We start from the raw sequence: 112,361 nt of genomic DNA, 5'->3' as shown, positions 1-112,361 counted from the left end.
CGACGGCCGCATCCAGTCCCTCGTACAGGCTGTGGTCCTGATCGGCGCTGCCGTGGTGCGCGACCTTGACGACCGCGTAGGTGCGGTCGATCGCACGAGAAGCCACCAGCGAGCGCTGCGACTGCGCCGACAGGTCGCCGAGGAAGATCGCGTCGGGGACGCGGCATCCGGTGATGTCGATCACGACGCTCGCGTCGTTCCCGTACGGATAGACCGGGTCGCGCGCCTTCGGCCACAGCGAGCGCCAGCGGCACTCCCCCAGCGTGCCGCTCTGACCGGCGGAGACCTCCTGCGCTTGCGCACCAGACTGCGTGAAGCCGGCGATCATCGCGGCCGCCTCGGCGTCGGGAACGGGACCGTGCAGCACGACGTCGGCACGACCGACCAGAGCCTCGGCGCCGCCGCGGTGGTCCATGTCGAAGTGGGTGAACACAAGGACGTCGACGCGGTCGACCGCGAACCGGTCAAGGCACGCGGCGAGGGGCGCTGGCTCCGGCCCTGTGTCGATCAGCATGATGGCCTCACCGGAGCGCACGAGGACGGCGTCGCCCTGTCCCACCTCGCACGCAGCGATGGCCCAATCGTCCGGCGCCCGCGTCCGGTCGATGAGGGTCCGGAACGGGCCGGCGCTCACCACGACGACGATGATGACGACGAGCGCCCACCCCGCCCACCGCTGCAACCGGTGCCGGCGTGCGGCGATCACGATGCCGATCGCGGCCCCTGTCGCTGCGAGGGCGATGAGCCCCGGCATCCCTTCCACCCATCCGATGGATGCCCCGGGCAGCCGCGCGGACAGGTCCGCCGTTCCCGCGATCCAGGCCGCCGGCAGCCACGCGATCGCCGCCAGCCCCTGCGCGAGTACCGGGAACGGCAGCGCGAGGCAGGCGAGAAGGCCGAGGACGGTTGCGGCGGGCGCGGCGGGACCCGCGAGCAGGTTCGCGAGCACGCCGACGAGGGGCACGGTCGGCTCGATCAGCACGAGCAGCGGTCCGCAGGCGAGCTGCGCCGCGAGCGGGACGGACAGGGCGAGCGCCAGCGGTGCGGGCATCCACCGCGACATCCCGTCGGCGAGCGGTCTGGCGAACAGCAGCAGCGACCCGGTCGCCACGGCGGACAGTGCGAAGCCGAGGGATGCCGCGAGCCACGGATCGAGCACGAGCAGCACGCACACCGACGCGGACAGGATCGACATCCCTGCGCCGATCCGCCCCAGCAGGACGCCCAGCATGGCGATCGCCGCCATCACGCCCGCTCGGACGACGCTGGGTTCGGGCGAGACGAGCACGATGAAGGCGACGAGCGTCGCCAGTCCCGCCGTGACGCGGATGCCGCGCCGCGCCCCGCACAGGGCGGCGATGCCGAACGCGATCCCGACGACGAGTGCGCAGTTCGCCCCGGAGACGGCGGTCAGGTGCGACAGCGACGATGCCTTCATCTGCTGGTCGAGGTCCTCAGTGACCGCGGACGTGTCGCCGACGGCGAGGCCTGGAACGAGCCCTGCACCGGGGTCGGGGAGACCGTCGACCGCGTTCACCAGGCCCGTCCTCAGCTGGGCCGCCGCGGCGAGCGGGCCCGTCGGCGGACGGGCGAGCTCGAGCGACGACGCCTCGACGACGAGGACTTCCCGGTCCTCGGCATCCGCCCGGAACGCGGTCCCCGTCACGACCGCACGCGCACCCAGGTCGAGCCCGGCGGGTCGCTCCTGTACCCGGACGAGGACGGGAGCCGAGACGGGAGCCGTGTCGGGGCCGATCGTGACGGACCGGGTGATCGCATCGAAGCGGAACCCGGTCGCGGACCGTTCGACCTTGCCGACGACATCGACCTCGAACGCGGCGCTCCGACCCCCGGTGATGTGCAGACCTGCGACGGCCTCTCGGGCGGGCTGGGCGAGTGCGACATGGGATGCCGCGCCCCCCGCGACGGCGAAGGCCACCGCGATCAGCGCCGCCGTCGTCGGCCGAGACGCTCGCGCGGCGACCGCTAACGCGAGGACGGCAGCCACCCAGAGGGCGACGGCGAAAGCCGTCGCATGCTCGGGGAACACGATCGCGGCGCCCGCGCCCGCCCAGGCCGTGAGCGCGACCGGCAGCAACCGCAGGTCGCGGCGGCGCGCGGTCCGAACGCTCACACCGTCACCAGGTCGCGGAGCGACGCGAGCATCTTCTCCCCGATCCCCGGCACCGCCATCAGGTCGTCGACGCTGGTGAACCGGCCGTTCTCCTCGCGCCAATCGAGGATCCGCTGAGCGATCGACGGTCCGACGCGGGGCAGCGTGTCGAGGGCAGCGAGATCGGCGGTGTTCAGGTTCACGCGCCCGTCACCTTCCGGCGCCGCAGGGGCACCGGCATCCGTCCCCCCTTCGCCCTCGGCAGGGATCAGGAGCTGCTCACCGTCGCTCACCGGACGCGCCAGGTTCACGCCGTCACGGGATGCCTTCTCCGAGAAGCCACCGGCGGCGGCTACCGCATCCACCACGCGCGCACCTTGGTCGAGACGATACAGACCGGGCTCGCGCACCTGACCCGAGACGTGGACGTACACCGACGCCGGCGCCGCCGTCTCGGAGACGACGCCCGGCACCGTCTCGACAGCGGACTCCGCGCCTGTCCGGATGATCCCGATCGCGATCGTCACCGCGGCGACGACGACCACGAGGACGATGGCGGCACCGATCCCCAGCCGACGTCGAGACACCGGCACCGCCTGCGCACCCATGGCACGATCCTCCCGGCGCCGCACCGCCCCCTCATCGGACGACGAGGGGGCGGTGGACGAACCGGGATCAGATGGCGGCGGTGGAGAAGACGCTCACGCGACGGTGAAGCTGACGACCTTCGGCGCGCGCACGACGGCGCGCGTGATCTCCTTGTCGCCGATCGCCCGACGCACCTTCTCGTCCGCGAGCGCGAGCTTCTCGAGCTCGTCGCCCGAGATCTTCGCCGGGACGGTGAGCGTGCCGCGCACCTTGCCGTTGACCTGCACGACCGCGGTCACCGACTCCTCCACGAGGAGCGTCGGGTCGGCCTGACGCCACGGCACCACGCCGACGAACGGCTCGTAGCCGAGGATCTCCCACATCTCCTCCGCGGTGTGCGGTGCGAAGAGGTCCAGGATCATCGCGACGGCCTCAGCGGCCTCGCGGACGGCGGGGTCGGCCGCGCCGGCTCCCGAGTCGATCGCCTTGCGCGTCGCGTTGACGAGCTCCATGAGGCGCGCGACGACGACGTTGAACTTCGACTGCTCGACGAGGCCGACGACGTCCGCCCAGAGACGGTGGGTGACGCGCCGGAGCGACGTGTCGCCGTCCGCCCACACCACGTCCTTCGAGCTTGCGACATCCGTCGCCACGCGCATCGCGCGGGCGAGGAACTTCTGGGCGCCGGTGGTCGACACGTCCTCCCAGTTGATGTCGTCCTCGACGGGTCCGGCGAACGCGATGGCGACACGGACGGCATCCGCGCCCGGGTCGTCCATGCTCGACGCGAACTCGACGAGGTTGCCCTTCGACTTCGACATCTTCGAACCGTCGAGCAGCACCATGCCCTGGTTGATCAGGCTCGTGAACGGCTCGGTGAAGTCGACGAGGCCCATGTCGAAGAGGACCTTCGTGATGAACCGGGCGTACAGCAGGTGGAGGATCGCGTGCTCGACGCCGCCGATGTACGAGTCGACCGGTGCCCACTTGGATGCCTCGGCGCTCGGGAACGGCTCCGTCGCCCCGTTCGGGGCCAGGAAGCGCAGGAAGTACCACGAGCTGTCGACGAACGTGTCCATCGTGTCAGCGTCGCGGAGCGCCGGCTCGCCGGTCTCGGGGTCGACCGTCGACATCCACTCGGTCGCGCCGCCCAGCGGCGACGTGCCCTTCGGCTTCAGGTCGAGACCCTTGGCGTCGGGGAGGATGACGGGCAGCTGCTCGTCGGGGACCGGGACGATGCGGCCGTCCTCGGTGTGGATCATCGGGATCGGGGTGCCCCAGAACCGCTGACGCGAGATCAGCCAGTCGCGCAGGCGATAGGTCTTCGCGGCACGGCCGGTTCCCGCCGAGGTGAGCTCTTCGATCGCGCGGGCGATCGCGTTGCGCTTGGACAGCCCGTTCAGCGACCCGGAGTTGATGAGGCGTCCATCGCCCGTCAGCGCGGTGCCGGTGCGGGCGGGGTCGATCGACTCGAGGTCGTCGCCGATCGGCACACCGTCCTCGTCGACCTCGATGACAGGGATCGCGCCGGTGACCGGAGCCGTCGTGTCGACGACGACCTTCACGGGCAGGTCGAACGCGCGGGCGAAATCGAGGTCGCGCTGGTCGTGCGCGGGGACGGCCATGACGGCACCGTGCCCGTAGTCGGCGAGGACGTAGTCCGCCGCCCAGATCGGCAGACGCTCGCCGTTGATCGGGTTGACCGCGAAGCGGTCGAGGAAGACACCCGTCTTGGGGCGGTCGGCGGTCTGACGCTCGATCTCGCTCGTCTTCTGCACCGTGTCGAGGTAACCGCGGAAGCGCTGCTGGACCTCGGGCGAGGCGCCCTCGGCCAGTTCGGCGGCGAGGTCGGAGTCCGGCGCGACGACCATGAAGGTCGCGCCGTGCAGAGTGTCGGGGCGGGTGGAGAAGACGGTGATCTTCTCGGCGCGCCCCTCGATCTCGAAGTCGATGTCGGCGCCGATCGAGCGGCCGATCCAGTTGCGCTGCATCTGCAGCACCTTGTGCGGCCAGAACCCCTCGAGCTGGTTCAGGTCATCGAGCAGGCGGTCGGCGTACTCGGTGATCTTGAAGTACCACTGCGTCAGCTTCTTCTTGACGACCTCGAAGCCGCAGCGCTCGCAGTGTCCGTCGACGACCTGCTCGTTCGCGAGCACGGTCTGGTCGTTGGGGCACCAGTTGACGGCGCTCTGCTTGCGGTAGGCGAGCCCGCGCTCGAACAGGCGTTGGAACAGCCACTGGTTCCAGCGGTAGTACTCGGGGTCGCTCGTGTGGAGCACGCGGCTCCAGTCGTACGACGACCCGAACGCGCGGAAGCTGACCTTGTGCTGGTCGATGTTGTTGTAGGTCCACTCGCGCGGGTCCGACCCTGCGCCGCCCTTGATCGCCGCGTTCTCGGCGGGCAGGCCGAAGGAGTCCCAGCCGATCGGATTCAAGACGTTGTACCCGCGGTGACGCCAGAAGCGTGCGACGGCGTCGACGTAGGCGTAGTTCTCGGCGTGACCCATGTGCAGGTCGCCCGAGGGGTACGGGAACATGCCGAGCACGTACTTGCGCGGTCGCGTGTCCTCGTCGCCGCCGGCCTTGAACGGGTCGGACTCCGCCCACCGGGCCTGCCACTTCGCCTGGATGGCGCGGGCGTCGAAGCCGGTCTGCTCGGGAGCCGATGCGTCGGAGGAGGTGCTGGAGGACACGGTGAACCAATCGTGCAAAGTCGGGAGGGCGCGCGAAAGCGCCTTTTCAGCCTAGCGGACCGGGACTTTCACCATCCCGGCGGCAGCTCGGCTCCGAGCGCACGGAGCGGCGCCCGGGCCTTGATCCCGACCTCCGCGACCTCGTCGGCCGCCGCCGAGCCCCACGTGATACCTCCGCCGGCGCCGACGTACGCTCCGCCCGGGTGCGTCACGATCGACCGGATCACCATCGCGAGGTCGAGGCCCCCATCGGAACCGATCCATCCGAAGCATCCCGCGAAGACGCCGCGCGGCGCGCCCTCCAGCCGGTGGAGGATCTGCATCGCCGACAGCTTCGGTGCGCCCGTCATGCTGCCGGCCGGGAAGGCGGCATCCCACAGGTCGCCGACCGTCGTCCCCGGCCGCAACCGCCCCGCTACCGTGCTCACCAGCTGGTGCACCGCGGGGTAGGACTCGACCTCGAGCAACCGCTCCGCCGCGACCGTCCCGGGCTCGCACACCCGCTGCAGGTCGTTGCGCATGAGGTCGACGATCATGACATTCTCGGCCTGCTCCTTCTCGCTCCTCCGCAGTTCGGAGGCGAGAGCGGCATCCTCCGCGGGGTCGGCGGAGCGCGGCCGTGTCCCCTTAATGGGGCGCGTACGTACGATTGCCTCCGAGACCGACAGGAATTGCTCGGGCGACGCGCTCAGAAGCGCCCACCCGCCGCTGCGGATGAGACCGCCGTGGTGCGCCGGCGTCGCGGTTCGCAGACGCAGGTAGGTGTCGACCGGGTCGACGGATGCCGCTGTCTCGAACCGCGTCGTCAGACACAGCTGGTACGCACGCCCCTCTCGGATCTCGTTGCGGCACTGCTCGATGAGGGCCGCATACCCATCGGGATCGTGGCGGGCGCGGACTCCGACCGGGGCCGGGTCCGCAGGCCGCGGAGCCCCTCCGGTCGACATCGCCCGCGCCACGGAGACGGACAGGCCGTCGAGGGCGTCCTCCGCCCCGAAAGCGATCAGGCGGCCCGCGGCGTGATCGAACCCCAGCATCCGATCGACACGGAGCCAGACCTCCGCGGGTCCCGCGTCGTCCGCTGCAGGCGCCCCGGCGCGACGCGCGGCCGCGTCGTACCCCGACCAGCCGACCCAGCCGCCGCGGAACGGTCCCGCAGCGGCATCCGTCGCACCATCGAGGCCCACATCGCGCGGAGGGGGCGACGGGATGCCGGTACCCACCCAGCTCCATCCGCAGGAAGCGCCGGGGCCGGCATCGAGCCAGAACGCGTCGGCAGCGTCACCGATGACCGCGGTGAAGGCGACCGCCGGATCGAGCCACCCGTGAAGGTCGCGTGAGGCGAGGTCGCTGGACACTCCATCAGGGTAGACGGCGGATAATCTGAGGTCGTGAACGAGATCCTCGACTGGCTGCTCGGCACCGTCCAGGCGGTGGATCCCGTTGTGCGCGTCATCGTCGCCGGCATCGCGATGATGCTCGAGACGAGCGTCCTCGTCGGACTCGTCGTCCCCGGTGACTCGATCGTCATCGTCGCCGGCACCGCCGTCGACAATCTGGCCGAGGGAACCTGGCTCGTCCTCGCCGTCCTCGTCGGCGCCCTCGTCGGCGAGAGCATCGGATTCGCTCTGGGCAGATGGCTGGGTCCCCGCATCCGGTTCTCCCGCGCGGGCCGGCTGATCGGCGAACGCAATTGGGTGCGCGCGGAGCTCTACCTGCGCCGGCGAGGTGGGCCGGCCATCTTCCTGTCGCGTTTCCTCCCCGTGCTCCATTCCCTCGTGCCCCTGACCGTCGGAATGAGCGGGTTCGCCTACCGCCGGTTCCTCGCGTGGACCGTGCCCGCCTGCACGGTCTGGTCGGTTGCGTACGTCTCCGTCGCCGCCGCGGCGGCGGAGGGCTACCGTGAACTCTCCGACAGCCTTCACTACGCCGGTTACCTGTTCGTCGGGATCATTGCCGCCTTCCTCGTGCTCGTTTACATCGCCAAGCGCGTCATCAGCGCGCGGGAGGCTCGCCACCTCGAACTCGACGATGCGATGGAGGGTCGCGCCGACGACGTGAAAGACTGAACCGATGGCTTCCTCCTCTGCGCCCGACACGAAAGTGCTGTGGCTGGCGCGCCTCGAGTACCGGTTCCACTCCTGGCGTGAGAACCGTGCTCGCGCGAGGGGAAGGCGTCCCACCGTCGCCGCGTTCCCCGGATACGGCAGCACCGAGTGGGTGCGCGTGCTCGGTCGAGTGCTGATCCCGCCGAAGGCGAAGCGCCGCGAGCGGGGCGACTACGCCGGCGTGCGGGGTTGGCGCAGCTTCGCCGCCGTGCCGATCGCCCACGCCACGGTCTCCGTGGTCATCGACGGGGTGAGTCATGAGGTCACGGCCGACCGCGGCGGCGTCATCGACGCGGTCCTGCCCGCCTCCCTCTCCGCGGGCTGGCAGACGATCACGATGAGCGTCGAAGAGGCAGACCCCGTCGACGCCCGCGTCTTCATCGTGGGAGACGACATCCGGTTCGGCGTCATCTCGGACGTCGACGACACCGTGATGGTCACCGCGCTCCCCCGGCCCTTCGTCGCAGCGTGGAACTCCTTCGTCCTCAACGAGCACGCCCGCCAGCCGGTCCCCGGAATGGCCGTTCTGCTCGAGCGGCTCGCGCGCGAGAACCCCGGATCGCCCATCCTGTATCTCTCGACCGGAGCATGGAACGTCGCGCCGACCCTCGTGCGATTCCAGCGCCGGCACCTGTTCCCTCTCGGCGCGATGCTCCTGACGGACTGGGGCCCGACGCACGACCGGTGGTTCCGCAGCGGCAAGGAGCACAAGAAGGAGAACCTGCGCCGCCTGGCCGACGAGTTCCCCCACATCGACTGGCTGCTCATCGGCGACGACGGACAGCACGACGACGAGATCTACACGCAGTTCACGATCGAGCATCCCGAGCAGGTCGCTGCCGTAGCCATCCGGCGACTGACACCGGCCGAGGCGGTCCTCGCCGGTGGCCGGACCGCGGTGGACGATCACAGCGCGGCCGGCGTGCCGTGGGTGACCGGAGACGACGGCGCGGAGCTGCTCGAGCGTCTGACCGACGTCGACATCGTCCGCGATGTCCCCACCTCCTCCTAGGCTGACACCCATGTGCGGTCGCTTCGTCGTTGCCAACGTCGCCTCGGAACTCGTCGGTGTGCTGCGCGTCGACGTCGAGAGCGATGACCTTCCCACTCCGTCGTACAACATCGCCCCGACGTCGCAGGTCGGGATCGTTCTCGACTCGGCCAAGACCGACCCGCCCACACGGCGGCTGGAGCCCGCGCGCTGGGGCCTCGTCCCCTCGTGGGCGAAGGACGTGAAGGTCGGCGCTCGGGCGTTCAACGCGCGTTCGGAGGAGATCGAGGACAAGCCGATGTTCCGGCAGGCGCTCATCAAGCGCCGCGCCATCGTCCCTGCCACCGGCTACTACGAGTGGCAGACGACCGACGAGGGCAAGACGCCGTACTTCATCCATCCCTCCGACGGGTCGCCTCTTTTGTTCGCAGGCCTCTACGAGTGGTGGAAGGACCCGGCCAAAGCCGAGGACGATCCCACCAAATGGGTGCTGTCGTTCACGATCATCACGCGCGACGCCGTCGCGCCGCTCGGGTCGATCCACGATCGGATGCCGCTGTTCCTCGACGCCGACTTCGCGGACGCCTGGCTCGACACCGAGGTCGACAACGTCGGGGATCTCCTGGACGCCGCCGTCGACGCGGCCCCCCAGGTCGTCACCGGGCTCACCGACCACGTCGTCTCGAGCGCCGTGGGCAACGTCCGCAACGACTCCCCCGAGCTGATCCAGCCCGTCTGATCCGCACCCGCATGCCCACCCTGACGAGCGCCGTCCTCGCACGGTCCGAGTGGACCGAACGGATGCAGGCGCACGCCGAGCGGGCCGAGGCCCTCACCGCCGGCCGTCGCCACCGCGCGGCCCGGGGCGAGACGCACCCGGTCGACGACTTCCTCTACACGTACTACTCCTACAAGCCGGCCGTCCTCCGCCGCTGGCACCCGGGGCGTGATGTGGGATTGGCGGATGCCGCCGACTCACCGCATGCCGCCTGGCGCTGGTACCGGGTGGTCGGCGACGACGTCACCGCCGACACCGAGGCGTTCCTCACCGAGAAGGCTCCGCTCGTCCGCGCGATCCGCGGCATCCTGTCGAGCACTCTCGGGAGGACCGGATCCTACGGCTGCTTCGGTCTGCACGAGTGGGCGATGGTCTACCGGGACGGCGAGACGCGGCATCCCGTGCCGTTACGGCTCGGTGCGGACGGAACGGATGCCGTCGTCGAGGCGAACGATCTGCGGTGCACGCACATCGACGCGTTCCGCTTCTTCACGCCTGAAGCCACGCCGCTCAACCGCTTCGCGCCGACGCGCGAGACGCAGGCGCTGACGGAGCAGCCGGGCTGCCTTCATGCCGGGATGGACCTGTACAAGTGGGCAGTGAAGCTCGGCCCGCTCGTCCCCGGGGAACTGCTTCTGGATGCGTTCGTGCTGGCCCGCGACATCCGGGAACTCGACATGCGGGCCTCGCCGTACGATCTCAGCGATTGGGGCTACTCCGCCGTGCCCATCGAGACGCCGACGGGCAAGGCCCAGTACGTGGCCGCGCAGCGCGCCTTCACCGAGCGTGCCCAACCGATCCGCGTACGGCTGCTTCATCTGCTGGAACCGGCGGAAACCAGCTGACTCCGTCAAGACCCTCGACGCGACGTTCGAGGTCCGAGAAGCTCGAAGAGTCGAGAGGACACCCATGAGCAACGATTCCACGTCCGACCTCGAGCGACTCGTCGGCGGAGAGCAGGACGGCCTGCCTCCTGCGCCCGCCGGTGCCGCAGATCGCCCGGATGAGCCGTCTCCCGAGGAGCGATTCGTCGCGCCTGACGCCGGAGATCTCGACGTCGAGGCCGCCGAGGCGGACGCGGAGGCTTCCGATTCCACCGAGTGAGCCGGGATCGAGAGCCCTTGATTCCCGCGACGTCGCTCGTCACACATTCACCACGTGGGTCTGTTTCGTCGCGGTAGTCGCCGTGTACATGTTCGTCCTAGCGATGCAGACGAGCGAGAGCGTGAAGGGTCTTCCCGTCTTCGTCGTGCTGGGCGCGGCCGCACTCTCGTTCGCGTTGGTGTGGCTCGGCGCGCCGATCGCGTGGCTCGTGGCCCGGTGGATGCGGAATGTGCGCGGCGTCGTCGCGCACGTGATGGTGTTCTGGCTGCTGGGGGCCGTGACGTCCGGGATCGTGCTGCTCTTCCTCTCCTCGGCGACCGGCGCGGCGCAGGGTTCTGATCAGGCCGGCGCGGTCCTCGCTGCAGCCGCCGTGTGCGGTGTCTGCACCGCCATTGGGCGGAGCTCCGTGTTCGTGTCGGAGTGGCATCACGCGCGCAGGCGTCGGCGCCGCGAAGCCAATACAGCTGAGCGATCGACTGATGGACAACCACAACCTCATAGCCAGCGACCGCCCCGAGAACCAGGAGATATTGGATTATCTCCGATTCTCCATGACTGCCAAGTGAGCCCATCAGGATGAAACGTTCCGCAGGTGTGGCCGCAGCCGTCTTCATAATCGCGGCTGTGGCCGGATGCTCTTCGACGACGAACGTAAACCCAGGAGGAGACGCCGTGAACGGTAAGCAACCGGGGCTGACCGTTGGGGCAGCCAAGAAGATCGCACAGGACGTCGAGGATGAGATCGTCTCGAAGCTGCCGGCGGAAAGTATCCGAGCTGCGGACCAGGAGGCCACAGGTGTTCTCATGCCGTGCAGCGCGCAAGGCGCGTATGCCTGGACCGGAGGCACCACGATCGAGCTGTCCCCGACTGCAGATCCATCCAAACTGATATCGATGGTGTTGGATGCCTACCGTGACAATTCTGAGCTGAAGCCCAAGGACATCACCAAAGACGGTCGTGCCCGCGCGCAACTTGTTGGCCCCTACGGGTCGGGTTACATCATCGCGGACTACCAGAACGGTCACTTAGAAATCAGCTCGTTCTCGCCGTGCTTCGTCCTCCCCCCCGACAAGGCCCCCGAGGACGAGTACTAGGCCTGTCGGCGTGCCGTTCAAGGTCGTCAGTGCCAAAATTGCATGAAGCGCCGCGCCGGGATCGTCTCGACGGATTGTTTGGCGGCCCGAAGCCGCTGGTAGCGACCGAGGGGGTTGGACGCGTCATCGAACGCGATGAAGCCGCCGTCGACGCTCACGACGAAACCCACGTGTCGCGCGCCGTCTTCGCAGACGTGCAATCCGGGTTCGGTCACTTTCCACCGGAGACGGTCCTTCTGCGGGCCGGTGTATGTCGGCATGACGATCCTCTGCTCTCGCTCGGTTGATATTGGCGAGCCGGGGTCCGGGGCAGCGTGGTGTCACTGTATTGGCATCCCGGAGACCAACACAAGGAGGACGACGCCCGCGCGGGGACTCCCTACAATGGGATCAGCGTCCCTGGACCTAGGCCGCCTCGGGATACCCAGGTCTGGAGGAAACGTGCTCGGTTCCCACTCAGTGGACGATGACCCGATTTGTGCCGTCTTTCTGACGATGCTTCCGGTTCATCATGTGGGCGTCTCGACGCTGGGCGACCCGTTCGACGTCGAGACCGTGTGTGCGAGCGACGGCGCGGCTGCGGCTCTCGAAGACATTCAGCTGAGTTCCGGGGTCGGGCCAGGCTGGGACGCCCGAGTCGCGCGCACCCCCGTCCTTCTGCACGATCTCCGCGACGCGGCGACGACGGACTGGCCGATGCTCCAGTCCGTCGCCGCGCATCACGGTGTTAGCTCCCTGTACGCGTTCCCGATGACCGTCGGTGCGCTCGAGGTGGGAGTCGTCGATCTGTACGCCGACGGCCGAGGAGCACTGAAGCAGCGGGACGTTGCCCTTGCCTCCCTGATGGCGGATGCGGCCGCCCTCCGTATCTTCGAGCGGGTTCTGGCCGGCAACGCTGCCGACGCCGGTTTCGGTTCATCGTCTCGACGGATCGTCCATCAGGCAACCGGCATGGTCTGCGCGCAGTTGCGAGTGAACTCCGATGACGCGCTCGTGGTCATCCGCGCCCACGCGTTCGCATCTGGACGGTCAGTGACGGAGATCGCGGAGTCCATCATCAGTCGCGAGATCGATTTCACCGCCTGAGACCAGCGTGATTCGGAGGAGGTTGGAGACATGAGCAGGGAACCGCGGGAAAAGCAGCTCATCGAGACGTTCGTGGAGATCGCGGACACCATGGTGGGTGGATATGACGTCGTCGATCTGCTGTATCGCCTGGTGTCACGGTGCTCGGAGATCTTCTCAGCGGCGGATGCCGGCATCCTTCTGCGCACCGGAGGGCAACCGCTCGAAGTCGTCGCCTCGACGACGGAGCGAAGCCAGCTCATCAGCCTCCTTCAGCTCACCGCGGATGAAGGTCCCTGCGTCGATGCCTACCGATCCGGCGAACCGGTGAGCGTCGACGACATCTCATCCATCCGGGAACGCTGGCCGCTCTTCGCTGAAAGCGCAGGGGCGCTGGGTTACAACTGGATGCACGCCGTGCCGTTGCGTCTGCGCAACGAGGTCATCGGCTCTCTCAACCTCTTCGGCGACGGTTCGGAGAGCCTCAGCCCCGAAGACTCTCTCGCAGCGCGCGGACTGGCGGATATCGCGACCATCGGCATCCTCCACGAGCAGGCATTCCGCGAGGCGGATGTCGCGCGCACGCAGCTGCAGCAGGCGCTCGACAGTCGAGTCGTGATCGAACAGGCGAAGGGCGTCCTGGCCCACACGCACAACATCGACATGGACGAGGCATTCCAGCGTCTGCGGGCGCACGCACGGACGAGTCAGCAGCGCCTCGCCGACGTCGCCCGCGACATCGTGGCGCATGCCAGCGACCCTACGCGCGACCTCAACGATCTGTGACCGGCAGGCTCAGGTCGACATGAGCCCGCGGAGAGCGCCCCAGACGTCGACGAACGAGTGACACCTTCGGTTTTCGGAAACACAAAAACCCCGGCGAACCGGGGTATTTGGTGGACCTGAGGGGACTCGAACCCCTGACCCCCTGCATGCCATGCAGGTGCGCTACCAGCTGCGCCACAGGCCCTTGGTCGCCGCTCGCGGCAACTCATCCAGCTTACTACACGCGGAGGAGTGCTCTGAACACGAGGCGACGATGTCACTCGCTCGGGGTGGGCTCCGCGATCGTCACGGGGATGATCGGGCAGTCCTTCCACAGGCGCTCGAGCCCGTAGAACACGCGCTCCTCCTCGTGGAAGACGTGGACGACGAGGTCGCCGAAGTCGAGGAGGACCCAGCGCGACTCGTCGCGTCCCTCACGGCGCAGACGCTTCTGGCCTGCGTCGAGCATCTTGTCCTCGACCTCGTCGGCGATGGCGGCGACGTTGCGCTCACTGTTACCGGTGACGAGGAGGAAGGCATCGATCAGCGGAAGGGGGCCCGACACATCGAAGGCGACGAAGTCCGTGCCGCCCTTGCTGTCTGCGGCGGCCGCAGCCACCTGGACGAGTTCGTGCGTGTGCTCTGCAGCAACCATCAGAAGTTTCCGTTCACAAGGGTGAGGATGAGCACCGTCGCGAGGGCCAGTCCGAGGGCACCGGCGCAGATCGCGAGGGTCATGATGAGACGGCTGCCCTTTTCGGGCGCCGGAGGGCGGATGATCTCATCCGCACTCTTAATGGTACTGATCGCCGACGACGCGGCGATCGGCGTGGGCGAGGATGCCGGGGGCAGCTCGCCGTCGATGAGGGCGGCGTCCGCATCCTTGCCATCAGAGTTCCCCGGCCCGACTCCCGTGGAGCCGAAGCTCTCGGGAAGTGCGTAGCTGCCGGTGATGATCAGCTCACCGGTTCCGAGGATGGGTACCGACAACGAGCCGGTCTCGGGCGTCTGAGACAGGATGAGGGCATTCGGCGCCGAGGCGGAACCGCTCCCCCCTCGGGTCAGGAGCTGGTCGAACGATGGCGGAAGCTCGACCGGGGCCGCCCCTTCCTCGAGCAGCTGCGCTCCGAGCTCCGGGGCGATGACGGGCGTCCGCTCCGCATCATCCGCGACGTCTTCCGCCTCCGCCGGCTCATCCTCGACGACAGGCTCATCCTCGACGACAGGCTCATCCTCGACGACAGGCTCATCCTCGACGACAGGCTCATCCTCGACGACAGGCTCATCCTCGACGACAGGCTCATCCTCGACGACAGGCTCATCCTCGACGACAGGCTCGGAGGACTCGACTTCGCCCACATCGGTGTGAGAGTCGTCGGACTCCGACGGCTCGGCATCCGTCGTCGCGACGTCGCCCGTCTCGGGCTCCGAGGGGAGGACGTCCACGGCGCCGGTTCGCATCTTCGCGAGGTACCGCGCCTGGCGGCGGCTGACAGGGTGCGCATCCGGGTCGAGCTCGGCATCGTCCGCGAGAGCGACGGGGGTCCGCTCAGGCGCGACCTCGACCTCCTGCTCCACTGCAGCGGCAGCAGCTTCTTCCGCGGCGGCGTCCGAAGCATCGACATCCGCCTGGGCCTCTTCGGGGGTGATGATGGGCGTGGATGCCGTGTTGCGCAGTTCGCGCAGCTGGCGCCGTGTGAGCGGCGGAGTGCCCGGCTGGTCTGGTGTACTCATGCCTTGCTCCGATACAGGTGATGCTTCGCAATGTATTGGACGACGCCGTCGGGGACGAGGTACCAGACGGGGTGTCCGCGACGCACGCGAGCGCGGCAGTCGGTGGAGGAGATCGACAGAGCCGGGATCTCGAGCTTGCTCACGTCGTCGGACGGGAGCCCTTCGACGTTCAGGGTGTGCCCCGGACGGGACACCGCGACGAAGTGAGCCAGGTCCCACAGCTCCGCAACGTCGCGCCAACCGAGGATCTGCGCGATGGCGTCCGCTCCGGTGATGAAGAAGAGGTCGGCATCCGGCCGCTGCTCCTTCAGATCCCGCAGGGTGTCGATCGTGTACGTCTTGCCGGTCCGGTCGACGTCCACGCGACTGACGGTGAACATCGGGTTGGATGCCGTCGCGATGACGGTCATCAGATACCGGTGCTCGGCGGACGAGACGCCCGACTTCTGCCACGGCTCACCGGTGGGGACGAAGATGACCTCGTCCAGCCCGAACGACTGCGCGACCTCGCTGGCCGCCACGAGGTGTCCGTGATGGATCGGGTCGAACGTGCCGCCCATCACACCGATACGCGGTGCGCGCGTGGTTGCCATCGACACGGCCTCAGTGGTGGCCGTGGCCCGCCTGCTGCACGGGGTTCTTCGCGGCGTACGCCTCGGCCTTGTGTGCGTGGCGGTTGGCCACGTTGCGGTACGACAGGGTCACGAGTCCGAGGAGCAGGAACAGCACGAACGCGACGATGCCGTACCCGAAGGTCGTGGCCATGACGTTGCCACCGTGGTGCTCGGTCTCGGCTGCGGCGCGGACGATGGTCGTCGCGAAGTTCATTCGGGCTCCGTTCGAGGGGTCGGGTGCAGAAACAGTTTAGGTGGTCAGGACCGGATCTGCCCGGCGCCCCGCGCGAGCCACTTCGTCGTGGTGAGCTCGGGCAGCCCCATGGGTCCCCGCGCATGGAGTTTCTGCGTCGAGATGCCGACCTCCGCGCCGAACCCGAATTCGCCACCGTCGGTGAACCTGGTGGACGCGTTGACCATGACGACGGCGGCATCCACTTCGGCGAGGAACCGTTCGGCGATCCCGTCGTCCGTCGTGATGATCGACTCGGTGTGCTGCGTGGAGTAGCGCCGGATGTGCGCCAGGGCGTCGTCGAGACCGTCGACGACGCGGATCGAGATGTCGAGGCTCATGTGCTCGGTCGCCCAGTCGTCCTCGGTCGCGGGGACGACATCGGATGCCAGCGCGGCGACCTCGGCGTCGCCGTGAACCGTTACCCCTCGTTCCTGGAGCGCGGCGACGACCGGCGGGACCAAGCGCGTCGCGGCGTCGCGATGCACGAGCAGGGTCTCGACGGCGTTGCAGACACTCGGCCGCTGGACCTTCGCGTTGACAGCGATGTCCGTCGCCCACTCGAGCGGGGCGGACGCGTCCAGCACGATGTGCACGACACCCGCACCCGTCTCGATGACGGGCACCGACGACTCCGTCACGACGGTCTCGATGAGCTGCGCGCTGCCACGGGGCACGAGGACGTCGACGAGGCCGCGCGCCCGCATGAGGGCCCGCGCACCATCGCGACCGAAGTCGTCCACTGTCTGGATCGCCTCGGGGTCGACGCCGGCGTTCGCGAGGGCGCCGCGCATGACCGAGATGAGCGCCGCATTCGAGGACTGCGCCGCACTGCCACCGCGGAGGACCACGGCGTTGCCCGGAGCGCAGCGCGAGCGCGGCGATGTCGACGGTCACATTCGGACGAGCTTCGTAGATCGAGCCGATCACCCCGAACGGCACCGACACCTTCTGGAGGTGCAGACCGTTGTCGAGGACGCGGTCATCGAGCACGCGGCCGACCGGGTCGGGGAGGTCGGCGACGTCGCGGACGGCGGTGGCCAGGGCGCGCACACGGGCCGGGTCGAGGGTGAGCCGGTCGATGAGACCCGTCGTGAGGCCATCGGCTCGACCTCGGGCCACATCCTCGGCGTTGGCCGAGACGATGAGGTCGACGTTCGCGTCGATCGCATCGGCGAGCCCCCACAGGACGCCGGCCTTGGCGGCATCCGTCAACAGCCCGACGGAGCGGGAGGCGGTCCGAGCCGACTGCATGCGCTCCTGCGGCGTTGCGGCGGTGGTGGTCATCCGCCAAGTCTAGGGCGGGCGGCTGGCCGCCTCAGCCGTCAGGCGCCGTCGACCCGGACAGGCGCCGTCGTGGTCGGAGCCGCGGGGTGCGGGTTGGGGGCGAACCACGTGCCGACCTGCTCGCCGCGGAGCGCGGAGTGCACGAGGTCGGCGCTCGTGACGAGGACGGCGATGCCCGCCGCGGACGCGAGGCGCGCAGCGGAGGCTTTCGTGGCCGCTCCCCCGGTGCCGACGCTGTTCACGACGACGGAGCCGAACTGGAAGCCGGAGAGGTCGTCACCGAAGGCGACGTCGATGATCGGCTCAGCACCCGGTTCGTCCGGTGGACGCGTGTACAGCGTCTCGATGTCGCTCAGGAGCACGAGGGCGTCGGCGCCGACGAGCTGCGCGACGAGGGCCGCCAGCCGGTCGTTGTCGCCGAAACGGATCTCGTGGGTGGCGACCGTATCGTTCTCGTTGACGATCGGGAGGATGCGCAGGCCCAGCAGCCGCTCCATCGCCCGCCGCGCGTTCGAGCGGTGCGTCGGGTTCTCGAGGTCTCCCGCCGTGAGCAGGACCTGGCCGGCCACGATGTCGAAGGGGCGGAGGGCTTCCTGGTAGCGGTAGATCAGGACGTTCTGACCGACGGCCGCGGCGGCCTGCTGCGTCGCGAGGTCGCTCGGGCGGGCGTCGAGCAGCAGGAACGGCATGCCGGTCGCGATCGCACCGGACGACACCAGGACGACCTCGGTCCCGCGTGCATGCGCCTCGGCGAGGGCATCGACGATCGGCCCGATCTTCTCCGCGTTCTCACCACTGATCGACGATGAGCCGACCTTGACGACGACGCGACGTGCGCCGGCGAGGCCGGCACGGTCCTGCAGCGTCACGACTCGTCCTCGTCCTCCCCCCGAGTCGCGGCGATCCGCTCGGACTCGAGTTCGGCGCGCGCTTCGGCCTTGGCATCCATGCGCTCGTGATAGCGATCACGGCGCTGCGAGGTCGTGCGACGGGGGTTCAGGTCGAGACGCGGGTCGGTGCCACGCGGCGCGGTCATGAGCTCGGCGGCGGAGCCGAGCGACGGGTGCCAGTCGAAGACGATGCCATCACCGGGGCCGATGACGACCGTCGATCCGGCCTGAGCGCCGGCCTTGAAGAGGCCGTCCTCGACGCCGAGCTTCTCGAGGCGGTCGGCCAGGAAGCCGACGGCCTCTTCGTTCTGGAAGTCCGTCTGCTGCACCCACCGCACCGGCTTGTCGCCCAGGATGCGGTAGATGTTGCCGTAGGTGCCGCCCTCGACGCGGATCTCGAAGTCCTTCTTCGATCCCTGCGGCCGGATGACGACGCGCTCGGGAGCGGGCGCCGCGGCCAGCGCAGCACGGTGCTCCTCGACGATCTCACCCAGTGCGAAGGTCAACTGACGGAGGCCGTCGCGGCTGACGGTGGAGATGTCGAAGACGCGGAATCCGCGGGCCTCGAGCTCGGGGCGCACGAGATCGGCGAGATCCTTCGCCTCGGGCACGTCGAGCTTGTTCAGCGCGACGAGCTGCGGGCGCTCCAGGAGCGGGATCTGCCCCTCGGGGACGGGGTAGGCGGCGAGCTCCGCGAGGATCACGTCGAGGTCGCTGATCGGGTCGCGGCCGGGCTCCAGCGTCGCGCAGTCGAGCACGTGCACGAGGGCCGTGCAGCGCTCGACGTGGCGGAGGAACTCGAGGCCGAGGCCCTTGCCCTCGCTCGCTCCTTCGATCAGGCCCGGGACGTCGGCCACCGTGTAGCGCGCGTCACCGGCCTGGACGACACCGAGGTTCGGGTGGAGCGTCGTGAAGGGGTAATCGGCGATCTTCGGGCGGGCTGCCGAGATCGCGGCGATGAGGCTCGACTTGCCGGCGGAAGGGAAGCCCACCAGGGCCACATCGGCGACGGTCTTCAGCTCGAGCTGGACGTCGCCGATCCACCCCGGGGTACCGAGCAGCGCGAATCCCGGCGCCTTGCGCTTGGGGTTCGCGAGGGCAGCGTTGCCGAGACCGCCCTGGCCGCCGGGGGCGACAACGAAGCGGATGCCGGGCGTCGCCATGTCGACGAGGACCTCACCCGTCTCGTCCTTGACGACCGTACCGACCGGGACCGGGAGTTCGAGGGCCTCGCCCTGGGCGCCGGAGCGGTGATCGCCCATGCCGAAACCGCCGTTGCCTGCGGAACGGTGCGGAGAGTGATGGTACGACAGGAGCGTCGTCACCTGAGGGTCGGAGACCAGGATGACGTCGCCGCCGTGACCGCCGTTCCCGCCGTCAGGACCGGCGAGGGGCTTGAACTTCTCGCGCTTCACCGACACGCATCCGTTGCCGCCCTTGCCGGCGCTCAAATGCAGCGTCACGCGATCAACGAACGTCACCATGCGGTGTCTCCTGACAGGGGGGCCGACGAACGTCGGCGGGGAAAGAGCGAGGGGCGGGCCGTAGCCCGCCCCTCGTCAAGGAATGTGTGTGGTCACTCAGCGACCGACACGATGTTGACGACCTTACGGCCGCCCTTCGTGCCGAACTCGACCGCACCGGCGGCCAGAGCGAACAGCGTGTCGTCGCCACCGCGGCCGACACCGGCGCCGGGGTGGAAGTGCGTACCGCGCTGGCGGACGATGATCTCGCCGGCGAGGACCTGCTGACCACCGAAGCGCTTCACGCCGAGGCGCTGTGCGTTGGAGTCACGACCGTTACGGGTGGAGCTTGCGCCCTTTTTGTGTGCCATCTCTCGTGTCCTCTCGGCTGCTTACTTGATGCCGGTGATCTTGACGCGCGTGAGGTCCTGACGGTGGCCCTGGCGCTTCTTGTAGCCGGTCTTGTTCTTGAACTTCTGGATGATGATCTTCGGGCCGCGCTCTTCACCGAGGACCTCGGCGGTGACCTTGACCTTGGCGAGCTTGTCGGCGTCGGTCGTCACGGCGTCGCCGTCGACGAACAGGACGGCGGGGAGCTCGATCTTGTCGCCGACCTTGGCCGACTGACGGTCGAGGACGACGATGGTGCCGACCTGAACCTTCTCCTGACGGCCACCGGCGCGCACAACTGCGTAAACCACTTCACACCTTGTTTCTTCTGTGGAGCGCACGGCTCCGATTGTCTGATGAGACTGGAAGTCATGGTGCGGAAGCCAGGCTCTGCATCGCAACTGCCTGCGACACGTGACGCACCAAGGGACCAGAATACCCGATCCCCGCAGTGAGGGCAAAAGCGCGGCCCGGCGCGCCGTGCCCGTCCGTGCGTTCCCGTGCCCGCTTATGATCGGCGGATGGCCATCCTCGTCGACTCCGCGATGTGGCCCGCCCACGGCAAGCTCTGGGCCCACCTGGTCTCGGACAGCGACCTCGCCGAGCTCCACGCATTCGCGGCGGGGCACGGCATCCCGCCCCGCGCATTCGACCGCGATCACTACGACGTGCCCGAAGACGTGATCGACAGGCTGGTCGCAGGCGGCGCGGAGCGCGTCGGAGCGCACGAGCTGGTGCGGCGCCTGATCGCTTCGGGCCTGCGCGTCACCGCCCGCGAACGTCGCGGGCGGTGACGGGCGAGGTCAGTCCTCGTTCGACGCGGTCTGGACCGGCGTACCCGTGAGGGCAGCGGTCGTGACGCGCCGGCGCGCACGGCCCTGACCGGGCGCCTTCGGCTCCGGAAGAGCCTCGAGCACCGAGTCGAGGAGTCGGTCGGCGTCACTCTTGGGCGCCGAGTCGGCTTTCTTGCGACGGGGACGCTTCGCCCGCTCGGGACGCTCCGCGGCGACGGGTTCTTCCACGGCCGCGGCAGCAGCCTCTTCGTGAGGCTGGATAGTGGATGCCGCGATCTGCGCGAGCGCCGACTTCACACCCTCTGTGATGACGTGCGTGTGCCCCGGGGCTGCGGGAGCGTTTCCGCCGCCCTGGCTCTGCGACGCTCCGCCGTTCTGACGCGGCCGACGGTTGTTCCCGTTGCCACCGTTGCCGTTGCCGCGGTCGCCGCCCGAGGAGCGGTGCTTGACGACGGGGTCGTGGTGGACGATGACGCCGCGGCCGGCGCACACCTCGCACGCCTCGCTGAAGGTCTCGAGCAGGCCCAGGCCGATCTTCTTGCGGGTCATCTGCACAAGGCCGAGCGACGTGACCTCGGCGACCTGGTGCTTCGTCCGGTCGCGGCTCAGGCACTCGACGAGGCGACGGAGGACGAGGTCTCGGTTGGACTCGAGCACCATGTCGATGAAGTCGACGACGATGATGCCGCCGATGTCGCGAAGGCGCAGCTGGCGGACGATCTCCTCCGCGGCCTCGAGGTTGTTCTTCGTGACCGTCTCTTCGAGGTTTCCGCCGGTGCCGACGAACTTGCCGGTGTTGACGTCGACGACCGTCATCGCCTCGGTGCGGTCGATCACGAGGGAACCGCCGGAGGGCAGCCACACCTTGCGGTCCAGCGCCTTCTCGATCTGCTCCGTGACGCGGAAGACGTCGAACGGGTCCTGCTCGCCCTCGTACTTCTCGATGCGCTCGAGCAGGTCGGGAGCGACGCCCGTCAGATACGACGTGATGGTGTCGTACGCCTCGTCGCCCTGGATGAGCATCTTGCGGAAGTCCTCGTTGAAGACGTCGCGGACGATCTTGACCAGGAGGTCGGGCTCGGAGTGCAGGAGGGCCGGAGCCTGGCCCGTCTGGGCCTGCGCGCTGATGTGCTCCCACTGCGAGGTGAGACGCTGGACGTCGCGCGTCAGCTGCTCCTCGGTGGCGCCTTCCGCCGCCGTTCGGACGATGACGCCCGAGGACTCCGGCAGGACCTCCTTGAGGATCTTCTTCAGACGCGCCCGCTCGGTATCGGGGAGCTTGCGCGAGATGCCGTTCATGGCACCGCCCGGCACGTACACGAGGTACCGCCCCGGAAGCGAGATCTGGCTCGTCAGGCGGGCGCCCTTGTGACCCACGGGGTCCTTCGTGACCTGCACGAGGACGCGGTCGCCGGACTTGAGGGCGAGCTCGATGCGGCGGGGCTGGTTGCCCGTCTCGACGGCATCCCAATCGACCTCGCCGGAGTACAGCACGGCGTTGCGGCCCCGACCGATATCAACGAAGGCGGCCTCCATGCTGGGGAGGACGTTCTGCACACGACCGAGGTACACGTTGCCGATGAGCGACGCGTCCTGGTTGCGGGCGACGTAGTGCTCGACGAGGACGTTGTCCTCGAGCACGCCGATCTGAATGCGGCCGCCGCGCGAACGGACGATCATGTCGCGGTCGACGGACTCGCGCCGGGCGAGGAACTCGGCCTCGGTGACGACGGCGCGGCGACGGCCGGCCTCGCGTCCATCGCGACGACGCTGCTTCTTGGCCTCGAGCCGCGTGGAACCCTTGATCCGCTGCGGTTCGGTGATGACCTCGACGGCACGGCGACGGGGCGCGGCTGGCTCGTCGCTCTGCTCAGGGGCGCTGCCGCCGCCACGGCGACGATTGCGACGGCGGGATCCACCGGATGCCTCGGCTCCGGCCTCCTCGCGGTCCTCGCGCTCGCTCTCATCCCTGGGCAGCGCCGGCAACGGGGCGACCTCGGGCGCGTAGAAGTGCAGAGCGGTCGACACGGCCGAGACGAACTGCTCCGGAAGCAGGCCCAAGCTGACCGCTGTCGGGATCTCGGGCTCAGTGGGCGCCTCGGGCTCGACGTCCTGCTGGGGCTCCGCGGGCGCCTCGGGCTCCGCGGGCGCCTCGGGCTCCGCGGGCGCCTCGGGCTCAGCGACCGCCTCAGCCTCGGCGACACCATCCGGCTGAGCGGCCGGCGCCTCAGCCGCAGTCTCGTCCTCGGATCCCGCCGCGGGAGCCGCGTCCTCGGCCGGCGCCTCAGCGACGGGTGCCGGGGTGATCTCCGCGGCCTGCTCCGTCTGCTCGGTCGTCTCGGGCGTCAGATCGCCGTCGACCGCATCGAATGCTGCTGTGTCGTTCTTCTCATCTGCCATCTCTGGCCTACTCCTAGCCGACGGCCCCGCGTGCCGTCCGGCGAAATCGGGCGGCGCCGCTCCGTTGTCGGGGGTGCCGCGAACTCATTCGGTCTGCAGCCGATCCCCGCACACTCGGCGGGGTGATGCTGCGCGGGCGTCGATAGCCCGAAGTCTTCTGGTGACATCTTGGCGGCGCGGCCGCGAGGACGTCGACCCCCATTATCCCACTACCCGGGGTGAAACCGTGACCGCAGGCCTCCGATATGCACGGCCGGGCGGTCAGAGGACCGATCAGTCCCGGTGCGATAATCGCCCGCATGACCACGCGGACCCGCTCTCCCCGCCCGACCGTCTTCGCCATCTGGCTGATCTTCGCCGGTGTCGTGGGATGGATCGCCGCGTTCGCGCTGACCACCGAGAAGTTCTCGCTCCTCCAAAACCCCGGCTCCTCGGCATCCTGCGACATCAGCATCCTGGTCCAGTGCGGGAAGAACCTCGATTCGGCGCAGGGATCGGTGTTCGGATTCCCGAACCCGATCCTTGGTCTCACCGGCTGGGTTGCCCCGATCGTGGTGGGTGCGGCGCTCCTGGCGGGGGCGCGGTTCGCGCGGTGGTTCTGGCTGCTGTTCGGGCTCGGGGTGACCGCCGCATTCGCCTTCGTGCTGTGGCTCATCACGCAGAGCATCTTCGTGCTCGCGACCCTCTGCCCGTGGTGCATGGTGACGTGGTCGGTCACGATCCCGACGTTCTTCGCCGTGGCCGTCCACCTCGTCAGGGAGGGCGCGATACCGGCATCTGCAGCCATTCGGCGCCGGGCCGACGCGCTGATGGCGTGGACGCCGCTGATGGCGATCGTCGCATTCGCCGTCGTCGGAGTCATCGCTCAGGTGCGCCTGGACTGGATCGCGGAGTTCACCCGCTGAGACGACGATGCGCCCGCCCCGGAGCCGGGACGGGCGCATGCGGATCGATCGTCAGTCGAACCAGATCGCGAGTTCGCGGTTCGCGGATTCGACACTGTCGCTGCCGTGGACGAGGTTCTGCTGCACCGCCAGGCCCCAATCGCGACCGAAGTCGCCACGGATCGTGCCGGGCGCGGCCGTGGTCGGGTCGGTGGTCCCCGCGAGCGAGCGGAAGCCCTCGATGACGCGGTTGCCGGCGAGGCGGATCGCCACGGACGGCCCGGACATCATGAACTCCAGCAGCGGCTCGTAGAACGGCTTGCCCTCGTGCTCGGCGTAGTGCTGCTCGAGGCGTTCGCGGTCCGGCTCCGCGAGGCGGATGTCGACGAGCGAGTACCCCTTCGCCTCGATGCGGGCGAGGATCGCGCCGGTCAGCCCGCGCGCGACGCCGTCGGGCTTCACGAGGACGAGTGTCTGTTCGGTGGCCATGTCAGTCTCCGTTCTTCTCCGCCTCGGCGGCGAGTGTGGCGTTGCGCTCGTCGAGCGCGCCGCCCTTGATGGTGCCATACACGTACAGCGCGCCGAAAACGGCGGCGGCGATCAGGAGCGCCGGCACGAGGAACGCACCGAGAGCGATGAGGACCTGCAGGGCGAAGCCCGCGATGACACCCCAGCGGTAGCGCGTGAACCCGCTGAGGATGATCATGACGACACCGAGGACCGCGCCGCCGACGATCCCCCACCACGGCTCGATGCCTGCGGGAAGGGCACGCAGGCCGTAGACGGCGAGACCTGCCAGGAACGCGACGATCGACTCGAAGCCGAGGATCACCGAGAGGAGCGACTCGCGCGCGCCGCGCTGTCGTCGCGGACGGGGCTGTCGTCGCGGACGGGGCTGACGGCTCACGAACGGTACCCCGACTTCCAGTCCTCGGCTTCGGCGAGCACGACGGCCTCCCCGGCGAGCACGACGCTGCCGGCGATCACCACGGCACGGCGGTCGGATTCCGACGCCCACGCGCGGGCCGCCTCGGCCGCCTCGGCGAGGTCGCGGTAGACCGTGACGGGTGTCTCGGTCTGCTCGACGAGGTCGGCGACGGCATCCGGCTCCTCCGCCCGGTCGGACTCCGGAGCGGTCGCGAACACGTGCGCGACCGCGGGGGCGAGCGTCTGCACGATCCCCGCGACGTCCTTGTCGGCGAACGCGCCGAGCACGAGACCCCAGTCGTCGAAATCGAACGAGTCGCCGAGGGCCGCGACCAGCGAACGGGCTCCGTGCGGGTTGTGCGCACTGTCGACGAGGACGGTGGGCGCGATGCCGACGAGCTGCAGACGACCGGGCGAGGTGACGTTGCCGAGGCCGTCCGCGAGCACGTCAGCGGCGATGGGCTGCGACCCGCCCCCGATGAGCGACTCGACGGCGGCGACCGCCAACGCGGCGTTGTGACCCTGGTGCGCGCCGTACAGGGGCAGGTAGAGCTCGTCGTACGTGGCCGCGAGTCCGCGGACGGTCAGCAGCTGACCGCCGACGGCGAGCTTCTGGTCGAGCAGACCGAACTGCTCCCCCTCGACCGCCAGCGACGCACCCTGAGCGCGCGCAACCGTCGTCAGGACGCTGAGCGCCGCGGTCTGCTGGGCCGCCGAGACGACGGCGGCGTTCGGCTTGATGATGCCGGACTTCACGGTGGCGATCTCGGCGATCGTGTCGCCGAGCTTGTCGGCGTGGTCGATGTCGATCGGTGCGAACACCGCGACGTCGCCGTCGGCGGTGTTCGTCGAGTCCCACGCACCACCCATGCCGACCTCGACCACCGCGACGTCGACGGGAGCATCGGCGAAGGCGACGAAGGCGAGCACCGTCAGCAGCTCGAAGAAGGTCAGCGGAGGCTCGTCCTTGCCGTCCAGTTCCTCGTCGACGAGCGCGACGATCGGTGCGATCTCGTCCCACGCGTCGGCGATCGCAGCATCGGCGATGGGCTCGCCGTCGACCATGATCCGTTCCGTGAAACGCTGCAGGTGCGGGCTCGTGAAGAGCCCGGTCCGAAGCCCGTGAGCACGGACGATCGACTCGGCGATGCGACTCGTCGAGGTCTTGCCGTTCGTTCCCGTCACATGGACGACGCGGTAGGTCCGCTGCGGGTCGCCGAGGAGTTCCAGGGCACGGCGGGTGCGCTCGACACGGGGTTCGACCCAGCGCTCGCCCTGCCGCTCCAGGAGCGCCGCGTAGACGGCATCCGCTCGTGTCCGGTCGCTCATGAGGTCGCTCCGATCCGGCGCACGCCGATCGTGAAGGAGCCGGCGTTCGCGTACGTGCCGACGGGGACGGATGCCGTGTGCTCCGGCGTCGAGCGCAGAGCCTCGCCGCGCAGGGTGTCGCCGTCGGCGGTGGCGACGAGGTCGGCGACCGCGAGGGTCTCCCCCGCGACGTCGGCCACGTCGAACGCGGCGGCGACCGCCTCGGCGTCGCCGGTGTCGTCGAACGTGAGCTGCAGCGCGATGCGGTCGCTCACCTCGAAGCCGGCCGCCTTACGGGCGTCCTGCACGGCGCGGATGACGTCGCGCGCGAGGCCCTCGGCCTCGAGCTCGGGCGTCGTCGTGGTGTCGAGCAGCACGAATCCGCCGCGCGGGAGGAGCGCGATCGCGGTGCCCTCGGCGACGCCGCCCGCCTCGAGCGTGAGGTCGTACTCCCCCGGCTCGAGCGCGATGCCGTCGACGACGACCACGCCGTCCTGCTCGCTCCACAGACCCGCCTTGGCGCCCTTGATAACGTGCTGCACCTGCTTGCCGAGGCGGGGACCTGCCGCGCGCGCGTTGACCGCGAGGCGCTGGCTGATGCCGTACTGCTCGGCCAGGCCGTCCGTGAGCTCGACGACCTGAACGGCCTTGACGTTGAGCTCCTCGCGCACGATGTCCTCGAACTGCGCGAGCGCGTCGGCACCGCCCACCGCGACCGTGAGGTTCGCGAGCGGCAGACGCACACGCTTGCCCTCCTTCTTGCGCAGGGCGTTCGCGACGGACGAGACCTCGCGGACGGTGTCCATCGCCTCGCGGATGTCGGATGCCGGGGCGAACTCGTCGGCGTCGGGCCAGTCCTCGAGGTGGACGCTGCGCCCCCCGGTGAGACCCTGCCAGATGCGCTCGGACACGAGCGGGATGAGCGGAGCCGCGACGCGGGTGAGCGTCTCGAGCACCGTGTAGAGCGTGTCGAAGGCCTCGGTCGTGGTCGGGTCGGCGGCATCCACCCCCACCCAGAACCGGTCGCGCGAGCGCCGGATGTACCAGTTGGTCAGCGCCTCGGCGAACTCGCGGAGCTTCGCGGCCGCCATCGTCGAGTCGAGCGCCTCGAGGTCGGCGGCGACGCCCCGGACGAGATCGCCCGTGAGCGCGAGGATGTGGCGGTCGAGGACGTTCGTCGAGTCCGTCCGACGACGCGCCTCGTAGCCGGCACCGTCGGGGCCGCCCGCCGCGTTCGCGTACGTCGAGAAGAAGTACCACGCGTTCCACAGCGGCAGCAGGAACTCGCGGACACCGGAGCGGATGCCCTCCTCGGTGACGACGAGGTTGCCGCCGCGGAGGACGGACGAGCTCATGAGGAACCAGCGCATCGCGTCGGAGCCGTCGCGGTCGAAGACCTCGCTGACGTCCGGGTAGTTGCGCAGCGACTTCGACATCTTCTGCCCGTCGCTGCCAAGCACGATGCCGTGGCAGGCGACGCCCGAGAACGCCGGGCGGTCGAAGAGCGCGCCCGAGAGTACGTGCATGACGTAGAACCAGCCGCGGGTCTGCCCGATGTACTCGACGATGAAGTCGGCGGGAGCGTGCTCGTCGAACCACTCGCGGTTCTCGAACGGGTAGTGCACCTGCGCGTACGGCATCGACCCGGAGTCGAACCACACGTCGAAGACGTCCTCGATGCGGCGCATCGTCGACTGACCCGTCGGGTCGTCGGGGTTCGGACGGGTCAGGTCGTCGATGAAGGGGCGGTGCAGGTCGACCTCGCCCGCCTCGTTGACCGGCAGTCGGCCGAAGTCGCGCTCGAGGTCCTCGAGCGAGCCGTAGACGTCGACGCGGGGGTACTCGGGGTCGTCGCTCTTCCACACCGGGATCGGCGACCCCCAGAACCGGTTGCGGCTGATCGACCAGTCGCGCGCACCCTCGAGCCACTTGCCGAACTGACCGTGCTTGACGTTCTCGGGCGCCCAGGTGATCTGCTCGTTGAACTCGACGAGGCGGTCCTTGATCGAGGTGACCCGGACGAACCAGCTCGAGACGGCCTTGTAGATGAGAGGGTTCCGGCAGCGCCAGCAGTGCGGGTACGAGTGCTCGTACGACGCCTCGCGCAGGAGGCGCCCCTCGGCCTTCAGCAGGCGGATGAGGGGGCGGTTGGCGTCCATCCACAGTTCGCCGGCGACGTCGGTCACCTGCGGCAGGAAGCGTCCGCCGTCGTCGAGGCTCATGATGAGCGGGATGCCGGCGGCCCCCGTCACGCGCTGGTCGTCCTCACCGTAGGCCGGGGCCTGGTGGACGATGCCCGTGCCGTCGGTCGTCGTGACGTAGTCGTCGACGAGGATGCGCCAGGCGTGCTGGGTGCCCCAGGTCTCCTCGTCGGCGTAGTAGTCGAAGAGCCGGTCGTAGGCGACGTCGGCGAGCTCCGCTCCGCGGACGGTCTGGTCGACGGCGTCGCGGGCCTCGTCGGCGGAGGCGTAGCCGAGGTCCTTCGCGTAGTTCGCGAGCAGGTCCGCGGCCAGCAGGTAGCGGTGCGACTGGCCCTCGAGGGCGTCCTCGTGGACATCGGCTGCTCCCGTGGGTCCGCCCGGGAGGACGACGTACTCGATGTCGGGGCCGACGGCGAGCGCGAGGTTGGTCGGGAGGGTCCACGGAGTCGTCGTCCAGGCGAGGGCGCGGACCGCGGTGAGTCCCAGAGCCTCGGCCTTCGCGCCGACGAGCGGGAAGGTCACCGTCACCGACGGGTCCTGGCGCATCTTGTAGACGTCGTCGTCCATGCGCAGCTCGTGATTCGACAGCGGCGTCTCGTCGCGCCAGCAGTACGGCAGCACGCGGTGCCCCTCGTAGGCGAGGTCCTTGTCGTAGAGCTCCTTGAAGGCCCACAGCACCGACTCCATGTACCCGGTGTCGAGCGTCTTGTAGCCGCGCTCGAAGTCGACCCACCGCGCTTGGCGGGTGACGTAGTTCTCCCACTCCTGCGTGTACTCGAGGACGGACGAGCGCGCCTTCGCGTTGAAGGCGGCGATCCCCATCTCCTCGATCTCGCTCTTCTCGGTGATGCCGAGCTGCTTCATGGCCTCGAGTTCGGCAGGAAGGCCGTGCGTGTCCCAGCCGAAGACGCGGTCGACCTTCTTGCCGCGCATCGTCTGGAAGCGCGGGAAGAGGTCCTTCGCATACCCGGTGAGGAGGTGGCCGTAGTGCGGCAGGCCGTTGGCGAACGGCGGGCCGTCGTAGAACACCCACTCGTCGGCGCCGTCGCGCTGCGCGATCGACGCGCGGAACGTGTCGTCCTGCTCCCAGAAGGCGAGGATGTCGCGCTCGAGGTCGGGAAAGCGCGGGCTCGGGACGACGGCCGCGGGCGCATCGGCTGCGGGGCCGAAGGCGGAAGATCGGGGGTAGGTCATGTCACTCCTGCAGGTCTGGTCCTGCGAGGACGATCCGGAGACCGCGGTACCACCCCGCTTGGCGCGACCCGGTTCCGGGTGCACCCACTCACCTGCGGCGATGACGGGCCTGCCCCGCTCGGTTCTACTGGGCGGCGGACCGCTGTTCTTCCGAGAGCTCCCCGGTGATGGCCGGATCGGTGCTGATGGGCACAATCATACCGTCGGCATAGCCTGGCGTCATGGCCCGTTCCCGCATCCGTCCCGAGCCTCCCCGCATCCCCGATCCGGATCTGCCCCGCGAATTCGCGCCCGCGACGCTTCGCCGGTCGGGCGAGACGTCCGAAGCGCGCATCGACCTCGACCCCGGGACGACGGATGCCGCGCACACCCGCATCAGCGAGAGCGTCGTAGCCCCGGCATCCGTTCAAACCCTCGATCTGAGTGGCGCGATCCTCACCGACGTCATCCTCGACGCCGTGTCGACAGCAGAGCTGATCGCCCGCGAGGGGACGTGGCGGACGGTCGTCGTCCGCGGCGGGCGGATCGGCACGCTCGATCTGTCCCGCGCGCGCTGCGACGGGCTCATCCTCGACGGCGTGCGCATCGACTACCTGACGGCGGGCGGCGCGACGCTGCGGGACGTCGACGTGACCGGATGCCGCATCGGCACCCTCGACCTCCCCGGCGCCCGCGTGGAGCGGATGAGGATCGCGGAGTCGACGGTGGACGAGATGGACGTCCGGGAGTGGCAGGCGGGCGACGTCGACCTGCGCGGCGCAGACGTGCTCTCCTTCACAGACGTCCGGATGCTGCGGGGCGTCACCCTGACCGCCGATCAGGCGACCTCGCACGCACTCGCGTTCGCGGCATCCCTCGGCATCGATGTGAGGACGGACGAGTGACGCTGCGGACGGCCCGGCTCGTCCTCCGCGACATGCGCGCGGACGACCTGCCGGCGCTCCGGGCGATCCTCACCGACCCGGTCGCGATGACCGCGTACGAGGGGGCGTTCACCGAGGCGGAGTCCCAGGCCTGGCTGGACCGGAACCTGCAGCGTTACGCGGAGGACGGCTTCGGCCTGTGGGCCGTCGAGCTCGTCGACGCCCCGGGCGAGATGGTCGGCCAGTGCGGCATCACCCGGCAACGGATCGACGACGACGAGGTCCTGGAGGTCGGGTACCTCTTCCGACGGGCGTACTGGCACCGGGGGTACGCGACGGAGGCTGCCGCGGCGTCGCGTGACTGGGCATTCCGGGACTTGGATACCCCGACCGTGTGGGCGAAGGTCCGCGACACGAACATCGCGTCGATGAACGTCGCCATCCGCCTCGGGATGACGGTCCGTCGCCGCTTCGTCACGCGCTACCGAGGCGTCGACATGCCGCACCTCGGGTTCGCGGTAGACCGTTAGTCGGCCCACTCCTCCGCGCGGATGCCGACGGTAGCCGCATCCCGAAGGAGACGGGAGATCGGGCATCGATCGTGCGCGGCCGCGACGAGGTCGTCCGTCTCGGTGAGCGTGCGCCCCTCGGCGGAGACGAACGCCGTGACGTGGAACTCGTAGCCGCCGCGCGCCGGGGAGTCGTGGAGCTCGACCTCGACGCGGACCCGCGTGCGGTGCGCGCCCGCCACGATCGCCTGCAGGGTGGCGTCGAGGCAGGTGGCCCAGGCGAGGGCGAGGAGCTGCTCCGGATTGCTGCGTGACAGGTCCGCGTCGGGGCTCAGCGGGTTGGAGACCGCGACCTCCAGACCGCCCGTGACCCGGCTGACACCGGTCCCGCCGTCGTCGTTGATCGCCTCGGTCCGGTACCTGGTGCTCATGGCAGAACTATAGTTGGACGGCATCCAACAACGTTCTGAGGTCCTCTCGTGCTGTCCCTGTCGCCCGTCGAGCTCGCTCGCGCGGGCGTGGCGTACCCCGGAGGCGTGCAGGGACTCGCCGAGGTGGACCTGACCGTCGCCGACCACGAGATCCTCGGCGTCATCGGCGAGAGCGGTGCCGGCAAGAGCACCCTGCTGAACCTCCTCACCGGCGAAGTCGCTGCTACCTCGGGTTCCGTGACCGTGCTGGGCGCCGACATCGGCCGCCTCGACCGCGCCGGTCTCCGCCGCCTGCGACGCGAGATCGGCGTCGTGTTCCAAGGGGTCCACCTGCTGGCGAACCGGACGGTCCGTCAGAACGTCGAGGTCGCCCTCCTGCTGCGCCCCCGGCGGGAGCGGGCGGCGAGCGCCGTCGACGACGCGCTGCGCTTCGTGGGGCTGGATCACCGCGCCGATGCGTACCCGGCGCAGCTCAGCGGCGGGCAGCGGCAACGCGTCGGGATCGCCCGGGCGCTGGTGAGCCGCCCCCGGCTGCTGCTGTGCGACGAGCCCACCTCCGCCCTCGATGCGGCGACGGCGGGCGAAGTACTCGATCTGCTCCGTGATGCACGCGACCGCTTCGGGACGACGGTCGTCATCGTCACCCACGATCTCGACGTCGTGCGCAGCGTCTGCGACCGGGTCGCCCTGTTCGAGGACGGCCGGCTGGTCGACGTCCTCGAGGTCGCGCCCTCGGCACGCGGCGAGCGCGAGACGTACCTCGACCGCGCACGGCGGGAGCTCGGCGCATGACCGGCGCCGAGGACGTCTTCGCCTCGCTGGGGGCGTCGCTCGCCGAGCGCGGCGACGACCTCCTCGAGTCCCTCGGCGAAACCGGCTACATGCTCGGCGCCTCGCTCGCGGCCGCGGTGGTGTTCGGACTGCCGCTCGGGGCCGCCGTCTACCTCACCCGCCCCGGCGGCATCCTCCCCCAGCGCCTCGTCTGGTCGGTCGCGAACTTCCTGATCAACGTCATCCGTTCGTTCCCGTTCCTCCTCCTCGTCGTCTTCCTGGTCCCCGTGACGCGCGCGGTCTACGGCACGACCTTCGGCACGCCCGCGGCGACCTTCTCGCTCTGCGTCGTCGCCGTGGCCGTCTACGGCCGGCTGGTGGAGCAGATCCTCCGCGAGGTGAGCCCCGGCATCCCCCGTGTCGCGCAGACCCTCGGCGCGACCGTCCCGCAGACGGTCTGGCGCTTCCTCCTGCCCGAAGCCCTGCCGGGTCTCGTCTATGCGCTGACGTCCGCGAGTATCAGCCTGCTCTCGTACTCGACGGTGCTCGGTGTCGTCGGCGGCGGCGGCATCGGCGACTTCGCGCTCCGCTACGGCTACCAGGAGTACGACGACGTGCTCATGTACTTCACGATCCTCGTCATCCTCATCATCGTCCTCGTCATCCAGGCGGTCGGCCAGCGGATCTCGGTCCGCCTCGACCACCGCTGAGTCCGGCCCACCACCGGCATCCGTCCCCATCCCACAAGGAGCACCATGTCCCCGCGCCGCTTCACCCTCGCCGCCGCCTTCACCGCCGCCGCCGTCGCCCTCCTGGCCGGCTGCGCCTCGCCCGCCGCGCAGGGCGGCGCCGACGTCCAGACCATCCGGGTCGGCGCCGTCACCTCGCCGATGACCGACATCGTCGAAGCGGCCGCCGACGAGATCGAGGACGGCTACGAGATCCAGCTCGTCGAGGTGGCCGACTACGTCACGATCAACAAGATGCTCGCCGCGGGCGACATCGACGCGAACTTCTCACAGCACAAGCCGTACATGGAGGAGTTCAACACCGCGAACGGTGCGGACCTCACGGCTGTGCAGCCGATCTACAACTTCACGATCGCGTTCTATTCGAAGACCCTCGACGACATCGCCGACCTCCCGCAGGGCGCGACCGTCGCGATCCCCAACGATGCGTCCAACACCGGTCGCGCACTGAAGATGCTCGCCGACGCGAAGATCATCACTCTCGCCGAGGGCATCGACCCGTACGCGGCAACGGTGGACGACATCGCCGAGAACCCGAAGGATCTGCAGTTCCTCGAGCTGCAGATCAACCAGCTCAACACCGCCTACGACGAGGCGGACCTCGTCTTCCAGTGGCCGTCCCACATCGCCGCGCTCGGGCTCACCCCGCAGGACGACGGCCTGCTGACCGAGCTCGACGACCGGTTCGCCCTGCAGCTGGTCGTCCCGGGCGAGGACAAGGATGCCGCGTCCACCAAGGCCCTCGTCGACGCGTTCACGAGCGACCCCGTGCGCGAGATCATCGACGGCAACGAGACCATCGAGACCGCGTTCTGAGCCTTGCGCGTCGCTTCGCGAGGAGATGGCGCGTCCCGAGGGCCGGATCCCGGCATCCGCTCCTCGGGAACCTCCATCTCCTCGCGAAGCGTCACCCCTCGGCGAGGTGCAATCCCTGTGCCACGGCGCGGGTGATCGTGTCCTGCACGACGTGCCAGCGGTGGACCACCTGGGCGTATCCGACACGGACCACCTGATAGCCGAGGAGCATCAGTTCGGCATCGTGAGCGTTATCGCCGTCGCGCTGGGCTCCCACGTGAGTGCCGCCGTCGATCTGCAGAACGAGGCGATCGCCGATCAGGAAGTCCACGCGGTGTCCTGCGATCCACGCCTGCGGGACGATGGGCACGCGCAGCCACGCGAGCCGCGGCGGGATGAAGGACTCGAGACCCGATCCGGCGAACGGCGTCGCCTGCGCCAAGACCTCCCGAGCCCGCCCGGGGAACGGGAGCCGGCGCAGAACCGGTAGCTGCACCATCCCGCGCTCGAGGGCCGACTCCCAGATCGCGAGGGCCTCCTCGAACGGTAGGCACGCGGCGGTCAGCGCGAGCACGTTCTCGATCGGATCGACGAGCGCGTCGGGCGCGCGGGGCACGATCGGTTCCGCCCAGTGGACGACCGTGTTCGGGTTCTCGATCCGGACCGAGCCCGAATGAGCGGATGCCGCAACGTGCACGGCATCCGATCGAAACACCCACAACCCGAGCCGCTGCGCCTGCGTCGCGCACGAGAGGACGACTCCCGCGGCGGCTGCCGCTCGGAGCGCGGGATCGCTCCTCGGCGTCGCGACCCAGCCCCGCCTCGGCCTCACCAGCTCGCCCGCGTCCACCGCCACTCGCACCGCTCGGTCGCTGAAGCCGTGTCGGCGCAACGCCGCCGATCGAACGATCCCGCCGCCCTGCGCCACCGCATCCGTCACCCTCATCCGCACAGCCTGGGCGCCCCGACCTTCCTGCGGCGCGCACGGCGGGACGGTGTGCACAGACAGACCCGACCCGTCCGCCCGGGAGGAGGCAGCGCGTCGCTTCGCGAGGAGATGACGCGTCCCGAGGGCCGGATCCCGGCATCCGCTCCTCGGGAACCTCCATCTCCTCGCGAAGCCGCGTCGCGCCTCGGTCCCACCAGCACCCCGGCGGTAGACTGTCTGCCACCCACACTCAGGCACGCTCACACAGTGCCGCACATATCGCTCGAGGAGCATCACCATGACGAACGCGCACATTCCCGACAAGCCCGCCCTGGAAGGCCTCGAGCAGAAGTGGGATGCCGCGTGGTCCGACGCCGGCACGTACCTGTTCGACCGCGATGCGGCCAAGGCCAAGGGGCGCGCGGGCGTCTTCTCGATCGACACCCCTCCCCCGACGGCATCCGGTTCGCTCCACATCGGGCACGTGTTCAGCTACACGCACACCGACGTGAAGGTGCGCTACGAGCGCATGCGCGGCAAGACGGTGTTCTACCCGATGGGCTGGGACGACAACGGTCTGCCCACCGAGCGCCGCGTGCAGAACTATTACGGCGTGCGCTGCGACACCTCGCTGCCCTACGACGCGGACTTCACGCCGCCGTTCCGCGGTGACGCGAAGAGCCTCAAGCCGGCCGATCAGGTGCCGATCAGCCGTCGCAACTTCATCGAGCTCTGCGAGGAGCTGACGATCGAGGACGAGAAGCAGTTCGAGGATCTGTTCCGCAAGCTCGGCCTGTCGGTGGACTGGACGCAGACGTACCGCACGATCTCGGACGACACCATCCGCACGAGCCAGCTCGCGTTCCTGCGGAACCTCGACCGCGGCGAGGCGTACCAGGCCATGGCGCCCACGCTCTGGGACATCGACTTCCGCTCGGCCATCGCGCAGGCCGAGCTCGAGGACCGCGACCAGCAGGCCTCGTACCACCGCGTCGCCTTCCACAAGTCCGACGGCTCCGGCGACATCCACATCGAGACGACCCGTCCCGAGCTGCTCCCCGCCTGCGTCGCACTCGTGGCGAATCCCGACGACGAGCGCTACCAGCCGTACTTCGGCTCGACGGTGCGCACGCCGCTGTTCGACGTCGAGGTGCCGATCCTCCCCCACCCGCTCGCGGTGAAGGACAAGGGCACCGGCATAGCGATGATCTGCACGTTCGGCGACGTGACCGACATCATCTGGTGGCGCGAGCTCGACCTGCCGAACCGCACGATCCTCGGTCGCGACGGCCGCATCATCGACGAGGCCCCCGACGTGCTCGGAACGGATGCCGCGAAGGCGGCGTACGCGGAGCTCGCCGGCAAGACGGTGTTCAGCGCCAAGAAGCGCATCGTCGAGCTGCTGCAGGAGTCCGGTGAGCTGCTCGAGGTCTCGAAGCCGTTCACGCACCCGGTGAAGTTCTACGAGAAGGGCGACCGCCCTCTCGAGATCGTCTCCACCCGCCAGTGGTACCTCCGCAACGGTGCCCGCGACGCGGATCTGCGCGACAAGCTCATCGAGATGGGCCGCGGCATGGGCTGGCACCCGGACTTCATGCGCGTGCGGTACGAGAACTGGACGAACGGCCTCACCGGCGACTGGCTCGTCTCGCGCCAGCGCTTCTTCGGTGTGCCGATCCCGGTCTGGTACGGCCTCGATGAGAACGGCGAGCGGGACTACGACCGCGTGCTGACCCCGGACCTCTCGCGCCTGCCGGTCGACCCGACCACGGACGTGCCGGACGGCTACACCGAGGACCAGCGCGGCGTGCCCGGCGGCTTCGACGCCGAGCGCGACATCTTCGACACCTGGGCGACGTCCTCCCTCACCCCGCAGCTCGCGGGCGGGTGGGAGCGCGACCCCGAGCTCTGGGACCTCGTGGCACCGTTCGACGTCCGCCCGCAGGGTCAGGACATCATCCGCACGTGGCTGTTCTCGACGATGGTGCGTTCGGTGCTCGAGGACGGCCGCGCGCCGTGGACGGATGCCGCCATCTCGGGCTTCATCGTCGACCCCGACCGCAAGAAGATGTCGAAGTCGAAGGGCAACGTCGTGACGCCCGCCGACATCCTCGACGCGCACGGCACCGACGCGGTCCGGTACTGGGCGGCCTCCAGCCGCCTCGGCGCCGACGCGGCGTTCGACCCGCAGAACCCGACGCAGGTGAAGATCGGCCGTCGCCTCGCCATCAAGGTGCTCAACGCGGCGAAGTTCGTGCTGTCGTTCCCGGTGCCCGAGGACGCCCGCATCACGCACGCGCTCGACGCGTCGATGCTCGCGACCCTCGACCAGGTCGTCCGGGATGCCACGAAGGCGTTCGACGCTTTCGACCACGCCCGGGCGCTGGAGATCACCGAGGCGTTCTTCTGGACGTTCTGCGACGACTACCTCGAGCTCGTGAAGGAGCGCGCGTACAACCAGGCCGACACCGGCCAGGCCTCGGCCGCCCTCGCGCTGCGCACGGCACTGTCGACGCTCCTGCGCCTGCTCGCCCCCGTGCTGTCGTTCGCGGCCGAGGAGGCGTGGTCCTGGTTCGAGGAGGGGTCGGTGCACACCGCGTCCTGGCCCGAGGCGCTCGGCATCGAGGGAGACCCCGCCGTGCTCAAGACCGTCGGCGAGGCCCTGATCAGCGTGCGTCGCGCGAAGACCGAGGCCAAGGCCTCGCAGAAGACGCCGGTGGAGTCCCTGACGATCACGGGACCGGATGCCGCGCTCGACGCCATCCGCTCCGCTGAGGGCGACCTCGCCGCGGTCGGACGCATCGCGCAGGTGTCGTACGCGTCCGGCGACACGGTGTCGGTCGGCGACATCGTCCTCACCCCGCAGGAGGTCTGACCATGCAGCTCGGAACCCGTTGGACGAGCGGCGACCAGCCGCCGTCCGCCGTGCCGGAGATCCTCCGCGAGCAGATCGCGGCCGTCGACGCATCCGTGGATCAGGACCCGCTCGGGCAGCCGCGACCGCGATGGACGCTGACCTGGCTCGAGGGTCGCCCCGTGGCGGAACTCGAGACGGGCGTCGTCGTCCGCGTGGACCGCGAGGGCGAGGTCGTCGTCGGTCACCTCGACGACGACGGCATGTCCTGAATCCGGCTCAGCTTCGCGGGTGACGCGCGATGTGGGCGAGGACGTGCGCACGCGTGTCGTTCCTGCGCTCCTCGGCCGCTGAGCGAGCGACCGCCTGATCGGCGCGACGCAGCATCCGCGCGGCGACCGCAGCCTGGACCGACGTCGTCGCCGCCCACAGCGCGGCCTCGAGCCGTGTGGGCCGGACGGTGACGTCCAGGGTGGGGATCGTGATCGTGGTCATCGTCCGTCTCCGTCTTCGGGCAGTGCGAATGCGTCCACCCGGACGGTGAACGGCAAGCGGTCGGGGTCTTCCTCATGGCCGCGCGCTGAGGCGACGACCTCGTCGACGATCTCGGACAGGCGCCGGATCATGTCCTTCGCCTGATCAGGGGTCAGATGGATGTTGGCGGTGGAGATGATGGCGGCGACATCGTCCTCTTTGTCCGGATCGGCGATGGCCTCGTTCACGTGCCGCATGAGCTGCTGCTGACGGCGTCCGAGGAACTCGTTCATGATCAGCTGGGTCGCGGAGCGCCCTGCGGGCGAGGCCATCGCCTCAGGACTGTCGAATGACACCGACTTGTCGGCACGCTCCCACCAGCGTTCACGCGCCGACCCCCGATCGGGGATCTCGCGGATGAGGTCCTGCTTCGCCAGCGCCCGCAAGTGGTAGCTGGTGGCGCCCGACGACTCCCCGGTGCGCTCGGCCAGCGAACTCGCGGTCTGGGGCCCGTACTGCGACAGGATGTCGAAGAGCTGCACGCGGAGCGGGTGAGCGAGGGCGCGGAGGGCCCCGGCATCCAGACTGCGGTCTTCACGCCGCTTCGGTGTCTCTGTCATGTTCCAAAGATATCTTTGCAAGTCTATCTTTGCAAGCTTTTCTTTGCATATGGGTGGCGCATTGCCGACGTACGCTGGGACGATGACGGATGCCGCGACCAACCCGCTCCTCTCCCCCTCTCCTCTCCCCTTCGACCTGCCGGACTACCCGAGCATCCGCCCGGAGCACTACCTCCCCGCTTTCGAGCAGGCTTTCGCGTCGCACCGTGCAGAGATCGACGCGATCGCGACGTCCTCCGAAGAGCCGACGTTCGAGAACACGCTGGTCGCGCTCGAGCAGTCCGGCGAGCCCCTCGGACGGATCGCGCGAACCTTCTATACAGTCAGCTCCGCGAACGCGACGGCGGAGATCCAGGAGATCGACGAGCAGCTCGCGCCGTTGATGGCCGCTCACCACGACGCCGTCACGCTCGATGCGCATCTGTACGCGCGGGTCGCCGAGGTTCACGCGCGTCTCGAGGAGCTCGGCCTCGAGGGTGAGGATCGATACCTCGTCGAGCGCACCTATCGCGAGATGACGGGCGCCGGCGCCGGCCTCGATGAGGCGGACAAGACCGTCCTCACCGAGCTCAACCAGCAGCTGTCCATGCTCACGACGACGTTCGAGAAGAATCTCCTCGCCGACACGAACGACCTCGCCGTCGTCTTCGACGACGCGGCGGAGCTCGACGGGTTGACCGACGGCGAGCTCTCGGCCGCCGCGCGCAACGCCGCCGAGCGCGGCCTCGAGGGCAAGTACGTCGTCACCCTCACCCTGTTCACGGGTCACCCGTACCTCTCGTCGCTCACCTCTCGGACGAGCCGAGAGCGCCTCATGGCGGCATCCCGCTCCCGCGGTCGTCGAGGCAACGCGAACGACAACCGCGAGGTGCTCACCGAGATCGTGCGATTGCGCTCGGAGCGGGCCCGCGTCCTCGGCTACGACTCGCATGCGGCCTACGTCACCGCCGACGAGACCGCCGGCTCCCCCGAAGCCGTGCACGACCTCCTGCGCCGACTCGCGGTCCCCGCCGCAGCGAACGCGCGACAGGAGCAGGCGGCCCTGCAGGAGATCATCGACGGCGAGGGCGGGGGGTTCCCCCTGGCTGCTCACGACTGGGCCTTCTACACCGAGCGGGTGCGCTCCAAGCCCGGTACGACCTCGATCGGACCGCTCTGCGCCCCTGGTTCGAGGCCGAACGAGTCCTGGTCGACGGCGTGTTCCGCGCGGCGACGGATCTCTACGGCATCACGTTCACCGAGCGTGCTGACCTTCCCGCGTATCACCCCGGGGCGCGTGTCTTCGAGGTCCGGAACGAGGACGGCTCCCACCTCGGGCTCTACGTCCTGGACCTGTACACACGGGACTCCAAGCGTGGCGGGGCGTGGATGAACTCGATCGTGTCGCAGTCCGCCCTGCGCGGCACGGCGCCGATCGTCGTCAACAACCTCAACGTGCCCCAGCCCGCTCCGGGGAGCCCCACGCTTCTGACCCTCGACGAGGTGACGACGCTCTTCCACGAGTTCGGTCATGCCCTGCACGGGTTGTTCGCCACGGTCACCTACCCGCACTTCGCGGGAACGTCGGTGTTCCGCGACTTCGTCGAGTTCCCGAGCCAGGTGAACGAGATGTGGATCTTCTGGCCCGAGGTGCTCGCGTCCTACGCGCGCCACATCGACACCGACGAGCCGCTTTCCGCCGAGGTCGTCCAGAAGCTCCGCGAATCCGAGGCCTTCAACCAGGGCTTCGCGACGAGCGAGTACCTCGCCGCGTCGTGGATCGACCAGGCCTGGCACAGTTTGGATGCCGATGACGCGGCCGTCGGCATCGACGTCGACGCGTTCGAAGCCACGGCGCTGGCCGACATCGGGCTGGACAACCCCGCGGTCCCGACCCGGTACTCCTCGACCTATTTCGCGCACATCTTCTCGGGTGGGTACAGCGCGGGCTACTACTCCTACATCTGGAGCGAGGTCCTCGACGCCGACACCGTGGAGTGGTTCCACGAGAACGGTGGGCTGACGCGCGAGAACGGCCACCGCTTCCGCACCCGGCTCCTGGGCGTCGGCGGCTCGAAGGATCCGCTCGAGGCCTACCGCGACTTCCGCGGACGCGACGCGCGCATCGAGCCCCTCCTGGAGCGGCGCGGCCTCACCGGCTGACCTCACTCCGTGGCAGCGCGGACCTCGTAGACGAGACGGGCGAACTGGCCGACGGCCTCCGCCGACCGCAGACGCAGCCGCTCCGACCCGATCCGGCGCGGGAAGAGCGGCGCACCCCCGGTCAGGAAGACCGGGGCCACGGAGATCGCGATCTCGTCGAGTGCGCCCGCGTCGAGGAACTGACCGGCGAGGTCTCCCCCGCCGACGACCCAGACGTCACCGGCTCCCGCAGCTGCACGGATCGTCGGGAGGACGGATGCCACCGGCCCCTGAACGAATCTGATGTCGGCGCCCTCCGGCTTCGGGAGGTCGCGGGTGGTGAAGACGAATGTGGGGCGGTCGCCGTGGAACTGCGCCCACCGTTCAGGGTGCGCGAGGATGTCGGACTCGGCGAGAACCCATTCGTAGGTCGTCGATCCTTCCACCAGCGCCGTCGCCCCCGCCGGCAACAGAGCGTCGTCCGGGGTGTCACCGTTCTCTACGGCGAAGAGCCATGCGAGCGAGTTCTCGTCGTCCGCGATGTAGCCGTCGATCGAGGTGGCCGTGTCGAAGAGGATGCGTCCCATGCCGGGAACGCTACCCGCGGCAACCGACACCGCGGGCCCGACGTCAGGCGCTCTTGCGCTTCTGCCGCAGGACGAGCGTCGGGGGTGCGCCCTCTTCGACGGATGCCCGGGTGACGACGACCTTGTCGACGTCCTCGGCGGACGGGATCTCGAACATGATCGGACCGAGGACGTCCTCGAGGATGGCGCGGAGACCGCGCGCGCCCGTCTTGCGTGCGACGGCCAGATCGGCGATGGCACGAAGGGCGTCATCCTCGAACTCGAGCTCGACACCGTCGAGCTCGAACATCCGCTGGTACTGCTTGACGAAGGCGTTCTTGGGTCCGGTGAGGATCTCGATGAGCGCGGTCTGGTCGAGGGGCGACACCGTCGTGACCACGGGGAGCCGACCGATGAACTCGGGGATCAGCCCGAACTTGTGGAGGTCTTCAGGAAGGACGTCGCGGAAGACGTCGAGCTCCTGCTCCTTGTCCTGCAGCGGAGCGCCGAAACCGACACCGTGCTTGCCGACGCGCGAGGAGATGATGTCCTCGAGGCCCGCGAAGGCGCCGGCGACGATGAACAGGACGTTCGTCGTGTCGATCTGGATGAACTCCTGGTGCGGGTGCTTGCGGCCACCCTGCGGCGGCACGGAAGCCACCGTGCCCTCGAGGATCTTCAGGAGCGCCTGCTGCACACCCTCACCGGAGACGTCACGCGTGATCGACGGGTTCTCCGCCTTGCGGGCGATCTTGTCGACCTCGTCGATGTAGATGATGCCGGTCTCGGCACGCTTCACGTCGAAGTCGGCCGCCTGCAACAGCTTCAGCAGGATGTTCTCGACGTCCTCGCCGACGTAGCCGGCCTCGGTGAGCGCGGTGGCATCCGCGACGGCGAAGGGGACGTTCAGGCGCTTCGCGAGGGTCTGCGCGAGGTAGGTCTTGCCGCAGCCGGTCGGACCGAGGAGCAGGATGTTGCTCTTGGCGATCTCGACCTCGTCGGCCCGCTGCTCGGCGGACTGGATCGTGCTGCGGGCACGGACGCGCTTGTAGTGGTTGTAGACGGCGACGGCGAGGGCGCGCTTGGCGGGATCCTGCCCGACGACGTACTCCTCGAGGAAGCTGAAGATCTCACGCGGCTTGGGGAGATCGAAGTCCTTGACCTCGCCGTCGCCGGACTCGGCCATGCGCTCTTCGATGATCTCGTTGCAGAGCTCGACGCACTCGTCGCAGATGTATACGCCGGGGCCGGCGATCAGCTGCTGGACCTGTTTCTGGCTCTTCCCACAGAAGGAACACTTGAACAGGTCGGCGCTCTCACCGATGCGTGCCATGGTGCTCCCCCTCAGGATTCAAGCTGGTGCAGTCGAGCCTAATCGCAGATCCGGACACCGGGCGGATTGCGACACGGGTGTGGACGACGATGCCCCGCCGACGGATCGGCGGGGCATCTGCTGACGGATGTCAGGCCGTGATGGCCGCAGGCGTCCGCTTGCGGGACGTCAGGACCTGGTCGACGATGCCGTACTCCAGCGCTTCCTGCGCGGAGAGGATCTTGTCGCGGTCGATGTCCTTGTTGACCTGCTCGACGGAGCGGTTCGTGTGGTGAGCCATCGTCTCTTCGAGCCAGGTGCGCATGCGGAGGATCTCCGCTGCCTGGATCTCGATGTCCGACGCCTGACCGTGACCGGACTCCCCGACCGCGGGCTGGTGCATCAGGATGCGGGCGTTCGGCAGGGCGAGGCGCTTGCCGGGAGCTCCTGCGGCGAGGAGAACGGATGCCGCCGACGCAGCCTGCCCGAGGACGACGGTCGACACCTGGGGCGAGATGTACTGCATCGTGTCGTAGATCGCCGTCATCGCGGTGAACGAACCACCGGGCGAGTTGATGTACATGATGATGTCGCGGTCGGGGTCCATCGACTCGAGGACCAGGAGCTGCGCCATGACATCGTCGGCGGACGCGTCGTCGACCTGCACACCGAGGAAGATCACGCGGTCTTCGAACAGCTTGTTGTACGGGTCCTGACGCTTGTAGCCGTAGGCGGTGCGCTCCTCGAACTGCGGAAGGATGTACCGGCTCGAGGGCATCATGTCGCTCTGCGCGCGACCGAAGATGGGGGTGTTCATGCGTTGTCCTCCGACGCTCAGTTCTCGGTTCCGCCGCCGCCGGCGACGTCGGCAGCGTGTTCGCGGATGTGGTCGACGAAGCCGTACTCGAGCGCTTCGTCGGCGGTGAACCAGCGGTCGCGGTCACCGTCGGCGTTGATCTGCTCGACCGACTTGCCGGTCTGGGCGGAGGTGATCTCCGCGAGACGGTTCTTCATCGACACGATGAGCTGCGCCTGCGTCTGGATGTCGCTGGACGTGCCGCCGAAGCCGCCGTGGGGCTGGTGCAGCAGGACGCGGGCGTTGGGAGTGATGTACCGCTTCCCCTTCGTGCCGCTGGTCAGCAGCAACTGGCCCATCGAGGCGGCCATGCCGATACCGACGGTGACGATGTCGTTCGGCACGAATTGCATCGTGTCGTAGATCGCCATACCCGCGGTGATCGAGCCACCGGGCGAGTTGATGTAGAGGTAGATGTCCTTCTCGGAATCCTCGGCCGCGAGCAGCAGGATCTTGGCGCAGATCTCGTTCGCGTTCTCGTCGCGCACCTCGGAACCGAGCCAGATGATTCGGTCCTTCAGCAGCCGGTCGAAGACACTGGTCGCCATAAGGGGTTCAGCCATGGATGCTCTCCTGGATTCGTGTTCGTGCTTCGAATCTAGTGGCGCGTTCCGAGCGTCTCGCCCGTGTTCGCCGTGGGCATACCGGGCGCGGCATCGACCGCCTCCGGCGCCGCGGGGAATGCCCGGAAACGACGACGGGCGGCGGGGCCCGAAGGCACCCGCCGCCCGTCGGTGAGGGTCACTCGCTGTCGGCGGCCTTCTTGGTCGCGCGCTTGGCGGGAGCCTTCTTCGCGGGCTCCTCGGCGGCATCCGCGTCGGCCTTCTTGGCGGCCGGCTTCTTGGCGGGAGCCTTCTTCGCGGCGGGCTTCTCGTCGGCAGCCTCGTCGGCGGCGTCTGCCTTCTTCGCGGCGGGCTTCTTGGCCGGAGCCTTCTTCGCAGGGGCCTTCTTGGCGGCCGGCTTCTCGTCCGCTGCCTCGGTGGCCTCGTCCGCTGCCTCGTCGTCCTCGGCGGCGAAGCCGGCCAGGTCGACCTTCTTGCCGTTGGTGTCGACGACGGTCACCTTGCCGAGTGCGACGGCGAGGGCCTTGTTGCGGGCGACTTCACCGACCATCATCGGGATCTGGTTGCCCTCCTGGAGCGCATTGACGAAGTCCTGCGGCGACATGCCGTACTGCGCCGACGACTGGATGAGGTACTGCGTCAGCTCCTCCTGGGAGACCTGCACCTCGTGCTTCTCGGCGATCTTGTCGAGGATCATCTGCGTGCGGAACCTGCTTCTCGCTCGCCTCGGTGACCTCGGCACGGTGCACGTCGTCCTCGAGGCGGCCCTCGCCCTCGAGGTGGGTGTGGACCTCGTCCTCGACCAGCTTGGCGGGCACGGGGATGTCCGCCTTCTCGATCAGGACCTCGATCAGCTTGTCGCGCGCGGCGGAGCCCTGCGTGAAGACAGCCTGCTCCGAGACGCGCTCGACGAGGCTCTCGCGGAGCTCGCCGATCGTGTCGAACTCGGAGGCGACCTGAGCGAAGTCGTCGTCGGCCTCGGGAAGCTCGCGCTCCTTGACGGCCTTGATGGTCACGGCGACCTCGGCCTCTTCACCGGCGTGGTCGCCGCCGACGAGCTTCGAACGGAACGTGGTGTCCTCGCCCGCGGTGAGCGACTCCACAGCCTCGTCGATGCCCTCGAGGAGCTCACCCGAGCCGACCTCGTACGAGACGCCTTCGGCGCGGTCGATCTCGTTGCCGTCGATCGTGGCGACGAGGTCGAGCTCGACGAAGTCGCCGGCCTTGGCGGGACGGTCGACGGTCACGAGCGTGCCGAAGCGGCTGCGGAGCTTGTCGAGCTCGGCATCCACTGCAGCCTCGTCGGTCTCGACCGCGTCGACCTCGATGGTGATGTCGTCGTAGGCGGGAAGCTCGAACTCGGGGCGGACGTCCACCTCGACCTCGACCTTGAGGTCGCCGGAGAAGTCCTTCGTGCTCGGCCACTCGACGATCTCGGCGGCGGGACGACCGACGATGCGGACGTCGTTCGCCGTCACGGCCTCGCGGTAGAAGACGTCGAGGCCTTCGCTGACGGCGTGCTCGAGGACGGCCTCACGGCCGACACGCTGATCGATGATCGGCGCCGGGACCTTGCCCTTGCGGAAGCCGGGGATCTGCACGTCCTGCGCGATGTGCTCGTACGCGTGCGAGATGCTCGGCTTGAGCTCCTCGGGGGTGACCGTGATGTGGAGCTTCACCCGGGTGGGGCTGAGCTGCTCGACGGTGCTGGTGACCATGCCTGTCGTTCTCCTTGTCCGGCCGCGCACACGCGCGTCCGTTCGGTGATCTGGGTTCGTGGGGCCGTTGTCGGGGCGACAGGATTTGAACCTGCGGCCTCCCGCTCCCAAAGCGGGCGCTCTACCAAGCTGAGCTACGCCCCGGGCGCGCACGCTGGCGAGCGCCGAAAAACGGCCGTTGGTAAGTCTAGCCGACCATGTCCGCTACACTCGTCGAGGCGCTGTTCACAGCGTCGACGGGGATGTAGCTCAATGGTAGAGCCTCAGTCTTCCAAACTGATTACGCGGGTTCGATTCCCGTCATCCCCTCCACACACCGGCGCCGGGGCTCACACAGAGCTGTAGGCCACGATCCCCCGCCGGACGGCATCCAAGGCCTTCCGAGCCGTCACCGCGACGTCGGCATCCGCGACGATCGACAGCTGGTCGAGCAGGTCGATGGTCTGCTTCGTCCAGCGCACGAAGTCGCCGGCCGCCATGTCGGCCTCGGTGAGGACGACGTCGAGAGACGCGCCTCGGGCCCAGGAGTTCATCGGCTGCGCAAGTCCGGTTGCCAGAGGCTCGGTCCCCGGCAGGCGGTGCTCCTGCTCGAGGTCGTCGAGACGGCTCCACAGATCCTGCGTCTTCGACAGCGCCTCGCGGAACGGTCCGCGCGGCAGCCGGAACTCCCCCGCCTCGTCGCGGCGCGGCTCGTACACGAGACACGAGGCGAGGGCAGCGAGACCCGCAGGGTCGAGGTCGCGCCACAGCCCCCGCCGGAGCGACTCCGCGACGAGCAGATCGCGCTCCCCGTAGATGCGGCGCATCGTCCGCCCGGCGGCCGTCAGAGCCGCGGCGCCGTCGTCGAAGGCGACGTAGTTCAGCTCTGCGAGCACGTCGATGATGCGGTCGAAGATCCGCGCGACGGTGCCGGTGCGGGTCTCGATGTCGCGTCGCGTGCGATCCGTGCGGCGCCGCAGCTTCCAGTACCGCTCCGCCCAGCGGGCGTGATTCTCGCGGTCGGGGCAGGAATGACAGGGATGCCGCTGCATGCGACGCCGGAGCGATTGGATCTCGTTCTGGTGCTGCTGCCGGATGCGCGCGGGGGCGGCGCGGTCGGCTCTGTTGAGCTTCTCGGCGTCGCTCAGATCGCGCCGGATGCCGGAATACTCGGCGAAATCTCCCCGATCGCACGTCATCGACTTCTCGTAGCCGGCGAGGGATGCCTCGGCATCCTTCACCTGACGGGCGAGACCGACGACGGCGCGGTCCGCCTGGAACTGGGCGAACGAGGATTCGAGGATCTCGCGGGCGCGCTCCCGACCGAACTGGTCGATCAGGTTGACGGCCATGTTGTACGTCGGGCGGAAGCTCGAGTTCAACGGGTAAGTGCGCCGCGAAGCCAGCGCGGCGACGGCTTGGGGGTCGAGGGACTCGGTCCACTGGACGACCGCGTGGCCCTCGACGTCGATGCCGCGGCGGCCGGCACGACCCGTCAGCTGCGTGTACTCGCCCGAGGTGATGGCGACGCGCGCCTCGCCGTTGAACTTCTCCAGCTTCTCGAGAACGACCGTGCGAGCGGGCATGTTGATGCCGAGGGCGAGGGTTTCGGTCGCGAAGACGACCTTGACGAGCTTGCGGCGGAAGAGCTCCTCGACGACCTCCTTGAACGCCGGCAGCATGCCCGCGTGGTGCGCAGCGACGCCGCGTTCCAGGTTCTCGCGCCACTCCCAGTAGCCGAGGACGGCGAGGTCCTCGTCCTGCAGCGGTTGGAGCCGTTCGTCGATGATGGAGCGGATCTCGTCGCGCTCTGCGGTGTCGGTCAGACGGACGCCCGCGCGGCGCACCTGCTGCACCGCGGCGTCGCACCCGACCCGGCTGAAGATGAAGAAGATCGCCGGAAGAAGATTCGAGCGCCCGAGGAGCTCCACGACCTGCGGGCGATCCATCCGCTCGATGCGCGCCGCTGTGGACGGACGCACGGGGCGCTTGCCGCCGCGGTGAGGCCTGCGCCGCTCCTGGTCGCCGCGCGACCGGTACTCCATCGCCCGTCGGTTGTTCTCGTAGGTGGCGCCCTTCGGCGATCGGATGCGCGTCAGCTCCTGGTTCACCTGAGCGGTGGCTACGCCCGCGCGATCATCGAAGAGCGGAAGCAGATCGCCGCGGACGAGGACATGCTGCTCGAGCGGCACCGGCCGCGTCTCGGACACGATGACCTCAGTGTCGCCCCGCACCGTATCGAGCCAGTCCCCGAACTCCTCGGCGTTCGACACGGTCGCCGACAGCGACACGAGCCGCACCGCCGGCGGAAGGTGGAGGATCACCTCTTCCCACACGGGTCCACGGAACCGGTCGGCGAGGTAGTGGACCTCGTCCATCACGACGTAGCGCAGGCCCCGGAGTGCCGGCGAATCCGCGTACAGCATGTTGCGGAGGACCTCGGTCGTCATCACGACCACACGCGCGTTGCCGTTGATGTTCGTGTCGCCGGTGAGCAGGCCGACCTCGTCCGCGCCGTAGACCTCCTGCAACTCCCGGAACTTCTGGTTCGACAGGGCCTTCATGGGCGTCGTGTAGAACGCCTTGTCGCCGGGTTCGCGCATCGCGAGGTGGATCGCGAACTCACCGACGATCGTCTTCCCCGCCCCTGTGGGTGCGGCGACGAGCACACTGCTCCCGTCCTCGAGTGCCTGGCATCCCTCGATCTGGAACGGGTCGAGGTCGAACCGCTGCATGTCGGCGAACGCCGCCGAGATCGGATGCCGTCGGCCGGACTGTGCGCGTGCGTATCGAGCGGCGAAGTCCGTCATGCGATCGGACCGAGGAGCGCAGCGTCGCGCTTGCTCTTGCGGCGGTCGAAGATCATCGAGAGACCGGCAGCGGCGAAGAACAGCAGCGTGAGGATTCCGGCGAGGATGAGCATGCTGACGACGTCCGCGGCCGGCGTGGCCGCTCCGGCGAATACCGTCGCGATGACGATCGCGACTCGCCACCCCTTCATGATCTCCTTGCCCGTCATCACTCCCGACAGGTTGAGCGCGACCAGGAAGACGGGCGTCACGTACGAGACCCCGACGACGATCAGGAGCTTGAAGACGAAGTCGTAGTAATACTTCGCGTCGTAGAAGTTCGACGCCCCGTCGGGGGTGAATCCGGCCATGAGCTCCACGAGGTGCGGGAGGATGAGCCATCCCGTGAACGCGCCGGCGAAGAAGAGCGGCACCGCCGCGGCGACGAAACCGATGGTGTACCGAACCTCTTTGCGGGTCAGTCCCGGCATGAGGAACGCCCAGATCTGCCACAACCAGACCGGTGCGGAGATCAGGATGCCGACGGCGAAGGCGATGCGGATGCGGAGGTCGAAGGCGGACGTGACCGTCGCGAACATGAGGGTCACGGCGTTCTCGTCGCCGCGCCTCTCCGCCACGACGCGGATCGGTTCCGTGATCGCCCAGATGATCGCGTCGCCGAGAGTGAATGAGACGACCATCCCCGCCACGATCGCGATGGCGGCGATGATCAGACGTTTGCGGAACTCACGAAGATGATCGCCCAGCGACATCCGCTTGTCTCGGCGCGGGGCGTCGCCCGTCGCGGCGTCCCGTTCGGTGGTCGTCACCGCCTCAGGAGGAGCTGGGGCCCTGCGGTGGGCCCTGCGCGGGCGGCGGCGTCAGCCCGGTGACGGACGTGGGCGCCTGAGGCTGCTGGTGGTTCGGCGTCTCGGCCGGGCCGTCCTCTTCCTTCATCGCCTTCATCTCGCCCTTGAACACACGGGCGGACTGGCCGACGCTCTTCGCGAGGGCAGGCAGCTTCGCCGCTCCGAACAGGAGCAGGATCACCACCAGAACGACGATCAGGTGCCATCCTTGCAAGCCGCCCATGAAAGCTCCTCGGGTTGGGGTGTCGGTTCAGTCTAACCGCCCCAGGTGAACAGAGACCCTCAGGTGTACTGGGCGAGCCCGGCATCCGCCCAGGCGCGGGCCGCCTCCCGGGCGTCCGCCGGCGAGACGATCTCGACATCGCCGCCGAGCCGCGCCGCGAGCCGCTTGAGGCTCCGCTCGTCGCCGACCCGAAGGCTGACGGTGCGGAACTCGCCCTTGCCCCGCACGACGGCGCGAGCCGCGAACTCGCCGAGGAGGGGCACGACGTCCTTGCGGCACCGGAGCTCGACGACCACGTCGGTCTCGGCCGGCTCGAACAGTCCGGGGAGGGCGTCCGACTGGTGGGTGCTCGGGATGTCGGTCGGCACCACGTCCGACACCCGGTCGAGGTGGAAGGTGCGCACCGCCTGGCGCAAGTGGCACCACCCCTGGAGGTACCACTGGCCGTCCGCGATGTGGACCTTGACGGGGTCGACGGTGCGCGTGGTCACCGGCGCGTCCGGGGCGCGATACGCGAACGACACGGCCACCCCTCGCTGCACCGCCTCCGCGACGGTCGTCCGCACGTCGTCCACGACCGGTGTCGCGACGATGACCTCCGCGGGCGCACTCGATGCCCCCGCGGCGAGCTTCGCCAGAAGCCCCTGCACCACGCCGCTGTCGCCGACGCCCGGGAGGCTCGCCGCCATCTGCAGCCCGGCGAGCAACGCCGCCGCCTCGCGTGCCGTGAGACGCGGGGTCCGCTCGAGACCGACGGCATTGGTGATCGAGATGGTGTCCTGCTCGTCGAGCAGGTCCCAATCGATGTCGAAGAGGTCGTTGGCCATCTGCCAGAATCCGCCGTCCCCGGGGAGCCCGATGACGGTGAGCTTCTCGACCATCGAGCGCATCTCGTCGGGCTCGACATCGAAGTCGCGCGCCGCTTCGACGACGGTGACCTCGCCCTTGGAGATCAGGTACGGGACGAGCTGGAGGATGAGGGAGGCGCGATCGGTCGCGACCAGCGGTTGCGCCCTCATCCGGCCGCCTCCATGTGCAGGTCACGCGCCCGACGCAGACGGGTCGCCACGAGCTCGGCGAGTTCGGGCGGATCGATCACGCGCACCTCCGGACCGTAGGACGCGAGTTCGTCGGCGAAGATCTGAGCGTCGACGTAGGGGACGAGGCATCCCGTGTCGTCTTCGCCGACAGATCGCCGATGCAGCCGCAGGACCGCTTCAGTGCCGGGCTCCACCTGAAGTCGCGCCCGCTGCCCGTCGGCGACCGCCCGAAGACCCGAAAGCGCCTTCTCGCCCGCGCCTTCTCGGAGCGCCAGGTCGAACGAGGTCCGCGTGACGACGACGTCCGAGGCGATGCGGGAGAGGAGGAAGGTCCGCTCGGCGTCCTGCAGCAGATCGAAGCCGTACACGTGCCAGCGGCCGTCGTACTCCACGAGCGCCCACGGCTGCACGCGCCGACGGTGGGCGGCATCCGATCCTCCCTTGATGTAGTCGAACTCGACGACGCGCGCCTGCTCGATGGCCCGCTGCAGCGGAGCGAACGAAGGTTCGCGCAGACTGATGCGGGGCGCGTATCCGATGATCGGCGCATCGACCTCGATGCCGAGCGCCTGGATCTTGCGCAGACCGCTGCGCGCCGACGCCGACATGGACGTCTCCCCCCAGACACCGCTGGCGAGGTTCAGGACAGCGATCTCGGCCGGCGTGAAGTCGATGTCGACGGGGAGCGAGTACTCCGCCGTGGGGACCCGGTACCTGGCCTCGCGCAGATCATCGGGGTCGGCGTAGTCTCCGATGGTCTCGATCGGCACACCGAGAGAACGGAGACTGTCCTTGTCTCGTTCGAACATCTTCTCGAGGGCATCCTTCGACGCACCGGCCGAACCCTGCTCGCGATATCCCGAGACCGAGGAGAGGATCGTGTCCTTCGTCAGGCCCTGATTCGTGGCCAGCAGGGCGACGACGAGGTTGACGAGACGTTCCTCGGGCGCGCTGCGGATCGGTTCGGTGGACACATCGCAATCCTAGGCGCGGAGACGCGCTGCGGCCCCGCCCCGACTCACTGTGTCGCGCTCTGAGCGTCCTCGCTGGTGTCGATCCCGAGCACGTCGATCACGAACACGAGAGTCGAGTTCGCCGGGATGCTTCCCGATTCCTTGTCGCCGTAGCCGAGGCTCGGCGGGATAACCACGAGAACCTGCGATCCGACGGTCTGGCCCTCGAGCGCGTCCGCGAACCCCTTGACGACGTTCGTCATCGACAGGGTGACGGGCGTGCCCTTCTCCCACGTCGAATCGAACACCTCTCCGGTTTTCCAGAGCACACCCGTGTAGTGCAGACGCGGAGTCGAATCAGCGGTGATCTTCTCGCCGTCGCCCTTCTTCAGCGTCTTGACGACCAGATCCTTCGGCGGTGCGGCGTCGGGCACGATGACTCCGGGTGTGCCGTCGGGGGCAAGGACCACCGTGGGGATGTTGCTGCCGTCGACGTACTGAGGGACGCCGTTCGCCGCGGGCAGGAACACGGTGTTCACGTCGACGATGAGGACGGCGGCCTGCCCCTCGGTGAGACCGATCTGGCTCACGAGCGACGGCTCGAGATCCTTCGCCGGGATCGCCGAGACGACACGCGCGCCGGGTCGGGTGCAGTCGAGCGCCTTGGCGATCGTCGGGAACGTCTGCTCCAGAACACTCAACTGGATCAGCCGCGACGGAGCCGAGAGCACGGTCTGACCCGTGGCGCCGTTGAGCAGCGTGATGCCGACCTGGACATCCTGCTTAGCCGTCGTGATCGGCGTGCCCTCGCCCGTGGCGAGGTCGGTGTACGAGGTCTTCGTGACGTAGACCGGATCGGTCGTCTTGGCCGTCGGCGACCCCTGCGCACCCGAGACGTCGACGAGGTCGAGCGAGGAGGCGGGAGCGGTGACGCGTTCGCATCCGCTGTCTGCGGGACCGGACGGGGCGCACCCGACGAGGGCCAGGGCGGTCAGGCCGATAACGGCCACGGCAGCGGGGATCTGACGCATTCGTTCAGTCTAGGGTCTCGCCGGAGCGATCCTCGGCAGCCTGCCGCGCCCCCTCGACGGCCTTCTGCGCGTCGCGCACCCGCTTGCGGAGGTTCTTGTCGGTGATCTCGCGATCGCCGACGGCGCCCGGCGTCCACGCCTCGACGTCCTCGTCCGCGTAGGACGGCTTCTTCAGCGCGCGCTTGCGGACATCGGGCGGCATCGCTCCCGGGGCGAGACGGCGCGCCGTGAGGAGGAAGCCGGTGTGGGCGACCATCCGATGATCGGGACGGACGGCCAGCCCCTCGACGTGCCATCCGCGCACCATCGTCTCGGTCGCCTCGGGCTCGGTGAACAGCCCGGAATGACGGATGTACTCGGCGACCCGGCTCAGCTGCGTCGCCGTCGCGATGTAGCAGAGGACCACACCACCGGGGGTGAGCGCCTCGGCGACGACGTCGATGCATTCCCACGGCGCGAGCATGTCGAGCACGACGCGGTCGACGCCGCCGGGTTCGGTCACCTCGGGGAGCTTGTCCCCCAGGTCTCCCACGACGACCTGCCACGACTCGGGGTAATGCCCGAGGAAGGTCTCGACATTGGCCTCGGCGACCTCGGAGAACTCCTCGCGGCGCTCGAACGAGAGCAGACGGCCCTCCGGACCGATCGCGCGCAGTAGCCACAGTGAGAGGGCGCCCGACCCGACCCCGGCCTCGACGACGGTGGCGCCGGGGAAGATGTCGGCAGAGGCGAGGATCTGGGCGGCATCCTTCGGATAGACGATGGCGGCACCGCGGGGCATCGACATGACGAAGTCACGGAGCAGAGGCCGCAGGGCCAGGTACTCGTGACCGCCGCTGTTGACCACGACCGACCCGTCGGGCTGACCGATGATCCCCTCGTGGCGGAGCACGCCGTGGTGCGTGTGCAGCTCGCCGCCCTCGCGGAGGGTGACGGTGTGCAGGCGACCCTTGGGGCCCGTCAGCTGAACGCGGTCGCCGATGCGGAACGGACCGCTCGGGCGCAGGTCGGCGCTCACGCCCCGACCCCCTGACGCACGCGGGTCAGCACCGCGGCGACGTCGGCAACCGTCCGACCTTCGAGGGTCGGCCAGAGCTCGTGAGCGCCGACCTCGTCGAGAGAGACCATGTGCGGGATGCCGACGGTCACCGTCCCGGCCGCGACGGCCGAACGAGCGCCCGTGATCGAATCCTCGAACGCGACGGTGTCGACGGGGTCCACCCCCAGCGCCTCGCAGGCCTGGAGGTAGGGGTCCGGATGGGGTTTGGGGCGCGTGACGTCGTCGCCTCCGATGACGACGTCGAAGGCCTCGAAGTCGATGAGCTCGGTGATGCTCCGTGCCATCCGGCTCATCGACATCGTGACGAGCGCGGTCGGGATCCCGGCATCCCGCAGTTCGCGGAGGAGTTCGCGCGCGCCGGGACGGAAGGGCACGCCCTCCTCGCGCAGCTGACGCATGACCTCGTCGGTCAGGTGGGCGACGATCTCGTCGACCTCCATGCGGACGCCGGCGCCCTGCAGGATGCGGGCGGCGTCGTCGAGGCCGAGTCCCACCATCCCGAGAGCGTCGTCGTGGGTCCAGGCACCGCCGAACCGCTCCACGAGCGGGGTCTCGGCGGCCATCCAGTACGGCTCGGTGTCGACGAGGGTGCCGTCCATGTCCCAGAGGACCGCGGCGGGGAGGGGGGAAGTCACCGGTCAATGCTACGCGAGCGCATCCGCCCGCCCCGGGGACGGCGGCGTATCGTGGGGGTACCGACAGAGAGGACGTCCGTGCAGGGACTGGGACAGCGGGTGCTCGTGATCGCCGTCGACGGCTGGAACGATGCCGGAGAGGCGGCGACCGCTGCGGCCTCTCAGCTGCGTACGGCGGGGACGTTCGAGAAGGTGTTCGGCGTCGACCCGGAGCTGTACTTCGACTACCAGTACACGCGGCCGCAGATGCAACTGGATGCCGACGGCTCCCGTCGCCTGGTGTGGCCCGACGCGACACTGTGGCGTCCGGCGACTCCCCGCGAGGACGGTCCCGACCTCTGGCTCCTCACCGGTACGGAGCCGGCGCGCGCCTGGCAGGCGTTCTCGGCGGAGTTCATCGATGCCGCCCTCCGGGAGGACATCACCGGCATCGTCGCGCTCGGCTCGATGATGAGCGACGTCCCCCACACCCGCCCGATCTCGGTGTTCGCCGGCTCCGAGAACGAGGAGCTCCGCTCGTCGCTCGGACTCGAGCGATCGACCTACGAGGGGCCTGTCGGCATCCTGTCGGCGCTCGCCGCGGCCGGTGAGGCAGCCGGCATCCCGACGGCAGGCCTCTGGGCCAGCATCCCCCACTACGTCGCCGGCCACACGCCCTCGCCCAAGGCGACGCTGGCGCTCCTCGACAAGCTCGAGGAGATCACCGGCGCCACGATCACTCGCGGCGCCCTGCCCGCGGACGCGCTCGCGTGGGAGGCGTCGGTGGATGCCGCCGCCGCCGACGACGAGGAGATGACGGAGTACATCCGGCAGCTCGAGACCGCACGCGACGCCTGGGACTCCCCCGAGGCATCCGGAGACGCGATCGCACAGGAGTTCGAGCGCTACCTGCGTCGTCGCGGCGACGGGCCGCGCGGGCCGAAGGACGACCCCCGCCGCTGACGCTCCACGCTCAGTAGGCCTGCAGCACCCCGAAGGCGAGCAGGATGAGCAGCACGATGCCGAGGACGACGCGGTAGAGCACGAACGGCAGGAAGCTGCCGCGCTTCAGGTACCGCATCAGGTAGGCGATGACGACGAGGCCGACGCCGAACGAGACCACGGTGGCGATCGCGGTCTCGCCGAGGGTGAACGGCGACTGACCGGGCTCGCGGATCGCCTGCAGGAGCTCGTACAGACCGCTGCCGAAGACGGCGGGAACCGCGAGCAGGAACGCGACCTCGGCCGCCGCGGGACGCGTGTAGCCCATCGCGAGCGCAGCCGTCGTGGTGGCTCCCGAGCGCGAGACGCCCGGGACGAGGGCCAAAGACTGGGCGATGCCGAGGGTGAGGCCGTGACCGACCGTGAGGTCCTTCTCGGTGCGGACGCGCTTTCCGAGCGCATCGGCGACGCCGAGGATGATTCCGAAGACGATCAGCACGATCGCCACGAGCCAGAGGTTCCGGAACGTGTCGCGGATCACGTCCTGGAAGAGGAAGCCGAGCACGCCGATCGGGATCGTGCCGATGATGACGATCCAGCCCATGCGGGCGTCGGGGTCATTGCGGGGCACGCGCCCGGTGAGCGACTTCGCCCACGCGGCGATGATCCGCATGATGCGCGTCCAGAAGTAGACCAGGACGGCGAGCTCCGTGCCGATCTGCGTGATGGCGGTGAAGGTCGCACCCGGGTCCTGCGCATTGGGGAGGAACTCCCCCACGATGCGCAGATGAGCGCTCGAGGAGATCGGGAGGAACTCTGTCAGGCCCTGGACGATACCCAGGATGATGGCGTCGAGGATCGACATGGGGGCCTTTCAGTACGTGCGGATCAGATCGGTGAGCACGCGCTGCCCGAAGACGAGCGCGTCGATCGGGACGCGTTCGTCGACACCGTGGAACATCCCCGTGAAGTCGAGGTCGGCGGGCAGTCGCAGCGGTGCGAACCCGAACCCGGCGATGCCGAGCTCGGCGAGGGCCTTGTTGTCGGTCCCTCCCCCCATAAGGTACGGGATGACCGGGATTCCGGGATCGTGGCGCCCCAGCGCGCCGACCATCGCGTCGACGAGGTCTCCGGCGAAGGGAACCTCGAGCCCGATGTCACGGTGGACGACCTCGATGCGGATGTCGTCTCCGACGATCCGCTGCACCTGCGCCAGGACCTGGTCCTCGTGCCCCGGCAGGGTGCGGATGTCGATCGCGGCGGTCGCGGCATCCGGGATCACGTTGTGCTTGTACCCGGCGGTCAGCCCGGTGGGGTTGGTCGTGGTCCGGAAGGTGGAGCGCAGGAACGCGGATGCCGCGCCCGCCGTATCGGCGACGGCGTCGGGATCGTCGGCCAGGGTCCCCGAGAGATCGGCGAGCGATCCGACGAGCTGTCGCGTCGTCGAGGTGAGTTCGATGGGCCAGCCCGTGCGGCCGAGGGCCGCGACCGCCTCGGCGAGACGCGTCACGGCGTTGTCGGGGTGGTGGCGGCTGCCGTGTCCGGCCTGCCCCGTGGCGTGGAGCCGGATCCAGATGAGCGCCTTCTCGCCCACCTGCAGCAGGTAGGCGCGCTCGTCCCCCACGGCGATCGAATAACCGCCGACCTCGCTGATCGCCTCGGTCGCACCGGCGAACCACTCGGCGCGGTCGCGGACGACCAGTTGGGAGCCTTCGACGCCGCCGTTCTCCTCATCGGCGAAGAAGGCGAGGATGAGGTCTCGCTCGGGGCGCTCACCCGCGCGAAGCAGATCGGCGACCGAGGTGAGGATCATGGCGTTCATGTCCTTCATGTCGACGGCGCCGCGGCCCCACAGCATCCCGTCCTTCACGGCGCCCTCGAAGGGGTCGACGCTCCAGTCGGCCGCCACCGCGGGGACGACGTCGAGGTGGCCGTGCAGGATGAGCGCGGGCTTGTCGGGGTTGCGTCCGGGCACCCGAGCGACCACGTTCGTGCGCCGCGGAATCGGTTCGTAGTACTCGGGCGTCAGCCCCAGCGACTCGAGGTAGGCGCCGACGTACTCGGCGGCCTCGCGTTCCCCGTTGGCGCGACCTTCGCCGTAGTTCGTGGTGTCGAAGCGGATCAGATCGCGGGCGACGCGCGCGACCTCGGGCAGATCGTCGGGAGCGGACATGCCGCCCACGCTACCCGCGGCGAAGGGGCGGTCCCTGCCACCACCCCGGAAACGAGAAATGGGCCCCTCTCGGGACCCATTTCTTCCTCTGTGCGCGAGGGGGGACTTGAACCCCCACGCCCTATTCGGGCACTAGCACCTCAAGCTAGCGCGTCTACCTATTCCGCCACCCGCGCAGAGTTTTTTCCCTTTGTTTCCTCCGGGATTTCGGTTTCGCAACCGAGGATCGACAGTAGCACGTTCTGAGCGGTCCGAATAATCGGGCCAGGCGTGCAGCCCGATCAGGCGGCGGACACGCCGAACAGCAGCCCGAGCAGGTAGGTGATCGCCGCAGCCCCGAAACCGATCGCCAGCTGACGCAGCCCGCGGCGCAGCGGCGGTGCACCCGAGAGCAGACCGACGGTAGCTCCGGTCAGGAGCAGCGCGAGCCCCACGAGGGCGAGTGCCAGAGCGACGGCCGCGAGGCCCGAGAGTCCGAAGATCCACGGCAGGACCGGGATGACGGCACCCGAGGCGAAGAACGCGAAGCTGGATGCCGCGGCTCCGAACGCAGAACCGACGGACTCGAGGTCGGCGGGCGGCTCGGCCGCACGCCGGTACGGGACGGCACGGTCGCTCGCCTGTGCCGTCGCGACGACCTGCCGCGCCCGCTCGAGAGCCTCATCTTCGCCGAGGCCCCGCGTCCGGTAGACGAGGGCGAGTTCGTTCGCGTCGAGGTCGAGATCCGGGAGGACGTGGTCGGTGTCGTTGTTCGGGTGCGTGGCCTCGATCAGCTCGCGCTGCGACCGGACCGAGACGAACTCCCCCGCGGCCATCGACAGCGCACCGGCCAGGAGACCCGCGACGCCGCTGAACAGGACGAACTGCGGCGCGACCCCTGTGGCGCCGATGCCCATGACGAGCGCGAGGTTCGACACGAGTCCGTCGTTCGCGCCGAAGACGGCGGCGCGGAAGGTGCCCGAGAGGCGCATCCGTCCGCGCGCCGCCAGGCCGCGGACGACCTCGCCGTGGATCTTCTCGTCGGCGCGCATGGCCGGCGTGGCATGGGGGTCGTCGTCGTAGGGCGAGCGGTTCTCGGCGTTCTGCGCGAGAGCCAGGACGAAGATCGACCCGAACCGACGGGCCATCGTGGCCAGCAGGCGGGTGCGGACCGACGCACGCGGGAGCCGGGCCGGCTCCCCGCCGAGGAGACCCAGCCAATGGGCCTCGTGACGCCCCTCGGCCTCGGCGAGCGCCTCGAGGATGTCGCGCTCCTCCCCGTCTTTACGGGCGGCGAGCTCTCGATACACGCGCGCCTCCGCGCGCTCGTCGGCGAGGTACGCGGCCCACCGCCGTCGATCTCGAGGGGTGGCGTCGGGAAGGGGCGTCGCGTCGATCGTGCTCATGTCCCTCTCACGCTAACCAGCGCGCGGGACGGAGACGGCCCGAAAGCCGGAACTGCCAGCATTTCGGGGATCCGAAGGGGTCAGGAGTGGACGCGCTTTCGCAGCACCTCGATGCGCGCCTGCAACTGCGCCACGGTGGCGCGGGCGACCTCGGGTCCACCGCACACCCGCCGGAGTTCCGCGTGCACGGCGCCGTGGGGTTCGCCGCTCTGCCGCGCGTAGAGACCGACGAGGCTGTTGAGGAGCTGCCGCTGCTCTCTGAGCGTGCGGTGGAGCGCCGGCGGCAGCGTGTTCTCCGGTTCTCCGGTCGCCTCCGCCGTCGTCTTCTCCTGCGCTTCCCGCGCGTGGCGGTGGCGGGTCTGCCGGGACTGCCGCTGCATGAGCAGCTCGTGCACGTGCTCCGGCTCGAGGAGCCCGGGGATCCCGAGGAACTCCTCCTCCTCCAGTGTCCCGGGCACGGCGAGCTGACCGAACTCCTTGCCGTCGTAGAGCACGCGATCGAAGTGTGCGCTCGACCCGAGAGCCTGGTAGCTGCCCTCCTCGATGAGCGAGTCGGACGCCTTGTCCTCGCGCTCGGCCTCTTCGAGCAGCGAATCCTCGAGGCCGTCGTCGTCGCTCTCCTCGCGATCGAGCGCATGATCGCGCTCGCGTTCCATCTCGTTCGCGAGGGCGAGCAGCGGGGGGACGTTGGGCAAGAAGACGGATGCCGCTTCGCCGCGACGTCGTGCGCGGACGAAACGCCCGATGGCCTGCGCGAAGAACAGCGGCGTCGAGGCACTGGTCGCGTAGACCCCGACCGCGAGCCGCGGGACGTCGACGCCTTCGGACACCATCCGGACCGCGACCATCCACCGGGTCGTCGACTGTCCGAAGGTCTCGATGCGCCCCGAAGCGGCCTTGTCATCCGAGAGGACGACCGTGGTCGGCTCCCCCGTGATGTCGCGGAGGATCGCGGCGTAGGCGCGCGCGGCGGTCTGATCCGTCGCGATGACGAGGCCCCCGGCATCCGGGACGTCCTGTCGCACTTCGGTGAGACGGCGGTCTGCGGAACGCAGGACGGCCGAGATCCACTCCCCCTCGGGGTTGAGCGCCGTCCGCCATGCCTGGGAGTTGATGTCCTTCGTGTTGTCCTGACCGAGGTGGGCTTCGTATTCGTCGCCCGCCTTCGTCCGCCACTTCATCTGCCCGGCGTAGACGTGGAAGAGCACGGGACGCACGACGCCGTCGGCCAGCGCCCGGCCGTACCCGTAGTTGTAGTCCGTCCGCGAGAGGCGGATGCCCTTGTCGTTCGGGTGGTACTCGACGAACGGGATGGGCGCGGTGTCGCTGCGGAACGGGGTCCCCGACAGCAGAAGCCGCCGCGTCGCGCGGCCGTACGCCTCGCGGAGCGCGTCGCCCCAGCTGAGCGCGTCGCCGCCGTGGTGCACCTCGTCGAGGATCACGAGGGCGCGAGAGTCCAGGACGAGGCGCTCGTGCACGGACGCCTTCACCGCGACCTGCGCGTAGGTGACGGCGACCCCGTGGTAGTGCCGCGCCGGCGAGAAGTGCTTGTTGCTGAACCGCGGGTCGAGGCGGATCGAGACGCGGGCCGCGGCATCCGCCCACTGGGTCTTCAGGTGCTCGGTCGGGGCGACGACGATGATGCGGTCGATGATGCGACGCCGCATCAGCTCGCTCGCGAGACGGAGGGCGAACGTCGTCTTGCCGGCGCCGGGGGTTGCGGCCGCGAGGAAGTCGCGTGGTCCCCCACCGACCCCGTCCGGCCCGTCGGTCTCGAAGTACTGCTCGAGAGCCTCGGCCTGCCACGCGCGGAGGTTCTGCGCCGTTCCCCACGGCGCGCGCTGCGGGAACGCGGGAGAGAGGTGCTCGGCGGCGAAACTCCCGAAGTGGGGCTCGTCCGAGGCCGCCCCCTCTTCGCTCATCATCTCGCTCGTCACGTCGATCCACCCTAATCGCGACCGGGGACACCGGTCGTCGATCGGGTGCGGCGGCATCCGGCGGGTAGCCTCGATGCGGAGGTGCCATGCGCGAGAACGACCAGGTTCCGGACGAGAACCGTTCGCCCTACGTCCCGAATGCGACCGCCCACCCGTGGCGGCGGATGGTCTCGATCGGAGACTCCTTCACGGAAGGCATCGGCGACCCCTACCTGGATCGCCCGGGTGAGCACCGCGGCTGGGCCGACCGCGTCGCGGCCGTGCTGTCCTCGCAGGTCGATGATTTCGCCTATGCGAACCTCGCGATCCGCGGCAAGCTCATCCGCCAGATCGTCGACGCCCAGATCGAGCCCGCGCTCGCGCTGAAGCCCGACCTGATCACCCTCTCCGCCGGCGGCAACGACGTGATCCGTCCGCAGGGTGATCCGGATGCCGTGGCGGAGCTGTTCGAGGATGCCGTCGCCCGCCTGTCTTCCCAAGGCGCGACGCTGCTGATCTTCACCGCGATCGACACCGAGTTCACGCCGGTCTTCCGCGGCATCCGCGGCCGCGTCGCGATCTACAACGAGAACATCCGAGCGATCGCCGACCGCTACGACTGCATCGTGGCCGACCAGTGGGCGCTGAAAGAGGTGCAGGATATGCGCTTCTTCGACGACGACCGCCTGCACTACAACTCGCTCGGACATCACGAGGTCGCACGCATGGTGCTCCGCGCGCTCAACGTGCCGAACGACCTTCAGCCGATGGCGCCCGAGGCATTGCCGACGACGACGTGGCGCGCGGCGCGGGCGAACGATCTGGTCTGGGCGCGAGCGCACCTCGTGCCGTGGGTCCTGCGGCGTCTGCGTCACCAGTCTTCGGGCGACCACGTCACGGCCAAGCGCCCCGAGGCGCTGCCCTTCTCGGCGATGCCGCCCGGCGACTGAGTCAGCGGAGGGCCCAGAGGGCGACGGCTGCCGCGGACGCGACATTGAGCGAGTCGACACCGCCCGACATCGGGATGGTGACGACCGAATCGGCGGCGTCGAGGGCCGAGGTCGACAAGCCCTCGCCTTCGGACCCCATGAGGATCGCCAGCCGCTCCGGTCGGGCTGCGGCGAACTCGTCGAGCGACAGGGCGTCGTCCGACAACGCCATCGCCGCCAGGTGCACCCCCGCCGCCGCGAACAGGGGCGCGGCGGCATCCCACTCCGGAAGGCGCGCCCACGGCACCTGGAAGACCGTCCCCATGCTGACCCGGACGCTGCGTCGGTAGAGCGGATCACCGCACCGGGGCGAGACGAGGACGGCATCGGCGCCCAGCGCGGCGGCGGCCCGGAAGGCGGCACCCACGTTGGTGTGGTCGACGATGTCTTCGAGGACGACGACCGTCCGCGCGCCGTCGAGCAGCTCCGCCGGCGCGGGCTGGTCGGGGCGGTGCATGGCGGCGAGCGCTCCCCGGTGGACGGCGAATCCGGTGAGCTGCTCGGCGACGGTGTCCGGGACGACGTAGACGGGAGCGTCGCCGGCGAGCACGGCGACGTCGTCGACCCATTTCTCCTGCACGAGCACGGACCGCGGCCGGTGCCCGGCACCCACCGCCCGGGAGATCACCTTCGCCGACTCGGCGATGTAGAGACCCCCCTCGGGCTCGGCGATCCGGCGCAGAGCCGTGTCGGTGAGTCCCCGGTAGTCCGACAGACGCGGATCCGACGGATCGTCGATGCGGATCATCGTCATGGCCCCATGCTGTCACGGGCGGGCTGTCACGGCGGGCTGTCACCGGGGGTCGTGACCTCCGCGAAACGACGACGGCGTAGGCTCGATCCCCTGAGGAGGGCCATGAGCGTGCTGGACCTGGATGCCGAGACGACGACCGCCGTGGAACGCGCGGCCGACGCGCTCGCCGGGCACCGCGTCGCCGTGCTGACGGGCGCCGGTGTCTCGACGGACTCCGGCATCCCGGACTACCGCGGCAAGGGCGCTCCCGTGCGGACGCCGATGACCGCGCAGCAGTTCCTCGCCGACGACGGGTCGCGGCGGCGCTACTGGGTTGGAAGCCATCTCGGGTGGCGGACGTTCGCCGCGGCAGCTCCGAACGAGGGCCATCGGGCGCTTGCGGCACTCGAGCACGCCGGCATCGCGTCAGGCGTCATCACGCAGAACGTGGACGGGCTGCACGTGCGCGCCGGCAGCAGACGCGTCGTCGAACTCCACGGCACGATGCGGCGGGTGTCGTGTCTGCACTGCGGTCAGGTCTTCGATCGCCGCGATCTGGCGGTGCGGATCGAGCGCGACAACCCCTGGATCACGGTGCCCGAGAACGTCGAACTCGGTCCCGACGGCGACGTGCTGCCCGGCGCGAGCGACGGTTTCGTCATCCCCGACTGCTCCGTCTGCGGCGGGATGCTGAAGCCCGAGGTCGTCTTCTTCGGGGAGTACATCCCGCTGGAGAAGTTCCGTGAGGCGGAACAGCTCGTCCGCTCGAGCTCGGCGCTGTTGATCGCCGGCTCCTCGCTCGTGGTGAACTCCGGCATCCGCCTTCTCGAGCGCGCCCGCCGCCGGCGGCTGCCCGTCGTGATCGTCAACCGCGGCGAGACGCGAGGGGACACGCGCGCGACTGTCAAGATCGATGCCGGGACCTCCGAGGTGCTCACCGCCCTCGGCCGGGAACTCGCCGGTCGGTGAGACCGCACCGTCGTCGTAGGCTCGTCCGGTGACCCTTCTCACCCTCGTGCGCCACGGCGAAACCGATTGGAACCGTACCCGCCGGATCCAGGGGTCGACCGACATCCCGCTGAACGACACCGGACGGGAGCAGGCCCGCGCGGCTGGCCTCGCCCTCGCGGATGCGCTCGACCGGGACACCCCGACCGTCATCGTGTCGAGCGACCTGTCGCGCGCGAACGAGACGGCGCGCATCATCGCCGGCATCCTCGACCTGCCCGAACCGCGCACGTACCCCGCACTCCAGGAGCGCGGCTACGGGGACGCCGAGGGACTCACCGACACCGAGTTCTTCGACCGCTGGGGGCCTTGGGCGACGGCAGAGGTCCCGGGCGCCGAACCGTGGCCGGAGGTCACGACCCGAGCACTGCGCGGGATCGAGGAAGCAGTTGCCGATGCCCGCGCCCTGGTCGCACCCGAGGAACCGCACGTCATCGCCGTCGCCCACGGCGCGCTCATCCGCACCGTGATCTCTCACTCCACGTCGGGCGAGTACCCCGAGCCGGGCCACAAGCTGGTCAACGGCTCGGCGCACACCTTCCGGGTCGAGGACGACTGGCTGTCGCTCCTGACCTCGTCCGCGCTGCCCGTCTGAGCCGCCGGTCCGGGCTCAGGCGAGCCCGAGCGACCGCGCGATGAGGAGCAGCTGCACCTCGGTCGTCCCCTCCCCCACCTCGAGGATCTTCGAGTCGCGGAAATGCCGCGCGACGGGGTACTCGTTGATGAACCCGTTGCCGCCGAAGATCTGCGTCGCGTCGCGGGCGTTCTCCATCGCCGCATCGCTCGACGTGAGCTTCGCGATCGCCGCCTCGGTCTTGAACGGGCGCCCGGCGTCGCGCAGGCGTGCCGCGTGCAGCCAGGCCAGTCGTGACACGTGGACCCGCTGCTGCATGCGCGCGAGCATGAACTGGATGCTCTGGCGCGTGCCCAGCGTCTCACCGAAGACGACACGGCTCTTCGCGTAGTCGACGGCTGCCTCGAGGCATCCCTCCGCCGCCCCCGTCGCGAGCGCCGCGATCGCGATGCGGCCCTCGTCGAGGATGTGGAGGAAGTTCGCGAACCCGCGCCCGCGCTGGCCGAGCAGATTCTCCTCCGGCACCCGCGCGCCCGTGAAGACGAGCGGATGCGTGTCGCTCGCGTGCCAGCCGACCTTGTCGTACGCGGGCCCGACGGTGAACCCCGGCGTGCCGTGCGGGACGATGATCGTCGAGATCTCGCGCGCCGCGGCGCCCGGCTCGCTCGTGACCGCGGTGACCGTCACGAAGCGGGTGATGGAGGTGCCCGAGTTGGTGATGAACTGCTTCGCGCCGTCGATCACCCAGTCGCCCGCGTCGAGGCGTGCGGTCGTGCGGGTCGCTCCGGCATCCGATCCCGCCTCCGGTTCCGTCAGCCCGAAGCCGGCGAGCGCACGTCCGGCCAGCAGGTCGGGCAGGTATTCCTCGCGCTGCACGTCGGTTCCGAAGCGGAAGATCGGCATGGCGCCCAGGCTCACCCCGGCTTCAAGCGTGATGGCGATCGACTGATCCACACGCGCGAGCGCCTCGATCGCGAGCCCGAGCGTGACGTAGTCGCCGCCCTGGCCGCCGACCTCGTCGGGGAACGGCAGTCCGAACAGCCCCATGTCGCCCATCTGCGCGACGACGTCCATCGGCAGGGTCTTGGTGCGGTCGGCCTCGTACGAGACCGGCGCGACCACCTCGTCGGCGAACGAGCGGACGAGCCCGGCCAGCTCGACCTGCTCCTCCGTGAGGTCGTATCCCGTCATCGGCAGACTCATGCGAACACCATCGCCCTTCCCGGCTCACGCAACACGTCGGCCACGTCGGTGAGGAACCGGGCCGCTTCGGCCCCGTCCACCAGCCGGTGGTCGAACGACAGACTCAGTGTCATGACATCGCGCAGCGCGACGCCTCCCTCGTGCTCCCACGGGCGACGCTGCACAGCACCGAGGCCGAGGATGCCGGCCTCCCCCGGCACGAGGATGGGGGTCCCGGCATCCACGCCGAACACCCCGTAATTCGTGATCGAGAAGGTCCCGCCCGACAGATCGGCCGGCGTCGCCTTGCCCGCCCGCGCCGTGTCGGCGAGGGCGCGGATCGACTGGGCGAGGTCCACGAGCGACAGGGCACCGGCGTCCTTCACCGACGGCACGACGAGCCCGCGGTCCGTCGCCGCAGCGATGCCGAGGTTCACCCGCCCGAAGCGGATGATCTCACCCGCCGCGTCGTCCCAGGTCGCGTTGAGCTCGGGGGTCCGGCGAAGCGCCAGGCATACGGCCTTCGCGGCGACGGCCATGATCCCGATGCGGTCGTCCGCGTAACGACGGTCGGCGCGCAGTCCCGCCACGAAGGCGACGGATGCCGTCACGTCGACCGTCAGGAAGGTGGCCGCGTGCGGGGCTGTGAAGGCCGACCGCACCATGGCGTCGGCCGTATGCTTGCGGACACCGCGGATCGGGATCCGCTCGTCGGCCGTCGAGGTCGACTCGGGAGCAGTGAACGCCGGGGCCGCCGCCACAGGCTCGGCGGCGGTCCGCGCCGCATAGGACTCGACGTCCTCCCGCGTGATCAGACCGTCGACACCCTGAGCCGCCAGGAGATCGAGGTCGACCCCGAGGTCGCGGGCGAGCTTGCGGACCGGCGGTGTGGAGCGGGGACGCTCGCGCGGCTCGCGCTCCGGCGCGCTCGGCGCGATCGCGTCGTGCGGCGCCGCCTCCCGGACGGCCAGGTCGATGGCGTCGCCACCTGCACCCGCGCGTGCCCGACGCTGCGGGCGGGCGTCACTCCGAGGCGCGGCGCCGTAGCCGACGAGGTTCGGCTCGCGCTTCGCCTCGGCGGTGGGCGACGTTGCGGCATCCGTCTCCGCCCCGGCGATGTCGAAAGCGATCAGCACCTCCCCGACCGGGACGACATCGCCCTCGGCGTGGTGGAGGGCGGAGACCGTGCCGGCGAACGGCGACGGAAGTTCGACGACGGCCTTCGCCGTCTCGACCTCGGCGATGGTCTGATTGAGTGCGACCTCGTCGCCGGCGGCGACGTGCCACTGCACGATCTCCGCCTCGCGCAGGCCCTCGCCGAGGTCGGGAAGACGGAATTCCGTGATCACGCGGTCACCTCCGGGACTCCGCTGGGGCGGCCGAGCACCCGGTCGACGGCGTCGAGGATGCGGTCGAGATCGGGCAGGTGGTGCTGTTCGAGCTTCGCCGGCGGATAGGGGATGTCGTGGCCCGTCACCCGCAGCGGCGGGGCTTCGAGGTAGTGGAAGCACTTCTCGGTGATGCTCGCGATGACCTCCGCCGCGACCCCCGCCTCGCGGGAAGCCTCGTGCGTGACAACGACCCGCCCGGTGCGGCGGACGGATGCCGCGACCGTGCCGTAGTCCACCGGCGACAGCGAGCGAAGATCGATCACCTCGAGCGATATGCCCTCGTCCTCGGCGGCGAGCGCGGCATCGAGTGCCGTCGTCACCTGCGCGCCATACGTCACGACGGTGACGTCGGTACCCTCGCGGACCACCCGCGCGAGACCCAGCGGCGCAGCGTCGGCGATGTCGGCGTCGAGGTCGACGTCGCCCTTGGCGTGATACAGCCGCTTGGGCTCGAAGAACACGACGGGGTCATCGCTGGCGATCGCCTGTCGGAGCATCGTGTACGCGTCCTGCGGATTCGACACGGCGACGACGCGCAGACCGGCGGTGTGCACGAAGTACGCCTCGGGCGACTCGGAGTGGTGCTCGGCGGCGCCGACACCACCCGCCCACGGGATGCGGATCGTGATGGGCATCTTCACGCGCCCCCGGGTCCGGTAGTGGAGTTTCGCGACCTGACTGACGATCTGGTCGAAGGCGGGGTAGACGAACCCGTCGAACTGGATCTCCACGATCGGACGGAACCCGCGGAACGCGAGGCCGACGGCGGTCCCGACGATCCCGGACTCGGCGAGCGGGGTGTCGACGACCCGACGCGGCCCGAAGTCGGACTGCAGTCCGTCGGTGATGCGGAACACGCCCCCGAGACGGCCGATGTCCTCGCCCATGACGAGGGTCTTCTCGTCATCGGCGAGCGCACGGCGCATGGCGGCGGTGAGGGCCTTGCCCATCGTCATCTCGGTCATCGTGCACCCCCGCCCGAGAAGCCGTCGAGGTACACGGCGTAGCGGGCGCGCTGCTCGTCGAGCCCGCTGTGCGGCTCGGCGTACACCTGGTCGAACACCCGCAGGGGCTCGGGAGCCTCGGCCCCCACGACGGCGCTGCGCATCGCGGCGGTGAAACGGTCGGCATCCGCGGTCAACGTCTGGGCGAACGCGTCGTCGAACGCACCGAGCGAACGCAGATACGCCTCGACGCGTGCCAGCGGGTCGCGGGCCTTCCAATGCGAGACCTCGTCGGCGTCGCGGTAGCGGGTCGGATCGTCCGAGGTCGTGTGCGGCCCGACGCGGTAGGTGACCGCCTCGAGGTACGCGGGACCGCGGCCGCTGCGGGCGTGGTCGGCCGCCCAGCGCATCGCGGCGATGCAGGCGAGGACGTCGTTGCCGTCGACGCGCAGGCTCGGGATGCCGAAGCCCGGCGCCCGATGCGAGATCGGCGTCCGCGACTGCAGCTGCACGGGCTCTGAGATCGCCCACTGGTTGTTGGAACACACGAAGACGACGGGCACGCCGTAGGACGACGCGAAGATCATCGCCTCGTTGACATCGCCCTGACTCGTCGCACCGTCTCCGAAGTAGGCCACCGCGACCTGGTCGCCGCCGTCGCGCTGGATGCCCATCGCGTAGCCGACGGCGTGGAGGCTCTGCGCCCCGATGATGATCTGCGGGTTCGCGACGTGCACGTCGAACGGGTTCCAGCTCGCGTGCTGCGCGCCGTGCCAGACCATCACGAAGTCCTTCGGCTGAACGTCGCGGACGACCTCGATTCCGATCTCGCGGTAGCTCGGGAAGAGGAAGTCGTCGTCGTGGCACGCCCACGCGGTACCGACCTGGACGGCCTCCTGCCCCTGCGCCGGCGCCCACAGGCCGAGATGCCCCTGGCGTTGGAGAGCCACCCCCTCGGCGTCGAGCCTGCGGGAGAGGAACATGTCGCGGTACACCTGCCGGAGCATCGGCGCATCGACGTCGGCGGCCCACGGGTCCAGCCGTTCGTCTCGCACGCGTCGCCCCTCGTGGTCGAGCAGGCGGGCCACGTCCTCGGTATCGCTCGCCAGTGCGGCGGCGGGGGTCAGAGTGTCGGTCATCATCGTCCCTCTCTGATCGCGGACGCACGTCTTGTGGACGGGCGACCGGCGCAGAACACCGGCCTCGTCGCCGGATGGTGCGAGACTAGGCCGACATCGCACCTCGCTCAAGCATCGTCACAAACATTGAGCAGGATGCGTAAGCGGGCGGGAACGCTGCTGCTATGGTGTGGCACTATGAGCGCCCTCGACCACGTGGATCTCGAGCTGCTGAACGCCCTCGCCGAGGATCATCGCGCCACCGTGGTCGCTCTCGCCGAACGGCTCGGCTTGTCGCGCAACACCGTCCAGGCCCGCATGGCCAAGCTGGAGAGGTCGGGCGTCTTCCTGTCCTTCGAGCGGGCCATGTCACCCGCCGCGCTCGGGTACACGATCGATGCGATCCTGCACGTGCAAGTGCGTCAGGCGGACCTCCCGCGCATCACCGCCGAACTGCAGGAGATCCCCGAGGTCGTGCAGTGCCACGGCCTCAGCGGGCCCGTGGATCTCCTCGTGCGCGTCGCGGCGCGGGACACGCAGCATCTCTTCGACATCGATGCACGGATCCTCGCGATCGACGGCGTCGAGCGCACCGAGACGTCCCTCGCGATGGGCGAGGTCATCGGGTACCGGGTGCGACCTCTCCTGGCAGCGGCTCGGCGGGAGAGCTGACATCCGCGGGCGCGCGCTCCTCCAGCCGGACGAGGACGACGCCCGCGAGGATGAGTGCGCCCCCGGCGAACTGCACCACCGCCGGCGCTTCCCCGAGCAGCAGCCACGCGAAGCTGAGGGCGAACAGCACCTCCGAGAGCCCGACGAACGACGCGAGTCGGGAACCGATGCACGGGACGGCCATGATCCCGAGGGAGTACCCCGCCGCCGTGCACAGCCCGACGAGGGCGAGCGGCACGAGCGGCGGGACCGTCATCCCCAGCAGATCGACGACCTCGGCCGAGGTCGTCAACGGCAGGATGCCGGCGGCCGCCAGCACGAGGATGGTCACCGTCCCCACGAGCAGGCCACCCGCCGCGAGGGCGAGGGGCGGGAGGTCGTCGCCGGCGCGCTCGCTCATGACGAAGTAGACGCACGCGCACACCGCCGCCAGCAGCGCGAACGCGGTCCCCAGGAGGTCGAAGCGCGCGCCCGACACGTCGACGACCAGCACGAGCCCGATCATCGCGACGATCGATCCGACGACGACGATCCGCGACGGTGCACGGCGCGTCCTCGCCCAGACGAAGAGGACGAGCATGACCGGCGCGAGGTACTGGATCAGCAGAGCGACGCCCACCGGCATCCGTTGCAGCGCAGAGAAGTAGAACACCTGGCAACCGACCACCGGGATGAGCCCGAAGGCGACGAGCGACACCCCGTGCAAGCGGAGGAAGTCGGGCCGGCGCAGCAGGGTGCGAACGAGCGCGGGCGAGAGCACGAGCCCCGCCACCCCCATGCGGATCGCGAGCACACTGGCCAGCGACCATCCGCCCTCGAGCAGCGGCTTGGCGATGGGTCCGCTCACCGAGAAGGTGAGGGCGCTCGCGACCGCGAGCAGGAGCCCGCGCGACGGGACCGGGCCGCGGGCGGCGGGTGGGGCGAGCCTGGCGGGCAGGGTGCGGGTCATCGGCGGTCCTGGAGGGTGCGAGCGGCAAGTCATGACCTAAGTGTCACTACACTGGTGACAGTACCGACGACGATCGTCAGGAGTCAAGAACATGTTCATCCGTGACACGGAGACCTCCCTGCGGGCAGCGACGGCGCTGGTCAACTCGCTCCCGGAGATCGACGACGACGGCACCGATCGCCTGGCTACGCTCGACGATCTGGCGGCGTTCCTGCGCGAACACCCGTACAGCGGCGTCATCCGCCGCGACGACGTCGAACTCTCCGAACTGCGGTCGGCGCGATCGAGGCTCCGGATGCTGTGGACGGGAGATCGCGTCTCGGCCGTCCCCATCGTCAACGCGATGCTCCGCGAGGGCAAGGCGCTCCCCCAGCTCGTCATCCACGACGGCTACGACTGGCACATCCACGCGACCGACGACGCCGCCCCGCTCGCCACGCGCATCACCGTCGAGGTGGCCATGGCCTTCGTCGACGTCATCCGCTCCGACGAGTTCGACCGCGTGCGCGTCTGCTCCGCGGACGACTGCGAGGCCGTGTACATCGACTACTCGAAGAACGGTTCGAAGCGCTACTGCGACACCGGCAACTGCGGCAACCGCATGAACGTCAACGCGTACCGTCGCCGAAAGGCCGAAGAAAGCGCGTGATGGCGGATGCCGCCGCCCTCGGCGTCTCGTAGTGGATGAGGTGTCCCACGTCGGGGATGACGACGAGGTCGGCATCCCGGAACATCTCCTGCAGCTCGAACTGCGCAGACAGCGGCGTGATGTCGTCGTTCTCCGCGGCGATGAGGAGCGTCGGGACGTCGATACGCCCCGCAGCCTCGCGCACGTCGTGCGAGACCGAAGTGACGAACGCCTCGTGCAGGGTGTCGCGGTCGGCGAACCGCGAGAAATAGGTGTCGTGCTGATCGTGGATGAACGCGCGGAGACCGCGGTCCTTCGTCTTGGCCATGGCGACGCTGGTGACCCGGACGATCAGACGATTGCGCAGGAGAGCGTCGCCGACCGGCCGGGGCAGCCGGGCACCGGCCCAGTAGTAGAAGATCGCGAGCCTCGTGAGGATCCCGCGGGGTCCCTCGAGCGCGGGCGCCCCGATGGGGTTCACGAGGATCAGGCGAGGAGTCCCGAGCCCGCGCGCGACCGCAGCCGACGACACAATGGAACCGAAGGAGTGCCCGAGGACGACGGCGCCGGGGGCGACCTCGGCGGCGAAGGCGGTCAGCCACGATGCGTACGCGTCGAGGTCGTGCCGCCCCGGGAACGCGGGGGTCTCGCCGAACCCGGGCAGGTCGGGCGAGACCACCCGGATGCCGTCGAGCTGCGCGACGATCGGCTCGAGGCCGTGGTGGTCGCCTCGGAAGCCGTGCACCGCGAGGATCTTCGTCTCGGCATCCACCGGTCCGTAGACCCAGTAGGCCGTCGGTACACCCGCGACGGTCACCTCTCGTCGCTCGACGGGGACGGCCGCGAGGCGCTCGGCGTACGGATTGGCGGCGGTCATCCGTCGAGTCTACGAGGGGGTGATGCGCCTGCCGCTCGGCGGCGCGTCGTCCGGCACGATGTCGGCGGTCGACCGTAGCGTCGGAGCATGGGCGCCTGGCACGAACTTCCGCTGTGGGATGACGACACCTGGGGCGAGCCAGCTCCTGCTGCGGTCGTCCCGTCGATCGCTGACCCCGCCCCCGCCGCCGTGGAGTCCGTCGTCGTCGCTGAGGAATCCGTCGTCGCCGTGGAGTCCGTCGTCGTCGCCGAGATCACGGCGGAGTCCGTCGCGCTGGGTCCGTGCGCGGGTCCGCTGGGCGTCTTCGACCTCGAGACGACGGGCATCGACGTCCGCTCCGATCGGATCGTGAGCGCCCACGTCGGTGTCCTCGACGCGTCCGGCGCCGTCATCGATGCACGCACGTGGCTCGCCGACCCCGGCGTCGAGATCCCCGCAGGTGCGACAGCGGTCCACGGAATCACGACGGAGCGAGCCCGCACCGAGGGCCGTCCTGCGGCGGAGGTCGTCGCCGAGGTGACCGCCACGCTGCGCGACCTGTTCGCCGCCGGCATCCCGGTCGTCGCGTACAACGCGCCCTTCGATTTCTCGCTCCTCAAGTACGAGAGCCTCCGTCACGGTGTCGAGCCGATCGACGCCCCGTCGCCGGTCATCGACCCGCTCGTCGTCGATAAGACCTACGACCGGTACCGCCGCGGCAAGCGCACCCTCGAGGTCGTCGCCGCGCATTACTCCGTCACCCTCGAGGGAGCGCACGACGCCGCCGCCGACGCGATCGCTGCGGGGCGCGTGGCGCAGGCGATCGCCGCGCGCTTCGACCTCGACGTCTCAGCCGACGACCTCCACACGCAGCAGATCGCGTGGGCGCGTGCGCAGGCGGAGAGCCTCAGCGAGTACTTCGTCCGCATCGGCCGGCTCGACGCCGACGTGGACGGCAGCTGGCCGATCCGCTGAGGGACCCGCGTCCGGGAACGACGAAGGCCCCGCCGGAGCGGGGCCTTCGAGGACGGCTGCTTACTTGCTGCCGAAGTTCTTGAAGCGCTGGTTGAACTTCTCGACGCGACCGGCCGAGTCCATGATGCGCTGCTTGCCCGTGTAGAACGGGTGCGAGGCGGACGAGATCTCGACGTCGATGACCGGGTAGGTCTCGCCGTCCAGCTCGATCGTCTTGTCGCTCGAGACCGTCGAACGGGTCAGGAAGGTCTCGCCGGAGCCGAGGTCGCGGAAAACGACGGCACGGTACTCGGGGTGGATGTCAGTCTTCATTGGGTTCCTCACGAAGTGCCCTGGATTTTGCCAGGAGCGGGTGAAAGTCTGCAGCGCGAACGCGCCAACGCAAGATTCTATCAGGATGCCGCGCGCGCGGCGAACCGGCCGTCCTCCGACGTCAGCGTGATCGGCATGCCGAAGGTCGCCGTCAGGTTCTCCGCCGTCAGGGTCTCGGCGATCGGCCCCTGCGCGACCGCAGCGCCGTCGCGCAGCAGGAGGACGTGGGTGAAGCCGACGGGGATCTCCTCGACATGGTGGGTGACCATGATCATGGCGGGCGTCGACTCCTCCTTCGCGTATCCGCTCAGCAGGCTCAGGAGCTCTTCGCGGGCACCGAGGTCGAGGCTCGCGGTCGGCTCGTCGAGCAGGAGGAGTTCCGGGTCCGTCATGACGGCGCGCGCGATCTGGACGCGCTTCTGCTCACCGTCCGAGAGGGTGCCGAACGTGCGGTCGGCCAGGTCGGCGAGGCCCCACTCCCCCAGGACGCGACGCGCACGACGCTCGTCGATCGTCTCGTAGTCCTCGCGCCAGCGCCCGACCACGGCGTAGGCGGCGGTCAGGACGACATCGAGGACGGTCTCGTCCTGAGGGACGCGCTTGGCCATCGCCGAGGACGCGAAGCCGATGCGAGGACGCAGGTCGAAGACGTCGGTGCGCCCGAGGACCTCGTCGAGCACGGTGACGGATCCCGAACTCGGGTGGGTCAGGGTGGCGGCGAGCTGCAGCACCGTCGTCTTGCCGGCGCCGTTCGGGCCGAGGACGACCCAGCGCTGATCCGCGTCGACGGTCCAGTCGATCCCGTCGACGATGTTGCGGGCATTGCGACGGACGACGACGTCTGCGAGTTCGAGCACCTGAGGCATGCTCCCAGCCTATCGACCGGGCGGAGCCACGCCGGCAGGCTACCGGCCGGTCGCGGTGACCTCTCGGTACAGCTCCGCCGTGGCATCCGCGATCGCTTCCCAGCTGAAGTCGGATGCCGCCCGCTCCCGACCGGCGCGTCCGTAGGCGCGGGCCTTCTCGGGATCGGACACGACCTCCGTCAGGGTCGCGGCCAGGTCTGCGACGAAGCGATCGGGGTCGACGGGGGTTCCCGTGCCGTCCTCGACCTGGTCGACCGGAACCAGACGTCCCGTGACGCCGTCGATGACCACCTCCGGGATGCCGCCGGTCGCCGTCCCGACGACGGCGGCGCCGCACGCCATCGCCTCGAGGTTGACGATGCCGAGGGGCTCGTAGATCGAGGGACAGACGAAGGTGGTCGCAGAGGTGAGGATCGCGCAGAGATCGGGGCGAGGCAGGAACTCCTCGATCCAGACGACGCCCTCGCGAGTCTCCTGGAGCTTCCGGACGAGGTCCTGGACCTCGCTCATGATCTCGGGCGTGTCCGGGGCTCCGGCGCAGAGGACGAGCTGCACCTCGGGCGGGAGGAGCTCCGCGGCCCGCAGGAAGTACGGCAGGCCCTTCTGACGCGTGATGCGGCCGACGAAGACGACGGACGGCCGCTCCGGGTCGATCCCCCACCGAGAGAGGAGCTCCGGATCCTCGCGCGGCTGCCAGGCGTCGACGTCGATGCCGTTGTAGATGACGCGGACCTTGGCGGGGTCGAGGGCCGGGTAGCTGCGGAGGATGTCGCGTCGCATGCCATCGCTGACGGCGACGACCGCGGCCGCGTTCTCATAGGCGGTCTTCTCGACGTAGCTCGACACGGCGTAACCGCCGCCGAGCTGCTCGGCCTTCCACGGGCGCAGCGGCTCGAGCGAGTGGGCCGTCACGATGTGCGGGACGCCGTGCAGTTTCGACGCGAGGAACCCGGCGAAATTCGCGTACCAGGTATGGCTGTGCACGACGTCGGCGCCGGCGACGTCGCCGACGATCTCGAGATCGGTGCCGAGGGTCTGAACGGCGGGGTTTGCGCCCGAGAGTCCCTCGGGGACCGCATACGAGGTGGTGTCCGCTTCGTCTCGCGACCCCCCGAACGCGCGGACCTGCACCTCCATGCGCGAGCGCAGCGCCGAGACGAGTTCGGTGACGTGAACCCCCGCTCCGCCGTAGATCTCCGGCGGGTACTCCTTCGTGACGATGTCGACGCGCATGGACCGAACTCTAGGCCACACGGAACACGCACCAAAGTCCTCGCTTGCCCGTTGCAAATCGCCATAGTGTGAGCACATGCCAGCATCACCGAAGGTCCTCGGTATCGTCCTCGCCGGTGGCGAGGGCAAGCGCCTCATGCCGCTCACCCAGGACCGCGCGAAACCCGCCGTCCCGTTCGGCGGGCAGTACCGTCTCATCGACTTCGCGATCTCCAACCTCATCAACTCGGAGCTCCGCCAGATCGTCGTCCTGACGCAGTACAAGTCGCACAGCCTCGACCGCCACGTCTCGCAGACCTGGCGGATGTCCGCTCTCCTCGGCGCCTACGTCACCTCGGTCCCGGCGCAGCAGCGGCTCGGGAAGCGGTGGTTCTCCGGCTCGGCCGATGCGATCCTGCAGTCGTTGAACCTCATCCACGACGAGAAGCCCGACATCGTCGCCGTGATCGGCGCCGACCACGTGTACCGCATGGACTTCCAGCAGATGATCGACGCGCACATCGCCTCCGGCGCCCGCGCCTCGGTCGCCGGCATCCGTCAGCCGATCGGCCTCGCGAATCAGTTCGGCGTCATCGACGTCGACCCGGCCGACGGCGTCACCATCCGCGACTTCCTCGAGAAGCCGCAGAACCCGACGGGCCTCCCCGACAGCCCGGGCGAGGTGCTCGCCTCGATGGGCAACTACGTCTTCGACACCGACGCCCTCATCGAAGCGGTCGAGGCCGACGGCGAACTGCCGACCTCGAACCACGACATGGGCGGCGACATCATCCCCTACTTCGTCTCGCGCGGTGAGGCGGCGGTGTACGACTTCAAGCGCAACGACGTCCCGGGGTCCACCGACCGCGATCGCGACTACTGGCGCGACGTGGGAACGATCGATTCGTTCTTCGATGCGCACATGGACCTGATCTCCGCGCTGCCGATCTTCAACCTGTACAACATGGACTGGCCGATCCGGTCGCAGTCGGTGAACTCGCCGCCCGCGAAGTTCGTCCGCGACGGGGTGGGGCGCATCGGGAACGCGATCGACTCGATCGTGTCGCTGGGCTGCGTACTGTCGGGCACGCACCTGGAGCGGAGCGTCCTCGGTCCCTGGACGCTCTCGGGCGGCGGATCGACCATCACCGACTCGGTCCTCTTCGACCACGTCAGTGTCGGCGCCGGTGCCCGCGTGCACCGCGCGATCCTCGATAAGAACGTCGTCCTGGAACCCGGCGCGACGGTGGGCGTGGACCGCGAGCTCGACCTCTCGCGAGGCTTCACCGTCACCGACAGCGGGCTGACGGTCGTCGGCAAGAACATCCGCATCACGTCCTGAGCGGACGTGCCGACGGCGTCGGAGCAGATAGCGTGGTCGGGTGCCTGCCGCCCGGTTCCTCGTCGTTTTCGACGCCGACTCCACGATCATCCGCAACGAGGTCATCGAACTGATCGCCGATGAAGCGGGCCGCGGCGCCGAAGTGGCCGCTGCCACCGAAGCGGCGATGCGCGGCGAGGTCGACTTCGCCACCAGCCTGCGCTCGCGCGTGAGCGAGCTCGCGGGCGTGCCGATCGCGTCCTTCGGTCGCGTCCTGTCGCGCATCGAGCCCACCCCCGGCGTGCACGAGCTGATCGCGGCGATCCATGAGCGCGGCGGCGTCGCCGCGGTCGTCTCGGGTGGATTCCACGAGATCCTCGACACGGTCGCGCCGGACCTCGGTGCGGACGTGTGGCGGGCGAATCGCCTGGCGGTGAGCGACGGCATCCTCACCGGCTCCGTCGACGGCGACATCGTCGATGCCGCCGCGAAGGCTTCGGCGCTGCGCGAATGGAGCCTCTCCTACGGCGTCGCCCCTGACGCGACGATCGCCGTGGGCGACGGGGCGAACGACCTCATGATGATGGATGCCGCGGGCCTCGGCATCGCCTTCAACGCCAAGCCCGCCGTGCGCCTCCGCGCGGACCTCGTGGCCGGTCCCGTCGACCTGGCGCAGCTCATCCCGCTGCTTCCCTGACGGCGAGCGGGATGTCGGAGGCAGGTCGTACCCTGCCGACATGGACATCATCCTGATCCCCGGCCTCTGGCTGGCAGCCGACTCATGGGACGACGTCGTCCCCGCCCTCCGCGACGCGGGGCACACGCCGCATCCGCTCACCCTCCCCGGCGTGGGCGCTCCCGAGTCCGACATCGGCCTCGCCGATTGGGTAGACGCGGTCATCGCGAAGATCGACCGGGTCGACGGGCCCGTGGTCCTCGTCGGTCACAGCGGTGGCGGCAACGTGGCGTGGGCCGCCGCGGAGCAGCGCGCCGATCGCGTCCGCCGAGTCGTCCTGGTCGACACGACACCTCCCCCGCCCGGAGCCGAGATCTCGGAGTTCCCCATCGTCGACGGGGTGATCCCCTTCCCGGGGTGGGACTTCTTCGATGCGGAGGACACTGCGGACCTCGACGAGCAGACCCGCGCTCGCACGGCACCCCTCACGGCATCCGTCCCCCGGCGGGTGCCGACCGATGCCGTCGTGATGGAGGGCACCGAACGCCACCGGGTGCCGGTGACGATGTTGATGGGATCGATGGACGACGAGACGTTCCGTCGGGTCGTGTCGGCGTGGGGCGATTTCGCGGCGGAGTTCGCCGCGATCAAGGACGCCGAGATCGTCCGGCTCGGAACCGGACACTGGCCGCAGTTCTCGGCGCCGGCTGAGCTGTCGCGCCGGATCGTCGAGGCGGTGCGCTGACGCGGGTCAGTGACCCATGCCGAGCCCGCCGTCGACGGGGATGACGGCGCCGGAGATGTAGGCCGCGTCGTCCGAGGCCAACCACACGACGGCTGCGGCGACCTCGTCGGCGGCACCGAACCGGCCGGCCGGGATGCTCTTCTTGTAGTCGGCCTGCGTCTCGTCGGGGAGAGCCGCCGTCATGTCCGTCTCGATGAACCCGGGCGCGACGACGTTGGCTGTGATCCCGCGTGAACCCAGCTCGCGCGTGAGCGACCGGGCGAAGCCGACGAGGGCGCTCTTGGATGACGAGTAGTTGATCTGCCCTGCGGAGCCGTAGAGGCCGACGACCGAGGAGATGAGGATGACGCGGCCCCACTTGGCCCGCAGCATGCCCTTCGCGGCACGCTTGACGACGCGGAAGGCGCCGCCCAGGTTGGTCGAGACGACAGAGTCGAAATCGTCCTCCGTCATGCGCAGGAGCAGCGTGTCCTTCGTGATGCCGGCGTTCGCGACGACCACCTCGACGGGACCCAGCTTCTGCTCGACCTCGGTGTAGGCGGCATCGAGGGACGCGGCGTCGGTGACATCGGCGCGGACGGTCAGAGTCCCCTCCGGGCCCTCTCCCGAGCGCGCGGTGACCGCGACGGCGAACCCCTCCGCGACGAATCGCTCGGCGATCGCGCGGCCGATGCCGCGGTTGCCTCCGGTGACCAGGACGACGCGCTCGCGGGACATTCTTCTCCTTGCTCCGAGGCGGGTGAACCGCACCAGCCTACCGGCGCGGTCGACGGGTAGTCTGGAGTCAACTCGCCTGAAGGAGACGGACGTGACCGACGCCACGAACACCCCGCCGCAGCCCTCGGAAGTGCCGCCGGCGCCTCCGGTGCCCGACGCTTCGTCGCCGGCCGCCCCGCCCTACGCGCCCCCCGCCTACGGCCAGCAGCCCGGATACGGGCAGCAGCCGAGCGCGGCGCCCGCACACGTGCAGCCGTCCTACCCGCAGTCCGGCTACGGGCAGCCTGGATACGGCCAGCCCGCGTACGGCTACGGCTACGCACCGGCACGGCCGACCAACGTCCTCGCGATCGTCTCGCTCGTCGCCTCGATCGCGGGCCTCACGATCCTCCCCTTCATCGCCTCCATCCCCGGCATCATCACGGGTCACATGGCCCTGAAGCAGCTGAAGACCTCCGGGGAGCAGGGCCAGGGGCTCGCACTCTGGGGCACGATCCTCGGTTGGATCGGCGGCGGTCTGCTCGTCATCGGCATCCTCATCTGGGTCTTCGTCCTCATCGCGATCGCCGCCACCGCGTCCAGCGTCGGCCTGTCTTCCTGAGGAGCCCTCCCACGTCCCGCCGCGCCGCGCACGATCGCACACCGTCGGCGACCTCGCTCACCACCGCTCCCGAGGTCGACGCTCGTTCGCGCACACGCCGATACGTCATCATGATGTCGGTCAGAGTGCTGTGCTTCATCCTCATGGTGACGGTGACCCCGTACGGCTGGCAGACCTGGATCTTCGCCGCCGGGGCTGCCGTCCTCCCCTACCTGGCGGTCGTGATCGCGAACGTCGGGAACGGCGACGAGGTCGTCGTGGCTGAACGACCCTCCCGCGAGATCGAGTCGACACCATCGGCATCCACGCCTCCGGAGGACCCGAATGGAGGCGTCATCCGCATCCAGGAGAGCCCCCCGCAGGAGGATCGATGAGCCCCACGGCGGGAGGATCGGACGCTGCACAGTGCTCGCGAGCAGGATGCCGCGCCGACGCCGCATGGCAGGTGGTGTGGCGCAATCCCCGCATCCACGCCGCGGATCGCCGCAAAGTGTGGGCCGCGTGCACCGATCACGTCGAGTTCCTGCGCGACTACCTGGCCTCACGCAACTTCCCGGTCGAGGTCCTCGCCCTCGCGCCCGCGTCCGCATCGTGAACCGCGAGACGGCGCTCCGCTGGAGCGGGTACGTGGCGATGGCCGTCGTCTTCGCCATCGCCTGCGCGATGCTGTCCAATTGGCAGTTCTCCCGCAACGCGGAACGGGACGCGGAACTCGCTCTCGTGGAGAGCAACTACTCGCAGCCGCCTGTGCCGTTCGAGGAACTGCTGCCCGACGGCACGTTCGATCCCACCGACGAATGGCGGCCGGTCGAGCTCACCGGACGCTACCTGACGGATGAGAGCCTTCTGGTGCGGAACCGTCCGCACGGCGGCACGAGCGCGTTCGAGGTGCTGGTCCCCCTCCGCACGGACGACGGTCGCGTCGTCCTCATCGACCGAGGCTGGGTCCGGCCCGGTGACGATCAGCCCGCCCCCGACAACATCCCCGCGCCGCCGACGGGCGAGGTGACGGTCGTCGGCCGCCTGCAGCCCGGTGAGGCCGCCGCCCGGGAGGGTCGCTCGGCTGCCGACGGTCAGGTGCCCACGATCGACCTGCGTCTGATCGGGCAGGAGACGGGCCAGGCGGGAAGCCTCGTCGAGTCCGCCTACGTGCTGATGACCGAAGAGACTCCAGCACCCGCCGAGCGTCCCAACGCCCTCGAGGACCCGTCCGCGGATCCCGGACCCTACCTGTCGTACGCGATCCAGTGGATCCTGTTCGCCGTCATGGGATTCGTCTTCATCTGGTACATGATCCGCACCGAGATCCGACACCGCCGCGAGGACGAGGAGAACGGTCCGAGGACCCGGACGCCGCGGAGCGCGCGTCGCCGCGACCGCGACATGGAAGCCGAAGACGAGCTGATCGACGCCCGCTGAGATCGCGCAGCTGCGGGCGGGATCAGGCCAGCGTGATGAGGTCGATGTAGTCCCGACCCCAGATGTCCTCGACGCCGTCCGGGAGGATCAGCACGCGCTCGGGATTGAGTGCCTCGACGGCGCCCTCGTCGTGCGAGACGAGGACGACAGCGCCCTCGTAGTGCGCGAGCGCGCCGAGGATCTCCTCACGGGATGCCGGGTCGAGGTTGTTCGTCGGCTCGTCGAGCAGCAGCATGTTCGCGGACGAGACGACCAGCGTCGCGAGCGAAAGGCGCGTCTTCTCGCCACCCGACAGGACGCCCGCCGGTTTCAGCACGTCGTCGCCGGTGAACAGGAACGAGCCGAGCACCTTGCGCGCTTCGGTGGCGGTGATGTCGGGTGCCGCCGACATCATGTTGTCGAGGACCGAACGGGTGACGTCGAGGTTCTCGTGCTCCTGCGCGTAGTACCCGATCTTCAAGCCGTGGCCCGGCTCGATGATCCCGGTGTCCGCCTTGTCGACGCCGGCGAGGATGCGCAGGAGAGTCGTCTTACCCGCACCGTTGAGGCCGAGGACCACGACGCGGGAGCCACGGTCGATCGCGAGGTCGACACCGGCGAAGATCTCGAGCGAGCCGTAGGACTTCGAGAGGTTCTTCGCCATGAGAGGTGTCTTGCCGCAGGGAGCCGGCTTCGGGAAGCGCAGCTTCGCGACCCGGTCGTCCTGACGGACGTCATCGAGACCGGCGAGGAGCTTCTCCGCCCGCGCGACCATCTGATGCGCCGCGGCAGCTTTGCTGGCCTTCGCGCCGAAGCGGGCGGCCTGCTGCTGCAAGGCCGTGGCCTTCTTCTCGGCGTTGGCGCGCTCCTTGCGGCGACGCTCCTCGTCGGCGGCGCGCTGGCGGAGGTAGTTCCTCCAGTTCATGTTGTAGACATCGATGACCTGGCGCATCGCGTCCAGGTAGAACACGCGATTGACGGTCTCGCCGACGAGCTCGATGTCGTGGCTGATCACGATCAGCCCGCCCTTGTAGCCCTTAAGGAACTCGCGCAGCCACACGACACTGTCGGCGTCGAGGTGGTTCGTCGGCTCGTCGAGGATCATCGTCTGCGCATCGGAGAAGAGGATGCGGGCGAGCTCGATGCGCCGGCGCTGGCCTCCCGAGAGCGTCTTCAGCGGCTGGTCGAGGATGCGGTCGGGGAGCGAGAGGTTGTGGGCGATCGAAGCTGCTTCGGCCTCGGCCGCGTATCCGCCGAGCGCTTCGAAACGCTCGGTCAGCGAGCCGTACTTCCGCATGGCCCGGTCGGCCACCGCGGCATCCGACGACGCCATCTGCTCCGCCGTCTCCCTCATACCGATCGCGAGGGACCCGAGGCCGCGAGCATCGAGGATGCGCGTGCGCGCGAGCATCTCAGGATCCCCCGTGCGCGGGTCCTGCGGCAGATAGCCGAGTTCGCCGGTGCGATCGACGCCGCCGTCCGCGGGGATGAGGTCGCCCGCAAGGACCTTGGTCAGAGTCGTCTTGCCGGCGCCGTTCCGACCGACCAATCCGATCTTGTCGCCGGGCGACACTCGGAACGAGACGTTCGACATGAGGGTGCGCGCACCGACGCGGATCTCGAGATCGTGCACGGCGAGCACAGCAGACATCCGTTCTTCGTGGGAGGCGGCCGAGTGGCCAAACCCCCAGTATACGTCGCCTGATGCCCGGGATCCTTCGTGCGTCGTCGGGCCGCGGCCGGATCGAGACTGAGCCGGAAAGAGCTTCACGGACGATAGGACTCGCACTCGCCCGCGCCTATCTACCCACCCTGACCGCGCGGCAGACTGTTCGCGCCTTCGGCCGTCGGCGCACCCACGCCCCGAGCGTCTCCACTCCAGGGCGACCGGTGATTTCCGGCAACCGGTGAGTCGATGTAAGGTTAGGCGACCCTAATCACTTCTCACAGGAGACCTCCGTGCCTCGCATCCGCACTGCGCTCGCCCTCGCCGCAGCATCCGTCCTCGTCCTGACCGGCTGCGCAACCAACAGCGCCCCGGCCGCAGGCGATGGACCGTCGGCTTCGAACGAAGCGAGCGGGTTCCCCGTCACGCTCAAGAACGCGTTCGGCGAGACGATGATCAAGACCAAGCCCGAGCGTGTCGCGACGGTGTCGTGGGGCAACCAGGAGGCGGCCCTCGCGCTCGGCGTGGTGCCGGTGGGCATGCCCGAGGTCACCTGGGGAGACGACGACGGCGACGGCGTCCTGCCGTGGGTGGAAGAGAAGTTGGCGTCTCTGGACGTCAAGACCCCTGTGCTGTTCGACGAAGCGCAGGGCATCGACTTCGAGGGAGTCGCGGACACCGCGCCTGATGTGATCCTCGCCGCGTACTCCGGTCTGAACCAGGCGGACTACGACAAGCTCAGCAAGATCGCCCCCGTCGTCGCCTACCCGACTGTCGCGTGGGGCACCACCTGGCAGGAACTGACGATCATCAACGGCACCGCGCTGGGGCTGAAGACCCAGGCTGAGGACCTCGTGTCCCAGCTCACGAAGACCCTCGACGACGAGGTCGCGAAGTACCCCGAGATCGCCGGCAAGAAGGTGATGTTCAGCTCGTACGACGCCACGAACCTCAGCCAGATCGGCTTCTACTCGCTCGCGGATCCGCGCGCCAAGTTCCTGGAAGACCTGGGAATGGTCCCCGCCAAGACGGTCGAGGAGCAGTCCAAGACGTCCACGGAGTTCTGGATCACCAACAGCACCGAAGACATCGAGCGCTTCGAGGACGTCCAGGTGATCGTGACGTACGGGGACGACTCGACGCTCGCCGCCATGCAGGGCGACCCGCTCCTGTCCCGAATCCCGGCCGTGAAGAACGGGGCCGTCGTCGTCCTTCCCGCCGTGAACAGCTCACTCGCGGCCGCCGCGAACCCGAGCCCGCTGTCGATCCCGAACGCTCTCACGGGCGAGTACATCGCGATGCTCGCCGAGGCGGCCAAGAAGGCCTCGTAAGGCACTCCTCCCCTCCGACGTGTCCACTTCACTCGCACCCCGCGCGATCGTCGCCGCGGCCCCGCCCTCCGGGCGGCGACCGCGGCGACGCCGTGTGGCCTGGCTGATCGTGCTCGTCGTGCTCGTCGCGCTCGCCGCCGTCCTCTCGGTCACGCTCGGGGCGAGGTCGGTGAGTCTCCACGACATCGCGGCAGGGCTGGCCGGGGACATCGACACGGCCTCGGCCGCCGCCGTCGCCAAACGCGTCCCCCGTACGATCCTGGCTCTCCTCGTCGGCGCGGCGCTCGCCATCGCGGGCACCGTCATGCAGGGCGTCACCCGCAACCCGCTCGCCGACCCGCAGATCCTCGGCATCAACGGCGGAGCCTCCCTCGCCGTCGTGATCGGCCTCGCGTTCTTCGGGATCACCGACGCGTTCGGGTACATCTGGCTCGCCATGCTCGGCGCGGCCGTCGCAGCCCTCTTCGTGTACATGGTCGGATCACTGGGACGAGGTGGCGCGAGTCCGTTGAAGCTCGCGCTGGCGGGCGCCGCGACCGCCGTCGCCTTCACATCGCTCATCAGCGCGATCCTCCTCCCCCGCATCGACGTCATGAGCGTCTTCCGGTTCTGGCAGATCGGCGGAGTCGGCGGCGCGACCGCCGACAAGAACCTGCTGGTCGTTCCGTTCCTCATCGTCGGCGCAGTGATCTGCTTCGCGTCCGCCGGCGGACTCAACTCGCTCGCCCTCGGCGACGATCTCGCCGCGGGCCTGGGTGAACGTGTGCAGCGGGCACGCCTGATCGCCGCACTCGGCGCGGTGATCCTGTGCGGTGCCGCCACGGCCGTCGCAGGGCCGATCGGCTTCGTCGGGCTGATCGTGCCCCACGTGTGCCGGCTCCTCGTCGGCCCGGACCACCGCTGGCTGCTCCCGGTATCCGCCCTCGTCGGGGGTGGTCTCCTCGCCACCGCCGATGTCGTCGGCCGGGTGATCGCTCCGCCGCAGGAGGTCGAGGTCGGTGTCGTCACCGCCCTCATCGGCGCCCCCTTCTTCATCGCGATCGTCCGTCGACAGAAGATGCGTGCACTGTGACCGCGGCATCCGTCCACCCGTCCACGCTCGACGTCGTCGCGCGCGGTCGGTCGCGGCGCATGCGCCGCCGTCTCCTCGTCACGACGGTGCTGGCGATCGCCGTTCTCGCGACCTACGCGGTATCGCTCATGGTGGGCCAGACCTTCTACTCCCCCGCCGAGGTGTGGGGCGTCATGACGGGTCAGCTGGTCCCGGGCGCCTCCTTCACCGTCGGTGAGCTCCGCCTGCCCCGCTCGACCGTCGCGCTCCTCGCGGGGGCGTGCTTCGGGATCGGCGGCGCCGTCTTCCAGACGATGCTCCGCAACCCTCTCGCCAGCCCCGACATCATCGGGATCAACGCGGGTGCGAGTGCCGCAGCCGTCGTCGGCATCGTGTTCCTCTCCCTCGACCAGACCCCTGTCGCCGTCCTGGCGACCGTCGGCGCTCTGGTCACAGCGCTGACGATCTACCTCCTGGCGTTCAAGGACGGCGGGGCCGGCGCGAGATTCATCCTGATCGGGATCGGCGTCGCCGCGATCTTCAACAGCGTGGTCGCGTACGTCCTCTCGCGCGCCGCCGAGTGGGACCTCCAGGCCGCGATGCGCTGGATCACCGGCAACCTGAACGGCGCTTCCTGGAGCGAAGCCGTGCCCCTCGCGGTCGCCGTTGCGATCGGGGTGCCCGTGATCCTGTGGCTGACGCGCGACCTCGAACTCATGCGCCTGGGCGACGACACTGCAGCGGCCCTCGGAGTTCCCGTCGAGCGCCGGCGCATCATGCTGATCATCGCCGCCGTGACCCTCCTTGCCTTCGCCACCGCGGCGGCGGGCCCCATCTCCTTCGTCGCTTTCCTCGCCGGTCCCATCGCCGCCCGGATGCTGGGTCCCGTGGGATCCCCCGTTCTGGCCGCTGGTCTTTTCGGAGCGCTCCTCGTCCTGGTCGCGGACTTCGTCGGGCAGTACCTGCTCGGCCTCCGTCTGCCCGTCGGCGTCGTCACCGGTGTCCTCGGCGCGCCGTACCTCATCGTTCTTCTCATCCGCAGCAGCCGCTCGGGAGGCTCCCTATGACCGCCCACCGCACCCTCTCCGCAGAGTCCGTCACCCTCGCCTACGGGGACCGGACGATCGTCGACGCGCTCGACTTCACGGTCCCGGCGGGGCAGGTGACCGCAATCGTCGGCGCCAACGCGTGCGGCAAGTCGACGATGCTGAAAGCGATGGCACGCCTGCTGTCGCCGAAGTCGGGTCGCGTCGTGCTCGACGGCAAGGACATCCATCGGATGCCGACGAAGCACGTCGCGCGCGATCTCGGACTGCTCCCGCAATCGCCGATAGCGCCCGAGGGTATCGCCGTCTCCGACCTCGTCAGCCGCGGACGCACGCCGCACCACGGGCCGCTCGCGCGGTGGACGCGGGCGGATGACGATGCGGTAGCGAGGGCACTCGAGGCGACAGACATCGTCGCGATCGCGGATCGTCCCGTCGACGAGCTGTCGGGTGGTCAGCGCCAGCGCGTCTGGATCGCGATGGCCCTGGCTCAGCAGACGGACGTCCTGCTGCTGGATGAGCCGACGACGTTCCTCGACGTCAGCCACCAGATCGACGTCCTGGACCTGCTCACCGATCTGAACCGCTCGCGGGGCACGACGATCGTGATGGTCCTGCACGACCTCAACCTGGCCGCACGGTATGCGGACCATCTGGTCGCCATGTCAGCCGGCCGGATCTTCGCGTCCGGCGAGCCTCAGACGGTCCTCACGGCCGACACGGTGCGCGAGGTGTTCGGCCTCGAGAGCCGCGTCATCCCCGACCCCCTCACCGGACGCCCGATGGTCCTTCCCATCGGCCGTCACCACGTCCCCACGCCGCTCGACGGCGCCGTCCGCTGATCCCACGGAGCGACCCGATGTCTTCGACCACCCTGGCCTTCTTCCGCGCACCCGTGGCCTCGATCGCCGAGGTGACCCCCAGCTTCCGCCGTTTCACCTTCAAGGACACCGCCCTCTCCGCTTACGGCGACCCCGGTTTCGACCAGCGGGTGAAGATCCTCTTCCCGACGCCGACGGCACCGATCGAATCGATGCCGACCGGTGAGGACTGGTACGAGCAGTGGCGCGCCCTCCCCGACGACGCGCGACCCGTCATGCGCACGTACACGACCCGCGCGGTCCGCAACGCGGACAACGAGGTCGACATCGACATGGTCGCGCACGATGTCATGGGCCCCGCGTCGGCGTGGATCGCCGAGGCGAAGGCGGGCGACGAGGTGCTCATCCTCGCACCGACCACGGATCACACCGGCGTCAACTACGGCATCGACTTCGTCCCGCCCGCCAAGACCGAGAACATCCTTCTCGCCGGCGACGAGACCGCGGCCCCGGCCATCGCGCGGATCCTCGAACAGCTCCCCGCTGACGCACGAGGCGTCGTCGTCCTCGAGGTCCCGCACCCGGAGGACATCGCCTACCTTCCCGCGCACCCCGGCTTCGAGATCATCACCGCGGCCCGCGCCGGAGAGGACCACCGTCACGACCACCTGATCGCGGCGGTCACTCAGGTTGCCGAGCGGCTCGTCCCGGAGGGGATCGGCGCCGAGGTCGAGGAGATCGACGTCGACCACGACATCCTGTGGGAGGTCCCCCGCACGGCGAAGGGCGGAGCCGCCCTGAAGAGCGCCCGGCTCTACGCGTGGCTGGCCGGCGAGGCATCCGCCATCAAGGCACTGCGACGCCATCTCGTCGGAGAGGTCGGCGTCGACCGTCGCGCCGTCGCCTTCATGGGCTACTGGCGCCTCGGTCGCTCCGAGAACTGACGAAGCGGTGCGACATCGTCGCACCGCTTCGTCGTCGGCCGGATGGCCGGGCTCCAGCTCAGATCGAGAATCCGAGCGCGCGCATCATGTCGCGCCCGTCGTCGGTGATCCGCTCGGGACCCCACGGCGGCATCCACACCCAGTTGATGCGGAATCGGTCCACAACGCCGTCCAGCGCCTGTCCGGTCTGTTCTTCGAGGACGTCCGTCAGCGGGCAACCGGCGGAGGTCAAGGTCATGTGGATGACGAGAGCGTCGTTCTCGTCATCCCAGCCGAGGTCGTAGATGAGTCCCAGGTCGACGACGTTGACTCCCAGTTCGGGGTCCATGACGTCCTTGAGGGCCTCGGTGACCTCGTCGTATTTCTCGGGTGCGAGCGTCTCGGTCATGCGACGATCCTAGGCCTGCTCGCCACCGACGGGAGCGAGGAAACGGTCGTAACCCTCATCCTCCAGTCGCGCCGCGAGTTCGGGGCCGCCTTCTTCCGCGACGCGACCGTTCACGAGGACGTGGACGAAGTCGGGCTGGATGTAGCGCAGGATGCGGGTGTAGTGCGTGATGAGCAGCACGCCCATGTCGCTCTGCTCCTTGGCGCGGTTGACACCCTCGGAGACGATCTTGAGCGCATCGACATCGAGGCCGGAGTCGGTCTCGTCGAGGATCGCCAACGTGGGCTTCAGGAGCTCGAGCTGCAGGATCTCATGACGCTTCTTCTCACCGCCGGAGAACCCCTCGTTGACGTTGCGCGCGGCGAACTTCGGGTCCATGCGGAGGTTCTGCATCGCCTGCTTGACGTCCTTCGTCCACGCGCGGATCGAGGGCGCTTCGCCGTCGACGGCGGTCTTGGCGGTGCGGAGGAAGTTCGTGACCGTGACACCGGGGATCTCGACGGGATACTGCATCGCCAGGAACAGGCCTGCGCGGGCACGCTCGTCGACGGACATCGCGAGGACGTCCTCGCCGTCGAGGGTGATGGAGCCGCTCGTGACGGTGTACTTGGGGTGACCGGCAATCGTGTAGGCCAGGGTCGACTTTCCGGAGCCGTTCGGACCCATGATGGCGTGGGTCTCACCCGTGCGGACGGTCAGGGTGACGCCGTTGAGGATCGGGGTCTCGCCGGCTTCCGTCTCGACCGTCACGTGGAGGTCGCGGATCTCGAGGACAGACATGTCAGCTTCTTTCTTCAGTTCACGGCTTTGGTCACGGCGGGGTCGATGAGGATGTCGTCCCCGTCGATCGTGACCTCGTAGACGGGCACCGGCTCGTAAGCCGGAAGATTCAGGGGGCGACCGGTCCGCAGCGAGAACGCGGACCCGTGGGCCCAGCACTCCAGCGACTCTCCTTCGACGAAACCGTCGGCCAGCGAGATGTCACCGTGGGTGCAGGTGTCGCCGATCGCGTGGACCTCGCCCTGGCCGTCGAGCACGACGGCGATCGCGACGCCGCCCACCTCGACGCGCACGGCGGTGTCCTGCTCGAGGTCGCTCAGTTGCAGGACCTTCTCCGCGGTCACTGCGCACCCTCCCCGACGAGCTCGGCCTCGATGGCGGCGATGAACTCGTCCTCGAGGGAGGGGATGCCGATCTTCTGCACGATCTCGGCGAGGAACCCGAGGACCACCAGGCGCCGAGCCTGCTCCTCGTCGATTCCGCGCGCCTGCAGGTAGAAGAGCTGCTCGTCGTCGAAGCGACCGGTCGCGCTCGCGTGACCGGCGCCGACGATGTCGCCGGTCTCGATCTCGAGATTCGGGATGGAGTCGGCACGCGCACCGTCGGTGAGGACCAGGTTGCGGTTCGCCTCGTATGAGTCGGTGCCGACGGCATCCGGTCCGATGAGGACGTCGCCGATCCAGACCGTTCGCGCGGACGCACCCTGCAGCGCACTCTTGTAGAGCACGTCGCCGCTGGTGTGCGCTCCCTTGTGGTGCAGGTAGACCTGGCTTTCGAGGTGCTGACCCGCGTCGGCGAAGGAGAGACCGTACAGGCGTCCCTGCGCGCCGGAGCCGGCGAGCTCGACGGACGGGTTGACGCGGACGAGTCCGCCGCCGAGGCTCACGACGATGTGCGTGAGGGTGGCGTCGCGGTCGACACGGGCCTGATGGGCAGCGAGGTGCACGGCGTCGTCGTCCCACCGCTGCACGGACACGACGGTCAGCGCGGCGCCGTCCCGGACGATGATCTCGACGTTCTGCGCCTGCGCGGCGGATCCCTCGTGACGCAGCACGACGGTGCCGCGGGAGTTCGGCTGCGCCTCGATCACGACGTGCGCGTGAGCGACCCCGCCGCGGCCGCGTGAGTGTCACGACGACGGGCTCGTCGAGCTCGACGTCCGCCGGAATGCGGATGAGGGGAGCCTCAGGCTCCTGCGCCCACGCGATGGCGCTCACGACGTCTTCCGGCCGGAAGACCTCGCCGCGAGGGGCATCGTTCTTCTGCAGACGGATGTGCTCGACGGCATCCGGACCGGTCACCTCGACGCCGATGACGTCGTGCGGAGCCGGCTCGTCAGCCAGCAGCGACGCGACGCGGTCGAGCGGCGTGTGCTTCCAGTTGACCTCGCGGCCGGTCGGTGTGCCGAAATCGGCCGGGTCGAACGACCACGGACGCTCCGAGCGGGTCTGCACGGGAACGCCCTGGTCGGTCACTTTCGCCGCAGGGTCGATGTGGCCCTTCGCATCGGATGCGGGGGCCTGAGTCGCTGTCGTCATCAGCCGACGGATCCTTCCATGCCCATCTCGATGAGCTTGTTCAGCTCGAGGGCGTACTCCATGGGCAGTTCGCGGGCGATCGGCTCGATGAATCCGCGCACGATCATCGCCATCGCTTCGTCCTCGGGCATGCCACGGCTCATGAGGTAGAACAGCTGCTCTTCGCTGACCTTCGAGACCGTGGCCTCGTGGCCGAGCTGGACATCGTCGACGCGGATGTCGATCGCCGGGTAGGTGTCCGAGCGCGAGATCGTGTCGACCAGCAGCGCGTCACAGCGCACCGTGTTCGCGGAGTGGTGCGCGTTCGCGTCCACCCGCACCTCGCCGCGGTAACCGGCGCGGCCACCGCCGCGGGCGATCGACTTCGACACGATCGACGACTGCGTGTACGGCGCCATGTGGATCATCTTCGCGCCGGCGTCCTGGTGCTGGCCGGGACCGGCGAAGGCGACGGATAGGGTCTCGCCCTTGGCGTGCTCGCCCATGAGGTAGATCGACGGGTACTTCATCGTCACCTTGGAGCCGATGTTGCCGTCGACCCACTCCATGGTCGCGCCCTCGTGGGCGACGGCGCGCTTGGTGACGAGGTTGTAGACGTTGTTCGACCAGTTCTGGATCGTCGTGTACCGAACGCGGGCGTTCTTCTTCACGATGATCTCGACGACGGCCGAGTGCAGCGAGTCGCTCTTGTAGATCGGCGCCGTGCAGCCCTCGATGTAGTGGACGTAGCTGTCCTCGTCCGCGATGATCAGGGTCCGCTCGAACTGGCCCATGTTCTCGGTGTTGATGCGGAAGTACGCCTGCAGCGGGATCTCGACGTGCACGCCCTTGGGGACGTAGACGAACGACCCCCCAGACCACACGGCGGTGTTCAGCGCGGCGAACTTGTTGTCGCCCGCGGGGATGACGGTGCCGAAGTACTCCTCGAAGAACTCGGGGTGCTCGCGGAGGGCCGTGTCGGTGTCCATGAAGATGACGCCCTGCTGCTCCAGGTCCTCACGGATCTGGTGGTACACGACCTCGGACTCGTACTGCGCGGCGACGCCGGCGACGAGGCGCTGACGCTCCGCCTCGGGGATGCCGAGCTTCTCGTACGTGTTCCGGATCTCCTCGGGGAGGTCCTCCCACGTCTGCGCCTGCTTCTCGGTCGAGCGCACGAAGTACTTGATGTTGTCGAAGTCGATGCCGGAAAGATCGGCACCCCACGTCGGCATCGGCTTGCGGCCGAACAGCTGATACCCCTTCAGACGGGTCTTCAGCATCCATTCGGGTTCGCTCTTGAGAGCGGAGATCCCGCGGACGACGTCCTCGTTGATCCCTCGCTGTGCGACGGCACCCGCGGCATCCGCGTCGTGCCAGCCGAACTCGTACACCCCCAGGCCTTCGAGTTCGGGGCGGTCGATGAGCACATCCGACATGAATTTCCTCCTCACGGGCGGCAACGGTGTCATCCGTTCCGGCATTCCCTCCCGCGAGAGGAGTGCACGAGGGGGATGCCGCTGCTGGCCGCTCTGACGACGCGATACCGCGCCTAGAATCGTTGTGCGGGCTGCGATGGGGATCGCGCTCGCCGACTCCTTCATTCTACAGGCACGGCCGTCCCCCGCGGCGTGCCGGCCCGCGCCCGGAGGCGACCCCATGCTCATCACCGCGTCGACACCGACCGCCCCGCCCGTCACGCGGATGCCGCGCCTGCTGCCCCTCGTCGCGTGGCTCTCGTTCCTCGCCGAGACGCTCATCATCGCCACCGGCGGCGCCGTCCGACTGACCGGGTCGGGCCTGGGCTGCCCCACGTGGCCGACCTGCACGCCGGAGTCGCTCGTGGCGACGCCCGAGATGGGCATCCACGGCGTGATCGAGTTCGGCAACCGCACGCTGACGGGACTCGTCGGCATCCTCGCTCTGATGGTGGTCGTGCTGGTCTGGCGGATGCGGCGCACCCGTCGCGACCTGTTCGTTCTGGCACTCGTGGTCCTCGGCGGCGTCGTCGCCCAGGCGATCGTCGGCGGCATCACCGTCCTGACGGGCCTCAACCCCTTCATCGTCGGCTTCCACTACGTCGTGTCGCTCATCCTCGTCTGCGTCTGCGCCGCGTTCCTCGTCCGCATGAAGGAGCCCGCGGCGCCTCGCGAACGGGTCGTCCCCGCGTGGTATGCCCGCCTGGCGCACCTGACGACCGCAGTTCTCGCCGTGACCATCGCCTTCGGCGTCCTGACCACGGGTGCCGGCCCCCACTCGGGTGATGCTGCAGCCGGACGCAACGGCTTCGACGCGGAGATCCTCGAGCACGTGCACGCCTGGCCCGGCTACACCCTGCTCGCGCTCACGCTGATCCTGGTCGGAGTCGCGTGGGCCCGCAGACTCCGCCCGCGCACGTGGGTCACCCTGCTGCTCGCCGCCGAAGCCGTGCAGATCGCCGTCGGCCTCTACCAGGCGCGCAACGGTCTGCCCGAGATCGCCGTCGGCGTGCACATGGTCCTGGCTGCGCTGACCGCGGCCGCCATGACGGTCGTCATCCTCCGCCTGAAGGCACCGGCGGCCCTCGAGGTGGAGACCGCTTCTCACTGACTCCTCATAGGTTCCGCATCGGTCCCGTCAGGGTGCATCGGGAACAGTGGCCCGGGCCGTCCGAATCCGGGCGGCTCCTACCCGGAGGAGATTCGATGAACACCCGCCCCCGCCTGACCCGCAGCATCCCGTTCTGGGTGCTCGTGGCAGGCTCCCTCGCATCCAGCGCCGCCGGCGCCGTCGTCCTGATCGACAAGCTCGGGACGATGGAGACCGCGCTGACCGCCGGTACCGCGACCGGCGTGGAGGTCTATGTCGGACAGGTCTGGGCCATCCTGGGCGCGATCCTCATCGGCGTCGGCGTGATCGGCCTGCTGCTGGCTTTCGCGCTCGGTGCCCTGCGCGCCTTCGCCACGCCGCGCGAGCAGCTCGCCCCCGCGACCGAGCCGTTTGCCGAAGAGATCGAAACCGACGCGACCGACGAGTCGGCGACGACCGAGCAGCCCGTCCTCGACGGCGCCGCACGCTGATCGACAGGTCGACCCGCTGCGTCAGAACGGCAGCAGCGGGTCGATCGCGATCGCGACGAAGAGCAGTGTGAGGTAGGTGATCGAGGCGTGGAACACGCGCATCGGCTGCACCTTCCCACCGCGGACAGCGCGTGCGTACAGCACGTGCGATTCGTAGATGAACCAGCCACCGAAGACGAGCGCTGACACGGTGTAGACGAGCCCCATGCCTGCGACCGGGATCAACAGCAGCGAGCTCGCGATCGTCGCCCAGGCGTAGAGGATGACCTGCAGACCGACCTGGACACCGTCGCGGGTCGCGCCCAGCATCGGAACGTCGACCTCGGCGTAGTCGCCCTTGTACTTCATGGACAGCGGCCAGTAGTGCGGCGGCGTCCACAGGAAAACCAGCAGGAACAGGATGAAGGGTGTCCACGTGAGCGACTCCGTGACGGCCGACCACCCGATGATCACCGGGAAGCACCCGGCGATACCGCCCCAGACGATGTTCTGCTCGGTGCGGCGCTTGAGAAGCATCGTGTAGATCACGACGTAGAAGAAGATCGCCCCCGCGCTGAGGGCAGCGGCGACCCAATTCGTGAAAGCCCAGAGCCACACGGTGGACACGATCGCGAGCGTCCACGAGAAGACCAGCGCCCCGCGCGGCGAGACCTCGCCGGTCACGAGGGGCCGGTTCTCGGTCCGCTTCATGTGCGCGTCGATGTCGCGATCGAGGTACATGTTGAAGGATGCCGCCGACCCCGCGCTCATGGCGCCGCCCACGACGGTGGCGACGATGAGCCAGAGGTTGGGAAGACCGTCGGCAGCCAGGAACATCACCGGGATGGTGGTGACCAGGAGAAGCTCGAGCACACGAGGCTTCGTCAACTGGATGTACGCGCGGACGGTGCGGCCGACCGACTGTCGAGCGGGCGCGGATACGCGCGCGCCGGTGTCCGTGAGTGCCATCGCCCCTGCCGTGTAGATCGTCTGGTCGAGTCTACGGCATCCTTCGCGAGCGGTCCCTGCGCCCCCACCCACCGGCACTTCGCTCACAGCGCACGTCACAGAGCGCCACCCGGCCTCGGCGAGTGGCCTACCTCGATATGCTGAAAATCCCGACGTGGGACGCCCCCTCCTCTTCCGAGATCAGCGGTCGTCCGCGCCGAATCACCGACGAAAGGCTTCCAGGTGTCAGAGCTGGTTTGGGACGAGATCGATCGACGCGCGGTGGACACCGCGCGGGTACTGGCGGCGGACGCCGTCGAGAAGGTCGGTAACGGCCACCCGGGGACCGCGATGAGCCTCGCCCCCGCGGCCTACCTGCTCTATCAGCGCGTCCTGCGGCATGATCCGACCGACACCCACTGGCTGGGCCGCGACCGCTTCATCCTCTCGGCCGGGCACTCGTCCCTCACGCAGTACGTGCAGCTCTACCTCGGTGGGTTCGGCCTCGAGCTCGACGACCTGAAGGCACTGCGCACCTGGGGCTCGCTGACCCCCGGTCACCCGGAGTACGGACACACGAAGGGCGTCGAGATCACGACCGGCCCCCTGGGCCAGGGTCTCGCGTCCGCCGTGGGCTTCGCCTACGCCGCACGCTACGAGCGCGGTCTGTTCGACCCCGAGGCCGCGGCGGGCACGTCCCCCTTCGACCACCACGTGTTCGTGATCGCCGGCGACGGCGACCTGCAAGAGGGCGTCACGTCCGAGGCCGGTTCGCTCGCGGGCCACCAGCAGCTCGGCAACCTGATCGCGATCTACGACTCCAACCAGATCTCGATCGAGGACGACACCAACGTCGCGTTCACGGAGGACGTCCAGGCTCGTTACGAGGCCTACGGCTGGCAGGTCCAGACGGTCGACTGGAAGAAGACGGGAGAGTACGTCGAGGACCTCGCAGCCCTCCACGCGGCGATCGAAGCCGCGAAGGCGGAGACCTCCAAGCCCTCCCTCATCGTCCTCAAGACGATCATCGGCTGGCCGGCTCCCGGCAAGCAGAACACCGGCAAGATCCACGGCTCCGCGCTCGGCGCCGACGAGCTCGCCGCCACGAAGAAGGTCCTCGGGTTCGACCCGGAGCAGAACTTCGCCGTCGCCGACGACGTGCTGGCGCACACGCGCGCACTCGCAGAGCGAGCCGCAGCCGACCGCGCCGGGTGGCAGGAGTCCTTCGACGCATGGGCCGAGGCGAACCCGGAGCGCAAAGCGCTCCTCGACCGCCTCGAGGCGGCGACCCTGCCCGACGCCATCGACGACGCCCTCCCCTCCTTCGAGGCCGGTAAGGACGTCTCCACCCGCGCCGCCTCGGGCGTGGTGATCAACGCCCTGGCCGCCGAGCTCCCCGAGCTCTGGGGCGGCTCCGCCGACCTCGCCGAGTCGAACCTGACCACGATCAAGGATGCGAAGAGCTTCATCCCGTCCGAGTGGTCCACCCACGAGTGGTCGGGTGACCCTTACGGTCGCGTCCTCCACTTCGGCATCCGCGAGCACGCCATGGGCGCGATCATCAACGGCATCAAGCTGCACGGGCCGACGCGTCCCTTCGGCGGCACGTTCCTGATCTTCAGCGACTACATGCGTCCTGCCGTGCGACTGGCGGCGCTCATGAACATCCCCTCGGTGTTCGTGTGGACCCACGACTCCGTCGCGCTCGGCGAAGACGGCCCCACGCACCAGCCGATCGAGCAGCTCGCGACGCTGCGTCTCATCCCGAACTTCACGGTCGTCCGTCCCGCGGACGCGAACGAGACGGCCGCGGCGTGGCTCGAGATCCTGCGCCGTCAGGACGGCCCGACCGGCATCGCCCTCACTCGTCAGAACATCGCGGTCTTCCCGCGCGGCGAGAACGGCTACGCCACCACGGAGGGCGTCGCCAGGGGTGCGTACACCCTCCTCGATGCCCCCGAGGGCGAGCCGGACGTGATCCTGATCGCCACCGGTTCCGAGGTCCAGCTGGCCGTCGCCGCCCGTGAGACCCTCGCCGGCGAAGGGATCGGCGCTCGCGTCGTCTCGGCTCCCAGCCTGGAATGGTTCGCCGAGCAGGATGCGGACTATCGCGACTCGGTGCTGCCCGCCTCGGTCAAGGCGCGCGTCTCGGTCGAGGCCGGGGCCACCGGCCTCTGGCGCGCGGTCGTCGGCGACAGCGGACGCACCGTCGGCATCGATCACTTCGGCGCCTCCGCCGACTACAAGACCCTGTTCGAGAAGTTCGGCGTCACCGCCGACGCGGTCGTCGAAGCGGCCCGCGCAACCGTCAAGGAGAACGCATGAGCACCCCCACTGAGGCCCTGTCCGGCGCCGGCGTCAGCATCTGGCTCGACGACCTCTCGCGATCGCGGATCGACACCGGGAACCTCGCACAGCTGATCGAGACCCGCGACGTCGTCGGCGTCACGACCAACCCGTCGATCTTCCAGGCCGCCATCGGCAACACCGAGGACGACTCCTACGACGCACCTCTGCAGGCCCTCGCCGCGCAGGGTGCCGACGTCGACACCGCGATCTTCGAGATCACCACGACCGACGTGCGCGACGCCGCCGACATCTTCCGTCCCGTGTTCGATCGCACGAACGGCGTCGACGGCCGGGTGTCCATCGAGGTCTCCCCCGACCTCGCGCACGACACCGACGCGACCGTCGCGCAGGCGAAGGAGCTGTGGGCCAAGGTCGACCGCCCCAATGCGCTCATCAAGATCCCCGCGACCCTGGCCGGTCTCCCCGCGATCAGCGCCGTGCTCGCTGAGGGAATCTCGGTGAACGTGACGCTCATCTTCAGCCTCGAGCGCTACGCCGCCGTCATCGACGCGTACCTCGACGGGATCCGGCGGGCGAAGGAGAACGGTCACGACATCGCGACCATCCACTCCGTCGCCTCGTTCTTCGTCTCCCGCGTCGACACCGAGGTCGACAAGCGCCTCGAAGCCGTCGGCACGAGCGAGGCCGCGGCTCTCAAGGGCAAAGCCGGCGTCGCGAACGCCCGTCTCGCGTACGAGCTGTTCGAGAAGCGGTTCGCCGAATCGGATGCCGCCGAGCTCATCGCGGCGGGCGCGACCGTCCAGCGTCCGCTGTGGGCGTCGACAGGTGTCAAGGACCCTGCGCTCCCCGACACCCTTTACGTGACCGAGCTCGTCGCACCGGGAACCGTGAACACGATGCCCGAGAAGACGCTCGAGGCCACCTTCGACCACGCCAAGGTCACCGGCGACACGATCACCGGTGCGTACGAGGACGCCCACCGCGTCTTCGACCAGCTGGCCGAGGCGGGCGTCGACCTGGTCGACGTCACCCAGGTGCTCGAGGATGAGGGTGTCGAGAAGTTCATCGTCTCCTGGCATGACCTGCAGGGCACGGTGCGCACGGCTCTCGACAGCGCGCGCTGACCGATGGTGGTGCAGATCTCGCGGGGGACGAACCCCCTCCGCGACCCCGACGATCGTCGCCTCAACCGCATCGCGGGTCCGAGCGCGCTCGTGATCTTCGGTGTGACGGGCGACCTGTCGCGCAAGAAGCTCATGCCCGCGGTGTACGACCTCGCCAATCGCGGTCTGCTCCCGCCCGGCTTCGCGCTGGTCGGGTTCGCGCGGCGCGACTGGGAGGATCAGGACTTCGCGAAGGTCGTCTACGAGGCGGTGCGTCAGTACGCTCGTACGCCCTTCCGTGAGGAGACCTGGAACCAGCTCCTGCAGGGCATCCGGTTCGTGCAGGGCGAGTTCGACGACCCGGCATCCTTCGCTCGTCTCCGCGACACCGTCGAGAAGCTCGACACCGAGCGGGGGACCATGGGCAACCACGCGTTCTACCTGTCGATCCCCCCGAAGGACTTCCCCGTCGTCGCGCGCCAGTTGCGCGATTCGGGCCTCGTCGACGAGAACGCCGACGGCGACACGTGGCGCCGTGTGGTCATCGAGAAGCCGTTCGGCAGCGACTTGCAGACCGCCCGAGAGTTGAACGAAGCGCTCGAGGTCGCCTTCCCCGCCGACGCGATCTTCCGCATAGACCACTACCTCGGCAAGGAGACGGTCCAGAACATCCTGGCCCTGCGCTTCGCCAACGAGCTGTACGAGCCGCTCTGGAACGCCAACTACGTCGATCACGTGCAGATCACCATGGCCGAGGACATCGGCGTGGGCGGGCGTGCCGGGTACTACGACGGGATCGGTGCGGCGCGCGACGTCATCCAGAACCACCTGTTGCAGCTCCTCGCCCTCACTGCGATGGAGGAGCCCATCTCCCTCGATGCGGAGCACCTGCGCGCAGAGAAGGAGAAGGTGCTCGCCGCCGTCACGCTGCCCGAGGACCTCTCGACGGCCACCGCCCGCGGCCAGTACGCCGGCGGGTGGCAGGGCGGCGAGGATGTCACCGGATTCCTCGACGAAGACGGGATGGATCCGCAGTCACGCACGGAGACCTACGCGGCGATCAAGCTCGAGATCGCCACGCGTAGGTGGAACGGCGTGCCGTTCTACCTGCGGACCGGCAAACGCCTGGGCCGCCGCGTGACCGAGATCGCGGTCGTCTTCAAGCACACCCCTCCCCTGCTGTTCCTGCGCTCGCAGGCGCTGCAGCTGGGGCAGAACGCGCTCGTCATCCGCATCCAGCCCGATGAGGGCGTGACGCTGCGTTTCGGCTCGAAGGTGCCCGGCGCCGGCAACGAAGTCCGCGACGTGACGATGGACTTCGGCTACGGCCACGCATTCACCGAGTCGAGCCCGGAGGCCTACGAGAGACTGATCCTCGACGTGCTCCTGGGCGACCCGCCGCTGTTCCCCCGGCACGAGGAGGTCGAGTTGTCCTGGCGCATCCTCGATCCCGTCGAACAGTACTGGGCGGAGCAGGACGAGCCGCTCGAACAGTACTCCCCCGGCTCGTGGGGTCCCCCGTCCGCCGATGAGCTCTTGGCCCGCGACGGCCGCGTCTGGAGGCGTCCATGATCGTCGATCTGCCCGACACCACGGTGTCCACGATCGCGAAGAAGCTCGTGAGCGTGCGCGAAGAAGGCGGCGCCGTCGCCCTCGGCCGTGTGCTCACCCTCGTGATCGTCTCGACCGGCGGTCTAGACGAGGAAGCGATCGATGCCGCGAACGCGGCATCCCGTGAACACCCGATGCGCGTCATCGTCCTCGTCGTCGAGCCCGACGCCCCCACGGGGCTGGACGCGCAGATCCGCGTCGGCGGCGACGCCGGTGCGAGCGAGGTCGTCGTCCTGCGCGCCCGCGGCGCGGCCGCCGGCAACCAGGAGAGTCTCATCAACGGGCTTCTCCTGCCGGACGCACCCGTCGTCGCCTGGTGGCCGGACGACCCGCCCACCGACACCGCGCACTCGCCCATCGGTCGCATCGCGAAGCGACGCATCACGGATGCCTCGACGGAGCCGTTCTCCCCCGATCGTCTCGAGCAGCTCGGCTCGGGGTACGAACCGGGCGACACGGATCTCGCGTGGACCCGTCTGACGCACTGGCGTGAGCAGTTGGCCGCCGTCCTGGACCAGCCGCCGTTCGAGCCCGTCACCGCCGTCACAGTGGTGGGTGCCGGTAGCTCGCCGTCCACAGGGCTCCTCGCGGCGTGGCTGCGACTCAAGCTCGACGTGGCCGTGGAGTGGCATTACACCGATGCGGACGAGTGGGCTCACGGCATCCGGTCGGTCACGCTGTCGCGCTCGTCCGGGGACATCGTGCTGGAACGCACCACCGCGACGGACGCCACACTTACGCAGCCGGGTCAGCCCACGCACGACATCGTGCTGCCGCGTCGATCCCTCCGCGAATGCCTGGCGGAGGAGCTGCGTCGCCTCGACCCGGACCTCTTGTATGGTCGAGTGATCACCGAAGGGTGGGAGCTCCTCGACCCTCCCACGAGGTAGGAGTCGCATGTCGGAGTTCCGCGCGGAGAAGCGCGTCGTCGTCAGTCCGGATGCCCGACGCCTGGCAGAGGGTGTCGCGAGGCGCTTCTTCCAACGGATCTCGTCGCGTGCCGCCGAAGGGAAGACGACGCACGTCCTTCTGACCGGCGGCACTGCGGGCACGTCGGTCCTGCAGGCTGCGGGTGAGAGTCCCGCACGTCACGAGGTCGACTGGTCGAACGTGCACTTCTGGTGGGGCGACGAACGCTTCGTCCCCTCGGACGATCCGGCGCGCAACGAGACCGCGGCACGTGAGGCCTTCCTGTCGCGTATCGACGTCCCGGCGCGGAACGTCCACCCGATCGCGTCCGCGGACGCCGGCCGCAGCCACGACGAGGCGGTCTCCGACTACGCCGCGGAACTCGCGGGGCACGGGACCGCGGAGCAGGCGTGGCCGCGCTTCAGCATCGCCTTCCTCGGCGTCGGCCCGGACGGTCACATCGCGTCTCTGTTCCCCGACAGGAGCGAGATCGGCGACACCGAGAACTCCGTCCTCGCCGTCCGGGACTCCCCCGTCCCACCGTCGGATCGGATCACGCTGACGCGACCGGTCATCAACTCATCCCGTCGCGTCTGGCTTGTTCTGCCTGGCACCGACAAGGCGTCCGCCCTCGGTCTCGCCCTCGCGGGCGCGAGTTACCACTCCGTTCCCGCCGCCGGCGCGAAGGGCCGCAAGCAGACCGTGTTCTTCGTGGACGAGGCTGCTGCGCAGGGTGTCCCGGAGGAACTGATAGACCCCGAGTTCTGAACGAACCCGGGGTCTGTCGAGGTGAGTCGCGCGCGGCTCAGTCCTGGCCGCGGCGCTCCCGAAGCTGCTGGAGCGCGTCGTCGAGGATCGACTCGGCCTCCTGGTCCGTCCGACGCTCCTTCACGTAGGCGAGGTGCGTCTTGTACGGCTCCGTCTTCGCGACTGCGGGCGGGTTCGCCTTATCGCGGCCGGCCGGAAGACCGGAGTGAGGCGAATCGATCGTCTCGGGGATCTCCTCCTCGGCGATGCCTGCGGCGAAGTAGCGCACCGTCTCATTGCCGAGTGCGTCCCAGTAGGACACCGCCACGCGGTCGGCGTGGTGCCCGTGGTCCTGCTCCCCCATGGGGCCCGCGCCGACACGCGTCCCCCGAATCGCGTTTCCCCCGGTGGCCATCAGATGCTCTGGAACTTCGTGATGAGTCCGAGCGCCACGATGGCGACGAACCAGACGAGCGCCAGCACCACGGTGAAGCGGTTGAGGTTGCGCTCGGCCAGGCCCGAGGAGCCCATGGCCGAGCTCATGCCGCCCCCGAACATGTCGGAGAGGCCGCCGCCGCGTCCCTTGTGCAGGAGGATCAGGAGCGTGAGCAGGAGGCTGGTGATTCCCAGCAGCACCTGCAGCACAAGCTGGAGGATGTCCACAGTCGTTGAAAGCCTTTCGGGTCGCCGAATGACTCGGCGTTCGCACGAGTATACCGGCTGAGCGGTGCGACGCCGTGAGGCACCGCACCGCTCGAGGTCACACGCCGACGTGCTTCTGGTATCGGATGATCGCGGCGAACTCGTCCGCCAACAGGCTCGCTCCGCCGACGAGGGCACCGTCGACGTCGGGCTCGCGCATGAAGCTGGCGATGTTGCCCGACTTCACGGATCCGCCGTAGAGGATGCGGGTGCGCTCGGCGGCGGCATCCCCCAACGACTCGGCGACGACCGCGCGCAGGGCCGCGCAGACTTCCTGAGCCTGCTCGGGCGACGCGACCTGTCCGGTTCCGATAGCCCAGACGGGCTCGTAGGCGACGACGACGTCCGCGTCGGACGCAACGCCCTCGAGCGCTGCGCGCAGCTGCGCGACGGACACGGCCGTGGGGCCGGACTCCTCGCGCTGCTCGAGCGTCTCACCGACGCAGATCACCGGAACGAGACCGTGCCGGAGAGCGGCCTGCACCTTGGCTGCGACGACCTCGTCGGACTCCGCGTGGTACTCGCGGCGCTCGGAGTGACCGATGATGACGTAGCCGACGTCGAGCTTCTTGAGGAACGCGCCCGAGACCTCACCGGTGTAGGCGCCCGAATCCTTCGCCGAAACGTCCTGCGCGCCGAGGGCGAACGGGATCTTGTCGGCGTCGATGAGGGTCTGCACCGTGCGGATGTCGGTGAACGGGGGGAACACGGCGACCTCGACCGAACCGGTCTCGTGCGCGGCATCCTTCAGCGTCCAGTGCAGCTTCTGGACGAACGCGACCGCCTGCAGGTGGTCGAGGTTCATCTTCCAGTTGCCGGCGATGAGCGGGGTGCGGGTCACGCTTCCCATCCGAGGATCTCCAATCCGGGGAGCTTCTTTCCCTCGAGGAACTCGAGGCTGGCTCCACCACCGGTGGAGATGTGACCGAACTGGTGGTCGTCGAACCCGAGCTGCCGCACGGCGGCCGCCGAGTCGCCGCCACCGACGACGGACAGACCGTCGACCTCGGTGAGCGCCTGCGCGACCGTCTTCGTCCCGGCGGCGAAGGCGTCCATCTCGAACACGCCCATGGGGCCGTTCCAGAACACCGTCTTCGCGCCGCGGATCGCGTCGGCGAACAGTTCGGCCGTCTTCGGGCCGATGTCGAGGCCCATGCCGTCGGCGCCGAAGTCGGTGTCCTCGAGCGCGTCGGCGGATGCCACGACGTGGTCCGCGTCGGCCGCGAAACCGGACGCCATCACAGCGTCGACGGGGAGAATGAGCTCCACGCCGCGCTCGTGTGCCGTCTCCATGTAGCCGCGGACGGTGTCGAGCTGGTCGACCTCGAGGAGGCTCTTGCCTACCTTGTGGCCCTGGGCCGCGAGGAAGGTGAAGAGCATGCCGCCGCCGACGAGGATCTTGTCCACGCGCGGCAGGAGGTGCTCGATGACACCGAGCTTGTCGCTGACCTTGGATCCGCCCAGGACGACCGCGTACGGGCGCTCGGGGCGCTCGGTGAGGCGGTCGAGGACGTCGACCTCCTTCTCGATCAGAAGCCCCGCTGCCGACGGCAGGAGCTCTGCGAGGTCGTAGACCGACGCCTGCTTGCGGTGCACGACACCGAAGCCGTCGGAGACGAGCGCGTCGCCGTGAGCAGCGAGCTGCTCGGCGAAGGCGCGACGCGTGGCGTCGTCTTTCGCCGTCTCGCCCGCGTTGAACCGCAGGTTCTCGAGCACGGCGACCTGGCCGTCCTCGAGAGCCGCGACGGTGTCACGAGCCGAGTCGCCCACGGTGTCCGTCGCGAAGGCGACGTCCAGGCCCAGCAGCTCGGACAGGCGCGACGCGACCGGCGCGAGGCTGTACTTCGCGTCCGGTGCGCCGTCGGGCCGGCCGAGGTGGGACACCGCGATGACGCGCGCCCCCTGCTCGACCAACGCGCGAAGCGTGGGGATGGCCGCACGCACGCGGCCATCGTCCGTGATGACGCCGTCCTTCAGGGGGACGTTGAAGTCGACACGGACGATGACGCGCTTGCCTGCGAGCGAACCCAGCGAATCGAGGGTGCGCAGAGCCATCGTCAGAGCTTGCTGGCGACGAGCTCGGTGAGGTCGACGAGACGGTTCGAGTAGCCCCACTCGTTGTCGTACCACGACGAGATCTTGACGAGGTTGCCCGACACGTTGGTCTGGCCGGCGTCGAAGACCGAGGAGTGCGGGTCGAGCTGAATGTCGCTCGAGACGATCGCGTCGGTGTTGTACTTCAGGTACCCGACGAGCTCGCCCTCAGCGGCGGCCTTCTCGAACGCCGCGTTGATGACCTCGGCAGTCAGGCCCTCGGTCGGGGTGACGACCGTGAGGTCGACGATCGAGCCGGTGGGGACCGGGACACGGTACGACGAGCCGCTCAGCTTGCCGTTGAGCTCGGGGAGGACGAGGCCGATGGCCTTGGCCGCACCGGTCGCGGCGGGGACGATGTTGATCGCCGCAGCGCGGGCGCGGTGAAGGTCGCCGTGCGGGCCGTCCTGCAGGTTCTGGTCTGCGGTGTAGGCGTGCGCCGTCATCATGAAGCCGCGCTCGATGCCGAAGTTGTCGTTGAAGACCTTGGCGATCGGGGCGAGGCAGTTCGTGGTGCAGGACGCGTTCGAGATGACGTGCATCGTCTCGGAGTCGTAGGAGCCGTCGTTGACACCCATGACGAAGGTGCCGTCGACGTCGGTCCCCGGCGCCGAGATGATGACCTTCTTCGCGCCGCCGTCGATGTGCTTCTTGGCGTCCGCGGCCTTGGTGAAGCGGCCGGTCGACTCGATGACGATGTCGACGCCCAGGTCGCCCCAGGGGAGGTTGGCGGGGTCGCGCTCTTCGAAGACCTTGATGGTCTTGCCGTTGACGGTGATCGAGTCCTCGGTGTACGAGACCTCGGCGTCCAGGCGACCGCCGACCGAGTCGTACTTGAGGAGGTGAGCGAGGCTCTTGTTGTCGGTGAGGTCGTTCACCGCCACGATCTCCAGGTCAGCTCCCTGCGCGAGTGCCGCGCGAAGGAAGTTGCGTCCGATACGGCCGAAGCCGTTGATGCCGATCTTGACAGACACGTTGTCTCCCGTTTTTCTTCGCGCACGCCCCATGGACGGGGTCGACCCGCGATGTGCTGGAAATGAGAGAGGATGCCGGGGCTCAGCCCCCGTTGCCGGGAGGAGCCCGGCATCCTCACCTGTGAACGACCCTACTACTAGAGCAGGCCCGCCGTCTTCTCGCGCGCGGCGTCGAGACGCTGGGCGACGTTCTGCCAGTTGGCGATGTTCCATGCCGCCTTGACGTAGTCCGCCTTGACGTTGAGGTAGTCGAGGTAGAAGGCGTGCTCCCACATGTCGAGCTGGAAGATGGGGACGGTGCCCTGAGCCGTGTTCGACTGCTGGTCGAACAGCTGCTGGATGATCAGCTGCTGGCCGATCGGGTCCCAGCTGAGGACGGCCCAGCCGGAGCCCTGGATGCCGGTGGCAGCCGCCGTGAAGTGAGCCTGGAACTTGTCGAAGCCGCCGAAGAACTCGTCGATGGCTGCGCGCAGCTCGCCCTCGGGCTCGCCACCGCCGCCCTGCGACGCGGGGGCGAGGTTGGTCCAGAAGATCGAGTGGTTGACGTGTCCGCCGAGGTTGAACGCGAGGTCCTTCTCGAGCTTGTTGACGTTCGCGAGGTTGCCGGTCTCGCGCGCTTCCGCGAGCTGCTCGAGGGCGGTGTTGGCTCCCGTGACATACGCCTGGTGGTGCTTCGAGTGGTGAAGCTCCATGATCTTGCCGCTGATGCTCGGCTCGAGTGCGGAGTAGTCGTACGGGAGCTCAGGCAGGGTGTACTTCGCCATGTCCTCTTCCTTCTGTCGGTGCCGCGCACGGGGCGCGGCCGGTCGGATTCATCCTATTGAGGGCCAACCCACCGGGCACCCGGTTGCTTCCCGGGAAGAGGGGATGTATTCCGTCAGTCCTCGAGACCGGCGGGAACGGCGGACTCCGTGTCCGGAACGCCGTCCTGCGCAGCCTTCTTGTCCGCCATCGCGAGAAGACGGCGGATGCGGCCGGCGACGGCATCCTTCGTCAGTGGCGGATCGGCGTGGTGCCCGAGCTCGTCGAGGCTCGCGTCGCGGTGGGCGAGACGAAGGTCGCCCGCCTGCTTGAGGTGGTCCGGGACGGTGTCGCCGAGGATCTCGAGTGCGCGCTCGACCCGGGCACATGCGGCGACGGCGGCCTGCGCGGAACGACGCAGGTTCGCGTCGTCGAAGTTGACGAGGCGGTTCACGCCGGCGCGCACCTCGCGACGCTGACGCATCTCCTCCCACGCGGCGGCCGTCTTCTGCGCGCCCATCATGAGGAGCGTGGCGCGGATCGCCTCACCGTCGCGGACGACCACGCGAGGCACACCGCGCACTTCGCGGGCCTTCGCAGCGATACCGAGGCGATGCGCCGCCCCGACGAGGGCCATCGCAGCCTCCCCCGACGGGCAGGCCACTTCGAGGGCGGCGGAGCGACCGGGGTCGGACAGTGTGCCGGCGGCGAGGAACGCTCCGCGCCACACCGCGGCGAGGTCGGGGCGCGCGCCCGTCGTGAGTTTGTTGGGAAGACCGCGGACGGGGCGGCGGCGGTTGTCGAGGAGGCCCGTCTGACGCGCCAGCGTCTCGCCCCCCTCGATCACGCGCACCGCGACCAGGTTTGCAGCGCGTCCGCCGGAGGACTGCACATGAGCGAGTTCCGGGCGGACGCCGTAGATCTCCACGAGATCGCGGGCGACGCGGCGGGCCAGGATGTCGGTCTCCACCTCGGCTTCGACCGCCACGCGGCCGGCGATCGAGTGCAGGCCGCCGGAGAACCGGAGGATCGTGGTCAGCTCTGCGACGCGGGCTGTGGGCCGGGGATCACGGACCGAAGTGAGTTCCGTCTTCACGTCAGCAGTCAGCGGCACGGGGATCCTTCGGTGGGGGCGATCGGGGACAAAGGATCAGCTTACTCGCGCACCGGTCATTCGCGACCCAGGTCACGGTGCGTGACCCTCACCGCTACGCCCGTTTCCTGGGCCAGACGCTGGCCGAGCTCGAGAGCGGTCACCACCGAGCGGTGCTTGCCGCCGGTGCAGCCGATCGCGACGACCGAGTGACGTTTGTTCTCGCGCTGATACCCCTGCAGAACGGGATGGAGAGCCGCCGCGTACGTGTCGATGAACTCACGGGCGCCCTCCTGGTCGAGGACGAAGTCGCGGACGGCCTCGTCTTCGCCTGTCAGCGCGCGCAGCGACGGCTCCCAATACGGGTTCGGGAGGAACCGCATGTCCGCGACGAGATCGACGTCGGGAGGGAGCCCGTATTTGAAACCGAAGCTCATGACGGTGACCGTGTGGCGCGCGTCTCCGTCGTCGCTGAACAGGTCGACGATCCGGTTCGCCAGCTGATGGATGTTGAGGGAGCTCGTGTCGACGATGACGTCGGCGGCTTCTCGGATGATCGCGACGCGTTCGCGTTCGCGACGGATGCCGTCGAGGATCGTCCCCTCCCCTTGCAGAGGGTGCGGCCGACGCACGGCCTCGAAGCGGCGGACGAGCACCTCGTCGGCGGCATCCAGGAACAGGACGCGCAGCTGACGGCCGTCTCGCAGCGATCGGGTCACCGACGGCAGCTCGCCGAACAGCTGGCGACCTCGGACATCGACGACGGCGGCGACCTTGGGGAGCGCGTCTGCGGCGAGGGCCGTGAGGTCCAGGAGATGCGAGAGCATCTGCGGCGGGAGGTTGTCGACGACGTACCAGTCGAGATCCTCGAGGGCGTTCGCCGCGGTCGTCCGCCCGGCGCCGGACATGCCCGTGACGATCAGGACCTCGCCTGTCGTCTGGCCGTCCATCCCTGCCCTGCCTTTCACGCGTGTGGACTCAGCCTAACCACCGGCACCGCTCGGGACCGAACCGGTCGCGAGATGCGAGTGGATGCTGGCGGCCAGTCGAGGGCCGATTCCGGGGAGCTCCTGGATCTCCTCCGGAGACGCCTGCTTCAGCTTGCTCACAGAGCCGAAGTGACGCAGGAGCGCTTTGATCCGCGACTCCCCCAGCCCGGGCACTTCCGCGAGCACCGTCGTGATGTCCCGTCCGCGCTTCTTGCGCTGATGGGTGATGGCGAATCGGTGCGCCTCGTCACGGAGTCGCTGGAGCAAATACAGCGCCTCTGACGAACGCGGCAGGATGACCGGGAAGTCGTCGTCGGGCAACCAGACCTCCTCGAGGCGCTTCGCGATGCCGCACAGGGCGATCTCCTCGTGGCCGGAGTCGCGGAGCGCGCGGGCCGCCGCGGCGACCTGCGGCTGGCCGCCGTCGACGAGGAGCAGCTGCGGACGGTAGGCGAAGCGCGGGCGCTTGCGGGTGGCATCCACCTCGCCGTCGGCCGTCGGATCGATCGCGTCCTGCTCGGCCTCGTCCCGGTCGATGTGGGCGAGTCGGCGCATGAGCACCTGATACATGGAGTCGGTGTCGTCGGTGGTCTCGCTCACCGAGAAGGACCGGTACTGATCCTTTCGGGGCAGACCGTCCTCGAAGACGACCATCGAGGCGACCACACCCGTCCCGCCGAGGTGCGAGACGTCGAAGCATTCGATCCGCAGCGGAGCCTCGGACATCCCGAGGGCCTCCTGCAGGTCGGTCAGCGCTTTCGTGCGCGACGTGTAATCGCTCGTCCGGCGCGTCTTGTGGAGCATGAGCGCCTGCTGGGCGTTGAGGGTCGCCGTGCGCATCAGGTCCGCCTTCTGACCGCGCTGCGCGATCTGGACCGTGACCCTCTTGCCGCGTCGGGACTGCAACCACTCCTCGAGCTCGGCGGTGTCGTCGGGGAGAGTCGGCACGAGCACCTGACGCGGGATGTCTTCAGCGCCGGCGGCTCCGTACGCGCGCTGGAGGATCTGGTCGACCAGCTCCGGGCCCGAGATGTCGAGCTCCTTGTCGATCGTCGTCGCACGAACGCCTCGCACGCGCCCACCGCGGACGATGAAGTGCTGCACGGCCGCGGAGAGTTCGTCTTCGGCGACTCCGAACAGATCGGCATCCGTGTCCTCGCTCAGGACCAGCGCGCTGCGGTTGAGGACGGCGTCGAGCGCCTGCAGCTTGTCGCGGTACGAGGCCGCGGTCTCGTAGTCCATCGCGGCAGCGGCTTCGCGCATGCGCGCTTCCATCCGCTTCGTGTAGCGCTTGTCACTGCCCGACATGAAGGCGATGAAGTCGTCGACGATCGCGCGGTGCTCGTCGATGGTGACCTTCATCGAGCACGGGCCGCCGCACCGGCCGATCTGACCGGGGAAGCAGGGCCGCCCCGTCGCCATCGCCTTCTTGTACGACGAATCGCTGCACGTGCGGATCGGGAACACCTTGATCAGCTGATCGATGGTGTCGTGGACGGCCCAGACCTTGGGGTACGGACCGAAGTACTTCGCGCCACGGATGCGGCGGTTCCGTGTGACGATCACCCGCGGCGCCTCGTCGCCCAGGGTCACCGCCATGTAGGGGTACGACTTGTCGTCCTTGTATCGGACGTTGAACGGCGGCGAGTACTCCTGGATCCACGTGTATTCGAGCTGCAAGGAGTCGATGTCGGTCGCGACGACCGTCCACTCGACCTTCGCAGCCGTCGTGACCATGCGTCGCGTGCGCTCGTGCAGGGTGTGCAGCGGCGCGAAATAGTTCGACAGCCGTGCGCGCAGATTCTTCGCCTTGCCGACGTACAGGATCCGGCCGTCCGCGTCGAGGAACCGGTAGACGCCCGGGTCGGTCGGGATCTCCCCCGGCTTCGGCTTGTAAGGCAGCGCGGAGGCCACGTCAGCCCGCCTTGCGCGCGGGCGCCACGTCCAAGAGCTCGGCGAGGAACTGACCCGTGTGGCTTTCGGAGACGGCCGCCACCTGCTCCGGCGTGCCGGTCGCGACGATCGTGCCGCCACCGGACCCGCCCTCGGGACCGAGGTCGATGACCCAGTCCGACGACTTGATGACGTCGAGGTTGTGCTCGATGACGAGAACCGAGTTGCCCTTGTCGACGAGGCTGTTCAGGACCTCGAGCAGGCGCTGGACGTCTTCGAAGTGCAGGCCCGTCGTCGGCTCGTCGAGGACGTAGATCGTCCTGCCGTTGGAACGCCGCTGCAGTTCGGTGGCGAGCTTGACGCGCTGCGCCTCGCCCCCCGAGAGCGTCGTCGCCGACTGCCCGAGCCGGACGTAGCCGAGCCCGACGTCGACGAGCGTCTTCAAGTAGCGGTGGATCGCCTGGATCGGCTCGAAGAAGTCGGCCGCCTCGGAGATCGGCATGTTGAGAACTTCGGCGATGTTCTTGCCCTTGTAGTGCACGGTCAGGGTGTCGCGGTTGTAGCGCTGGCCGTGGCACACCTCGCAGTCGACGTAGACGTCGGGCAGGAAGTTCATCTCGATCTTGATCGTGCCGTCACCCGAGCAGGCCTCGCAGCGCCCGCCCTTGACGTTGAAGCTGAAGCGACCCGGCTGGTATCCGCGGGTCTTCGCCTCGGTCGTCTCGGCGAACAGCGATCGGATCCGGTCGAAGACGCCCGTGTAGGTGGCCGGGTTCGAGCGGGGCGTGCGTCCGATGGGTGCCTGGTCGACGTGGACGACCTTGTCGAGGTGCTCGAGGCCGGTCACGCGGGTGTGCTTGCCGGCGACGCGACGTGCCCCGTTGAGCTTGGTCGCGAGGACTTCGTAGAGGATGCCGTTCACGAGAGACGACTTGCCCGACCCGCTCACCCCCGTGACGGCGGTCAGGACGCCCAGCGGGAAGTCCACCGTGACGTTCTGGAGGTTGTTCGCGCGCGCACCGACGACACGCAGCTGCCGGCCCTTGTCGATCTTCCGACGCTTCTTCGGCATGGCGATCGCGCGGCGTCCGCTGAGGTAGGCGCCCGTGATGGACTCCTCGTCGGTCAGGAGCTGGTCGACGGGACCGGAGTGGACCACGTTGCCGCCCTCGACACCCGCGCGCGGGCCGATGTCGACGATCCAGTCGGCCGCGTGGATGGTCTCTTCGTCGTGCTCGACGACGACGAGCGTGTTCCCGAGACTCTTGAGTCGCACGAGCGTCTCGATGAGTCGACGGTTGTCGCGCTGGTGGAGTCCGATCGAGGGCTCGTCGAGGACGTAGAGCACCCCTGTCAGGCCGGAGCCGATCTGCGTCGCCAGACGGATGCGCTGCGCCTCACCACCCGAGAGCGAACCGGCGGCGCGACTGAGGCTCAGGTAGTTCAGTCCCACCTGGATGAGGAAGTCGAGACGGGCGCGGATCTCGCGGAGCACCGCGGCCGCGATCGTCGCCTCGCGATCGGTGAGGGCCATGTCGGCGAAGAAGGCCTGCGCCTCGCCGAGGCTCAGGCGCGAGGCATCCGCGATCGAGTGCCCGTGGACGAGGACCGAGAGGACCTCGGGCTTGAGACGGTCGCCGTTGCAGACGGGGCACGGCACTTCGCGCAGGAACTCAGACCACCGCTGTCGCTGCGTGTCGGTCTCGGCCTGAGTGAACTGACGCTCGATGTAGGGGATCACTCCCTCGAACCCGGACGCGTACCGCATCTCACGTCCGTAGCGGTTCTTCCACTTGACCGTGACCTTGTAGTTCTCGCCCGAGAGGACCGCGTCCTGGATGTCGGCGGGCAGGTCCTTCCACGGGGTGTCGAGGGAGAAGCCGAGGTCGTCGGCGAGCCCGACGAGCAGACGCTCGTAGTACTGGAACAAGCCCTTGCCCTGCGTCGTCCACGGGACGATGACTCCCTCGGCGATGGAGAGCTCCTCGTCGCCGAGGAGCAGCTCGGTGTCGACGGACATACGCGTGCCCAGCCCGGAGCACGCCGGGCAGGCACCGAACGGTGCGTTGAACGAGAACGTCCGAGGCTCGATCTCGGTCAGCTGGAGCGGGTGGCCGTTCGGACAGGCCAGCTTCTCGCTGTAGCTCTGCCAGGCATCGTCACCCTCTTCGTCGACGAAGTTGACCTGCAGGATGCCGCCGGCCAGGCCGAGCGCCGTCTCGACCGAGTCGGTGACACGGCCGAGGATGTCGGGGCTCGCGACGAGTCGGTCGACAACGACCGCGATGTCGTGCTTGTAGCTCTTCTTCAACGTCGGCGGTTCGGCCAGCTGCACGGCCTCGCCGTCGACGATCGCGCGGGCGTAGCCCTTCGCCGACAGCTCCTTGAAGAGGTCGACGAATTCACCCTTCTTCTGCGAGACGACGGGAGCGACGATCTGGTAGCGCGTCCGCTCGGGCAGCTCCATGAGCTGGTCGGCGATCTGCTGCACCGTCTGTCGCTGGATGCGCTCACCGCACTCGGGGCAGTGCGGCACACCCACCCGCGCCCACAGCAGTCGCATGTAGTCGTTGATCTCGGTGATCGTGCCGACGGTCGAACGCGGGTTGCGGTTGGTCGACTTCTGATCGATCGACACCGCAGGGCTCAGTCCCTCGATGAAATCGACGTCCGGACGGTCGACCTGTCCCAGGAACTGCCGCGCGTAGGAGCTGAGCGACTCGATGTAGCGGCGCTGGCCTTCGGCGAAGATCGTGTCGAATGCGAGGCTCGACTTCCCCGACCCGGACAGGCCGGTGAACACGACGAGCGAGTCGCGCGGGATCTCGAGGTCGACGTTCTTCAGATTGTGGACGCGAGCGCCGCGGACACTGAGTTTGGAGGCGTGGGGAACGGGGACGATGGGCACCGGTCAATCCTAGGTTGGGCCACCGACACGGGCTCCGGTCTTCGCTCCGGGCGATCAGTCCGTTACAGTCGCACGCCCGCCGGCGAACGGCTGCAGGCCATCCCGAAGACGTGCGACGTCGTCGACGCCGAGCCCGACACGTTCCATGACCTGCCGAGGCACGTCGAG

General features: G+C 69.0%; 110 protein-coding genes, 4 tRNA genes and 4 pseudogenes (2 of these 118 running past the window's edge). 46 read left to right on the top strand and 72 right to left on the bottom strand.

The window, feature by feature from the left end:
• The 4 genes from QE428_RS11140 to QE428_RS11125 form a co-directional block, all read right to left on the bottom strand.
• Positions 1–2,134 carry the 5' portion of a ComEC/Rec2 family competence protein gene (locus QE428_RS11140; RefSeq protein WP_307469159.1) on the bottom strand. The gene continues 170 nt to the left of window position 1, outside the view, so only the first 2,134 of its 2,304 coding nucleotides appear in the window; the start codon lies at positions 2,132–2,134; the stop codon falls past the left edge of the window.
• Positions 2,131–2,721 carry a helix-hairpin-helix domain-containing protein gene (locus QE428_RS11135; protein WP_307469156.1) on the bottom strand — a complete coding sequence of 197 codons (591 nt, stop codon included), beginning with the start codon at positions 2,719–2,721 and terminating at the stop codon, positions 2,131–2,133. Before QE428_RS11135 ends, QE428_RS11140 begins: the two co-directional genes overlap by 4 nt.
• Before the next feature lie 93 nt (positions 2,722–2,814).
• Complete coding sequence (gene leuS, locus QE428_RS11130; RefSeq protein WP_307469153.1) at positions 2,815–5,394, bottom strand: leucine--tRNA ligase; 2,580 nt, start codon at positions 5,392–5,394, stop codon at positions 2,815–2,817.
• Positions 5,395–5,462: 68 nt separating this feature from the next.
• Positions 5,463–6,752: an anthranilate synthase component I family protein gene (locus QE428_RS11125; RefSeq protein WP_307469150.1), complete on the bottom strand. Its 1,290-nt coding sequence runs from the start codon at positions 6,750–6,752 to the stop codon at positions 5,463–5,465.
• Between the two features lie 33 nt (positions 6,753–6,785).
• On the opposite strand from QE428_RS11125, the gene QE428_RS11120 reads away from it, so the two are divergent.
• The 7 genes from QE428_RS11120 (at position 6,786) to QE428_RS11090 (ending at position 11,470) form a co-directional block, all read left to right on the top strand.
• Complete coding sequence (locus tag QE428_RS11120; protein WP_091353161.1) at positions 6,786–7,463, top strand: DedA family protein; 678 nt, start codon at positions 6,786–6,788, stop codon at positions 7,461–7,463.
• Between the two features lie 4 nt (positions 7,464–7,467).
• Positions 7,468–8,514 carry an App1 family protein gene (locus tag QE428_RS11115; RefSeq protein WP_091353159.1) on the top strand — a complete coding sequence of 349 codons (1,047 nt, stop codon included), beginning with the start codon at positions 7,468–7,470 and terminating at the stop codon, positions 8,512–8,514.
• Between the two features lie 10 nt (positions 8,515–8,524).
• Positions 8,525–9,232: an SOS response-associated peptidase gene (locus QE428_RS11110; RefSeq protein WP_307469145.1), complete on the top strand. Its 708-nt coding sequence runs from the start codon at positions 8,525–8,527 to the stop codon at positions 9,230–9,232.
• Between the two features lie 11 nt (positions 9,233–9,243).
• Complete coding sequence (locus tag QE428_RS11105) at positions 9,244–10,116, top strand: 3-methyladenine DNA glycosylase (protein ID WP_307469142.1); 873 nt, start codon at positions 9,244–9,246, stop codon at positions 10,114–10,116.
• Between the two features lie 64 nt (positions 10,117–10,180).
• Complete coding sequence (locus QE428_RS11100) at positions 10,181–10,375, top strand: hypothetical protein (protein ID WP_307469140.1); 195 nt, start codon at positions 10,181–10,183, stop codon at positions 10,373–10,375.
• A gap of 82 nt (positions 10,376–10,457) precedes the next feature.
• Positions 10,458–10,955, top strand: a complete 498-nt coding sequence (locus QE428_RS11095) for a hypothetical protein (protein WP_307469137.1) — start codon at positions 10,458–10,460, stop codon at positions 10,953–10,955.
• A 92-nt stretch (positions 10,956–11,047) separates the two neighbouring features.
• Positions 11,048–11,470 (top strand): hypothetical protein, encoded by a 423-nt coding sequence (locus QE428_RS11090; protein WP_307469135.1) that lies wholly within the window; start codon positions 11,048–11,050, stop codon positions 11,468–11,470.
• Between the two features lie 26 nt (positions 11,471–11,496).
• Here QE428_RS11090 and QE428_RS11085 read toward each other — a convergent pair whose 3' ends face one another.
• Positions 11,497–11,730, bottom strand: a complete 234-nt coding sequence (locus tag QE428_RS11085) for a hypothetical protein (RefSeq protein WP_307469133.1) — start codon at positions 11,728–11,730, stop codon at positions 11,497–11,499.
• Between the two features lie 253 nt (positions 11,731–11,983).
• Here QE428_RS11085 and QE428_RS11080 point away from each other — a divergent pair, with 253 nt between their 5' ends.
• Both QE428_RS11080 and QE428_RS11075 read left to right on the top strand, forming a co-directional pair.
• The gene (locus QE428_RS11080) at positions 11,984–12,556 is read left to right on the top strand and encodes a GAF and ANTAR domain-containing protein (protein ID WP_307469130.1); all 573 of its coding nucleotides are present in this window, start codon (positions 11,984–11,986) and stop codon (positions 12,554–12,556) included.
• Between the two features lie 30 nt (positions 12,557–12,586).
• Positions 12,587–13,321 (top strand): GAF and ANTAR domain-containing protein, encoded by a 735-nt coding sequence (locus QE428_RS11075; RefSeq protein WP_307469127.1) that lies wholly within the window; start codon positions 12,587–12,589, stop codon positions 13,319–13,321.
• A 108-nt stretch (positions 13,322–13,429) separates the two neighbouring features.
• Here the strand turns inward: QE428_RS11075 and QE428_RS11070 are convergent.
• The 10 genes and pseudogenes from QE428_RS11070 to rplU all read right to left on the bottom strand — a co-directional run bounded on the left by QE428_RS11070 (position 13,430) and on the right by rplU (position 20,221).
• Positions 13,430–13,505, bottom strand: a tRNA-Ala gene (locus QE428_RS11070).
• Positions 13,506–13,577: 72 nt separating this feature from the next.
• A complete protein-coding gene (gene rsfS, locus QE428_RS11065; protein WP_091353140.1) occupies positions 13,578–13,955 on the bottom strand; it encodes a ribosome silencing factor in 378 nt (125 codons plus the stop codon).
• Entirely contained in the window at positions 13,955–15,034 is a 1,080-nt protein-coding gene (locus QE428_RS11060; protein WP_307469120.1) for a hypothetical protein, read from the bottom strand. Before QE428_RS11060 ends, rsfS begins: the two co-directional genes overlap by 1 nt.
• Positions 15,031–15,627 carry a nicotinate-nucleotide adenylyltransferase gene (nadD, locus tag QE428_RS11055; RefSeq protein WP_133399504.1) on the bottom strand — a complete coding sequence of 199 codons (597 nt, stop codon included), beginning with the start codon at positions 15,625–15,627 and terminating at the stop codon, positions 15,031–15,033. The genes QE428_RS11060 and nadD overlap by 4 nt, the downstream gene beginning before the upstream one ends.
• Before the next feature lie 10 nt (positions 15,628–15,637).
• Positions 15,638–15,862, bottom strand: coding sequence for a hypothetical protein (locus tag QE428_RS11050; protein ID WP_091353133.1), 225 nt, complete (start codon positions 15,860–15,862; stop codon positions 15,638–15,640).
• 44 nt (positions 15,863–15,906) lie between these two features.
• Positions 15,907–17,167 (bottom strand): annotated as a pseudogene (locus QE428_RS11045) (glutamate-5-semialdehyde dehydrogenase).
• A gap of 38 nt (positions 17,168–17,205) precedes the next feature.
• A complete protein-coding gene (gene proB / locus QE428_RS11040; protein ID WP_091353128.1) occupies positions 17,206–18,036 on the bottom strand; it encodes a glutamate 5-kinase in 831 nt (276 codons plus the stop codon).
• Positions 18,033–19,541 carry a GTPase ObgE gene (gene obgE, locus QE428_RS11035; protein WP_133399502.1) on the bottom strand — a complete coding sequence of 503 codons (1,509 nt, stop codon included), beginning with the start codon at positions 19,539–19,541 and terminating at the stop codon, positions 18,033–18,035. Before obgE ends, proB begins: the two co-directional genes overlap by 4 nt.
• A 92-nt stretch (positions 19,542–19,633) precedes the next feature.
• Positions 19,634–19,891 (bottom strand): 50S ribosomal protein L27, encoded by a 258-nt coding sequence (gene rpmA, locus QE428_RS11030; protein WP_064002214.1) that lies wholly within the window; start codon positions 19,889–19,891, stop codon positions 19,634–19,636.
• A 21-nt stretch (positions 19,892–19,912) separates the two neighbouring features.
• A complete protein-coding gene (rplU, locus tag QE428_RS11025) occupies positions 19,913–20,221 on the bottom strand; it encodes a 50S ribosomal protein L21 (protein WP_165971349.1) in 309 nt (102 codons plus the stop codon).
• 210 nt (positions 20,222–20,431) lie between these two features.
• Here rplU and QE428_RS11020 point away from each other — a divergent pair, with 210 nt between their 5' ends.
• The gene (locus tag QE428_RS11020; RefSeq protein WP_133399501.1) at positions 20,432–20,704 is read left to right on the top strand and encodes a DUF4031 domain-containing protein; all 273 of its coding nucleotides are present in this window, start codon (positions 20,432–20,434) and stop codon (positions 20,702–20,704) included.
• A gap of 9 nt (positions 20,705–20,713) precedes the next feature.
• Here QE428_RS11020 and QE428_RS11015 read toward each other — a convergent pair whose 3' ends face one another.
• Positions 20,714–23,104, bottom strand: coding sequence for an Rne/Rng family ribonuclease (locus QE428_RS11015; protein ID WP_307469106.1), 2,391 nt, complete (start codon positions 23,102–23,104; stop codon positions 20,714–20,716).
• A gap of 299 nt (positions 23,105–23,403) precedes the next feature.
• Between QE428_RS11015 and QE428_RS11010 the strand changes: the two genes are divergently transcribed.
• Positions 23,404–24,009, top strand: coding sequence for a vitamin K epoxide reductase family protein (locus QE428_RS11010; RefSeq protein ID WP_307469105.1), 606 nt, complete (start codon positions 23,404–23,406; stop codon positions 24,007–24,009).
• A 51-nt stretch (positions 24,010–24,060) separates the two neighbouring features.
• Here QE428_RS11010 and ndk read toward each other — a convergent pair whose 3' ends face one another.
• The 4 genes from ndk to ileS are packed head-to-tail and all read right to left on the bottom strand — an operon-like array spanning position 24,061 to position 29,618.
• The gene (ndk, locus tag QE428_RS11005) at positions 24,061–24,477 is read right to left on the bottom strand and encodes a nucleoside-diphosphate kinase (protein ID WP_307469102.1); all 417 of its coding nucleotides are present in this window, start codon (positions 24,475–24,477) and stop codon (positions 24,061–24,063) included.
• A gap of 1 nt (position 24,478) precedes the next feature.
• Positions 24,479–24,895 carry a DUF4233 domain-containing protein gene (locus QE428_RS11000; RefSeq protein WP_091353105.1) on the bottom strand — a complete coding sequence of 139 codons (417 nt, stop codon included), beginning with the start codon at positions 24,893–24,895 and terminating at the stop codon, positions 24,479–24,481.
• Complete coding sequence (locus tag QE428_RS10995; RefSeq protein ID WP_307469096.1) at positions 24,892–26,244, bottom strand: folylpolyglutamate synthase/dihydrofolate synthase family protein; 1,353 nt, start codon at positions 26,242–26,244, stop codon at positions 24,892–24,894. Before QE428_RS10995 ends, QE428_RS11000 begins: the two co-directional genes overlap by 4 nt.
• A complete protein-coding gene (ileS, locus tag QE428_RS10990; RefSeq protein ID WP_307469094.1) occupies positions 26,241–29,618 on the bottom strand; it encodes an isoleucine--tRNA ligase in 3,378 nt (1,125 codons plus the stop codon). Before ileS ends, QE428_RS10995 begins: the two co-directional genes overlap by 4 nt.
• Before the next feature lie 221 nt (positions 29,619–29,839).
• Between ileS and QE428_RS10985 the strand changes: the two genes are divergently transcribed.
• Together QE428_RS10985 and QE428_RS10980 are read left to right on the top strand one after the other, a co-directional pair.
• Entirely contained in the window at positions 29,840–30,502 is a 663-nt protein-coding gene (locus QE428_RS10985) for a hypothetical protein (RefSeq protein WP_091353096.1), read from the top strand.
• The gene (locus QE428_RS10980) at positions 30,499–31,011 is read left to right on the top strand and encodes a GNAT family N-acetyltransferase (protein WP_307469090.1); all 513 of its coding nucleotides are present in this window, start codon (positions 30,499–30,501) and stop codon (positions 31,009–31,011) included. Before QE428_RS10985 ends, QE428_RS10980 begins: the two co-directional genes overlap by 4 nt.
• Here the strand turns inward: QE428_RS10980 and QE428_RS10975 are convergent.
• Positions 31,008–31,421, bottom strand: a complete 414-nt coding sequence (locus QE428_RS10975; RefSeq protein WP_091353091.1) for an OsmC family protein — start codon at positions 31,419–31,421, stop codon at positions 31,008–31,010. The two genes, QE428_RS10980 and QE428_RS10975, sit on opposite strands and share 4 nt — an antisense overlap.
• A gap of 48 nt (positions 31,422–31,469) precedes the next feature.
• On the opposite strand from QE428_RS10975, the gene QE428_RS10970 reads away from it, so the two are divergent.
• Genes QE428_RS10970 through QE428_RS10960 form a run of 3 tightly spaced genes read left to right on the top strand, consistent with a single transcriptional unit; the run spans position 31,470 to position 33,757 of the window.
• Positions 31,470–32,213, top strand: coding sequence for an ATP-binding cassette domain-containing protein (locus tag QE428_RS10970; RefSeq protein WP_307469087.1), 744 nt, complete (start codon positions 31,470–31,472; stop codon positions 32,211–32,213).
• Positions 32,210–32,902 carry a methionine ABC transporter permease gene (locus tag QE428_RS10965; protein WP_307469084.1) on the top strand — a complete coding sequence of 231 codons (693 nt, stop codon included), beginning with the start codon at positions 32,210–32,212 and terminating at the stop codon, positions 32,900–32,902. Before QE428_RS10970 ends, QE428_RS10965 begins: the two co-directional genes overlap by 4 nt.
• A 45-nt stretch (positions 32,903–32,947) precedes the next feature.
• Complete coding sequence (locus tag QE428_RS10960; RefSeq protein ID WP_307469080.1) at positions 32,948–33,757, top strand: MetQ/NlpA family ABC transporter substrate-binding protein; 810 nt, start codon at positions 32,948–32,950, stop codon at positions 33,755–33,757.
• Between the two features lie 91 nt (positions 33,758–33,848).
• Here QE428_RS10960 and QE428_RS10955 read toward each other — a convergent pair whose 3' ends face one another.
• Positions 33,849–34,682, bottom strand: a complete 834-nt coding sequence (locus tag QE428_RS10955) for a type IV toxin-antitoxin system AbiEi family antitoxin domain-containing protein (RefSeq protein ID WP_307469077.1) — start codon at positions 34,680–34,682, stop codon at positions 33,849–33,851.
• 280 nt (positions 34,683–34,962) lie between these two features.
• On the opposite strand from QE428_RS10955, the gene valS reads away from it, so the two are divergent.
• The gene (gene valS, locus QE428_RS10950; RefSeq protein WP_307469075.1) at positions 34,963–37,539 is read left to right on the top strand and encodes a valine--tRNA ligase; all 2,577 of its coding nucleotides are present in this window, start codon (positions 34,963–34,965) and stop codon (positions 37,537–37,539) included.
• Positions 37,540–37,541: 2 nt separating this feature from the next.
• A complete protein-coding gene (locus QE428_RS10945; protein ID WP_091353075.1) occupies positions 37,542–37,790 on the top strand; it encodes a hypothetical protein in 249 nt (82 codons plus the stop codon).
• Positions 37,791–37,797: 7 nt separating this feature from the next.
• Here the strand turns inward: QE428_RS10945 and QE428_RS10940 are convergent, their stop codons facing one another.
• Both QE428_RS10940 and QE428_RS10935 read right to left on the bottom strand, forming a co-directional pair.
• On the bottom strand, positions 37,798–38,013 hold the full coding sequence (locus tag QE428_RS10940; protein ID WP_133399494.1) for a hypothetical protein: 216 nt from the start codon (positions 38,011–38,013) through the stop codon (positions 37,798–37,800).
• Complete coding sequence (locus QE428_RS10935) at positions 38,010–38,612, bottom strand: helix-turn-helix transcriptional regulator (RefSeq protein WP_091353069.1); 603 nt, start codon at positions 38,610–38,612, stop codon at positions 38,010–38,012. The genes QE428_RS10940 and QE428_RS10935 overlap by 4 nt, the downstream gene beginning before the upstream one ends.
• Before the next feature lie 82 nt (positions 38,613–38,694).
• Between QE428_RS10935 and QE428_RS10930 the strand changes: the two are divergent.
• Positions 38,695–40,754 (top strand): annotated as a pseudogene (locus tag QE428_RS10930) (M3 family metallopeptidase).
• 2 nt (positions 40,755–40,756) lie between these two features.
• Here the strand turns inward: QE428_RS10930 and QE428_RS10925 are convergent.
• From QE428_RS10925 to QE428_RS10900, 6 genes and pseudogenes are all read right to left on the bottom strand, one after another.
• Positions 40,757–41,320 carry a dihydrofolate reductase family protein gene (locus tag QE428_RS10925; protein WP_307469065.1) on the bottom strand — a complete coding sequence of 188 codons (564 nt, stop codon included), beginning with the start codon at positions 41,318–41,320 and terminating at the stop codon, positions 40,757–40,759.
• A 43-nt stretch (positions 41,321–41,363) separates the two neighbouring features.
• Positions 41,364–42,632 carry an ATP-dependent Clp protease ATP-binding subunit ClpX gene (gene clpX / locus QE428_RS10920; protein ID WP_091353058.1) on the bottom strand — a complete coding sequence of 423 codons (1,269 nt, stop codon included), beginning with the start codon at positions 42,630–42,632 and terminating at the stop codon, positions 41,364–41,366.
• 130 nt (positions 42,633–42,762) lie between these two features.
• On the bottom strand, positions 42,763–43,428 hold the full coding sequence (locus QE428_RS10915) for an ATP-dependent Clp protease proteolytic subunit (protein WP_018186570.1): 666 nt from the start codon (positions 43,426–43,428) through the stop codon (positions 42,763–42,765).
• Positions 43,429–43,445: 17 nt separating this feature from the next.
• Positions 43,446–44,279, bottom strand: a complete 834-nt coding sequence (locus QE428_RS10910; protein ID WP_269457020.1) for an ATP-dependent Clp protease proteolytic subunit — start codon at positions 44,277–44,279, stop codon at positions 43,446–43,448.
• Positions 44,209–45,748 (bottom strand): annotated as a pseudogene (tig, locus tag QE428_RS10905) (trigger factor). The gene QE428_RS10910 and the pseudogene tig overlap by 71 nt, the downstream one beginning before the upstream one ends.
• Positions 45,749–45,818: 70 nt before the next feature.
• A tRNA-Pro gene (locus tag QE428_RS10900) sits at positions 45,819–45,892 on the bottom strand.
• A 94-nt stretch (positions 45,893–45,986) separates the two neighbouring features.
• Here QE428_RS10900 and QE428_RS10895 point away from each other — a divergent pair.
• A tRNA-Gly gene (locus QE428_RS10895) sits at positions 45,987–46,060 on the top strand.
• Positions 46,061–46,077: 17 nt separating this feature from the next.
• Here QE428_RS10895 and QE428_RS10890 read toward each other — a convergent pair.
• From QE428_RS10890 to QE428_RS10855, 8 genes are all read right to left on the bottom strand, one after another.
• Entirely contained in the window at positions 46,078–48,537 is a 2,460-nt protein-coding gene (locus QE428_RS10890) for an RNA helicase (RefSeq protein WP_307469051.1), read from the bottom strand.
• Entirely contained in the window at positions 48,534–49,289 is a 756-nt protein-coding gene (gene tatC, locus QE428_RS10885) for a twin-arginine translocase subunit TatC (RefSeq protein ID WP_172824718.1), read from the bottom strand. The genes QE428_RS10890 and tatC overlap by 4 nt, the downstream gene beginning before the upstream one ends.
• Before the next feature lie 61 nt (positions 49,290–49,350).
• Complete coding sequence (gene tatA, locus QE428_RS10880) at positions 49,351–49,608, bottom strand: Sec-independent protein translocase subunit TatA (protein WP_091353042.1); 258 nt, start codon at positions 49,606–49,608, stop codon at positions 49,351–49,353.
• A 59-nt stretch (positions 49,609–49,667) separates the two neighbouring features.
• The gene (locus tag QE428_RS10875) at positions 49,668–50,627 is read right to left on the bottom strand and encodes a YafY family protein (RefSeq protein ID WP_307469048.1); all 960 of its coding nucleotides are present in this window, start codon (positions 50,625–50,627) and stop codon (positions 49,668–49,670) included.
• Entirely contained in the window at positions 50,624–51,622 is a 999-nt protein-coding gene (locus QE428_RS10870) for a YafY family protein (RefSeq protein WP_307469045.1), read from the bottom strand. The genes QE428_RS10875 and QE428_RS10870 overlap by 4 nt, the downstream gene beginning before the upstream one ends.
• 44 nt (positions 51,623–51,666) lie before the next feature.
• Positions 51,667–52,632 carry an FKBP-type peptidyl-prolyl cis-trans isomerase gene (locus tag QE428_RS10865; RefSeq protein WP_091353032.1) on the bottom strand — a complete coding sequence of 322 codons (966 nt, stop codon included), beginning with the start codon at positions 52,630–52,632 and terminating at the stop codon, positions 51,667–51,669.
• A 4-nt stretch (positions 52,633–52,636) separates the two neighbouring features.
• Positions 52,637–53,650 (bottom strand): tRNA (adenine-N1)-methyltransferase, encoded by a 1,014-nt coding sequence (locus QE428_RS10860; RefSeq protein WP_307469039.1) that lies wholly within the window; start codon positions 53,648–53,650, stop codon positions 52,637–52,639.
• A complete protein-coding gene (locus QE428_RS10855) occupies positions 53,647–54,327 on the bottom strand; it encodes an HAD family phosphatase (protein ID WP_091353026.1) in 681 nt (226 codons plus the stop codon). The genes QE428_RS10860 and QE428_RS10855 overlap by 4 nt, the downstream gene beginning before the upstream one ends.
• A gap of 78 nt (positions 54,328–54,405) precedes the next feature.
• Between QE428_RS10855 and QE428_RS10850 the strand changes: the two genes are divergently transcribed.
• On the top strand, positions 54,406–55,269 hold the full coding sequence (locus tag QE428_RS10850; RefSeq protein WP_091353022.1) for a PAC2 family protein: 864 nt from the start codon (positions 54,406–54,408) through the stop codon (positions 55,267–55,269).
• A gap of 10 nt (positions 55,270–55,279) precedes the next feature.
• Here the strand turns inward: QE428_RS10850 and QE428_RS10845 are convergent, their stop codons facing one another.
• From QE428_RS10845 to QE428_RS10825, 5 genes are all read right to left on the bottom strand, one after another.
• On the bottom strand, positions 55,280–56,113 hold the full coding sequence (locus tag QE428_RS10845) for an undecaprenyl-diphosphate phosphatase (protein WP_091353020.1): 834 nt from the start codon (positions 56,111–56,113) through the stop codon (positions 55,280–55,282).
• 9 nt (positions 56,114–56,122) lie between these two features.
• Entirely contained in the window at positions 56,123–57,421 is a 1,299-nt protein-coding gene (locus QE428_RS10840) for a M20/M25/M40 family metallo-hydrolase (RefSeq protein WP_307469031.1), read from the bottom strand.
• A gap of 91 nt (positions 57,422–57,512) precedes the next feature.
• Positions 57,513–57,597: transfer RNA gene (locus QE428_RS10835), tRNA-Leu, on the bottom strand.
• Between the two features lie 105 nt (positions 57,598–57,702).
• A complete protein-coding gene (locus tag QE428_RS10830; RefSeq protein ID WP_091353010.1) occupies positions 57,703–58,806 on the bottom strand; it encodes a VIT1/CCC1 family protein in 1,104 nt (367 codons plus the stop codon).
• A gap of 80 nt (positions 58,807–58,886) precedes the next feature.
• Entirely contained in the window at positions 58,887–60,728 is a 1,842-nt protein-coding gene (locus QE428_RS10825) for a DEAD/DEAH box helicase (protein ID WP_307470729.1), read from the bottom strand.
• A 101-nt stretch (positions 60,729–60,829) separates the two neighbouring features.
• Between QE428_RS10825 and QE428_RS10820 the strand changes: the two genes are divergently transcribed.
• Positions 60,830–61,672 carry an SGNH/GDSL hydrolase family protein gene (locus QE428_RS10820; RefSeq protein WP_307469024.1) on the top strand — a complete coding sequence of 281 codons (843 nt, stop codon included), beginning with the start codon at positions 60,830–60,832 and terminating at the stop codon, positions 61,670–61,672.
• A gap of 1 nt (position 61,673) precedes the next feature.
• Here QE428_RS10820 and QE428_RS10815 read toward each other — a convergent pair whose 3' ends face one another.
• Positions 61,674–62,465 carry an RNA methyltransferase gene (locus QE428_RS10815; protein ID WP_133399483.1) on the bottom strand — a complete coding sequence of 264 codons (792 nt, stop codon included), beginning with the start codon at positions 62,463–62,465 and terminating at the stop codon, positions 61,674–61,676.
• A 102-nt stretch (positions 62,466–62,567) separates the two neighbouring features.
• Here QE428_RS10815 and QE428_RS10810 point away from each other — a divergent pair, with 102 nt between their 5' ends.
• Together QE428_RS10810 and QE428_RS10805 are read left to right on the top strand one after the other, a co-directional pair.
• The gene (locus tag QE428_RS10810) at positions 62,568–63,413 is read left to right on the top strand and encodes a Sir2 family NAD-dependent protein deacetylase (protein ID WP_091352993.1); all 846 of its coding nucleotides are present in this window, start codon (positions 62,568–62,570) and stop codon (positions 63,411–63,413) included.
• Positions 63,414–63,441: 28 nt separating this feature from the next.
• Complete coding sequence (locus QE428_RS10805; RefSeq protein ID WP_091352990.1) at positions 63,442–64,047, top strand: histidine phosphatase family protein; 606 nt, start codon at positions 63,442–63,444, stop codon at positions 64,045–64,047.
• Between the two features lie 15 nt (positions 64,048–64,062).
• Here the strand turns inward: QE428_RS10805 and QE428_RS10800 are convergent, their stop codons facing one another.
• The 4 genes from QE428_RS10800 to pdhA are packed head-to-tail and all read right to left on the bottom strand — an operon-like array spanning position 64,063 to position 68,682.
• A complete protein-coding gene (locus tag QE428_RS10800) occupies positions 64,063–65,217 on the bottom strand; it encodes an acyl-CoA dehydrogenase family protein (protein WP_307470726.1) in 1,155 nt (384 codons plus the stop codon).
• A gap of 8 nt (positions 65,218–65,225) precedes the next feature.
• On the bottom strand, positions 65,226–66,557 hold the full coding sequence (locus tag QE428_RS10795; protein ID WP_307469015.1) for a dihydrolipoamide acetyltransferase family protein: 1,332 nt from the start codon (positions 66,555–66,557) through the stop codon (positions 65,226–65,228).
• Positions 66,554–67,564, bottom strand: a complete 1,011-nt coding sequence (locus QE428_RS10790; RefSeq protein ID WP_307469012.1) for an alpha-ketoacid dehydrogenase subunit beta — start codon at positions 67,562–67,564, stop codon at positions 66,554–66,556. Before QE428_RS10790 ends, QE428_RS10795 begins: the two co-directional genes overlap by 4 nt.
• Positions 67,561–68,682, bottom strand: coding sequence for a pyruvate dehydrogenase (acetyl-transferring) E1 component subunit alpha (gene pdhA, locus QE428_RS10785; protein ID WP_307469009.1), 1,122 nt, complete (start codon positions 68,680–68,682; stop codon positions 67,561–67,563). The genes QE428_RS10790 and pdhA overlap by 4 nt, the downstream gene beginning before the upstream one ends.
• Positions 68,683–68,859: 177 nt before the next feature.
• Here pdhA and QE428_RS10780 point away from each other — a divergent pair, with 177 nt between their 5' ends.
• Positions 68,860–69,333 (top strand): Lrp/AsnC family transcriptional regulator, encoded by a 474-nt coding sequence (locus QE428_RS10780; protein WP_091352975.1) that lies wholly within the window; start codon positions 68,860–68,862, stop codon positions 69,331–69,333.
• On the opposite strand, the gene QE428_RS10775 is transcribed toward QE428_RS10780, so the two are convergent.
• On the bottom strand, positions 69,281–70,282 hold the full coding sequence (locus tag QE428_RS10775; RefSeq protein WP_307469006.1) for a DMT family transporter: 1,002 nt from the start codon (positions 70,280–70,282) through the stop codon (positions 69,281–69,283). The genes QE428_RS10780 and QE428_RS10775 overlap by 53 nt on opposite strands.
• 91 nt (positions 70,283–70,373) lie before the next feature.
• Here QE428_RS10775 and QE428_RS10770 point away from each other — a divergent pair, with 91 nt between their 5' ends.
• Positions 70,374–70,931, top strand: a complete 558-nt coding sequence (locus tag QE428_RS10770) for a CGNR zinc finger domain-containing protein (RefSeq protein ID WP_307469003.1) — start codon at positions 70,374–70,376, stop codon at positions 70,929–70,931.
• Here QE428_RS10770 and QE428_RS10765 read toward each other — a convergent pair.
• Positions 70,891–71,787, bottom strand: coding sequence for an alpha/beta fold hydrolase (locus QE428_RS10765; protein ID WP_307469000.1), 897 nt, complete (start codon positions 71,785–71,787; stop codon positions 70,891–70,893). The genes QE428_RS10770 and QE428_RS10765 overlap by 41 nt on opposite strands.
• An 87-nt stretch (positions 71,788–71,874) precedes the next feature.
• Here QE428_RS10765 and QE428_RS10760 point away from each other — a divergent pair, with 87 nt between their 5' ends.
• On the top strand, positions 71,875–72,741 hold the full coding sequence (locus tag QE428_RS10760; RefSeq protein ID WP_307468997.1) for an exonuclease domain-containing protein: 867 nt from the start codon (positions 71,875–71,877) through the stop codon (positions 72,739–72,741).
• 60 nt (positions 72,742–72,801) lie between these two features.
• On the opposite strand, the gene QE428_RS10755 is transcribed toward QE428_RS10760, so the two are convergent.
• The 3 genes from QE428_RS10755 to glgA form a co-directional block, all read right to left on the bottom strand.
• Positions 72,802–73,053: a type B 50S ribosomal protein L31 gene (locus tag QE428_RS10755; RefSeq protein WP_018186539.1), complete on the bottom strand. Its 252-nt coding sequence runs from the start codon at positions 73,051–73,053 to the stop codon at positions 72,802–72,804.
• Between the two features lie 80 nt (positions 73,054–73,133).
• Entirely contained in the window at positions 73,134–73,919 is a 786-nt protein-coding gene (locus QE428_RS10750; protein WP_133399474.1) for an ABC transporter ATP-binding protein, read from the bottom strand.
• A gap of 39 nt (positions 73,920–73,958) precedes the next feature.
• Positions 73,959–75,152 carry a glycogen synthase gene (gene glgA / locus QE428_RS10745; protein WP_307468992.1) on the bottom strand — a complete coding sequence of 398 codons (1,194 nt, stop codon included), beginning with the start codon at positions 75,150–75,152 and terminating at the stop codon, positions 73,959–73,961.
• Positions 75,153–75,228: 76 nt separating this feature from the next.
• On the opposite strand from glgA, the gene glgC reads away from it, so the two are divergent.
• The 3 genes from glgC to QE428_RS10730 are packed head-to-tail and all read left to right on the top strand — an operon-like array spanning position 75,229 to position 77,873.
• The gene (glgC, locus tag QE428_RS10740; protein WP_065570741.1) at positions 75,229–76,473 is read left to right on the top strand and encodes a glucose-1-phosphate adenylyltransferase; all 1,245 of its coding nucleotides are present in this window, start codon (positions 75,229–75,231) and stop codon (positions 76,471–76,473) included.
• A 40-nt stretch (positions 76,474–76,513) separates the two neighbouring features.
• A complete protein-coding gene (serB, locus tag QE428_RS10735; protein ID WP_307468988.1) occupies positions 76,514–77,149 on the top strand; it encodes a phosphoserine phosphatase SerB in 636 nt (211 codons plus the stop codon).
• Between the two features lie 40 nt (positions 77,150–77,189).
• Positions 77,190–77,873, top strand: coding sequence for an alpha/beta fold hydrolase (locus QE428_RS10730; protein WP_307468986.1), 684 nt, complete (start codon positions 77,190–77,192; stop codon positions 77,871–77,873).
• A 6-nt stretch (positions 77,874–77,879) separates the two neighbouring features.
• On the opposite strand, the gene fabG is transcribed toward QE428_RS10730, so the two are convergent.
• On the bottom strand, positions 77,880–78,590 hold the full coding sequence (gene fabG, locus QE428_RS10725; protein WP_091352950.1) for a 3-oxoacyl-ACP reductase FabG: 711 nt from the start codon (positions 78,588–78,590) through the stop codon (positions 77,880–77,882).
• Positions 78,591–78,681: 91 nt separating this feature from the next.
• Here fabG and QE428_RS10720 point away from each other — a divergent pair, with 91 nt between their 5' ends.
• The 4 genes from QE428_RS10720 to QE428_RS10705 are packed head-to-tail and all read left to right on the top strand — an operon-like array spanning position 78,682 to position 80,610.
• A complete protein-coding gene (locus QE428_RS10720) occupies positions 78,682–79,191 on the top strand; it encodes a DUF4190 domain-containing protein (protein WP_091352947.1) in 510 nt (169 codons plus the stop codon).
• A complete protein-coding gene (locus tag QE428_RS10715; RefSeq protein ID WP_276321554.1) occupies positions 79,092–79,565 on the top strand; it encodes a DUF3099 domain-containing protein in 474 nt (157 codons plus the stop codon). Before QE428_RS10720 ends, QE428_RS10715 begins: the two co-directional genes overlap by 100 nt.
• Positions 79,562–79,786 (top strand): hypothetical protein, encoded by a 225-nt coding sequence (locus QE428_RS10710; RefSeq protein WP_307468974.1) that lies wholly within the window; start codon positions 79,562–79,564, stop codon positions 79,784–79,786. The genes QE428_RS10715 and QE428_RS10710 overlap by 4 nt, the downstream gene beginning before the upstream one ends.
• Positions 79,783–80,610: an SURF1 family protein gene (locus QE428_RS10705; RefSeq protein WP_307468971.1), complete on the top strand. Its 828-nt coding sequence runs from the start codon at positions 79,783–79,785 to the stop codon at positions 80,608–80,610. Before QE428_RS10710 ends, QE428_RS10705 begins: the two co-directional genes overlap by 4 nt.
• 22 nt (positions 80,611–80,632) lie before the next feature.
• Here the strand turns inward: QE428_RS10705 and QE428_RS10700 are convergent, their stop codons facing one another.
• The gene (locus QE428_RS10700) at positions 80,633–82,183 is read right to left on the bottom strand and encodes an ABC-F family ATP-binding cassette domain-containing protein (RefSeq protein WP_231916590.1); all 1,551 of its coding nucleotides are present in this window, start codon (positions 82,181–82,183) and stop codon (positions 80,633–80,635) included.
• A gap of 365 nt (positions 82,184–82,548) precedes the next feature.
• Between QE428_RS10700 and QE428_RS10695 the strand changes: the two genes are divergently transcribed.
• The 5 genes from QE428_RS10695 to QE428_RS10675 are packed head-to-tail and all read left to right on the top strand — an operon-like array spanning position 82,549 to position 87,448.
• Positions 82,549–83,586, top strand: coding sequence for an iron-siderophore ABC transporter substrate-binding protein (locus tag QE428_RS10695; protein ID WP_307468967.1), 1,038 nt, complete (start codon positions 82,549–82,551; stop codon positions 83,584–83,586).
• A gap of 19 nt (positions 83,587–83,605) precedes the next feature.
• Positions 83,606–84,658 carry an iron ABC transporter permease gene (locus tag QE428_RS10690; RefSeq protein ID WP_307468964.1) on the top strand — a complete coding sequence of 351 codons (1,053 nt, stop codon included), beginning with the start codon at positions 83,606–83,608 and terminating at the stop codon, positions 84,656–84,658.
• Positions 84,655–85,704: an iron chelate uptake ABC transporter family permease subunit gene (locus tag QE428_RS10685; protein ID WP_307468961.1), complete on the top strand. Its 1,050-nt coding sequence runs from the start codon at positions 84,655–84,657 to the stop codon at positions 85,702–85,704. Before QE428_RS10690 ends, QE428_RS10685 begins: the two co-directional genes overlap by 4 nt.
• Positions 85,701–86,525 carry an ABC transporter ATP-binding protein gene (locus QE428_RS10680; protein WP_307468958.1) on the top strand — a complete coding sequence of 275 codons (825 nt, stop codon included), beginning with the start codon at positions 85,701–85,703 and terminating at the stop codon, positions 86,523–86,525. The genes QE428_RS10685 and QE428_RS10680 overlap by 4 nt, the downstream gene beginning before the upstream one ends.
• 17 nt (positions 86,526–86,542) lie before the next feature.
• Positions 86,543–87,448 (top strand): siderophore-interacting protein, encoded by a 906-nt coding sequence (locus QE428_RS10675; RefSeq protein WP_091352931.1) that lies wholly within the window; start codon positions 86,543–86,545, stop codon positions 87,446–87,448.
• A 58-nt stretch (positions 87,449–87,506) separates the two neighbouring features.
• On the opposite strand, the gene QE428_RS10670 is transcribed toward QE428_RS10675, so the two are convergent.
• From QE428_RS10670 to sufB, 5 genes and pseudogenes are all read right to left on the bottom strand, one after another.
• Complete coding sequence (locus QE428_RS10670) at positions 87,507–87,836, bottom strand: metal-sulfur cluster assembly factor (protein ID WP_064002279.1); 330 nt, start codon at positions 87,834–87,836, stop codon at positions 87,507–87,509.
• A 9-nt stretch (positions 87,837–87,845) separates the two neighbouring features.
• Positions 87,846–88,616 carry a Fe-S cluster assembly ATPase SufC gene (sufC, locus tag QE428_RS10665; protein ID WP_307468949.1) on the bottom strand — a complete coding sequence of 257 codons (771 nt, stop codon included), beginning with the start codon at positions 88,614–88,616 and terminating at the stop codon, positions 87,846–87,848.
• A gap of 14 nt (positions 88,617–88,630) precedes the next feature.
• Positions 88,631–88,960 carry a non-heme iron oxygenase ferredoxin subunit gene (locus tag QE428_RS10660; protein ID WP_091352925.1) on the bottom strand — a complete coding sequence of 110 codons (330 nt, stop codon included), beginning with the start codon at positions 88,958–88,960 and terminating at the stop codon, positions 88,631–88,633.
• Positions 88,957–90,154, bottom strand: a pseudogene (gene sufD, locus QE428_RS10655) (Fe-S cluster assembly protein SufD). Before sufD ends, QE428_RS10660 begins: the two are co-directional and overlap by 4 nt.
• The gene (sufB, locus tag QE428_RS10650) at positions 90,154–91,572 is read right to left on the bottom strand and encodes a Fe-S cluster assembly protein SufB (protein WP_091352920.1); all 1,419 of its coding nucleotides are present in this window, start codon (positions 91,570–91,572) and stop codon (positions 90,154–90,156) included. The pseudogene sufD and the gene sufB overlap by 1 nt, the downstream one beginning before the upstream one ends.
• A gap of 220 nt (positions 91,573–91,792) precedes the next feature.
• On the opposite strand from sufB, the gene QE428_RS10645 reads away from it, so the two are divergent.
• Both QE428_RS10645 and QE428_RS10640 read left to right on the top strand, forming a co-directional pair.
• A complete protein-coding gene (locus QE428_RS10645; protein ID WP_091352917.1) occupies positions 91,793–92,722 on the top strand; it encodes a heme A synthase in 930 nt (309 codons plus the stop codon).
• A 95-nt stretch (positions 92,723–92,817) separates the two neighbouring features.
• Positions 92,818–93,192 carry a dinucleotide-utilizing enzyme gene (locus QE428_RS10640; RefSeq protein ID WP_307468942.1) on the top strand — a complete coding sequence of 125 codons (375 nt, stop codon included), beginning with the start codon at positions 92,818–92,820 and terminating at the stop codon, positions 93,190–93,192.
• A 21-nt stretch (positions 93,193–93,213) separates the two neighbouring features.
• On the opposite strand, the gene QE428_RS10635 is transcribed toward QE428_RS10640, so the two are convergent.
• Positions 93,214–94,140: a heme o synthase gene (locus tag QE428_RS10635; protein ID WP_091352911.1), complete on the bottom strand. Its 927-nt coding sequence runs from the start codon at positions 94,138–94,140 to the stop codon at positions 93,214–93,216.
• A 222-nt stretch (positions 94,141–94,362) separates the two neighbouring features.
• On the opposite strand from QE428_RS10635, the gene tkt reads away from it, so the two are divergent.
• The 5 genes from tkt to pgl are packed head-to-tail and all read left to right on the top strand — an operon-like array spanning position 94,363 to position 100,820.
• Positions 94,363–96,444, top strand: coding sequence for a transketolase (gene tkt / locus QE428_RS10630; RefSeq protein ID WP_307468939.1), 2,082 nt, complete (start codon positions 94,363–94,365; stop codon positions 96,442–96,444).
• Positions 96,441–97,553 (top strand): transaldolase, encoded by a 1,113-nt coding sequence (gene tal / locus QE428_RS10625; protein WP_307468936.1) that lies wholly within the window; start codon positions 96,441–96,443, stop codon positions 97,551–97,553. The genes tkt and tal overlap by 4 nt, the downstream gene beginning before the upstream one ends.
• Before the next feature lie 3 nt (positions 97,554–97,556).
• Positions 97,557–99,104 carry a glucose-6-phosphate dehydrogenase gene (gene zwf, locus QE428_RS10620; RefSeq protein ID WP_091352900.1) on the top strand — a complete coding sequence of 516 codons (1,548 nt, stop codon included), beginning with the start codon at positions 97,557–97,559 and terminating at the stop codon, positions 99,102–99,104.
• Positions 99,101–100,033: a glucose-6-phosphate dehydrogenase assembly protein OpcA gene (locus QE428_RS10615; RefSeq protein ID WP_091352897.1), complete on the top strand. Its 933-nt coding sequence runs from the start codon at positions 99,101–99,103 to the stop codon at positions 100,031–100,033. The genes zwf and QE428_RS10615 overlap by 4 nt, the downstream gene beginning before the upstream one ends.
• A gap of 7 nt (positions 100,034–100,040) precedes the next feature.
• Positions 100,041–100,820, top strand: coding sequence for a 6-phosphogluconolactonase (gene pgl / locus QE428_RS10610; RefSeq protein WP_091352893.1), 780 nt, complete (start codon positions 100,041–100,043; stop codon positions 100,818–100,820).
• A 37-nt stretch (positions 100,821–100,857) separates the two neighbouring features.
• Here pgl and QE428_RS10605 read toward each other — a convergent pair whose 3' ends face one another.
• The 11 genes from QE428_RS10605 to QE428_RS10555 all read right to left on the bottom strand — a co-directional run.
• The gene (locus QE428_RS10605; RefSeq protein WP_091352889.1) at positions 100,858–101,214 is read right to left on the bottom strand and encodes an RNA polymerase-binding protein RbpA; all 357 of its coding nucleotides are present in this window, start codon (positions 101,212–101,214) and stop codon (positions 100,858–100,860) included.
• Positions 101,214–101,462 carry a preprotein translocase subunit SecG gene (secG, locus tag QE428_RS10600; protein WP_091352885.1) on the bottom strand — a complete coding sequence of 83 codons (249 nt, stop codon included), beginning with the start codon at positions 101,460–101,462 and terminating at the stop codon, positions 101,214–101,216. The genes QE428_RS10605 and secG overlap by 1 nt, the downstream gene beginning before the upstream one ends.
• A 97-nt stretch (positions 101,463–101,559) precedes the next feature.
• Positions 101,560–102,351 carry a triose-phosphate isomerase gene (gene tpiA / locus QE428_RS10595; RefSeq protein ID WP_091352882.1) on the bottom strand — a complete coding sequence of 264 codons (792 nt, stop codon included), beginning with the start codon at positions 102,349–102,351 and terminating at the stop codon, positions 101,560–101,562.
• Entirely contained in the window at positions 102,339–103,556 is a 1,218-nt protein-coding gene (gene pgk / locus QE428_RS10590) for a phosphoglycerate kinase (RefSeq protein WP_307468924.1), read from the bottom strand. The genes tpiA and pgk overlap by 13 nt, the downstream gene beginning before the upstream one ends.
• Before the next feature lie 2 nt (positions 103,557–103,558).
• Positions 103,559–104,569 (bottom strand): type I glyceraldehyde-3-phosphate dehydrogenase, encoded by a 1,011-nt coding sequence (gene gap / locus QE428_RS10585; protein WP_091352875.1) that lies wholly within the window; start codon positions 104,567–104,569, stop codon positions 103,559–103,561.
• A 137-nt stretch (positions 104,570–104,706) separates the two neighbouring features.
• Positions 104,707–105,333 (bottom strand): superoxide dismutase, encoded by a 627-nt coding sequence (locus tag QE428_RS10580; RefSeq protein WP_065570773.1) that lies wholly within the window; start codon positions 105,331–105,333, stop codon positions 104,707–104,709.
• Between the two features lie 113 nt (positions 105,334–105,446).
• The gene (whiA, locus tag QE428_RS10575) at positions 105,447–106,424 is read right to left on the bottom strand and encodes a DNA-binding protein WhiA (protein ID WP_091352869.1); all 978 of its coding nucleotides are present in this window, start codon (positions 106,422–106,424) and stop codon (positions 105,447–105,449) included.
• A 56-nt stretch (positions 106,425–106,480) separates the two neighbouring features.
• Complete coding sequence (gene rapZ / locus QE428_RS10570; protein WP_307468919.1) at positions 106,481–107,353, bottom strand: RNase adapter RapZ; 873 nt, start codon at positions 107,351–107,353, stop codon at positions 106,481–106,483.
• Between the two features lie 33 nt (positions 107,354–107,386).
• A complete protein-coding gene (uvrC, locus tag QE428_RS10565) occupies positions 107,387–109,306 on the bottom strand; it encodes an excinuclease ABC subunit UvrC (protein ID WP_307468917.1) in 1,920 nt (639 codons plus the stop codon).
• Between the two features lies 1 nt (position 109,307).
• Complete coding sequence (uvrA, locus tag QE428_RS10560; protein ID WP_307468914.1) at positions 109,308–112,193, bottom strand: excinuclease ABC subunit UvrA; 2,886 nt, start codon at positions 112,191–112,193, stop codon at positions 109,308–109,310.
• A gap of 54 nt (positions 112,194–112,247) precedes the next feature.
• Positions 112,248–112,361 carry the final stretch of a MarR family winged helix-turn-helix transcriptional regulator gene (locus tag QE428_RS10555; protein WP_307468911.1) on the bottom strand. The gene runs 327 nt beyond the window's last position, so 114 of the gene's 441 nt are visible here — the last part of the coding sequence; its start codon lies beyond the right edge, outside the window — the gene reads right to left on this strand; its stop codon occupies positions 112,248–112,250.

It is taken from the genome of Microbacterium sp. SORGH_AS_0505 (assembly GCF_030818715.1).
Lineage (GTDB): Bacteria > Actinomycetota > Actinomycetes > Actinomycetales > Microbacteriaceae > Microbacterium.
The sequence above is the reverse complement of the archived record's forward strand: the minus strand, read 5'-3'. Positions and strand labels throughout refer to the sequence as shown.

What these genes read in the sequence shown, in the direction of transcription:
- QE428_RS11135 (WP_307469156.1), bottom strand. Translation starts at nt 2,721, where the DNA reads ATGGGTGCGCAGGCGGTGCCGGTGTCTCGACGTCGGCTGGGGATCGGT.
- QE428_RS11115 (WP_091353159.1), top strand. Translation starts at nt 7,468, where the DNA reads ATGGCTTCCTCCTCTGCGCCCGACACGAAAGTGCTGTGGCTGGCGCGC.
- QE428_RS11110 (WP_307469145.1), top strand. Translation starts at nt 8,525, where the DNA reads ATGTGCGGTCGCTTCGTCGTTGCCAACGTCGCCTCGGAACTCGTCGGT.
- QE428_RS11105 (WP_307469142.1), top strand. Translation starts at nt 9,244, where the DNA reads ATGCCCACCCTGACGAGCGCCGTCCTCGCACGGTCCGAGTGGACCGAA.
- QE428_RS11100 (WP_307469140.1), top strand. Translation starts at nt 10,181, where the DNA reads ATGAGCAACGATTCCACGTCCGACCTCGAGCGACTCGTCGGCGGAGAG.
- QE428_RS11085 (WP_307469133.1), bottom strand. Translation starts at nt 11,730, where the DNA reads ATGCCGACATACACCGGCCCGCAGAAGGACCGTCTCCGGTGGAAAGTG.
- QE428_RS11075 (WP_307469127.1), top strand. Translation starts at nt 12,587, where the DNA reads ATGAGCAGGGAACCGCGGGAAAAGCAGCTCATCGAGACGTTCGTGGAG.
- rsfS (WP_091353140.1), bottom strand. Translation starts at nt 13,955, where the DNA reads ATGGTTGCTGCAGAGCACACGCACGAACTCGTCCAGGTGGCTGCGGCC.
- QE428_RS11060 (WP_307469120.1), bottom strand. Translation starts at nt 15,034, where the DNA reads ATGAGTACACCAGACCAGCCGGGCACTCCGCCGCTCACACGGCGCCAG.
- nadD (WP_133399504.1), bottom strand. Translation starts at nt 15,627, where the DNA reads ATGGCAACCACGCGCGCACCGCGTATCGGTGTGATGGGCGGCACGTTC.
- QE428_RS11050 (WP_091353133.1), bottom strand. Translation starts at nt 15,862, where the DNA reads ATGAACTTCGCGACGACCATCGTCCGCGCCGCAGCCGAGACCGAGCAC.
- obgE (WP_133399502.1), bottom strand. Translation starts at nt 19,541, where the DNA reads ATGGTGACGTTCGTTGATCGCGTGACGCTGCATTTGAGCGCCGGCAAG.
- rpmA (WP_064002214.1), bottom strand. Translation starts at nt 19,891, where the DNA reads ATGGCACACAAAAAGGGCGCAAGCTCCACCCGTAACGGTCGTGACTCC.
- QE428_RS11020 (WP_133399501.1), top strand. Translation starts at nt 20,432, where the DNA reads ATGGCCATCCTCGTCGACTCCGCGATGTGGCCCGCCCACGGCAAGCTC.
- QE428_RS11015 (WP_307469106.1), bottom strand. Translation starts at nt 23,104, where the DNA reads ATGGCAGATGAGAAGAACGACACAGCAGCATTCGATGCGGTCGACGGC.
- QE428_RS11010 (WP_307469105.1), top strand. Translation starts at nt 23,404, where the DNA reads ATGACCACGCGGACCCGCTCTCCCCGCCCGACCGTCTTCGCCATCTGG.
- ndk (WP_307469102.1), bottom strand. Translation starts at nt 24,477, where the DNA reads ATGGCCACCGAACAGACACTCGTCCTCGTGAAGCCCGACGGCGTCGCG.
- QE428_RS10995 (WP_307469096.1), bottom strand. Translation starts at nt 26,244, where the DNA reads ATGAGCGACCGGACACGAGCGGATGCCGTCTACGCGGCGCTCCTGGAG.
- ileS (WP_307469094.1), bottom strand. Translation starts at nt 29,618, where the DNA reads ATGACCTACCCCCGATCTTCCGCCTTCGGCCCCGCAGCCGATGCGCCC.
- QE428_RS10985 (WP_091353096.1), top strand. Translation starts at nt 29,840, where the DNA reads ATGGCCCGTTCCCGCATCCGTCCCGAGCCTCCCCGCATCCCCGATCCG.
- QE428_RS10975 (WP_091353091.1), bottom strand. Translation starts at nt 31,421, where the DNA reads ATGAGCACCAGGTACCGGACCGAGGCGATCAACGACGACGGCGGGACC.
- QE428_RS10965 (WP_307469084.1), top strand. Translation starts at nt 32,210, where the DNA reads ATGACCGGCGCCGAGGACGTCTTCGCCTCGCTGGGGGCGTCGCTCGCC.
- QE428_RS10960 (WP_307469080.1), top strand. Translation starts at nt 32,948, where the DNA reads ATGTCCCCGCGCCGCTTCACCCTCGCCGCCGCCTTCACCGCCGCCGCC.
- QE428_RS10955 (WP_307469077.1), bottom strand. Translation starts at nt 34,682, where the DNA reads ATGAGGGTGACGGATGCGGTGGCGCAGGGCGGCGGGATCGTTCGATCG.
- valS (WP_307469075.1), top strand. Translation starts at nt 34,963, where the DNA reads ATGACGAACGCGCACATTCCCGACAAGCCCGCCCTGGAAGGCCTCGAG.
- QE428_RS10945 (WP_091353075.1), top strand. Translation starts at nt 37,542, where the DNA reads ATGCAGCTCGGAACCCGTTGGACGAGCGGCGACCAGCCGCCGTCCGCC.
- QE428_RS10940 (WP_133399494.1), bottom strand. Translation starts at nt 38,013, where the DNA reads ATGACCACGATCACGATCCCCACCCTGGACGTCACCGTCCGGCCCACA.
- QE428_RS10935 (WP_091353069.1), bottom strand. Translation starts at nt 38,612, where the DNA reads ATGACAGAGACACCGAAGCGGCGTGAAGACCGCAGTCTGGATGCCGGG.
- QE428_RS10925 (WP_307469065.1), bottom strand. Translation starts at nt 41,320, where the DNA reads ATGGGACGCATCCTCTTCGACACGGCCACCTCGATCGACGGCTACATC.
- clpX (WP_091353058.1), bottom strand. Translation starts at nt 42,632, where the DNA reads ATGGCACGCATCGGTGAGAGCGCCGACCTGTTCAAGTGTTCCTTCTGT.
- QE428_RS10915 (WP_018186570.1), bottom strand. Translation starts at nt 43,428, where the DNA reads ATGAACACCCCCATCTTCGGTCGCGCGCAGAGCGACATGATGCCCTCG.
- QE428_RS10910 (WP_269457020.1), bottom strand. Translation starts at nt 44,279, where the DNA reads ATGCCGCCGAGGAGCCCGCGAAGAAGGCTCCCGCCAAGCGCGCGACCA.
- QE428_RS10890 (WP_307469051.1), bottom strand. Translation starts at nt 48,537, where the DNA reads ATGACGGACTTCGCCGCTCGATACGCACGCGCACAGTCCGGCCGACGG.
- tatC (WP_172824718.1), bottom strand. Translation starts at nt 49,289, where the DNA reads ATGTCGCTGGGCGATCATCTTCGTGAGTTCCGCAAACGTCTGATCATC.
- tatA (WP_091353042.1), bottom strand. Translation starts at nt 49,608, where the DNA reads ATGGGCGGCTTGCAAGGATGGCACCTGATCGTCGTTCTGGTGGTGATC.
- QE428_RS10875 (WP_307469048.1), bottom strand. Translation starts at nt 50,627, where the DNA reads ATGAGGGCGCAACCGCTGGTCGCGACCGATCGCGCCTCCCTCATCCTC.
- QE428_RS10865 (WP_091353032.1), bottom strand. Translation starts at nt 52,632, where the DNA reads ATGCGTCAGATCCCCGCTGCCGTGGCCGTTATCGGCCTGACCGCCCTG.
- QE428_RS10845 (WP_091353020.1), bottom strand. Translation starts at nt 56,113, where the DNA reads ATGTCGATCCTCGACGCCATCATCCTGGGTATCGTCCAGGGCCTGACA.
- QE428_RS10840 (WP_307469031.1), bottom strand. Translation starts at nt 57,421, where the DNA reads ATGTCCGCTCCCGACGATCTGCCCGAGGTCGCGCGCGTCGCCCGCGAT.
- QE428_RS10830 (WP_091353010.1), bottom strand. Translation starts at nt 58,806, where the DNA reads ATGAGCACGATCGACGCGACGCCCCTTCCCGACGCCACCCCTCGAGAT.
- QE428_RS10825 (WP_307470729.1), bottom strand. Translation starts at nt 60,728, where the DNA reads ATGAGCGAAGAGGGGGCGGCCTCGGACGAGCCCCACTTCGGGAGTTTC.
- QE428_RS10820 (WP_307469024.1), top strand. Translation starts at nt 60,830, where the DNA reads ATGCGCGAGAACGACCAGGTTCCGGACGAGAACCGTTCGCCCTACGTC.
- QE428_RS10815 (WP_133399483.1), bottom strand. Translation starts at nt 62,465, where the DNA reads ATGACGATGATCCGCATCGACGATCCGTCGGATCCGCGTCTGTCGGAC.
- QE428_RS10810 (WP_091352993.1), top strand. Translation starts at nt 62,568, where the DNA reads ATGAGCGTGCTGGACCTGGATGCCGAGACGACGACCGCCGTGGAACGC.
- QE428_RS10800 (WP_307470726.1), bottom strand. Translation starts at nt 65,217, where the DNA reads ATGACGGGATACGACCTCACGGAGGAGCAGGTCGAGCTGGCCGGGCTC.
- QE428_RS10790 (WP_307469012.1), bottom strand. Translation starts at nt 67,564, where the DNA reads ATGACCGAGATGACGATGGGCAAGGCCCTCACCGCCGCCATGCGCCGT.
- pdhA (WP_307469009.1), bottom strand. Translation starts at nt 68,682, where the DNA reads ATGACCGACACTCTGACCCCCGCCGCCGCACTGGCGAGCGATACCGAG.
- QE428_RS10780 (WP_091352975.1), top strand. Translation starts at nt 68,860, where the DNA reads ATGAGCGCCCTCGACCACGTGGATCTCGAGCTGCTGAACGCCCTCGCC.
- QE428_RS10775 (WP_307469006.1), bottom strand. Translation starts at nt 70,282, where the DNA reads ATGACCCGCACCCTGCCCGCCAGGCTCGCCCCACCCGCCGCCCGCGGC.
- QE428_RS10770 (WP_307469003.1), top strand. Translation starts at nt 70,374, where the DNA reads ATGTTCATCCGTGACACGGAGACCTCCCTGCGGGCAGCGACGGCGCTG.
- QE428_RS10765 (WP_307469000.1), bottom strand. Translation starts at nt 71,787, where the DNA reads ATGACCGCCGCCAATCCGTACGCCGAGCGCCTCGCGGCCGTCCCCGTC.
- QE428_RS10760 (WP_307468997.1), top strand. Translation starts at nt 71,875, where the DNA reads ATGGGCGCCTGGCACGAACTTCCGCTGTGGGATGACGACACCTGGGGC.
- QE428_RS10755 (WP_018186539.1), bottom strand. Translation starts at nt 73,053, where the DNA reads ATGAAGACTGACATCCACCCCGAGTACCGTGCCGTCGTTTTCCGCGAC.
- QE428_RS10750 (WP_133399474.1), bottom strand. Translation starts at nt 73,919, where the DNA reads ATGCCTCAGGTGCTCGAACTCGCAGACGTCGTCGTCCGTCGCAATGCC.
- glgA (WP_307468992.1), bottom strand. Translation starts at nt 75,152, where the DNA reads ATGCGCGTCGACATCGTCACGAAGGAGTACCCGCCGGAGATCTACGGC.
- glgC (WP_065570741.1), top strand. Translation starts at nt 75,229, where the DNA reads ATGCCAGCATCACCGAAGGTCCTCGGTATCGTCCTCGCCGGTGGCGAG.
- QE428_RS10730 (WP_307468986.1), top strand. Translation starts at nt 77,190, where the DNA reads ATGGACATCATCCTGATCCCCGGCCTCTGGCTGGCAGCCGACTCATGG.
- fabG (WP_091352950.1), bottom strand. Translation starts at nt 78,590, where the DNA reads ATGTCCCGCGAGCGCGTCGTCCTGGTCACCGGAGGCAACCGCGGCATC.
- QE428_RS10710 (WP_307468974.1), top strand. Translation starts at nt 79,562, where the DNA reads ATGAGCCCCACGGCGGGAGGATCGGACGCTGCACAGTGCTCGCGAGCA.
- QE428_RS10700 (WP_231916590.1), bottom strand. Translation starts at nt 82,183, where the DNA reads ATGTCGAACGTCTCGTTCCGAGTGTCGCCCGGCGACAAGATCGGATTG.
- QE428_RS10680 (WP_307468958.1), top strand. Translation starts at nt 85,701, where the DNA reads ATGACCGCCCACCGCACCCTCTCCGCAGAGTCCGTCACCCTCGCCTAC.
- QE428_RS10675 (WP_091352931.1), top strand. Translation starts at nt 86,543, where the DNA reads ATGTCTTCGACCACCCTGGCCTTCTTCCGCGCACCCGTGGCCTCGATC.
- QE428_RS10670 (WP_064002279.1), bottom strand. Translation starts at nt 87,836, where the DNA reads ATGACCGAGACGCTCGCACCCGAGAAATACGACGAGGTCACCGAGGCC.
- sufC (WP_307468949.1), bottom strand. Translation starts at nt 88,616, where the DNA reads ATGTCTGTCCTCGAGATCCGCGACCTCCACGTGACGGTCGAGACGGAA.
- sufB (WP_091352920.1), bottom strand. Translation starts at nt 91,572, where the DNA reads ATGTCGGATGTGCTCATCGACCGCCCCGAACTCGAAGGCCTGGGGGTG.
- QE428_RS10645 (WP_091352917.1), top strand. Translation starts at nt 91,793, where the DNA reads ATGCTCATCACCGCGTCGACACCGACCGCCCCGCCCGTCACGCGGATG.
- QE428_RS10640 (WP_307468942.1), top strand. Translation starts at nt 92,818, where the DNA reads ATGAACACCCGCCCCCGCCTGACCCGCAGCATCCCGTTCTGGGTGCTC.
- QE428_RS10635 (WP_091352911.1), bottom strand. Translation starts at nt 94,140, where the DNA reads ATGGCACTCACGGACACCGGCGCGCGCGTATCCGCGCCCGCTCGACAG.
- tal (WP_307468936.1), top strand. Translation starts at nt 96,441, where the DNA reads ATGAGCACCCCCACTGAGGCCCTGTCCGGCGCCGGCGTCAGCATCTGG.
- zwf (WP_091352900.1), top strand. Translation starts at nt 97,557, where the DNA reads ATGGTGGTGCAGATCTCGCGGGGGACGAACCCCCTCCGCGACCCCGAC.
- QE428_RS10615 (WP_091352897.1), top strand. Translation starts at nt 99,101, where the DNA reads ATGATCGTCGATCTGCCCGACACCACGGTGTCCACGATCGCGAAGAAG.
- pgl (WP_091352893.1), top strand. Translation starts at nt 100,041, where the DNA reads ATGTCGGAGTTCCGCGCGGAGAAGCGCGTCGTCGTCAGTCCGGATGCC.
- QE428_RS10605 (WP_091352889.1), bottom strand. Translation starts at nt 101,214, where the DNA reads ATGGCCACCGGGGGAAACGCGATTCGGGGGACGCGTGTCGGCGCGGGC.
- tpiA (WP_091352882.1), bottom strand. Translation starts at nt 102,351, where the DNA reads ATGGGAAGCGTGACCCGCACCCCGCTCATCGCCGGCAACTGGAAGATG.
- pgk (WP_307468924.1), bottom strand. Translation starts at nt 103,556, where the DNA reads ATGGCTCTGCGCACCCTCGATTCGCTGGGTTCGCTCGCAGGCAAGCGC.
- QE428_RS10580 (WP_065570773.1), bottom strand. Translation starts at nt 105,333, where the DNA reads ATGGCGAAGTACACCCTGCCTGAGCTCCCGTACGACTACTCCGCACTC.
- rapZ (WP_307468919.1), bottom strand. Translation starts at nt 107,353, where the DNA reads ATGGACGGCCAGACGACAGGCGAGGTCCTGATCGTCACGGGCATGTCC.